Source organism: Geomicrobium sp. JCM 19038 (assembly GCF_000698125.1).
In the GTDB taxonomy this organism is placed as follows: Bacteria; Bacillota; Bacilli; order Bacillales; family Marinococcaceae; genus Geomicrobium_A.
The window spans coordinates 57,672-173,014 of sequence record NZ_BAXA01000005.1 but is presented as its reverse complement, the minus strand read 5'-3'; the positions used below and the strand labels follow the sequence as shown (position 1 = coordinate 173,014).

Below are 115,343 nucleotides of genomic sequence, written 5' to 3'. Positions count from 1 at the left end.
GCAACAGGCGGCGAACTTCTTTTATGAATACTCGCATCGTGTTCTTCCTTTCTGTTAATGTATCGATTGTTTGTTGAAGCTTCGAAACGCTCCGAATACCATAACCGAGGCAACCCCGCTCCAAACGAGAAGTGTAACGACCTCATACGTTTTTGCTGCAGTGAGCGGTGCGGTCGCCGAGAACCACATGTGCGGGTTCATGATGAGCGTCACGGGCGTATACATTCCGTAAAACAGGAAATTGGAACCAGCTGGGGTGAGTAATGGGAGCATCACGAAGCCTCCAGCGCCGATCAAGACAACGAAAAAGACGGCATAGCTATTACGTATGAACACACTCGTAAAAAAGACGATTTGAACGAAGATTAAAAGCACCGTGTACGTGACGATCAAGGCGCCGATTAGAAACGTCAACATCGTCAGCGGCCACCACGTCAAATACGGAAGCGGTCCATCCATATTGAAATACGAGCTCACATACGTATTCCACATTCCAGAGAAGGAGCTTGTGGAGAAGAAGACCGTTAAAGAAATGGCCAACACCGCTGTAATGATGAGAAAACTGCTGGCGTTCACCGCTAACCATTTCGTGAACAGCAAACGGCGACCCCGCGCAGTGCTATATATGTGCTGTGCAGTACCGTACGCGTGCTCGTAATTCACACTATGTGCAGTGAGCAATGTGAGGATGATTGAAAGCCCAATTAACGAGTAACGAAAGACGTGTTCATAAAGGGTTGCATGGGTTTGCTGACCGAGATAGAAGACGGTTTTGTTTTCTTCTTGATGGAGAAGTGCATCGTAACGCTCACTGTAGGCAGCGTACTGGTTGTGCATCCATTCGATTTGATTTCCTTCGAGTGCGTATTGATCAATCGCCTCTTCGGCGAGACCGTTCATAGTAATTTGCTCATATTCCTCATCGATGAATTGTGCATCTTCGACATAGGCTTCGCGAACGGCAAGCTCGATGAGTTCTATGGCAAGTGGGTCCGTAAAGTCGATGCCGTGAGCCACCTGATCGCTCGCCGAAGAAATGGTTGTGTTGTTCGTTTCATTAAAAGCTGTTAACCGCTCTTCATTGTCAGCGGCAACATCAAACACCCAATTCTCATCGAGCACATGCCCGTAGTTTTCCACAAGTGATGTTGTTGCGTTTCTTTCGGTAGCAGACATGTCGTACCAGGCAGAAGAGATGACGAGAACGTTGAGTAGAATAAGCAGACTGATAAGCGAAAGAAGAACGGGGGAGCGCAACAATTTCCGGAGTTCATAACCGAATACGTTCATTGCCGCTCGTCCTGATACACCGTTAAAAACACATCTTCAAGCTGAGGGGATACCACTTCCCAATCTCGTTGGACTGGTGCGGTTGTGTGAAAACGCGCACGCACGTGCGCATTTTCCTGTCGTTCTCCAAGAATCACATACGTTTCCCGAAACCGCTCCATCTCTTCATGGGCGACCAACGTTTCATACACTTCTCCTTGGATGCTGTTACAAAGCGTATCGATGGAGTCTTTATACAGGAGTTTCCAGTCTTTAATCATGACGATTTCATTGGCGATGGACTCCACGTCAGCGACGATGTGCGTACTTAAAATAATGGTGCGCTCTTTAGAGAGCCGGGACAACATGTTCCGAAACCGAGCGCGCTCTTTCGGATCAAGGCCGGCGGTCGGTTCATCAAGGATGAGCAATTGTGGGTCATTCAAAAGCGCTTGGGCAATGCCGACCCGTTGAATCATACCTCCGGAAAATCGCTTCATTTTTTTATGAGCGACTTCCGTGAGTGCAACCGTTTCTAACAGTTCCTCAACTTTGACTTTCGTTTTTTTATAGTCGAGCCCCTTTAATGCAGCAATATAGTGCAAATAACGCGTCGGTGTATCATTCTTATAGTAGCCAAACTGTTGGGGCAGATAACCGATCACATCGCGATACGTCGCGCCCATCCCATAAATGTCCTTACCGTTATAACGAATGCTGCCACTCGTTGGAAACAATAATGTGGCCATCATTTTGATAAGTGTCGTTTTGCCTGCACCATTTGGCGCAAGCAACCCATATACACCTGTATCAAATTTAAGTGAGAGCTCCTTTAGTACAGTAGATGTACCGTACTTTTTCGTGACATTCTCAATCGTTAACACTAGACCTCACCCTTTTGTTTTGTATCGTCAAAAAGAATCTGAATTTGTGAATAAAAATAAGAAAAGGCAGCGATGGCAAGAACGGTGTATACACCCGTAGGAATCATTTGAACGATACCTTCAAGGGGCACTCCTGGCACTAAGTACAAGCCAATGGTCATGGTGATCCATAGAGTTGGAAACCCCCAATGCCAAAGCCACTTTTTCTGAATCGTCGTCATCAACGTCAAGTAAATTGAAGCAAATAAAAATAGGCCACTACAGGCGACAGCTAACCCTTGTAGTACGGGGATGTGTACACCAAGCACATTCGCAAAGGCAACAAAAAAGGTGATGCCAATGAGAGAGGAAACCGCAATTACGAGTGTGCGTAAAGCAGTGAGTTGCACGAGATTGAAATGCGTTGCTTGTTCGACTTCAATGCCAGGTTGCTCCATTTTTAACACGACGAACAGGAGCATATGAGCATAGAAGTAGAAAGGGGTCCCCATGAACAGCAAACTAAGGGTCGGGACGGTATACGTCGCGCTCGCTTCTTGCATCAAAGCAAACAATACAGCGACGAGCGGCATGAACAATAGGACAGATAAGACGAGAAACATCGCTTCACGTCCATCATAGAACAGATGGCGGAAACCAATCATTTGATACAATTTGAACAGCCGACGGTAAAACCGATCATTGTCACTCATGCCTTTTCTGACAATGGTTTGAATCTCCTGTTCGTTTCTGTGCTCATTGGTCATGATCATCTACCTCCCAAGCGTCCTTTATTCGTTTGAGCGACGTATAATACTTCGTTTTAATCGTTGATTCTGGCATGTTCAACTTATCTGCCAGATCGACAAACCGTTCTCCTTGTAGGAGTTTCCCTCGCACGATCTGTCGCTCAGACTCTTTGAATGTTTGCAAAAATTCAAGAATCCGCTCCACCTCAAATGAACGAAACAGTTGCTCTGTGAAATCCTCACTTTGGCGATCGTCAACGTCAATCGCACGTGTTTTCTTCGCCTGTTGATACGCTTTTGAGCGAAAATAATCAATCATTCGGTGGGAAGCTATTGTATAAAGCCACGTACGAAAGCTTGCCTTTCTTTCATCGAATGAACGGATCGACTCTAGCATATGGATAAATATTTCTTGAGTAAGGTCTCTTGCAAGCTCCTCATCGGAAACCTTCGATTTTACATAACCGAGTAGATCGGTATAATACATCGAGACGAGCTCATTCGCCGCGTCATGATGCCCTTTTTTACGTATTCTCTTAATGAGCTTTCTTTCACGCGACAAACTTCTCACCCTACCTTTTGCTTCTCCTAATCTTATATTCGTAATCTAGCGACAAATTGTTTGTGTTTTCTATAAAAAATTATTGGGTTGGGTGGCGAGAGAGGGGCGGTCTATGAAATAGTGAAAATCTACTTCTTAAAATAGGTTCCCACAACGATTGGGTTGGAGTTTCGAGCTGACGATGTATTCTAAAGCTGGGCATAGAAAAGTCGACATAAAAAGAGGCAGCGTGTCCGGGCCCCTTTTTATGTGACCGTCCACCCTGCAAATGGGTCATTTAAAGACGCTAACTGCTTGCATTCCTCGTGATTTCTAACCGCACACGATCTGCGTGATCTTAGCAGAAGCGGTATTACCATAAGTACCCTATTGATTCATTTGATTTCATATTATTTCCTTTGTTCGAAAAAGCCTTCTTTTCATTCAACGGAGGTTTACTAATAATCACGCTTTTCCACAGCCATACCCCATCCTTTAATTACAATAAAAACACAAGGATGAAAAAATGCACAAGTCTTAACTACAAACTTGATTGTTTATTTATTCCATTAAATGGCCCCACAAAGAAAAGCACAACCTTTATTGAAGGATCGCGCTTAATTCCTGAGCATGCGCACCTTATCAATCATTACTTTGTTGTAGGGATACACATTATCTGATTCCATACTCTAATCCTCTAGAGTTAATGTGCTTACAGCCTCATTCTCGAATTTCTTCTCTAAAGCAAGAATAGACATCGTGCAACGTGATCTACTAATGACCTTTTCTGATGAATCCTCAACAATTTCTATTTCCCAAACCATAGTTTTTTTTCCTTTATGTACTGGAACTGCTGTAGCTACAACTCCTTCTTCATAAATGCCTTTCATATAATTAGCGTTTATCTCTAGTGCGATTGTGTATTCCTCTTCTAAGTTAATGTTTTCCCAAGTCCCTAAACAAGCGACTGTTTCTGACAATACAATTAAAGCACCACCATACAATTGACCTTGGGGTTGTTTCGTTGAATCATTCACTAGCATGGTTGCAACTACCTTATCTTCCATTACTTCAATTATATGTATACCCAAAGCATTTAATATTGAACTCATTACAACAAGCCTCCTCCTTTTAATAATCATACTTTCTAAAAAGACATTAATTAAATTAAAGTTAATGATGTTTTCCATCATTATTTCTGATAATTAAACTTTAGAAAGGAGTTTATTGTATTATATTAAAATGGCGCAATCAGGTAATCAAACCAGACTTGCGCCCCATTAAACGCATCTTGAGTTCTTTCCTTATGTTCTTCAACAATCTGGCCCAATAATTGAACAAGGATGTTACTTAAAGCAACACCCTCAAATAATAATGCTTTACTCTACTTCTACTGTTTGTCGCCACTCATTTCAACGATCGAAATCACTTGCTGCAAGTCCCTGTAAATAAGAAACCAATTGATTGGCTTGTGCTCGGTACGATGATTCAACTGAAAGGCATCTTGTAACCAGAGTCCATCACACGTTAACTGAATAATTGAGGCTACTTCAGGGCTCGTTTCTTCTTGCAACTTCACGATCGTTTGCGCATAGAATTCTTTCCATCCTTCATAGAACTGTTCCTCAGCTTGATAACCAGAAACCGTCATAAACGTCTTCATCTCCGCACTTTCTAGGCTTCGTAACGTCGCTTGTAAATACGCCGTTGCAAACGAATTGGACTTCTCTACCTCCTCTTCTACGAGGGTTGTAAATACCTCAAGTACATAGTGGCTCCACCCTTTTAGGAGGCGTTCTTTTGAAGGGAAACGATACAACAAGCCCCCCTTACTCACTCCTGCACGTTCTGCTACTTTATCTAACGTAAACTGATTAATTCCTTGTTCGTTAATAACCTTTGTTGTTGCTTCAAAGATTCGTGTGTTTTTCTCTTCATTACGCATGTCTCTCAAACCTTTCGGCTTTTCTTATCACTAGTGTAGCGCACAATAGGAGAACATCCAAAATGAGTATTTTTAACAGAGTTGAAATAAAACCGACTGGACGGTTTTATTTTTTAGTATAGAATGAGAACTGTCATCACTTATAAAGGAGCGATCCAACATGAACACAAACTGGTTGATGGTACTCGCAGCAGGTGTACTTGAAATCTTTTGGGTTTCTGGCCTTAATTACTCATCAACATTCTGGCAATGGTCCTTAACCGTTTTTGCCATCATCATAAGTTTCACGCTCGTCATTTTAGCCACTCGTACACTTCCAATCGGTACAGTGTACGCCGTCTTCGCAGGGATCGGTACGGCAGGGACAGTCGTTGTTGAGACGCTTTTTTTCAATGAACCGTTTAGTTGGATGAAAGTATTGTTAATCGGTACACTTCTACTCGGCGTTATTGGATTGAAGTTATTAAGTAGCGATGTGAGGGAGGAAGAACCATGTACTGGACAGCTTTAATTGTTGCGGGGTTATTTGAAGTGCTTGGTGTTATTAACTTGAAGAAAGTCGCCATGAAACAATGGTCGGCGATTATTTATTTAGTCATCTTCTTCGGGATTAGCTTTTCCCTTCTTACGTATGCGATGAATGACATTTCAATGGGAACCGCTTACGGAGTGTGGACCGGGATTGGTACCGCAGGTTCAGCCGTGCTTGGTATGTATCTATTCGGAGAGTCAAAGGAAGTAAAACGGATCGTTTGTATTGCGCTTATTCTATGCTCTGCTGTTGGATTGAAACTCTTATCCTAAAAATAAGTCGTTCGAAAATAATCGAACGACTTATTTATTCTTCCACTTGTAGTTTTTGTACAGGCATTACGTGCATCCCTCTAGCGGTTACATGGGATTGAATCTCGTAAACACCTGCTTCTGCAAAAGTATGGGTACTACGATAAAGACCTTCCCCATCATTTTCTGCTGGGAATAGTGCCCCTTCCGATTGACCTTCAAAGCGAATTTCAATCTCTACAGCTTGTGCATCTTCAACCGGATGATCTTCTTGTGTTACGAGTGTCTCAATTGTGATTTCTTCACCAACCACTGCTTCTGAGATTGGCTGAATTTCCACGTCGATCGGTTCAGTAGACAATGACAGTTCTTGTGTTTCTTCATTTAACCCACAACCACTTACCACTACCACTAATAAAATAACTAAACTCATCCATCGCTTCAAACGTTGCCACCCTCTCCATATACACGTTAAACGACTTGCTCGTCCTACTTTTTCCTTTTTATTTTTATGTTCATAATCACTAAACTAGAAGAACATTGCTGATCTCACCTTACTATACGAGAAGATTGTGAATTTCTTGTGGAGAAAGAATGACTGGTTTGTCACAGAACAATGAACCTCCTCAATGGTTCAAGACAAAAAAAGCTCCCTCTAACGATTCACTTGTTAGGTGAACACGTTAGAAGAAGCATACAATTACGATTCACTCGGTTCTTTCCTCGTTTTCCATCCGAGGAAGAAGAAGCCTGCAAGAACAACGAGAATCGCGAGTGCAAAAAGAATGGTAGACGTAACTTGTTGACTTAGTAGCCCTAGCGCAATTCCAATTACACCAAAGTCTGAATCTCCAAACGTTGTGCTTTGGAATCCTAAATCACCGAGTACTGGTAAAAGTAGTGCAGGTAAGAAACTAATGAGCACACCGTTTACCATCGCACCAATAATTGCGCCTCGTCGACCACCGGTTGCATTACCGAATACACCAGCTGCAGCACCTGTAAAGAAATGAGGTACAAGCCTGGTACAATGACAGCCAACCCGAAGAGTGGCAAGAACATCATACTAATAAGGCCTGCCGCAAAGCTGAACAAGAAACCGATAATGACGGCATTGTTCGCAAACGGAAACACAGCTGGTGCATCAAGCGCTGGCTTCGCATTCGGAACAATTTTATCTGCGATTCCTTTAAATGCTGGTACAATTTCTCCGAGTAACATGCGAACTCCGGCTAAGATGATGTACACTCCAGCAGCAAACGTGAGCCCTTGCATGAGTGAGAACACGAGGAAGTTTTGACCGCCACTTAGTTCTGTTTCAATGAATGTACTTCCTGTAAAGAATGCAACGACAACGAAGAGAATGACCATCGTTAAGGAGACGGCTACGGTCGTATCACGAAGGAATCCGAGCGACTTAGGTACTTTAATATCTTCGGTCGTCTTTTCTTTGTTACCAAACCACTTTCCAATGGAAGCAGATGCATAGTAACCGAATGAGCCGAAGTGACCGACTGCAATATCATCGGAACCTGTAATCTCTCGCGTATAAGGTTGTAGCATCGCTGGAAGTAGTACCATTAGTGAACCTAAGATAATGGCACCGAGGGCCACCATCGGTACGCCACCCATTCCTGCTGTCGTCAAAATTACCGCAATCAAACAAGCCATAAACATAATATGATGTCCAGTTAAAAAGATATATTTAAATGGGGTAATTCGAGCAAACAGAATGTTGGCAACCATCCCGAAAAGCATGATCATCGCCGTTTCTGTTCCAAACGCATCTTGCGCAATCGCCACAATAACCTCATTGTTCGGAATGACGCCGTTTACATTAAAAGCATGGTTAAACATCGCGCTAAATTGATCAAGCGATTGGACGATCACCATCGCACCGGCTCCTAGAATAACGAAGCCGAGCACGGTTTTTAATGTACCTGATACAACATCGGCAATCGCTTTTCGTTGGGCTAATAAACCAATTAGTGCAAAAAGACCAACGAGAAGCTCCGGTGTACCTAAGAGATCGTTCATGATGAAATCAATCATTGTCTGTGACCTCCACTACTTATAAATTTTGATCAAGTACTTCTCGTAATTCATTCTTATCAAGCAAGTTTTTCAATCCAACGACATGTCGTGAGCCGTCTTGTAAGTTGTTAACGATATCATCTGACCCAATATACAAGTCGGCTTGTTCTGTTTTTGCCGTCGTTAGATCCGTGTGAGAGACATCGGCTTCCTTTTGTAAATCTTTTAGAATGCTTTTAGCATTCATTTCGACAATCATTGAGCTTCCTAATCCATTCCCACAAACAACTAATACTTTTTTCATGTTAAAACTCCCCTTTGTTATGATTTTGAATCACGTGTGCAATTTCTGATGCGGATGTACTCGCTAGAATTTTTTCCGTATTCTCTTCTTCAGAGAGCAATTCTGAAAGCTGAGAAAGTGCTTTAAGGTGCGTTTCATTATCAACGGCCGCAAGCACAATGATAATTCGAGCATTATGCTTTTCTTCTTCTGAAAAGTGAACCGGCTCGTCGGTTTTTAGGATACTCATACCAAGCTGAACAACACCTTCTTCAGGGCGGGCATGAGGCATTGCTATATTAGGTGCAATGACAATGTACGGACCATTCATCACGACATTTGTAATCATTGCATCGATGTACTCTTGATGAATGTATTTTTTCTCTAGTAATGGTTCGGCTGCAATTCGAATGGACTCTTGCCACGAAGTGACGCTTCGTTTCACAGTAATCATGTCTTCGGTTACTAATTCGTGTAGCATCGGTTTGTGCACCTCAAGTCTTGATCTAGTTGGACGAAAATACGGTTCGATCTGGCGCCTTAACGCGTCCTGATTATGAATCGTTGCATGTTGCTCAATGATGCCGATTACACTTTCAAAATCTGATTGCTTCACTCGGTCTGGATCCATAAACCGTTGCATCTCTCGTAATACGTGTGCTTTCTCTGAATCACCAAGTATCGCCGGAACATAAATAATTGGCACAATGGAAGCGTGGATGTACGTTGTTGAAAAGGCAAAATCAATATCTTTTTCATACTCCGAAAACGTACGAACGGGTAAGAAGTCTAGAATCTCAACGTCAGGTAATAACCCTTCTAGTTGCGCAAAAAGCATTGAAGATGCTGCGATTCCGTTTTCACAAACCACTACAGCGCGATACGCTTTTGATCTTCGGTCAACCTTTCGATGGATCCATCCGCCAAAATGCATCGCAATGAGTGCAACTTCTTCACTCGGAATTGTGCGATTCACATAACGCTCCAATGGTTCTAGCGCTTGTTCTGTTAGGGTGTAGACTTCTTTTAATTGATGCTCAATTAATGGCAAATATCGATGATCTAACGGCTCGTTGTACTTTAGTCGATAATAAGCAGGCTTAATATGTGCGACCAAGTTCTTTTGTAGACGTTCCTTTTCACGAAAACGAACGCCACTATGAGCCTCGAATTGCTCAATAATCTCCGTTGTTACGACGTCAATATCAGAGCGCTCATCTTTAGTGAATGACGCTGAGCCATCGGTCACTCGGGAACCTAGAATTCTAATCGCTAAGACAACACATTCGAGACGAGTGAATCGTCTGAAGCCCTTAGTTGAAAGACGTTGATTTAGTTGATCAACAGCTTCAAAAGCTTGTGATTGCAACAACACTTCTTGTTCTTCTCGATCAACCCAAAGGTTATTTAGCGGTCGCTTGTATAACATCAGCATGTGTAGCAGGAGAGACAATGTCACTTGCTCATTAAACGAAAGATCGAGGTGTTGCTCAAGCTTGCCAATCTCTTCTCGGATTATTCCTTCAGCGTGATTAACTTCTTGATTACACTTATTCAATAACATCTGCGTGACTTCATCATGCTCGTTTTCAATCACAACTTGAATGAGTTGGTGGATCACACGCCACAACGATTGGTCAGACCCTAGTAGGTCATATCCATTTTGTTTCGAGTAGTTCAAGGAAACGTCAAATGCTTCAAGCTTCTCAGTAACGACTGCTAAATCCTTGAACAAAGTTCCCCTGCTCACTTGAACGAGTTCACTCAATTCGTTTGAAGACACAAACCCGTCATGAAGCAATAAGTACGCACTAATCACGTAATGCCGCTCCACCTGTGTGAATCGATAATCCCACTGCCTCTTGAATGTTAACAAGGATGGCAAGCATTCCTTTGTCGCCGTTTCCAGATACAAGCCTTTGTTATAGTTCCGCTGAATCGGTGACAAGTGATGATGAATGAGCCAATGGTCAATTTCGTTAAAATCATAATAAAGTGTGCGCTTCGACACACCTAAAGCGTTTGCTAGTTCAGGTATGGATACCGTCGTTGTTGCACGGCTAAGGTAAGACAATATGGCAATTCTTCGTTGATCTAAAACCACAGCGTACGCCCCTTGCACAATACAATTTTGCACTTCCTCCATAACCTACTCGGAGTATATATCAGTCTATTCCAGCTGTTAAGAGGTTTTGACATGCAATAACTGTACATTTGAATTTTGCAAAACTATACTCTTGTTTGTTTTATCATAGATTTTACCCATTCTTTATGCAACTACCGCTCAAAACAAAAAAGGACATTACCGAGGTCATAGACCTCGGTAATGTCCTAGTTTATCGCTTCATTAGAAGTGATCTGGATCATCTTATCTAAATGCCGAAGTGTCGGTGTTAAGTTCACAAGAAAGTACGCTTCTCTCAGACGTCTTGCCGGATGACTTTTCCTTAAATAGGCGGGCCCTCCAACATGAAGCATCGTCATGTGTGCTGCTTTCACAGCTTCTTCAGCGCTCGCCTTTCGGATCGGCAACAATGATTCCCAAATGAGGGGCTCGTTTTGGAATTGTTCTGCAAGTCGTTCTTGTTGGTGTGCCAAATCCCTGTTCACTTGATCTGGTTGCTCTTCCATGTAAGCATTGCACCCGTTTTGCTTCTTTAGCGCACTCTCGCTAGAAGCAATCGAAGCTTCAGTGACTCCAAAACCGAGGGGAATTTGATACACAAGGAAATAGGGACGAATCGTCTTGATGAACGTATCTGCGTCTTCAGCTAACACTTGCTCTGTCGGAACGAACAAGTCCAAAAACCGAACAGCATACGTTGCACTTCCATTAATGCCAACATAATCTTTTTTCTCTTTTAGATCGAGCCTCTCTCCACGACACTCCACAAAAATCATGACGTTACGATCTTCATTTTCTACTTTAGCAACCGCCCCGAACCAGTGATCTTCACCCAGATTCGACACGGATGGTAGCGCCCCAGTTACCTCATATCCTCCATCGACCTTTCGTGCTTTTAGATGGAGTGGCTCGAGGTTCGCATAGTTTTTCATTGGGTTTGAAAGACCGGTTCCCCCGAGGACCTCTCCACTTTCCAAAGGAGCCAGCAATCTCTTTTTCAATGATTCATTTTTTGTATGCCTTACATACGTAATGGCTGCTAAATGACACCACGTAATAAAACCCGTTGTCATACAATACTTCGATACAAGACGTACAGTATCCACTTCTTGTTGTACCGACTGCAAATAAGATTGATGATTCGAAGAGGAGAAGCATCCTTGTTCACCAAGGCCCTGTAAAATTTGTTTCGGATAAAACCCTTCTAAATCAATCTCTTGTACGAGAGGTTTTAACTCTGTTTTCAGCCATTGCTCAAGCATAGACTTCTCCTCCTAATCTCAATCTCTTGAAAGTTTAGTAATGGAACTCACTGGTGCTTTTACCGCTTCTCTAGCGCGTTTTACCGCATCGTCGTCTGGAGCATCATAGAAACATAGACACTTCGTCATATCTTCACACACATACGTACGTTGGAATTCCACTTCAGGTACTTCTGCGTAGTGTACAGAATTCTTCTTTTTACGCTCCAAATATTGATCCATCGTAAGGTCTGCCGGGAAGTTCCATTCAACCAAATAGTTGATTTTGCCTGCCGTTTTTCGAACATCCTCTAAGTCCTGACCTACAATTCTTACTTCTTTTACTTCTTCGACTGTAAATACACTTTCACTAAATGCAGGGTTAACATCCGCTTCATTTCCAGCTTCAATAATGACATACACTTTCTTATAATCACTTGCTACTTGCACCTCAATAAGTGTTGCATCCCCAAGTTTAAGCGTATCGACTGCACGCTCTACAGCAGCTTGCTCGCTTGCATCGTTTAATGTTGCTTCGACTAAAAATAATGCCATTGTATTCGTCACTCCTTTTTGATTATTTAGGTTATTTTAGTATACTGGGTTAAAAAAATCAACTTAGTGAACTCTGTGTTATACTTACGATATTAAAGGAGGAAACGTGATGAAAGAACGCTATCCATTACCGTGTAACATTGCACAAACACTCAACATCGTCGGTGATCGTTGGACACTTTTAATCATTCATGAAATTCTTGTCGGCAATACGACATTTAATGATATTAAGCACAATCTGGAGACCATCTCAGCAAATTTATTATCGACTCGCCTCAAGCATTGGAACAACAAGGCATGGTTGTTTCAGAGCTTTATAGCAAGCACCCTCCTCGTTACCAATATGCACTGACCAAGAAAAGCAAAGACCTTGAACCTGTCTTTCACGCTCTTCTCTTATGGGGGCGCGAACATCTTGATACGTGTTATAAAGCCCTCGTCAATTCAGATACTGGCAACGACGTGGAGATCGGTTATTATGACGAAAAAACAGGCGAAAGAATTCCTCAAGAACACTTATCTGTCATCCCGTATGAGCATCAAACCTAACGGTTAAACCCCCACTGTTTGCCTACCCATGATTCAAACAATCCAAGTAACTTATCAATTGATAACCCAAGAACGCCAATAAAGAAGATTCCCGCTAACACCAAATCAAGATCAAGCGCATTTCTTGCATCGATAATAAGGTAGCCCAATCCAGATTGGGCGCCTACCATCTCCCCCGCAACGAGAAAGATCCAAGCAGTACCAACAGCAAGGTGCAATCCATTCGCAATTCCTGGGAAGGCGGCTGGAAGTATGACTTTGTACATCAAAGCTGGTTGTTTCACTTCTAAATTTTCCGCTAATTTCAAGTACGTATAATCGACCTTTTTAACCGCTGAAACGGTTGCGAGTAACACCGGGAAAAAAGCAGCAATAAAAATGATGACAATCGCTGGCATATTCCCAATCCCAAACCACAAAACGATAAAAGGTGTCCAAGCGACCGGAGCCACAGGGCGCAATACTTGAACAATCGGATCGACAATTCCCCATAGTTTTAGTGAACGCCCTAAGATTAAACCAAGGACGATTGCGACAATCACGGCTGTTCCGTAACCCATAAAGAAACGAAATAGACTAATCGCGATGTGTTCGAAAATGGTTCCGGATATGACCATCCCTACAATTCCGCTCGCAACACTGAACGGAGATGGTAATAGAGCTTCTTCATACCCACCAATCCAAATCACCGATTGCCAAGTGACAATAAGGACAATGAACGCAATCATGACATTTAGTATTTTTCTCATAAGCTACCTTTGGATCTCCTCAAGTAATGACGTATCGACAAACTCGTCGTACGTTGGTGGCTCTTCCATTAATCCTACTTCCAATACTCGATCTCTCATATACTCATAATCTTCACGATTGATATTCAGATTTTCATAAGAAATCCATTCTAGTGATAGCGATAACGCCTCTTCATCCACGTTCAAATAATTCATATGAGCATCGAGATCATATTCAGCATGTTCCCCAGCATGCGCATAACCTTCCATAAATTGCTTCGCTAACTCAGGACGATCTTCTAAGAAGCTTTGTCTAAAGACCATTGCACAACAGAGGCACCCTGGCCAAAGATCATTTGATTGATACAACACATGCCCCACATCTAACGTCACACCAATCGCTCCGAATGGCTCTGCAACAATGTAACTCTCAATTCTTCCTTCTGATAACGCTGCCGGCATCTCAGCCGGTGGCATCTCTACGACATTCACGTCACTGTAGTTCATTCCAGCGTTCTCTAACATTTCATCTAATAACAAGTTATGCGTAGATAAAGTATGAGGGATGGCGACCGTTTCACCTTTTAGATCTTCTACTTGTTCAATTGCTGGACCGGCAATCACTGCATTTCCATCTTCATGTCCCAGTGCGGTCGCTTTAATATCGATTCCTTTTTCATGAGCTTTCATGGCTAAAGGAAACAATACTGAAGCCCCGTCAATTCTGCCGCTGTTCAACGCATCCATTAAGTCGATCCACGTACCAAAACGAATTAATTCGATAACTCCGTCTTGCATAAATTGCTCTTGGTTCTCATTTGCAATGTAAAGAGGTGCTGCATGAGTGATTGGCAAATACCCGACCTTAATCGTTGAATCAGCTGCCGCTTCTCGTTGCTGACAGCCGGTAATCACCATTGCCGCAATGAGTATAAAAATTGCACTGATCGCTTTCACTTGACGATGCACCATCATCCCTCCTTACGTTAAATGTGATAGTCGGAATCAAGCTCGTTTCTTCCAAAATGAAACGTATCAAAAATCAATTTTCTAAAATAATGAAAATCTCCATGGCTACGATCTCTCGGTCTAGGAAGCGTTATGGCGATCGTCTTTTTAATTCTCCCTGGATTACGATCCATAATGATAATGCGATCGGACAAATAGACGGCTTCATCAATGTCATGTGTAACTAGCGCTACAGTCGTTTGCTCTTGTTGTTGAATACGCAAAAGCTCATCTTGAAGATAATAGCGATTAAACGTATCAAGCGCAGCAAACGGTTCATCCATTAGAATCAGCTCAGGTTGTATTGCAAGCGCACGAGCAATTGCGACACGTTGCTGCATCCCACCAGATAATTCCGCAGGAAACTGATTGGCACTTCCTTCAAGCCCAACTAATTGAATGTACTCATTTGCTCTTTTCGTTCGTTCAGCTGCAGATGAGATTGTTGGTTCTAACGCAAATTCCACATTCTTCTTCACTGTACGCCAAGGCAAAAGACCATAATGTTGAAAGAGCATAATTGCACGTCTCGTTGGCTTCTCAATAGGAACTTGATCCATCAGTACACGTCCAGACGTCGGAGCCTCAAATCCCCCAATAACGTTCAGTAACGTACTCTTCCCACAGCCACTTTCACCGAGGATCGATACGAATTCACCCTTTTCTATGGATAAAGAAATCTCTGACAATACTTCGTTGTCATGGAACGATTTGCTCATCTCATTCACTTGTACGAGCGCAGACATGTCATCACCTAAATCCATTTAATTTTGATAATACAAAGTTGTTTACTATGTTTTAAGTTAGTTTAATATACTTAGTAATAAAAAACAACCAATATTTTTCCACTAAAAAAACAGCTGTTAGAAAACAGCTGCTTTAGCGTTGTATGTTGGGATTTTGCTTCAGGATTGAAGGGGAATTATAAAAATCCCAACATAAAGCTTCAAATTCACTACATAAATGTCTGTATGAAGGGATTATGCCTTGAATTTGAACTAACAATAATCAAATCCACACCTCCTCCACTTGAACAAGAAGACATGGTTCCCCGAACCTCGATAATCTGAAGCTTACGTTTGAAACGAGCGCCTTCGAATTTCTTCTCGCTCTTCTTTTCCCCGTGCTTTTTCGATAATTTCCTCGTAATCCAATGGGTTAAATTTATAAATCCCATCCGCGTCGCAATGACGTAATCGCCAGATTCAAAGACGACGCCACCTACACTAACGAGACCGTGGATCTCTGCTTCTAGATTTAACGGTTTCGTCGTTTTCGCTGAGACCGTTTCATAATAAACAGGAAGATTCACTTGCCATAACGTGTCGAGATCGGTGATCGCTCCGTTAATAATTACTCCAGAAACCTTCGTAGCCAAGGCTTGTAATGAACGAAACTCTCCCCAGCACGCGTGCGTTTTATTGCCTGACGTATCAATAATTAGGATATCTCCTGCTTCCGTTTCGTTTAGCGCTTCTGTGATTGGTTTCCCGTCACCGTTTGAGAGCTTAACGGTGACGACTGTGCCGCTAATTTTGTTACCCGGGTGCGTAGTCTTAAGATCGTTAACGAATCCGAAATCGGTGAAATGACCAATGGTTGACGTGTGTAATGGTTGCATCAATTCCATCGTCTCATTCGTATATTTCATTTTCTTATCAACGATTCGAATCATTCTAGACGCCTCCTAAAATGCGCTTAAAAGGATTGTGACCTTGACCTTTTCCGGAGGGCATTGCTCCTGGTACTCCGTCAACATCAAGCAACGGTTTTAGAATTTGTTTTACAGGCCAATGATCCGCTTCAAATAACTTCACATGTAGCCGCTGTTCTTCAAATTCAGAGAAACCAACTGCCTTCAACGCTTCTTGCCACCTTTGTTTCGTTGCGAGCCATAGCTCTTCTTCCGTGACCTCAAACGTCTGTGCAAAGGTCTCAATTACTGAACGAATATTAACTTCAGTACCTAATGTTTGTACGTAAAATAGCAAATCATCGACCGTGTTATTGTACAAGCTGTTTGAATAGCCCGGTCTGATTCGGTAGTTAGGATCTTCAAGTCCGTAGCGCTCAGTATAAGGTGGATGCAATCGGACTGAATCGTGATCACGGAATAAGAGAGCAACGGGCTTACCGTGTTTTACGACGATACAGCAATTCTGACCATGAATCTCTGGAACGACACCAATTTTGAACAACCGCATGACAACGGTATAGAACAATTCAACAAGCTCATCAAAAAACGTCTCAACGTCTAGATCACCTAGTAATTGTTTCAAGAAGTCTTCACTTGCAACCCCAGCACCAAGTGCTGACATTGTAATCATTCGATAAGGCTCTTTCGTTAATTCTTCTGGATAGAGTCGTTGTTGAGCAGCTAGATGTCTCGGTTGTTCATCAAACCACCCTTTCGATTCAGGCATATACCCCCACCAATGACGTTCATCACATAGGTAGACTTTCTCTGTTAGGACGTCATCGCATTCAATCGCTTGCCTTAATAGTCGCTCACCTGAGCCACCATTTAGTAATTTCACGACAGGTAGATAGCGGGATGCGCCTAATGATGTGACACTAACTGGTAATTTCAGCATCATTGATGACGGTTCTTCAGTCGCTAATGAACGAAGGGACGACGTCGCCACATAATCTCCTGCTCTCGTTTCCAAAAGAACGATGATGCCTTCTTTAATCTCTTGCTCATACGTCGATTTAATGATGACTTCCATTTGCCACGGGTGCACAGGCATGAGTGTGTAGTCCTCTGGAGTGACTCCCTGTCTCCCTGACTCCTCTTCTAACAACTTTTGTTCTTCTAGAGGGAGACCATCTATTGGCGATAAAGACGTCTCGCCCGTTACCATCGCATCTTTTTTCACTGCGACCCAATACAACTGCATCGTGCACCCGAATTCTGCCATATACTTTTTATACTGTTGATCGGTAAACCCGATCTTTGCCTTCGCTGTAGGGTGAAAAGGTCGATCTCGATAAGACGCCACCCGCTCACTTTCAATAAACCAATCGTAAGAGTGATTCAATTCTTTGTTTTCTTGTTCATTAAGATGATCAATGCTTAACTGTAGCTGGTGAATTGACGTTTCTATACTCTCAATTAACTTCCTTGCACCAACCTGATTCATGTCTAAGGTCGATCGAGCAATTTCCGCTGCTGTTTTTAACAAAGTCCAACCATTTTGTTCTCGTCTATAAATGGGGCTACCAAGCTTCCAGCTCAACTCATTTCCGGCGCGTCTTTCTAATAGAAAACAAAGATCATGTTCATACACAACTGTTTCTTCTTCAACACCGAACAAGCGTTGAATTTCTGGGCGTGCATCTCGTAGCAAAGGAAGTTCCTGATCTAACGGGAAGAACCCTTCATTTCTTAATGCTTGAATTAAATCCTGAATAATCAATGTCTCAGCGTTAATAACTTTTAATGTAGGTGCCATTTAATGATCGCTCCTTGAAATAGACTGAAACTGCTTGTCACGATAGTAAAGAAATGCCGGTTGATCGTGCCCTAGAAATTGATGGTGGGAAATTGTCCAACTGTAAGCTCCTGATTGGAGAAATACGACCAAATCTCCGACCCGAAGTTGAGTCACCTCGGCCTGGGAATGCAATCGGTCTTTCGGAGAACAGAGCTCACCAACGATGTTCACTCGCTCCTCTGTTACTGTCGGGCGCGAGAACGGGTACGGCCATTCTTCAATTGGGATAATCTTAAAGGGATGATTATGTCCCCAAGATGCGGGCAGACGTTGATGGTGCGTCCCACCACGAAGAATGGCGAAGTGTTCCTGCTGAGATTGTTTTAGGTCGTTCACTTCAGTGACATAATAGCCACAGTTAGCAACGATTCTTCTTCCAGGTTCAAAAAACAATTGCTTGCCTTTCACACGATCGAGAACACCACTAGACTTTAAAGCCGCGATAAACTTCTCCCAATCAAAGCTCGGATTCTCATCATACGAGACGCCAAATCCACCTCCACAATTTAGAACCTTTACATCAAGTCCATACGTAGATTGCCACTCTTCCACTTTATCTACATAATGGTCAATCATCGCTACGTGCAAGTCTTCACGTAGATTATTTGATATCGAGTGAAAGTGAAAGCCATAGATTTGAACCAAATTCTGATGCGCGACTAACTTTAACGCACGTTCAATTTCTGTTTCTTCCATCCCAAAGGGCGACGGTTCTCCTGCCATCGTTACGTTTGTTGTTGGGAGGTCATCATAATTCAAGTTAATTCTTAATAGAACTTGCGCTGAGGTCTGTAATTCATTTGCGATCAGTAGTAACCGTTGTAACTCCAACGTACTCTCGATGTGAATGTACGTCACTCCCGCACGCAACGCCCCTCGCAATTCGTATTCTTTCTTACTCGGGCCGCCGAAGAGAACGGGAACGTCGGCAGAAACTTTTCTCACTTTCTTTAATTCACCAATCGAAGCGACTTCAAAGCCTGACACATAAGGCAACAATGCCCCAAGTATTCGTTCATCAGGGTTGGCCTTAATTGCATAGAACAGATTTGTATCTTTCGGCAACAACTTGACCATATTTCTAGCTTCTTGCTCTAACCGGTCAAGATCATAGACATACGCACACAATGTTGATGACACGCTTCTCTATACTGTGTCACTAACTGTTGGATTTCCTTATTCATCGGATTTCCCCCTCGCTAACGAACGGTAGTGATTAAGTTTTGCTTGAAAGGCTCGAAAGGCGTTCCCACGTTCATCTCCGAGAACAAAGATCGATACACCTTTTTCACTCCACTGTTGATGGTGGGTTTCATTTCTTGAAACGATCGCATAAGGAATGTTCGCTCGTTTCGTAGATTCAAATAGTTGTTCTACATGATCTTCTACATCTGGATGATCAAGCTGCCACGGTACGTGTAACGATTGGGATAGATCTGCAGTACCTTCTAACACGAAATCGATATGTGAGCACGATACAATTTCGTCTCTCTGCTCTACCCCTTCGACACTTTCAATCATCGGTATGAGCATCAGTTCTTCATTAACTGTGGCAATGTATTCCGTTAGTGAGTGCTTTCCGAACTGACCAGGACGACCACTATTTAGACTTCTCATTCCCTTAGGATGATAGAACGTATGTTGAACCGCTTGTTCAACCTCTTCTTTCGTCTTTACATTCGCAATGACAACCCCTGCTGCACCCGCGTCCAATACTTTCAAAATATCTTGGCGGTTGACTTCGGCTAAGCGAACTAGAGGAGTCGTTCCTGTCACTTCTGCAGCACGAATCATGTTCTCAATCATTTCTTTGCTGCTTGCAGCATGCTCATGATCAATAATGACAAAATCAAACTCTGCATAACCGAGCAACTCAACCATCGTAGGGTGGGGGGTAGACACGAACATGCCAAACACCTTTTCGTTACGGGCAATCTTCTGCTTTAAGAGATTGACTCGCATTCTACCTGCCTCCTTGCTAGTAGAAGTGGGTTCTCTACCTGTGAAAAGTACAATTCACCGTCGCCAAATAATCGACGCTTTGTCATTTGTTCAATCTTTATGTCTTCACCGAAGAGATCGTAGGCTTCACAACGTTCTTGATCAAGATTCACTTCATGTTGATAGTCTAGAATGACGTTCGTACACATCTTCCAAAACATTTCTTCATCAATCTCATATCGTTCAAAGAAGAACGCGATTTCTGTCATGCAGATAAAGTAAAACGCATCGTAAAAATAATCACGCACATCGGTTAAGGCGTCGGCTTCAAGGAATGAATAACGGTTAACCTTTTTATGGGCCTCAGGCTCAGAAATAAGCACGGGTTGGTTCTTCGGACCAAAATGTGAATGTGGTACAAAACGAACCCCGTCATGCAAGTCTTTTGCAACGACTCGCTTCGGCCAACCATCTTCTAATATGACGATCAAGTTCTGGGCATGAGACTCGAGCGCAATGCCATGCACATAAAGCAAATGCATTAATGGTTTAGAAACGACTTCTATTAGTCGGTTCAGCCACCTCTTCGCCCCGTATTCGTCAATAAACGCTTGAATGATTGGAACCCCGTTCTTCTGAATGTGAGTGACCGCATTTAATGGGAATGCTCGTTCATTCTCATTCACATAGGTGTTTATATTCTCGCGATAAATCACACCTAAGTTCCCGTATAGTTGCTTTTGTTCAAGTTGAGTCGCTTTTTATATTCGAAAGCAGTCCCTGCGACCTCACGTAAAATATTGAATGAATCATCTTTAAAGTACGGGTCCTCGTCAATGATGGAATGTAGCCACTCACTAATCTTTGCGGCGTTTTGGATAGTGTGACTCGCTAATATTCGGCTGGATGATGTATTGGTGATGTTTAACGGAAGTTTTAGATACGTCGACTCAGAATAATTTCTATTCGTTAACGAACGTAGAGATTGATGGGCTTGGTAAGAAACCGATGAACGACCTAATAACACAACACTATGATTTTCTATCGCTTGGAGAAACTTTGATTGTAAATCATTCTCCCATTGCCACGGGTGGACAGGAATCCAATACATCTCTTCAGGTGCTTGTCCTGAATCTTCGATGTACTTTATAAATCGCTGCTGATCCTCAAGAGGAAGGTGTTCGTCCAAAAGTTCTTGCCAATCAAATGCTGCGAGTTTGGTTGCTTTTACAAAATCTTGATGTACTGCGAGCCAAAACGGGAAAATCGATTGATTAAATTCAGGCCCGTAACGTTCATTATCTTCTAATGAAAACCCCATTCGTGATTTATAACTCGGATGATACGGATGACCTTCGATAAGAAGACTTTCAATATCATCAAAGGAAAGTGAATTTACTCGTTGAGGTTCTTGCTGTACTCGTAACGCTTGTGCATCCTTTGCATACGTTTCAAGCAACTCCCGGATGAACGAGGAAGCTTGATTCTCATGGAATTGATTCTGAATCAACTCTTCGAGAAAGACATATAAATCTTCACACGTTTCGTCGTTGCGCTTAATCGAATAAGGATCAATTTTTATCCGATGAAACGAATGCTTTTGAGTAGTCTTAAACGTATAGATGACCTTGGACCCTTCTTCATTTTCTCCGTAAACGGCCCAATCACCATTCGTATGCGCATACGATACGATTCCCTCAAACAAAAGAGCTTCTAACGTTTGGCGCATGATCCGGTCTCTTACTTCTCCCGGTAGATTACGGTTATTGGATTTCAACAGGTTGTTTTGGTACATCTAAATCCCTCCGTGTGGTGTGCATGACATTGTTGACGCGCACAAATGATGGCGTTTCTCCTTTACTCAATAAACAGCTAACCATGTTTGTCTTCGCAATAAATGATTCTGATTCACGTACCTGTTTTACAAATTGATTGTTCGTCTGCTTATATTCTCTGTCCAAAACTTCATCGACCCGTTGCCAAATCTTCTGCTCGGACACGTTGCATAATTGCGCAACGACATGAATTAAAGAACCTAGATGATTAACGAAGAAATAATAAATCGTTCTCTCCCTTGCTGCTTGAGTAGAATAAAACAAATAGGAATGCTCATCATCGGCATCAACGTACGTTGCTTTCTCTCGTTCAACACTTACACCTTCAAGGTCCCGAATGATGAATTGAACAGGTAGCCCATCGTCCAATGTGACAAGACAATTTTGTAAATGAGCTTCAAAGTGCACGCCCTTATCTTCAATTAAGCGGACAATTGGTACTAATGAAATCTCTAAATACCGTACAAACCAATCTTCTATATCAATTCCTCCAACAACTTGTTCCAATTGGTAACAGTCCGTTGACGGATTCCATTCAACTAAACTAGACGCAATCATCGTCCGACTCGTATCAAAGTTTACGGGCCGATATGCATACGTGAACATTGATTTTAACTTTTCATCATCAAAGTGACAGGATGCTGTCGCTGTTTCATATGAAATTTGCGTGTACGGTTCGTCAAAGAAACACTTATTGTCCATTAAATAGCGGGTCGCTTGAAGCGTTCGTCTCATCTGCTCCACAGTGTTGTTACGCTTCAAGTTCGTAATTTGCACATCTAATGGCAATTTCAAATTGCATGTCATCGCAGGCACATACACCGTTCGCACTGAAGATGTAGGATATGCCATCGGTCCGAACTTCCCTAAAAATTGTAGTGTACCTTCGCGTATTGCCACTTTAATCTCTGGCACACGTTGAACGTGTTCATACTGCCAAGGGTGCATCGGTAAAACCCGATAGTCATCATATTGGTCGCCTAAATGTCGTTTCACCTCTTTCATTACCGGATCTGGGAATTGAACCTTTTCGTGGACCCATTTTTCAACATAGGCATCTTCTTTCACAGCCACATAACCAAGCTGAAAGGCTGAGTGGCATTCCGGGCTGTAGCGGTCAATTTCTTCTGCGTAGAACCCTTCACGGTTTTTTGGGAAAGGATGAAAAGGGTGACCGTGAATGAGAGATTGTTCTGAACTAATGTAATCATGAACCGGTCGATCGTTCATTTGATTAAGGAAAATGTTGAGCTTATGAAAACTATTGCTCACTTTTTTTAGAAATACCATTTTCTCAGATTGCGAGAGTGTCGAATGGCTCGATGCTAATTCTTTTACGATTAAAGAAGCAATATCCATATAATCAATACGTTGGTGTTTGATGAAGTAGCTTTGATATTCGTGTTCTCCCATTGCTGAATAGTACGTTAACTTCCCAGTAATTGTTGCTCCACTTGCTGGGAATGGAATTTCATAGTAGTGATTTTCTTGGTTATAAATAAACGTGCCTTCACATTCTCTTAGGTAACAATTAAGCAATGTTTTACACGTATGTTCGTCTGCATACGTCCATGGATTACGATTCATCGTTATCTCCTCACCTAGTTTTCGTTCGATTTGTGATAACTTTGGTTAACGGTAACGTCACGATCATTAGAAATCCGAGTAACAGCCAGAGCTCTTGAAGCGCTTGCCATTTAGCCTCCGTTACAGGCATTGATGACTCAAGGGCAGCCCACCTTAAATCAAAGTACATCGTTATGAAGATAACCATGACCATCGATGAAAGCCGCTTCAACGTATTGGATAACGCCGATCCATCGTGCCAATCTTTCTCTTCAAGTGCATGCAGACCAATCGTTACGACGGGTGAGTTCGATAGACCCATTCCAATTCCCCGAATAGCCATAATGACAATCAATACAAATAAAGGTGCATGAGTTGGAACGAACGCTAGAAATAGGACTGAAAGTGCGGTTAGTAGAATGCCTATTTTGACAAAAGACATCGATTGTTGATCAATCTTTCGCCCTCCATACCAAGCAAAAAGACTCGCAAAGATTGCTGCAGGGATATACAGTGCACCAGTAACACTTGCACTGTAAGAAAATACATCTTGCATCATGAGGGGAAATAGAATTAATACACCGAACATGACTGAATGTTGTACGGTCACAATGACGACCGACGCTGTGTATAGTCGATTCCGAAACAAGTGCAAGGCAATCATAGGTTCAGAAGCATTTCTCTGATTTCTTAAAAATAGATACAGTAGACCAATTCCTAGAATTAAGAAAAGATATGGCAGCCAATACGTAAGGTTTGCCGTGCTCATCAGCTGTAATCCTAAGCAGATACATAACAATGAACAGGCGAACACGCCAATTGTATATGGACTCGTCTTTTTCCTTGGTACTGCTCGTTGCTCTGGTAATTTCAAGACTCCTATTACACTGACAAAAAGTGCAAAAGGAACCATGAACCAGAATAAATAGTGGAACTTACCCAAATCTATGAGCACGCCACCTAAGAATGGTCCGATAGCAGGCGCTGCTGTTAATACGAGCCCCCACAGTCCTGAAATCCTTCCATGAAAGGATTGCGGGTAAAGAGAGAACAGCAAAACGAGCGAAAGGGGAATCATAATTCCTGCCGATACGCCGTGCAACAACCTCACTAAGGCAATCGCAATAAAAGAATCATAGAATAAGGCGCCATATATTGAGGATGCTAACAAGATGAGAGCTCCACTAGTAAATAATCGCTTTCTCCCCCAAACTCTTGATAGGTACGCAGCAATTGGCATCGTTACCGTCATCGCTAACAAGTAGATCGTAATTAACCAGCTTGCTTCCGATGTCTTTATCTCATACAAGTTCGATAAACCTGGAATAAGCACATTAAATGCACTGTTGGTCACAACTAAAGCAAATCCTGTACCAATGATAGCTGCAACGACTATATACGTAGGTTTCTCTTTGTTGTGTAACGTCATGTTATTGTCTTTTTGAGAAATCGTATTTAACCGTTCTAACGATCATCGCCTCCTTGTTTTTCATCTACTCTCACTTTAATTGAGAATGATAATCACTGTCAATTAGTCTTTTGGATTCAATTTCCAGCTATGAGTTCTGGCACATAAAGCTGAAATGACGCAGTACTTCATACATCTATCGTCCAATGGAAATCAATCTTTTGCGCCATAATTCAAATAGGATAATGATCTATAGGAGGGAAAGGTGTTATGTTTTAAGCGGTTAAGGCTTAGACAATGAGAATGTGGCCAAAGCAATTGATAGTGCAGGGGATAAGAGACGAAGACGGAAATCATAAAACTAACAAAACGAATGCTTGAGTCAGTCCTAAACAGGTCAGCTCAAGCATTCGTCTATTTTTACGTGATCGATTCATTTGAGGTAAGAACTAGTGGAGAGAATGTGGTTTAAGTTACGACGAATCAATAAATAAGTTAAATCAAAAGCAACCCAATGGCAATCGGGAAAAACGTCCAGAGAAGAATAATGACGCAGAATCCCATAATGTCACGAACTTTTAATCCAGCGATTGCAAGAAGTGGCAACGTCCAAAACGGCTGAATCATGTTTGTCCATGCATCTCCCCACGCGACTGCCATCGCCACACGCGCAGGTTCCGCTCCTATTTCATAGGCAGCACTCATCATAATTGGACCTTGAACCGCCCATTGACCACCGCCCGAAGGCACGAAGAAATTCACAATGCCAGCGGAAATGAACGTAAACAGCGGAAAGGTAAACTCCGTAGATATCGCTATAAACATAACCGACATCATCTCACTTAGTCCAGAGCCGACCATCATCCCCATGATTCCTGCATAAAACGGAAATTGTATGATGATTCCTCCTGCATTTTTGACTGCTTCAGACACAGTCTTCAAAAACCTTCTTGGTGTCCGATGGAAAAGAATACCGAGAAACAAGAACGCAAAGTTCACGATGTTAATATTCAGATCTAATCCATTATTAATAAAATGCATGACTACAAATATAAGTCCTAAACCACCAATAACAATCGAAATGATTTGACTGTTTTCCAAGCGATCTGCCGGCGTGAGACTCTCCGACGGTTCCTCCTTCACCGCTGCTTCTTCTTGAATTATGATTGGTTCAATTTTTGTTGTACTGTCAGCAGCTCTCATGAGCAAACGATTCATTAATGGCAACATAATGACAAGAACAACGACGATAAAGATATTAAATGGAGCAAGCAATGTATCCTGAATCGCAATCGTTCCCATCGTATCTTCCAAGAAGTGTCCGGGAGTTGCAATTGTTAATGGAATTGATCCGGACAAGCCACCATGCCATACGATCATGCCACTATATGCAGACGCAACAAGCAAACGAAAATTCACCGTAGGTACTTGTTGTACAACATGCTTTGCAAACAATGCCCCTATTACGAGACCAAATCCATAATTGATTAAACAAGCGATACACGCAACAAAGGTAACGAGCATGATGGCTTGTCCTGGGGTATTAGCAAAAAGGGCTAATCGAGCAAGAATTGATTTGACGATACTTGTGTTCGCTAATATGTAACCGGTTACAACGATGAGTGACATTTGCATCGTAAATTCTAGTAAACCCCAAAATCCATCTCCCCATAGCTGTACCATCTGTACAGGATTGTTCGGTGTGATGAAAATTCCTAATAGAAAAACGATCAATGTTAAAACTAATGCGAAGATAAATGCATCCGGCAAATACCTTTGTACGAGCCTGTCTGAGAACCTTGTAAGCGCAGTAAACATTATTCCGCCATCCCCTTCTTATTATTTTGAATAATCTTATCATTGCGGTATTGAAATAGAAAGAACAACTGGCTCCATAACAAAACGCGAGCCCTAAACTTTTCGACTCGCGTTTTGATGATACATTTAGACGATACGCTTTTTAGAACTTAACCGACCTCTTCCTTTCTTCCCTCGATTCCAAAACGAGACGAGGATCGGCCCCGAGATAATTTGCCAAACTGAGAAAATCGCACTTGGCAAAGCCGCCAATGGGCTGAAATGTAACGTTGCTAGTGTCCCGCCAAGCCCAGAGTTCTGAATCCCTACTTCAAATGATATCGTACGTCGTTGTTCTTCGTTAAGCCCACACCACTTGGCAACGATATAACCGACGAAGAGTCCTAAACCGTTATGAAGAATAACAGCTACGAATAGTAGCAATCCAACCGTTATTAAGTTCTCTTGATTCACAGCAACGATAGCACTGACAATCAATACAATCGCAAAGATCGAAATGTTCGGAAGAGCTGTCCGTCCAAGGCTTGCGACCTTCGGAAAGAAATAGTTAATAAGAATTCCTAAACTAACAGGAACGATAATCACTTGGACGATTGACAAAAGCATCGAGCTCGCATCAATTGGCATCCACTGATTCGCCAACAGCAGAATCATCAATGGCGTCATAATCGGTGCAATGACTGTTGACACTGTTGTCATAGCAACCGATAACGCAACATCTCCTCTTGCTAGATAGACCATTACATTTGAAGACGTACCTCCTGGACATGCTCCGACCAAAATTAGTCCTGCCGCTAATTCAGGTGGCAGCTGAAAAAGAACAGCAATCCCAAACGCAATCAGTGGCATAATGAGAAATTGACCAATCCCCCCAATAAGCATTGGAAGTGGTCGCTTAAAGACAATAGAGAAATCTCTAAGCTTTATTGTTAAACCCATAGCCAACATAACGACTCCTAATAAATAAGGAATGTACGGACTTAACCAGCTAAACAGTGGAGGGTATAGTAACGCAATGACACTGAATGCGACAACGATAAAAGCAAAGTATTTTTGGATGCCACTCATACCCACACCTCAATTCCTAAGATTGACGATACGAAACCGCAACGTTTTTAAGTTGCGTGTAATTTTGCAACGCTTCTAAGCCTTTTTCTCTCCCATAACCACTTCGTTTGTAGCCGCCAAATGGCATTTGAATTCCCCCGCCAGCACCATAGTTATTAATAAACACTTGGCCTGATTCCGCAGCTTCTGCAATACGGTGGGCTCGCCCGATATCATTCGTCCAAATTCCAGTAACGAGTCCATAATCGGTACCATTCGCAAGCGCGATCGCTTCTTCTTCGGTCTTGAATGGATGAACCGTGATGACAGGTCCAAAGACTTCTTCTTGCGCAATGGGGTGACCAGCATCAATCTTCGTAATGATTGTTGGTAGATAGTAGTAGTCATCTTGCTTCGTCCCACCGGTAATGATAGTTGCTCCGTCCGCTTTTGCTCGTTCAATGTATCCGTCAATCTGTTCAACTTGCGCATCGGTAATAATCGGCCCTAGCTGATAATTCTCTATGCCAGGTCCGATGCTCAGCTTTTCGAAGTTCGCCTTTAATGCTTCGACAAACCGCTCTTCTATCGACGCTTCTATAATTAACCGTGAACCTGCTGAACACGTCTGCCCAGCGTTTTGCGTAATGGCATTCGTCACCGTTTGTACGGCTTGCTCAAAGTGACAATCACTAAAGACGATCTGAGGTGACTTCCCACCTAGCTCAGGTGTGACTGCTGTAATTTGCTTCGCAGCCGTTTGCATAATCGTACTTCCGGTCTTAACTGAACCGGTGAATGCAATATGGCGAACGAGTGGGTGGCTTGCTAAGGCTTGTCCTGCTTCTTGACCCGTACCCGTCACTACGTGATAGACACCCGTTGGAATTCCTGCTTTTTCCATGCTTTCTGCTAATAAAAGAGCGGTACTCGGCGTTTGTTCTGCTGGCTTAACGACCGTCGTATTCCCCATCGCAATGGCAGCTGCAACACTTCTCGCTGTAATTTGAACCGGGTAGTTCCAAGGGATAATGTGAGCTGTAACGCCGAGCGGTTCTCGTACAGTATAATCCAATATCCCCGGTTCAATTGGAATCGTTTCACCGAGCACTTTATCTGCCATCGCTGCATAATACTCGAAATAACGGGCTGCCGCTTCGACATCCGCTTCACTTTGCTTGAGTGGTTTCCCGACGTCTAACGTTTCAGCCTTAGCAAATTCTTGCAGACGCTCTCGTAAGTCTGCTGCTACTTTATGTAGACAATACCCACGTTCGTGCGGTTTAAATGAACGCCACGCTTCTGAATGAAAGGTTTGATGAGCCGCCTCGATCGCTTCATTTACGTCTTGAACACTTGCTTTTGGTACTGAATAATGCACATCTCTCGTAGCAGGATCTAAAACGATGAGTTCCTCTTCCCGCTTTTGCCAAACGCCATTAATATACATTGGCTTTTGCATGTTACAGCCCCCTTCCTCCGTCAATTCGCAATGTCGTTCCAGTAACCATACTGGCATCATCACTGCAAAGGTAGATAATCCCTGTGCTAATGTCTTCAGGTCGAATGAGTCTTCCTAAAGGAACGCTTTTCTTGAAGACATTCTCTTTAACTTCATCAATGTTCTGATCGACGCCAGCAAACTGGCTAATCATTGCCGTATCAGCAGGTCCTGGATGCAAGACATTTGCTCGTACACCATATTCCGCAAGCTCAATGGCAATCGCTTCTGTAAATGAGACAACCGCTCCTTTGGATGCAATATATGCATTCAACCCTGGACGTGGTCTTACTGCTGAGACGGATGCCACATTCACAATTGAACCCCTTCCCGCTTTCTTCATGACACGGCTTGCCGCTTTACACGTTAAGAAAACAGACGTTGAATTAATTTTATGAATCCGTTCCCAGTCATCCAATGTTACGTCCTCAAGAGGGGTGGCTGATTGGGCAATGCCTGCTAAATTCACGAGCGCGTCAACATGATCGTAACGTGCAACAACTTCCGAAAACGCTTGATTCACTTCCTCTTCCTCTCCAAGATCAACACGTTGATAAAAATAGCGCTCATTTGATACGACCGCTTCGTCTGCTAAATCGAAGCCCGCAACAATCGCTCCTTCTGCCAAGCTATCCTCAACAAGTTGCCTACCCATTCCTCCGTTTGCTCCTGTAACGACAATGACTTTCTGTTGTAGTTTCATACAATCGCCCCTTAATTGTTATTTAATTCTGATAGTATTTCTTCTGTTACTTCCTTTGTAGATAACGTTCCTCCGATATCTGTTGTCGTGCGTTTTGATTGAATGACTTGCTCAATCGCATCCATAACAAGGTCCCCAAGTTCGGTTTCACCGAAATGATCGAGCATCAATTTAGCCGTCCAAATTTGTCCAATTGGGTTCGCAATTCCTTTTCCAGCAATATCAGGCGCTGAGCCGTGAACAGGTTCAAACATTGACGGGTACTTTCCATTAAGGTTAATGTTTGCCGCTGGCGCGATTCCGACACTCCCCATAATCCCCGCTCCGAGATCTGTTAGGATATCTCCAAACAAATTGGAGGCTACAATCACATCGAATCTGGCCGGATCCGTAACAAAAAACGCCACGAGCGCATCAATATGTTGTGAATCCGTCTGAATATCGGGATAATCAGATGAGACTTCTTGAAACACTTCATCCCAAAATGGCATGGAATGGTAAATCCCATTCGACTTCGTTGCACTCGTCACGTGACCTTTTCTTTTATTGGCGAGTTCAAAGGCGTAGTGCATCGCTTCACTCATCGCTCGGCGTGAGAAGAAGTTGTTCTGAACAGCGATCTCATCTTTGCCTTTGTACATTTTCCCACCGACCGTGCTATACTCTCCCTCACTGTTCTCCCGAACAACGATCAAATCAAATTCTTTCGGATTAACGAGTGGCGAATGAACACCTTGAATGATCTTCGCAGGGCGAATGTTCAAGACTTGCTCGAATTCTCGGCGAATCGTTAAGATCGACTCCCAAACCGAAATATGATCTGGTACTTTTGTAACGTCCCCAATTGCACCGAGAAAGACGCTATCATATTGACTCAATCGATCAAGTCCGTCTTCTGGCATCATGCGTCCATGTTTGACGTAGTAATCACAATTCCAATCAAATGTATCGAAAGAAAACGTCATTCCTCCATGAATCTTTGCCACAGCTTCCAACACTCGCATCGCTTCTGGTACGACTTCTACCCCAATACCATCTCCTGGCATGCAAGCTACATCGAATTTCTTCACATTACCCACCTCATCTTTAAGCGCTTTTGTAGTTCGTAAAAAAATCTTCCCATTACCTAATTCCTGATTCAATTCGTAGATCCTCTAATATTTTTATAAAATAGTGAATTTTAAACTACAAAATTATATTACTCTACATTCACATCAAAAAAACGCCCCGACAGGAGCGTTTTTATTAGCAATCAAATTCTTACTACGTGTTCTTATTTAGCGGGCGCAACGGGTAGATCGGTCGTTCTTCTTTTCGTTGTTGGGAACGCTGATCTTCGGCTTCTTTTTGCAAATGCACTTGTGCGTCTAATGGCTTCTTCCCGCGCTTATCGACTCGTTTATAGCTACCATCTTCTTGTAAAATTCTCGTCTTCACATTATCTGACCACATCGTTTCAAACAACTGGACGATCCGTGTTTTTGCAGCATCGTCGTCAATTGGAAACATCGTTTCTACACGAGCATCTAAATTCCTGACCATAAGGTCAGCACTTGATAAATACACGTTCGTTCCAACTTCTCTCGTAAACAGAAACATTCTCGTATGTTCCAAATAGCGCCCAACGATCGATTGCACCTCAATGTTCTCGCTTAAGCCAGGCACGTTCGGACGCAGACAACAGATCCCTCTAATTAGTAAACGAATTGTCACCCCTACCGCTGATGCTTTATACAACGCATCAATAATTGCCTGATCAGACAAAGAGTTTAATTTCATTGCAATGGTAGCACTCCTCCCTAGCTCCTGGTCATCAATTGCAGCATGGATGAACGCAAGCACTTGATTTCGTAATGAGTATGGCGCTGTAATGAGTTTATTAAAGAGCGTCGGTTCAGCAAACCCAGATAACATATTAAACAACGCGGAAACATCAAACCCTAATTGACGGTTTGAGGTCATCAATCCTAAATCAGTGTAAAGCTTCGCGGTTTGATCGTTATAATTGCCGGTTCCTAAATGGACGTACCGGCGAATACCATCGCTTTCACGACGAACGACAAGCAATAGCTTCGCATGGTTTTTAACCCTAAAACGCCGTAGATGACGTGACAGCCTGCTTTCTCTAATTGCCTTGCCCAGAGGATATTGTTCTCTTCATCAAACCGAGCTTTTAATTCTAATAGTACGGTCACTTGTTTCCCGCGTTTTGCCGCCTGTTCAAGTTGACGAATGACCGGTGAATTGCCAGATACCCTGTACAACGTCATCTTAATGGCAAGCACAGCGTCATCGTCTGTCGCTTGTTGCAACAAGTTTAGGATCGGTTTAAACGATTCGTATGGATGATGCAACAGATGATCTGCATTTTTGAGTTGCTCAAATATCTCCCCATCATCGAGGGCTGCATCTAAATACGGGACATATTCTTTGTAAAATAACGATCCATCCTCAGGCAATAACGGTGCAATTTTAGGTAAGAACGTTAGATCAACTGGACCACGCAGTGTGAAGATCATCTTCTCATCAATCGAGAACGAATGGGTTAGCTCGTGATGCATCTCTTCCGAAATTGACCCTTCTATATCTAACCGAAGCACTTCTCCCCGCTCGCGAATGCGGAGTTGCTTTTTCATCTCGTTTAATAAGTTAATGGCATCGCCTTCTTCAACTTCAATGTCCATATCGCGGATCACACGGTAACAACAACTTTCAATGATGCGGTATCCTTGGAACAGATCAGACATGAAATATTGAATTACATCTTCAAGTAACACCCATTCCCTCGCCTCATTATAAGGAATTTGAACGATTCGACTCAAAACAGAAGGAACCTCAATCGTCGCAAACTTCACTTGACTCGCTGGATCGTTCTTGTTCTGAAGCCGCACAGCAATATGAATCGACTGATTAGACACGAAAGGAAATGGCCGTGAAGAATCCACCGCAAGCGGAGTCAACACCGGGAAGATTTCCTTTTTAAAGTACAGATGAAGTTTCTTCTGCTGTTCAAGAGGCATTGCCGAAATGGATACAAAAGATACGCCAAGTTTTCGCAACGCAGGCAGTAACATGTAGGAATACGTATTGTATTGCTTACGAACCATTTGTTGTGTCCAATCATAAATCCCTTCGATTTGCTGTGTGGCAGTTAACCCTGAAATCTCAACATCTGAAATTGCCATTTGCATCTGATGGTGCAACGTTGCAACACGTACCATAAAAAACTCATCCAGGTTACTTCCCGTAATCGATAAAAACTTCAGACGCTCCATTAATGGATTGGATCGATCTCTCGCCTCATCTAGCACCCGTTCGTTAAAGGCCAGCCAACTAAACTCTCGATTAATGTACTTTTTATGCAAGAGCATTGCTTCGAATCTCCTTAAACGTAAAATTCATGCCAAATACACTTTCAAAATAAGAAGCTTTAGTAGCCAAAACCCAACTTTCTAACGTGATTTCATCATTCGAGTAAAGATCGAGATGAACGTTCTGCTTTGCAATCGTCACATTCAAACGGGTGATTTTCTGTTGTCGGCTATCGTCTAATGCATCCGAAATACGTAGAATTGCCGTTAACTTCGCAATGATTACCAATTGTTTTTCAGGCAAAGCTTGAATGTGCAAGGGGTCATTTAATGGGGTTAAGCTGCTATGATAGCGAACACAATGAGCAATAATTTGCTTCTCCTTGTTTGAAAGTCCGATAACTTCCATTTCGTTTATTAGATAATACGAATGCAGGTAATGATGATTCATAGAGACTAAGTTACCAATGTTCCGTAACACACACGCTACTTGTAGCAACAATCGCTCTCGATTTGAAAGCTTGTGAATGTCACGCGTCTGATCAAACAAACGTGTCGCATAGCGTAGCACCGCATCGTTGTTCAGCTTCGAGCATTGGAAGCGCTCTGCAATACGCCATACCGCCGTCATTAAATCTTGTTCGAACGCAAGTAACGCTCGCTCATTCTGTGCAGCAATTAACCCGTCACACAAATCCGAGCCTGAACGATGCAATTGTGACGCATTCGTCCACTGCAGCATCAGTTTCAAGATAATGACCGACGGTAACAGTTGCAAATACTCCGCTCTAGACACTTGGAACTCCGTCGTAAACGCTCTCGGCTCTTTCTCATGCAACTGTGTATAAACTTCGTGGAAATGATCTACTGTTAGTTGTTCATAGGCTTGAAACAATTGGTTAAATGCTTTCAAATCTGTGCCAAACACAATTAAATGCTTTACGTGTTTTGTAGATTCAATCGTCGGTTGCAAGCTTTCAATCTTACTTAAAATATAATCTTCTATCAAATCTTGGTGGCGATCAATTTGATTTTCCATCCGTGTCACAACTTCTTGAATTCGAAGCGGACCTAGTTTCAAATGTTGAGAGAATACGAGTTCTTCTCGTTGATACATCGTCAATTGGATACTGCCGCTGCCAATATCAACGAGCAAAGCGCCCTCTTTAAGCCATTCTTGATAATTAGGCACATGTTCAGCTACCGCCAGCTGATGGTATTGCCTCTCCTCCGCATTGTCCAACCAATACCAGGAAAATCCAGTTCGATTAAACACATAGTCTTTCACATACAATGCGTTTTCCGCTTCACGGATTGACGCTGTAGCAAAAACAAGCATATCTTGAATGGCGAATTCTTCAAGCTTGATCCGAAAACCGTCTAGTCCTCGGCACATTTCTTTTAAGGTCGTTAATTCAATTAACCCTGCATGATAAATATCATGTCCAATTGAGACACGGAACTGCAACGTCTCCTCAATCACTCTTGTCTTGCTTTCATAGATTTTCAGCGTCATGATTTGAGAACTGATCGTAATGATGCTGCATTCAATTGCCATTCACCCCTTATTAACGCGTAGTGTGTAACGATTGCATCTCATCTATTAATCGATAGAACACAACCGCAGTTTGTGCACGAGATGAGCGTTCGCTAGGTGAGAGGACACCGTCTCGTCCTTGGTAAATATTCATGCGATAAAGCATATTTACATAAGGTTGTGTCTCTTCATCGATATTGTCAAGATCTGTAAAAGGCGCCACATCGAATTGTTCAGGTCCATATTAAACGTATGCTCAAGCATTCTTCCTAGAATTCGAATGGAATGAAAACCCACATGATGCTATTGACAAATCCTTGTGATTCCACGCTCTCGAGGTTATGACCAATAATATTACAGGATCATTAATGCGTGATCCTAAGTATTATTATGTTTTTTCCCTTCGTCTCTATTGTAACGATTGTATTGCCCTATTCGGAAAATTTAACAAACTCTCTATACAATCTTAAAAAAGCGATCAAAAAAAGCGTCCTAGGCAGGACGCTTTCACTTTACGTTGATCGTTTTAACTTCCCTAAATGCATAAGGTATTGATCTCGCTCTACTAAGCGGTCTTGAATGATGTCGCTCGAATACGAATAAATGCCTTCGGTTGTCTTCGTACCGAGGTTCCCTTCATCAATTGCCGTTTGGATGAAATCAGGAACTTTCGTGTTTTCTGATAGCGTAGGCGCGAGGTTCTCAACGACGCTTTTCCAAATGTCCAGTCCACCAAAATCAGCCGTTTCAAGTGGTCCAGCAAAACCCCAACGAAACCCAGGGCCATCCGTTACTGCAAGGTCAATACTTCTGGCATCCGCAACGCCTTCTTCAAGGAGATAAAATGCCTCTCTCACTAGTGCCGCTTGCAATCGATTCGCAACAAACCCAGGAATGTCTTTGTTAAGTAAGATTGGGCTCTTCCCAATCTGCTTCATGAACGTCATCGTTTCATTCACCACATGCTCCGTCGTCTGATCTCCTCTAACGACTTCAACGAGCGGTACAAACTGTGCCGGATTGAAGAAGTGTGTAACGACGAAACGCTCTGGGTTCGTTGCCCCTTCTGTCAAATCTTTCATTGAAAATGTTGATGTATTCGACGCGATGACTGTCTCTTGTGAGACGAGTGCTTCTAGTGAGCGATACAATCCATGTTTTAGCTCCAGTTTCTCCGAGATCGCTTCAATGATAAGCTCACTCTCTTGAATTGCCGTCTCCAAATGAGATGACAACTCAAGAAACGTTAGCGTTTCTTCCTTTTCTTGCTCACTGAGTAGTTGTTCGTTCACTTGCATCGTTAAATTGCTTTCAATAAACGACTTGGCTTTTACTAACGATTCTTCATTGATATCAAATAATACAACCGGAACCTTTGCCTGAGCCACACGCTGTGCGATCCCATGCCCCATTACGCCAGAACCGATGACCGTAACTTTCTTCATTGTCGTAATCTCCTCTCATCGTAAGAAAACGGCCAGCAAGCTGACCGTCTCAACATTATTGAACTGTATAGCCTCCATCAATCGCATTGGCTTGACCTGTAATGCCTTTCGACTGTTCCTTCGCTAAGAATAGCGCATAGTGCGCAATCTCTTCTGTCTCAAGCAGACGTTTTTGCGGGATGAGCGGATAGAAGATGTCTTCTAATACTTTCTCTTCGCTCACATTCCGCTCCTGTGAAAGATCATCCAACTGCTTTTGGACAAGGTCCGTACGTACATAACCTGGGCAAAGCGCATTGACTGTAATGCCATGAGCTGCGCCTTCTAAGGCGGATACTTTCGTCAAACCGATTAACCCGTGTTTTGCACTGTTGTATGCTGATTTCCCAGCATAGCCAATGAGACCGTTAATGGACGCCATGTTGATCACACGCCCATATTGTTGTTCTTTCATGATTGGGAACACTTCTTTAATTAAACGGAACGGTCCCGTCAACATAATGTCGATCATGCGCTCAAACGTCTCCGTCGGGAAGTCTTCCACTGGAGACACGTACTGCATGCCTGCATTGTTGACGAGGATATCCAATTGACCGTATTGCTCCATCGTTTGTGCGACTGCTCGTTTAATGTCTTCTTCACTTTGCACGTTGCACACAACCCCGATCACGTCGTGACCGGCATTTTCAAATTCAGTTACTCGTGTCTTGATTGCGTCTTCGTTCATATCACTAAGCACGACTTTCGCTCCTGCTCGTGCATAGGTTCTCGCAATCTCTAATCCTAATCCGTTCGCAGCCCCTGTAATAAAGCTACGCGCCTTGTAATTCTGTCATAATTGTCACGCCTCTTTCGTTCAATATTTCTTAGATTCCTAGTCCAAGTGAGAATAAGATGATCGCTAAAATAACACCGATTACTGGAACAAGTACCGTTACCATCGCAAGTGGACCATAAGCAACACGATGAGATTCACCACATATCGCTCGAATTGTCGTTACAACGTATCCACCGTGAGGAAGTGTATCAAGTGCACCTGACGAAATCGCAACAACACGGTGAAGTGCTTCAGGATTGACTCCTGCATCCAAGTAATGAGGAGCAATAAGCGGCAATGCAATTTGTTGACCACCCGAAGAAGATCCGGTTAAACCAGCGATAATACCTACAGCCACCGCTGCACCAACTAATGGACTGCCTTCATAACCCGTTACAATATCAACAGCTGCCGAGAATGCTGGAGTTGCTTGTGCTACGGCACCGAAACCAACAACGGCTGCCGTATTTGTAATCGCTAGAAGTGCACCGATTGTTCCTTTCGAAGCAGAACCCCATACATCGGTTAAGTATTTACGGTTTAATATCCACGTAGCAAAAATACCACTCGCCAACGCGATAATTAATGCTGAATGCTCTAATGTGTCGTGGAACAAGAATGAAATGACGAGCACGACTACTAATGGAATGGCTGATAAAAATGGATTTGGTAAATCTTCATTTGTCGGTTCAGGATCACCCGGGCGCTCATCAAACGCCTCACCCTTTTTCACCGCACGATTGATCATCCATTTAAGTAAGTAATACCCAAAGAAAATCATAAAGATTGCAACAATCAAACTTACTTCCCAACCTGCATACGGTGACGTACCGAGAAACGGCATTGGAATCCAGTTTTGAATTTCTGGAGACCCTGCAGACGTCATCGTAAACGTTACAGAACCAAATGCAAGCGTTGCCGGAATAAATCGTCTCGGCAAGTTCGCTTGACGGAACAAGCTAAGTGCTAAAGGAAAGACTGAGAATCCTACAACAAACAAGCTTACGCCACCGTACGTTAAGATCGCACAGGCTGCGACAATCGCCGCTATGGCATACTTTACGCCAAGCTTGTCGACAACAAACTTCGAAACACTGTCCGCCGCTCTGGCATCTTCCATTACTTTTCCAAACATTGAGCCGAGTAAGAACATTAAAAACCACTGACCAACAAAGTTCGAAAATCCAGTCATGTAGTTTCCTACAAGGTTCGGATCCCCTTCTGCTACCAATTGTGGGAACAGCGGAATACCATTTAAGACAGCCATGAACAATGCACACAATGGCGTTGAAATTAATAAATTCCAGCCACGCATCGTAAGCACGATGAGCAGCGTTAATCCCCCAATTAAACCGATTAAGCTAAAAATCACCTTAAACCCTCCTAAAACTTCATTTGTAAGCGATTACATATTTATGTTGCAAGAAGTGTGCCAATATTTAGAGGTCGATTTAGCAAGGTTTTCACGTATACGATTCGTTTTCCCTTCCTTTAATCCGGAAAGCGCTCCAAATTTACGGAATGTTATATTTGGAACGCTTTGCATAGAAACTAGATTTTCCAATTCCTAATCGTTTCGCTGCACGCTGTGCATCGCCATCTTCATGTTTCAAAGCTTCCTTAATCCGTTCACATTCTATGCGTTCAATCGTCTCTTGAAGCGTCTCATCGCTCGCAGTCGACTCATCCATCATGAGCGAGAAGTCCACATCTAAAGACTCAATCCATTCATCTTCCTTTCTAATCATTGCTCGCTCAAGCACGTTCCGTAGTTCTCGGATATTCCCAGGCCACGCGTGTTTCTTAAGCTTCTCTTCCGCTTGCGTTGTCAGCCCAGCAACATCTATTCCCATCTCTCGTTCTAATTCTCTTAACAGAGAATGAGCAAGTGTTCCGAAATCTTCAAGACGTTCACGCAAAGGCGGAATGCGAAGTGGCATCACATAGAGACGATAGTATAAGTCCGCTCGGAAACTCCCTTTTTTGACGAGTGCTTCAAGAGGACGGTTCGTAGCCGCAATAACACGAACATCAACCGCTTCTGGCGCCACGCCTCCGATTGGCTCAATTTCTTTTTCTTGCAACACACGCAGTAACTTGACTTGCATCGCAAGTGGCATTTCACTCACCTCATCAAGAAATAATGTGCCTCGATGTGCTAACGCAATTTTCCCTACTTTGCCACTTTGCTTCGCTCCGGTAAACGAGCCTTCTTTATACCCGAACAACTCCGATTCGAACAACGATTCTGGAATTGCTGCACAATGAAGCCGTACGAACGGACCGTTTGCCCTTTTACTCTCACGATGAATCGCATGGGCAAATAACTCTTTACCCGTACCGCTTTCCCCTTCAATTAAAATCGTCGTATCTGTTTTAGCTGCTTTCTTCGCCATTTTTCTCGTTTTGACGATTTTGTCATCTTGCCCTGCAATTTGCTGGAACGCATACTTTGCTTTTAATTGCTCATGAGGAGGATTGAATAAGGACGATTGCTTGATGAGTTCTTGAAATTGTGAATTCATCTTAAACAAATCATCAAGATCTTGAAACATAATCTTACCGACAACCGCGACGACTTCTCCATCTAACACAATTGGAATTCGGTTCGCAATCATCTGATGACCATTAATTTCTTGCACGTTGGCAACTTCTGGATACCCTGTTTTGGCAACGATGTGCATTCTCGTATTCTCAATCACTTCTGTTACGTGCTTGCCACGCACATCACCTGGAACTTTATTTATAAAAGACGCATACGTCTCATTAATTGAAATGATATAACCGTCCCGATCGACGACGATAATGCCTTCATAGGAATGCTCTAATGCCGTTTGGTATAGGGACAATTCTTTTTGTAATTGTTCGTTTTTCATACCGAGCTTCCGCATCAGCTGGTGCACCCAGCCATTGGTCGTAATCTTCATCGCGTTCCCTCCCTCACTCATTATAATCAGCTTCTGTGTTATACGGCTACCGTAAAATCACGGGCTGCAACGGTTCTTCTACGTCTTTTCATTTTAACTCGTTTAAGCCTACCCCTTCATCGGGAATATCAAGAGTAAGTGGAAAGGAATGGTAGAACGATGAAATCCTTCTTGCTCGGTTTTCTTTTACTTCTCGTTGCTTTTCTTACTTCATGGCTCGTTGCAAGTCAAGAACTCTTTCTTATGATTACGGCAATCATAGGCGTCGGCGGTCTACTCGTTTCTGGCTTGTTATTAGGAACGTTCCAGTGGAGAAACGATCCGGTACACTTTAAAGAAGATCAATCAACCCGTAACACGAAATCCTCCTGGGCAACGTCCCTTTTTCTATTCACTTTCCCCCATTTAATCGCTGTATTTGTCGGTTTATACCTCTACGTATAACAAAGGAACGTCAAAAAAGGTCACAAAAATCGTGACCTTTTCACACTACACTCTATAACTCTTTATCACTGAAACGATCCAAGATCTGTCTAGCCGTCTGTTCATTTTGAAGAATCTTGAAGTACTTGTTCAGTAGATCATTACAAATCTCTTCACCAGTCGTCTCAGAAATGTAGCGATCTTCACTGTGATCTGGATTATAATACAGCACATCTTTGAAAATCCGATTTTCATCAACCGTCACAATGACATCAATGTACTTCGCATTCAACGGCTCCTCATGGTCTTCAATTCTTAACTGAATTGAAATCGATCGTTTAACTGGAATTTCAACGTTCCAACTACCAATGTCTCGATCTTGGTTGAAATAAAGGTCATCATCCGCGAACTCTAAGAAGTAGCTAAGCTCTTCTTCCAACTCATTGCAATACCGGTCAATCAAATCAATCGCCTGCATCAGAGCGATCCTTCGACGATAATACTTATTTAACTCTCGTTTAATGCTTTCTTTCGCATCCATGGCCTTCCCGCACCTCAATTCAATCACAGCTTCTACTTCTTCTAGAGCAATACCCGATATTGAGGAATTTCAAGCAGAATTTTATTTTCCACACAAGTATGAGTGAACTGTTGACCTCATCCTTACCATGGATGGGCAAATTACACTTTACGTAATCATTAAATAACACAACAAACCCTTTCGTTTGACCATCGATTTACACTATTTCAAAACTTATTTACCTCGCTGAATCAGGTTCATCAAGTAACATCATTTTTATCACTGGGTTTTACCTCTTCAATACTGATAGTGAAAGTCGTGCTCGTTGGAGCGGTTACCCCTAAAAACAAGGTTGCCACTAGAAATACGGAACAGATCCACTTTTTCATATACCTTTCACCTCCAAACTTAAACTTTTTTGATCATGTGATGTACGAAACTGCAAACCATCTTCTTCCAAATTTTTCTCTCCTCTCTCCTTATAATAGTCTGAGAGTTCCTTAATCACTTCTTTCATTTCAAAGGTCAAGCGCTTCTCCCTCAATAAATTGATTGCCGATGCTACTCTATCAATATTAGGTTCATGAGAAATATACAACTCTCTAGCAATACGAGAGCGTGCGACATACTCTGTAAGACCCTCAGGATAATGTTGTAGACATCTCTCCACTTCTTCTAATAACGCTTTACCCTTTTCATAGTCACCTAGTTTTAGCCAGCAAAGCGCAAGATTAAATGAAGACTTGATCCCAACGCTTAATTGGCATTGATTTGTTGTTGTTAACGACCGCTCATATAGCGCTGCTGCCGCCTCATACTGACCAAATCGATATTCATTGTTCGCTTTACTTCTATATGCCATGGCTTTTGTAAGCGGTTCGTTTACTGCATGAATAATGGCCAAGTCTGAACTAACAGTTGCGTATTCATAATCTCCAGATTCAGAATAAATCCCAGCTTTTAAAATACATAGATTTGCCTTCAATTTAAGATGAGCTTCAGACGACTTAACGAACTGATAAGAACGATGTAAATGTACTAGCGCGTCAGAATTTTCACTTAATCGATAATGAACATATCCTTTTCGGAAATGGAACTCTGCTTGCTCAAATTGATTTACAATCGACACCTCACGCTCAGCTTGTTGTAAATACTTCATCGCATTTCTATAATTTTCTTCATTAATAGAGACAATTGCCTGCATAAAAAAATATAAATACGTTAACGTGCAATCGGTTAACTCAGCTACGTCATTTTGTAGAGTTTGTGGCTGTTTTAAACTTGTGCGAAACGTGATTTCTTCTGTTAACAGTTGATGTTTGAAGTTAACCAGATCATAATAACTTCGAATTTGCTTTGGGACAGTGTCTATAACAATTAATTTATCAATCTCTACTTTCTTTTTGCGCGCTTTATTTAATTCATAATCTGAAAGAAAAACAAACCATTCTCCAATTTTAGTAAGGGCTTCAGTTTCATAGTTACAGTTCATATCAATACCACCACTTACTTTGTATTTTCTCTTCGTCACATCGAATACCTAAATGTGGTTTACTCTGTTTCCTCAACTCCTTTGTTATGCTTGTCTTTGGCTTTGTACGTGACATGCTTATTCGCATCATAAAAGATAATCTGATCAATAGGGAGGCGTACAAAAATTGAGAATCGATATGCATCATTCACTCTGAAGAATACTCGGTATTTCTCATAGTTTATATATTGTTTTTCAGACATACCAAGCTTCTTTGCCATTTCTTTTTGCGTGATCGCGTTAAGCTTCCTCGCTTGAGCAATCGTATACCTCAACAGAACCTCCCCCCTTCAATGAGACCATTCTATTACATTTTAAATGCATAAACAACTAATAATCTGAAAAATCGGGACAATAAATGACAATTCATACATTTTTACTGTAAAACCTGTACTTAATTACAGTTTTAATGTTCACAGAAGTACACACCTTTAATATATTCCATACGTGAGTTTGGTTTAGTTTGTTGCAGCAAAAAAGTGTACAGGTTTCTGTACACTTTCAATGCAAACGACTATAATTAATATTATTATTGCATTATACCTATTACTCTCATCATTAATTTGTTTAGGAGGTATTACTGTTAATGAAAGATGTTATAAAGAAAACTAGAAAAGATCACAAGATGTCTTTAAAAGCCTTTGCTAGTAAACTACACGTCGCACCAACTACCGTATCTGCTTGGGAACGAGGCGTAAATACTCCTAGAATGAACAAAATTACCGAGATAAGTGAGAAATTTAATGTACCAATCTATGAATTCTTCTCTGAATATAAAGATAAAACTCTCATTCAAAATGAAGAATTCGATCCTCTTACCGTTCAACAAGTTCCAAAGAAATCAGATGATTATCGTGGCCATAATCAAAATCAGCTTATTGCGGAAAAGGATACCCCCTACAACTGCGTACAGCTTCCCTTTTATGAGAGTATTGCTGCTGGGGCGTTATCAATACTCACTGATATAATAGACCAAGATTTACAACACATCACGATCCCTAAACAGCTCCTTAACAAAACCACATCAAAGGATGAACTATTGGCGATGAACTTACATAGTGACAGCATGAACAACATCATCCCTAATGGTGCAATTATTATATGTAAACGAGCTAATTTCAAAGACCTCAATCATGGCGACATTGTCATTGTTAATGTTAAGAAAGAAATTAGTTTAAGACGATTTTGTACTGATGAACAGAAACATTTGTTTCAACCAGATACAAACCGTACAAATTACGAAACAATTGAGGTTCTAAAAGAAGCTGAAAGTGAAATCATGATTATCGGAAAAGTCATTTCCTATTGCGTCACCATGGATGAACTCTAACATTTCAAAACAGTATTGACTGATACTAACCCCCTTGAACCATTCCCAAAATTAACGCTAGAATTTCATCCTCTGACATCTCGTCTGTAATTCGAATGTCCGTTTGTTCGTCCAGACAATCTTGAGCATTCCACCATCTCCGTAATGAATCTTCTCAAAAATCATTCTTCTTTGGGCGGGAACGGTGGCGCCTTACGGTCTCTTCAAACGACAAGTCAAAATAAAAACTGTACGCATTTTCTTCAAAAGATGCGATTAAATCTTCTAACATTTGCTTGTATCGGTACGTGTACATAATCCCTTCAACGATGACGACTTCACATTTCCCATTTCCGTATTCTGCAATTCGTTTGATTAACTCAATGGATAGGTTCCCTTCTACATCACTAACGTTTAACATGTCACGACGCACAGCATCTTGCGACACGACCAACGTCCCTTTACCTAAGTGTTGTTGGAGACTCGTTGCAATCGTACTTTTCCCACTCGCTGAATTTCCCCGTAACATGATTAATGTCGACTTGATCGCTTTCTCCTCCTCTACACGAATCCATACTTTCTTTTACTTGTGATGATTCACCTTTCATTTCTATGTAAACGTCTACGAAAACAAACCCGCGAACAAGCGAATGTTCGTGGGTTTGTTGACTTATAAGGTATTGAATTCATCGTAGTTATTTAATTAAGAAGCCATCTTTCATTGGGTCTGTAGGATCAACAGTGAATCTACTCAGTGTACTAATCATAGGCTTAGCGGTCAATCTCAGCCTGGTGGCTATATTCGTACTCAGATTCGCATATTGCATACTCAATCACTTGCTTCTTAAAAAATGATTAACTAAATACTGATTGTTTGCCTACGGTTCGTGGGCTTATTTGTCGTGTTCAAACGGAAGTACTCAATAACAGTACATAGTTGTCTGTGAATGATCTATAGATTTTATTTATGACCAAGTGTATTCGTAGTCTAATTAACGGTGTATAACTACGGATTAATAACAACGCAAAACATCTTTTATTCAATTTTCTTATACACATTAATAAAAAAATCATAGATATGATTATTTTATATTAGAATTGATGTCTTATACGAAGGTTTATCAGCTTTTTACTAATTTTTTTATCCACATACAGATTTTTTTCATAACCATTAATAATAGTTCATACACAACTAAGTATATTACATAGACAAGAATCTTTTAATCATAAACAAACATTCAATAGTAAAAACAATATAGAAAAAAAGCTCCATATTGATGCGAAAAATCATCCTAAAGAGCTTTTAATCATAGACAATCCTATTTTTTATAACTAGATATCCTCTGAATCCCTAATATAACAATGGATTCAAGCGTTTTATATTTTACCAATCTATGTTTTAATTTATGCTTTAACTAATGAAATAATCTTTGTAGTAATTATTGTTATAATTTGTGATTAATAAATGTATTAGCTGAAACTAGAACACCAATAATACAGAACTATTTCTAATCCATCGTTTGTATAGTCTTCTAAGGCAATTTGCTTGTAAATCGACGCTGTCCTATTATAGTAGCCACCTGCAATGCCATTCACTCCCCATAGTGGCTTTAGATTAGATAATTCCGCGTCTATGAGATGACTAATTGTACGAATGCACATATTATTTAAATGAACTTGCATACGATTACTGACCCCGCATATTTTCCTATTGAAAAATGTGCGGGGTCGCGATGTAAATGGTAATGTTTCAAATGGAATCTGCGATTTAGAACTTTTTTTGCACGTAAATCATAAACAAGATTCGCAAGAATTTTGTATTTTCTATACCCTACTCTCACTATAATTCCAATTAGCTGATTAATACGATCTTGAATCTGTTTAGTGGTTTCATTTGACGACAACTACATGAGGACACTTTTGTTGAGCTTTCCAAAGCACTTCATCGGTTTCGACACCAATGGTCTTTGCGATCAGACATGCAGCTAGAATGACACCGCTGCTCGTTCTGATTCACCTGCAACGACTAGAGATTAGTAATCGTATTTAGTATGCTCAATTTTAATGCTAGCGTAAAACTTGTGCATATCAACCAAATAAATCATAGGTGCCACTTCTTACGGGATCGTACGTTCTCTATATAAAGCATTTAATTAAAAAGGGGAACAAAGAAAATCCATTATGGATTTTCTTTGTTCCCCTTTTAGTTAACTATTCTACAAGGTAAAAGCCTATTTGAAATTTCATTTAATACAATCTAATAATATTTGCATTTTTTTCGTCTGGGAATTGTATGCAATCATAAATTAACTCCGCAATACGTTCCGGTCTTTCTTTTCCGTCTTGATTTTGTTCAGATTTTACATTTCCTGGGTCAACAATACTAACATAAATTCCATTTTGTCTTTCTTCTTCTTGTAAAGTTTTCATGAGAATTTCTAGACCTGATTTAGCGGCTGAATATGCTGAAAAACCCTCATAATTAAGATTAACCATCATAGAGGTTAGAGAGATTACGTAACCGCTTTTCTGTTTTCTCAAAATAGGTAAGAAAGCATTTGTCATATAAAAGGCACTATTAAGATTCAGTTCAATTGAATAACGCCAATCATCAACAGAATGTTCATATACTGATGTAGGTTTACCACCTATTCCTGCATTATTAATTAGAATATCCACTCGGTTTTCTTTAACTAATATAAACCTTTTTAGTTGATTAATCTCATCAATATTAGTTATATCTGCTTGAAACGCATAAGCTTTACCACCTGTTTCATTTATATTTTTTGTAACCTCTTCAAGCTTATACTTCCTTCTTCCTACTAAATAAACTGTTGCTCCTTGTGAAGCCAACAGTTCCGATGTTGCTTTACCAACTCCTGTTCCTGCCCCCGTTATTACTGCAACTAAACCTGTTAAATTCATCATATTAACCTCCTTACGAATTCAGTGACTACTTTTCCAGTGATTTCTCCATTTTTCATCTTCTCTAAATATAAGGGTACTTCTTCTAATGTAATTCTTGTTATTTTTGGTGGCTTGATTTTTTGATCAGCTATTAATCTACCTAACTCTTCACCTATTTTTTTAATGTTATCTTCAGCTAATCGATCTCCTGATGTCAGCGACAAACCTGTCGCAAGTTCATGAATTGAAATTCCTTTTTCATAAAAATTCAAATGATTAAAGTGAGGAAACCCTGCCGTAACTGCTATTTCTGCATCTAATGCCAGTATATTAAGGTCTTTCGTGGCTATATCAGGACCAACTGTATTTAAAATGTAATCAACACCACGTTGATTTGTATAATTCCATACCACTTTATGAACGTCCTCAGATGTAAAATCTATAACCTTATCTGCACCTAATGAGCGAACGTATTCCTTATCTTTACTAAGGCAAGACGAGATTATTTTCAACCCTGACATTTTAGCGAGTTGAATAGCAAAACTTCCTACGCCACCCGCTCCACCATGTATGAGAATTGTTTTACCTGAAATTGGTCGAAGCTTTTGTATGATTGCCTGATATGCTGTAAATCCAGCTCCTGGAGTCACACCCGCAACGCTATCATCTATATTTTCTGGAAGAAGGCTAGCTATATTAGCAGGTGTAATAGCATACTCAGCAAATCCTCCATGCGTATTATTTAAACTTCTCAAATAATAAACACGATCTCCAACCTTTAAATTAGTTACACCCTGCCCCACTTTATCGACAATTCCACACACATCTATTCCTAATACCTTTTCTTCATTTGCTTTTTCGTTATACAAAGCATATTGATAATCAGAGGGATTAAGCCCAGCAGTTAAAACTTTTACTCGAATTTCGCCTTCTAGAGGTTCCGGTATGTTTTTATCAACAATTTGTAAACCTTTAATTGATTTAGGCTCTTTGATAATTAATGCTTTCACTCTATAACCTCCTCAAATATAATCAACACATGTCGTCTAGCATGATTGATATGGATTAATTATATTAAGTTTAAAAAATAAACAATCAACAAAACTGTTAATAATGTCGCTTAGACAACAAAAAAGTATGTCGTGTTTGAATTTATGGAAGGAGAACTTCTAAAATGAATAATAAGACTGATCGGCGAGTAGAAAGAACTAAGAGGGATATTCGTTTAGCATTTATAGAATTAATTGAAAAACATGAGGCTAAGGATATAACTATTCAAGAAGTTACTGATTTAGCTAACTATAATCGAACTACGTTTTATGCACATTATTCTGATCAGAAAGGTTTAATAGAAGACATTATTGATGACGCCATACAAGGTTTTATAGACGTAATACAACCCTCTTTTCACAATGGTAAAGTACCAAATTCTATAAAATTTTCTCCTTCAGCATCCAAAATGATTTTTAGATACATTGAACAGAATAAAAGTATGTTTAATCTTCTTTTTAATGTAAATAAATTTCCAAGCTTTCAGGAGAAACTTTGTTTCGCTTTAAAAGATCTATTGTTAGATGACCTTCATTTTGTACACCATTACAAAAACCACACAGATAGAAGCTTATATTGCTACACTCAAGCAGCTGCATTAGTGGGAAGAATTAATTTCTGGATTAAAGAAGGTTATACTGTTGATGCTGATTACATGGCTGAACAGATGGTGAGCTATTTAAGGTTATTTAAATAATTTAACTTCTAAAGAAATAAAAAAATTAATTTATTATGTTTGTCCATTATATTTAATCTGTTTTACTATGGTCCAAATTTGCTTTCTATTTAATATAAAACCTGTAGGTGTTGAATTTCCTAAGTCATTTCACCGGTATCAAATCAATAAAAAAAGTATTTCACCAAAAAAGAAGCAAACAAAAACCCATTAAGGTTATCGTTTGCTTCCAATTAATTTGCTCACATTTGTTACTTCTGAAGATAAAGTATGTCTTGTTTTTACAAAGTAATTGCCATCATTAACACGGCCATTGTAATTCCGACACCGAATGAACCGATGACGAGCCATTGCGGAGCCTTGTCTACTCGCTTCATGGTAAGGTATTCAGTGATACCCACGACCGCATAAATTCCAACAATCGGTAAAAGTAGGTTGTCTAAAGTAATCGATCCACCTGTAGCCACCATTAAAGCTACAAATAACATTCCATATACTAGCACCGACATAAACGCATGGCTTGTTGGTCCTAATACACCTTGTTTGGTTTTGGAAGCTGTATCCGTACTCATTTAAACCCTCCTTTTTTAGCCATCAAAGCAATAAGCTTCAACGCCAGCAATGCCTAGTACTTCAGCGGCTGCCATCCACCGATATTTAACCAGTCACCTCTTGTAGAAGCACCTGCGAGTAAACGAACGGTTTCACGAACACCACCAAGTGCGCGGATCGCTCTGTACGCTTGAGCACCAGGAACAAAGACTGCTGCAATCGCTGCTGTACACTTAGTCGCATCCCAAACGCCGCCCCAGAAGGACATCGTTTCAATACCGTCAGCATCGACACCAACAAGATCTCCGTTACTATTTATACTAACTGATTCCGTATCTTCTGAAAATTCCACTGAAGTCCCAAGAGAAGTGAACATTTCATCCAAAGTGTCTACGTCTTTTTTACTCTCTGCAATGAGAACATCACCATCAAATTGTGATGAATCAAACTCAGGATCTAATAAGGCATTAAGGAAAATTTCTTCCTGCTCGTCATCAAGATTTTCTACAACTGCCTCAATTGCTAGGTATTGTTCATACATTTCATCGGCTAAGGCTTCTTCTTCTGGCGTTAACTCTACCTCACTCGTGTCAATCTCTTCAAACTCATTATAGGCTTGAGCTTGATGAGTAACAGGGCTTAACCCCAGTAGTAAAGCTAACGATGCAGTTACCCCCACTGAGACTTGTTTCTTAATGCTTTTCATCCAATCATCCCTTTCCTAGATTTTGTAATTAATTTACTGGTGCCGATATTACTAGAATTATTTGGTTATTTTCAATTTACAAATTTATTAATATCTATTACAAAGTTTGTAAAAAAACGGCTTGAAACAGGCTATGACAGTTACTTTACGAGTTATAGATTTCAAGAAAATAACTTAAAATTCTTTCATTAAAACTTGGTATTAAGACGAATTTCATAAGAGATAACATGTAATGGTCTACTAATCAATTACTAGAAGGATCGACCGACGTAGATCGATTTCTCCTCAAGTTGATTGCCAATTACTCAAACGAGTTGACTTTACAGGGTTGGGTACTATTTGACTATTCAAAGATCTTTACCTATTATGCTTTTTATCTCCCTTATCTTCTGATAGGCGCAATAAAATGGAAACGACACTAATTACGATTATGTCGAATGTGCTACTCTAAAAATTAATGATTCATAAGTATTAACCATAAAACAGATTATACACATAGCCTCTCTTCTGAAAAATCATACCTATAAACAAGTAGAGCAATTGACAGGTATTCCTACACGCACCCTAATACGTAGAAAGAATGCTTTAAAAGAGTGTAAATCATAATGCTATCTTATAGAAGCTAGTTACCAAAAGGAAGATGATTGAACACAACTATTATGAAACATTACGCGAGGTTAAATCCTTAGCCTTCCCCATCGTTCCTCTCATGGGCAATATATCTGTTCTACCCTTGGTCGGGAGATGAGTGAAGACCGTTTCCAAACGGTATTTCGAAAAGCCGCAAATTACGTGGCACACAATTATGTGCATACGTTAATCATTGATCTCTCCGGTTTAACGAGCTTGGGTGATTACGAAATGGAAGAAGTTATAAAGCTGCAGTCTATCCTTTCTCTATTAAGGGCAGAGATGCAATTAAGTGGAGTCACCCCAGAAATGGCAATGCAGGCGGTAAATGTTCAAGATTACCGAAGAACTAACATCCAATCCGCAACCTCAGTAAAAGAAATCTTAACGCGGTTACTGACGTGCGATCACTAGACCACACGTTTTTAAATCACTGGAGACATTTCGTTCACAGTTTTTCAACGAAAATTCCTATGTATCCTTCATTCAACTATATAATACAAATAAGTGAACTACCTTATGGTCTTTGATTCGCATGCAAAAAACCTCGGTCTTTTAATTATTGAAAAGACCGAGGGTTTAAAAGCTTGTTTCTTTGTTAGACTTAACTGTAACCACCAAGTACGCAGCCTTACGTTTAGTGGTTGAAAGAACGAGGGTTAGTCACCCACTTCTAATCATTAGCTTTCGTCTTCTACGTATGCAGCCACGATTTGAGCATCTTCGCCCTCAACGATGTTGGCCGGCATCGCGCCTGGTCCTTCTTCAATCGCTGAGAGTACTTCATCGGCAGTGTATCCTTCCAACGCAGGTCCGGAAGCCCCTTCCATGTTGTCGCCGTGACAGCTGAGGCAGCTGGCCGTGTATACTTCTTCTCCAGCGGCTGTATCTACTGTCTCACCTGATTCCCCAGCTTCTTCTCCGCTGCATGCCGCGAGCAGTAGAGTTGAACCTGCAATTGCCATCAATAATTTCTTCATGTTGTGTCTCCCATCCCTGTCTCTTTTTTTGTACCTTTCGGAAAGGTTCATCTGCCGTTTACCTATTCCGAGTGAAGTCTTGTGTACACATTATGTTTTTACAAGCGCAGAAGATTAAGCGCCCTTTTCATTATGGCTGACCTTCTGCTCCTCTTGAACTTTTTCATCCTCAAGAAGATCGTGGGTTGATTTTTTAAAAGACTGAATGGTTTCCCCGAACGCACTGCCTATTTCCGGCAACTTTTCGGTCCGAAAATCAACAAAGCCAACAATAAAATGAGAATTAAGCTCGGCACACCGATATTAAATGGCTCATCTGAAGTCCGCCTTCCGTCATTGTTATTTAGGTTCAGTTATACCAGTTGTCCGCCACCATTACTTAAATATTCTTCAATGCCTTCAGCAGCCCGGTAAGCTAAGGCGCCAACCGTTCCAGTCGGGTTGTAACCGCCGTTGTGAGGAAACGCAGAAGCTCCAACCACAAATACGTTGTCGTGGTCCCACATCTGCAGGTAGCTGTTCACTGCTGATGTTTCCGGGTCATCACCCATAATGACGCCACCTGTATTGTGCGTGGACTGGTAGGGTTCAATGTCAAAATTGCCGAGGTCTTTATTGACCGCAATGTCACTCGCACCCATTTCCGTCAGAATGTCTTCGATCTGCTCTGCCAGATACCTGGCTAAATTTTGATCCTGCTCATGAAAATCAAACGTCATCCGCAATAGCGGGTTGCCCAATTTATCTGTATACGTAGGATCGAGATCTAAATAGTTATTCACGTTAGGAAGTGATGCCCCTTGAGTCCCCACTGATAACATTCTGAAGAATTGATAGATGGATTGTTCTTTAAATTCCCTGCCGAAACTCGGCGTGCCTGCCGGAACCGCATTGGAGCTGATGGGAGTCCGACCGCCCTGCCGCAGCGAAATCCATCCACCGTGAAGGAAGTCCAGATCACTGTGGTCGAAGTTATCGCCGTTGAAGTCATCAATGGCCATTCCCAGCGCCCCGGCGCCCATGTGCATGTTGTACTGTTTCTCAAAAAAGCCCTGCCCACTGAACTCCAATTGATAACAATAATTTTTGCCGATGCTGCCGGTTTGCGTTTCCGGGTCATACGGTTGTCCAAGCTCCGACTGTAGGAGTAATCGAGCGTTGTTTAACACGTAACTCGTTAAGACGACGACGTCCGCCGGCTGTTCGTACTCTACGCCCGTCGTCAAATCTGTGTAACGGACCCCAGTGGCTACCCCGTCTTCATGCAGAACTTCCGTAACATTGGAGTACGTGCGCAGCTCAAAGTTGTTTGTCTCCAGAGCCGTTGGAATGACGGTAACGATTGGATCGGACTTGGCGCCGAAATCACACCCGTATCGGGAGCAATACGAGCAATATTGGCATTGATTAATCCTTTTTCCATCAGGATTCGTATATGTTTCCGACGGGTTGGCCGAAGGAGCCATGAACGGCTGATACCCCATCTCCGTCGTCGTTTCTTTAAACAGCCGAAGGGCCGGCGTCTCCTTCATCGGCGGCGTGGGATAATCATCGGAACGAAAGCCGCCGAAGGGGTTTTCTTCCCCGGAAATGCCTGCTGTTTTTTCGAAAGTGTCATAGTAAGGCTCCAGTTCTTCATATGTAATGCCCCAGTCTTGGAGTGCCATATCTTCCGGGATTTTATCTTCGCCGTATTTCTCCACAGTCTGCGATTGAATTTCAAAGTCGTAAGGAAGAAATCTCCACGTGACCCCGCTCCAATGAACTCCAGCTCCCCCAAGGCCTGTCCCGAGCTGAAAAGCGCCGTATTCCCGCATCGGCAGAGCGGTCATGTCCGGCGTATTACGGAACGTAACCGTCTCATTGGATAAGTTTTGAAGCAGTTCATATCTTGAATCAAAACGAAGCTCGTCTTTCGTCTGCAGAAAATCCTCCGTTTTCTGTTCAGCGCCCCGCTCCAAACCGACAACGTTATAGCCAGCCTTCGCTAACTCAGCTGCAATAATTCCTCCGGTCCAGCCGACTCCTACCGTTACGACATCCACTTTATCTAGTTGTTGTACCACGCCATCTCCCCCTAAACGTAAGTATTTTTATCTTTAGTGATTGTGATCTTTCAGTGCGACGGGATCCATTTCAACAAAATCTTCTTCTTGAATCACGTCTAAATAGGACATCACAGAACCGGGGTGCCCTTTCATCCGCCAGCCAGCCATCTCTCGATTTCCACCGTACAGTGGGTCACAATACGCACCTTCCAGGACAGCCTGCCGCAACAAACTGAAAAACCGAGAAGACGAAACTCCACGCATTTCCGCATTACCTTCTGAAAATTCCGTCAATATAGCCACGCGGTCTTGTTCCTCTAAATCAACAAAAGCTTCATCATAATCTGAAGTACTGATTTGATTAATCAGCCGAATGCCTTGGAGAAAAATTTCCCCACGGGTAAGCGACGATTGATAACCTTGCGTGTCTGTCCCTTCCTCAAACGGTCCCTGCATATAGTCCCGCGTATTACTGCCCCAATTGCCCGCGAGTTGACGGTCAATAAAATAAGGCACACCTAAAGCGATCGCCCCTGGACCGTTGCCATCTTCAGGAAAGATGGTTTCGGTCACCATCTCTAACACGCGGAAATCTCCCTGCCGTTTAAAAAACATTCGCGCTTCTTCATACCTATGGGTAGCGCCGTGTCCGTGTTCTTCCGTTGACGTCTCCGTGTCTGTTCCCGTCCCCAACTGGTTGCCGAGAAGACCCCCAAGCAAACCACCACTAACTAAACCACCGGTAATCAAGCCTGTATTCTTAATGAAAGTACGTCGGGTGATTCCCTCCTGTTGATGGGTTCCCGGCTTCCCGGTTTTTTTTTCTGCCACATTCAACACCTCACTATAATGTAGTCAAATTAGGAAACGAGTGATTACTTAATAATTGTAAGTCTTGGTACATTACGCGTTAAGCGAATAGAAACCGCTTACTTAAAACTTAGCATTTCTTCGGATACATAACTTGTTACTAATAGATGGTTTTTTTGCACATGGAAACACTGCTACCTTTATGAATAAATTTAGTCCTCACTAATAGTAACATGAATTAGCAGATTTTTTAAACTATTATTTGTAGTTTTGAAAGAGCAATAGCAACAACGATATTTTATATTTACAAGACCCGAAACGTAATATGTCTCAATTTTGGTCGTTATGATTCAACATTAATTATGGCCATCTAATTCAATGAAATAGTATCCTAAAAGTATAGGTCTTATTGCTATCATTCAATAACCGTCGATCGTGTCATAACTTAAAAAATTAAGAACGTAAGTAGGGATCATAACAATGGCTTTTTTATTAGAAACTGAAAGTTGATTATTGCCCTGTATATTTGCTAATACTAATAAAGCCCATCAGTGTGGGAACACTGATGGGCAATTTTCACAGATTTATATGCAACCTGTTAGTAATTATTTATGAGTTCATAGTTTAATACCAACTACTTCACACATCTATTTTATAATGAATTACGTTCATCCAACATATATAACATGTTGTGGTTTGTTTATTTTAAGTATCGTGCAATCATAATTTTAGGGTACACACTTTTCTTTCGTAAACTTCAACCTCCCCTGTTAGTAATACCAAATTCATGCAATTAAGTTGACTATGTTACCAGGATTGGTTATTATTCAACTATTCAAAGATCTTTACCTACCTTGCTTTTCATCTCCCTTTTTAGGAGCAGGGATGAAATGGAAACGACGATTACTACGGTACGTGGAATACGCTACTCTAAAAATTAATGATCCATAAGAATTAACCATAAAAATTCAAAGGCAGAATAAAAAAGAAACTGTTACGGTCTTTTTTGTTCTGCCTTTTTATATACATTACGACACAACTATTAGGGAGAATACAAAGAGTAAGTCAAAAAAAGTTATTGTTCAATCAGCTAATCAAAACCTAAATGAAGCACAAAAAACATACGAAAAATGCACGACAAAAAGGAATTAATCCTTGCTGTCGTGCATTTTTGAGTTCTAAGGACACTAGAAGATGAGTTAGACACTCGATCACTATTCAACGCCTTTATTCATTCAGAACTGCAAGAAGGTCAAAGTTCATCCTATGCTACTGCAAATTTTCAGGACGAGACGATGGATCAAGGAACGGCACATCAGGAATTCCAGCAGGGACAGAAAAACGATATGGAACAATTAATCGCCGATTTAAACACACTGACTTATACTTCCATAGATATTAATGATTACGAGTACTTAGATTCATCTATGTTCACTTTAAATAGCGTCTGGTCTCACAATTTAACTAGGAACCATGGTTACATGATGTATGGAATTCAACAGAGTTCTGATAACTACTTGTTACAAGTCAGTTTCTTCCAGTAACCGCTCACTGATCGGTTGGCGAGAAGGAGATCATGTTAGTGAACATCGGTCTACATTAAAACTATCTGATGGAATTATCATGGGGTATGATCAGTCCACCCAGACAGTCAGGGTCGTCCAAGCATTTGCTCCTAATCAGGTAATCGAATACACAAGCACTAAATCTATTCCTTCTGGAAGAACCGTTTTTTTTGAGCAGGATTTCAAGATTAACCAAGCAAAAGAACGATTTAACCCTTTTAGTCGTGACCTTCCAAACTACTTTATTAGAAGAGCTATGCCTGCTATTTCACAACCTATACGTACTTTACAACAATTTGTAAACGGCTTAACTAGGGGCTCTGATGAGACTCGAGAGAGCATTACTTACTCTACGTATGAAAGACAACTTGACGATCAGGCGAAGTTGCCCAGAGAATGCAAAGGACTGCACAAGGTCTGAACTTAAGCTCACCTGGCGAAAGTATTACTCATGAAGCGAAAATTCATTCAGAAGATCCAGAAAGAGAACCGAACGTTATAAATGACGTTCACTGGATCGTACAAACAAACATTAATTAGAAGACGATGAAATTTCAATCCACGTACTCACACGGAGTGCGACACTGTAACCTGAGAATCGCTCTATGGCGCAATTAATTTCAATCCACGCACTCACACGGAGTGCGACACCGTTCTTGTGCTGCCACCGCCACATATATTTAAATTTCAATCCACGCACTCACACGGAGTGCGACGTTGTTCTTCACTGAACACAAAACCTGTTACAACTAATTTCAATCCACGCACTCACACGGAGTGCGACAGCGAACCTTACGGAGACGCTCACCACCAAGTCATTTCAATCCACGCACTCACACGGAGTGCGACAACTGCCCGACTTGTAACCAAAAATTGCCCGAAGATATTTCAATCCACGCACTCACACGGAGTGCGACCCTGATATGTTGAGCATCCCGTGGATTTGTGACATTTCAATCCACGCACTCACACGGAGTGCGACCGAATACGAGTATAACTATATCGCTGAGATTCAATTTCAATCCACGCACTCACACGGAGTGCGACGTCGAACTTCATTTTGGGAGTTGTTAGTATAAGTATTTCAATCCACGCACTCACACGGAGTGCGACTGCGAATTTCAAGTATAGTTATGCAAAATTCGCGTATAAATGAAGCTTTTCTTCGAATTAGCTCTGAAACAATTAAACAACTTTTAACTTTATTACATATTTTATCATAATATTCAATTTTATTGGTGCGGATCCCCTAGCTTTTTATGTTCGCTTCACATTCGCACTCGCTTATTGCCTCTATATTGCATACTAATGCAGTATGCTCAGGAAACAATAATTTTCTTATTTAAACGAAGTTATTTACTTTTCATCTGCTAATGTCTGTATTGGCATGTCATTCCAATACGTAATGACGCTTTTTCACGGAAGGTTCTCCCAGTACATTTTATTGTCCTTATTAATTATTCGCTAAATTATGGAAGCTAAAACGTTTTCTTATATTTCTACGAAACTCACTGGGTTGTTTCAAGAGAACACGATGGTTCCTCATAACTCAGCTTACTAGAAACAAGACTTTTTATTTACTTAAAATTCATATCGCTGTCGTTATGAAACTGGCACATCACAGCGGTCATTTCTAAGTCCTTCTTTCTAATTCCCAATTCGTTGGTTCTCTTCTCTGAATTGATCGGCTGTGCTTAACGTTCGCTTTGGCCCTCGGAATTTTTTTGTAAAAACGATAATGATGGGCACAATGATGATTGTTGGTCCAAACCATAATAATAACGACACTTGGTCTATATCCAAAATCCTGGGTGCACCAAAGACAACAAAAGCAGTAATTGCACTAACACCACAGCTCAACATCGCTGTAAGATGTTCCACAACCCGCTCATTCTTATACTTAGACCCCATGGACATATAAAGAATTTGAGTGACTCCTAAGAATAAACCGATAAACGGAAACCAAAACAGTAACGGATCACGAAGAATAGCTCCAAAGACAATAACAATGACTGCACTAATCAGTAGTAAACAAGCATTAAACCAATCGAACGATGACGTCTTCACCCCATTTTTATTTCTAATTTTCAGAACTCTAATTCCATATATTGCGGTTACATAGCTTAGCACACCGATGAACGTAAGAAAGATATTAAATGAAGACTCCATCAGCGATAAATTGTGTACGAGACTATTAACAAGTGCTAATAAGACGCTTGTTGCACTGACAATAAACATCGCAATCGTAAATACCCAGCCTGCTCTTCTATGATATCGCCCTCCTTTTTTTGTGAGCACAGGTATAAATAAAAAGCTAACGCGACAAAACCTGCAATAACATGCAAAGAAATTAACCCTGCATACATATCCGTACCTCCCTTATTTTTTTTAATTTCTCCTTATAGTGTATCACGACAAACTAATCAAACATCTTTGAATTATACCGTTGTAAATCACAAGAGCAAACTACACCATTCACATATAAGATCATCGGAATATTTATATTTAAGGTATGGTAATGTGACCATACCTTAAATATAAATATATAGAAACATTGTTAAAAGACTTGTTTCTACCATCTACTCATAACTTTCTTGGTGGTGTACACTCAGTTTCACACCAAATGAAGATAATCCTTTGATCGCTTAAGATTGTATTACACCCCACCAAATTTGCAGGGATGAAGCAACAATCAAAATCGCAAGAATCCATTTCAAAAGATTCGTACTCATCTTTTGACCGAGCTTCGCTCCTAAAGGCGCGGCAATGCCACTTGCAATAACCATCACAGCTACTGGCCCATAGAGAACTTGATCTGTGGCGACTTTTCCAAACGTGGAACCGATAGAAGAGATAAACGTTACTGCTAAAGAGGTTGCAATCGTTACACGGTCGGTAGTTTTAATAGAGTTAACATAATCGGAACGAGCAAGAACGACCCTGCTGCTCCTACAATTCCAGATGCTATACCTACGACAAATGATAAGCTTACAGCCAGTCCTTTATGAAATGTAATTTCTTGTGCTGGCTGGTCAGGCAGTTGTTTTTTTGGTAAGAACATCATAATCGCCGCAATTGTTGCGAGTACTGCATAGACAACATTCACGGCGCTTTCTTGAAGAAGATTAGAAGCAAATGCTCCGATAAAGCTTCCGATTAGAATGCTAGATCCCATATAGACAATCAATTTCTTATGCAAATACCCTGTGCCCCGATACGCCCACACACCCGCAATTGTCGCGAAAAACACTTGAACTGCACTAATTCCGGCAACTTCATGTGCTGTAAATGTCGCAAACCCCAATAGCGGAGGGATGAATAGAAGCATCGGATATTTAATAATCGAGCCCCCAACACCTACTATTCCAGAAATGAATGAGCCGATAAAACCGATTAGAAAAATGGTTATGATAAAAAGAATATCCACGACGTTCCCCTTACTGATGAGAAAAGGGACAGCGATGTGCCCCTCTTCCATCGCCTATTATTCTCCTTTCTTTATGTGGAACGTTAAAACCCCGTCCGCTTCCTTTGTTTGTAACAACTCATGGCCTGTTGACTTTGCCCACGCCTCGAAGTCCTTTAACGCACCTTTATCGGTGGCTTGTACTTCCAGAATGTCTCCTGATTCTAACTGCTTCATTTCTTTTTTTGTTTTTACGATTGGCATCGGGCATGCCATTCCTTTTGCATCTACTACTTTTGTGATCTTCATCTTGTTGACTCCTTTTTAGTCAAAATTATTATCGAACCGCACAGCGGTTTGGACCCATCTCCATTTCACGTTGTTCCTCTAAGCTAGGGGTTTTATTGCCCATGTTTGTTTCTCTGATTTCACGATAAGCATTCGGTTGTGGTGGTAAATGATCGGTAACCATTGAGCGAAATTCTCGCTCGTCGTCTACGTTTAATCCGTGGTTTCTCTCCATTAAGACACCGAGTTTTTCAGCCACGCTTCCATCATCATTCAATTCCTCAACAATCATGAAATGCGCAGGCATGACGACATGCTCCGGCGACAGTGATTGATACGTTTCATACAACGAATGCCGCAAATCCCCAACCCAATCTTCTGCTTTCCCAGCTAAGTCTGGTCGTCCTATTGAATCAATAAATAAAATGTCTCCCGTTAATAAATACGCCTCATCGACAATAAAGGACATCGAACCAATCGTATGACCTGGCGTGTCTAGAGATTGGATGTCAATTCGAGAAGCGCCTACTTGCAAATGGGCGTTATCTTCAATTGGCTCATAATTAAACGTGACTTCTTCGGCATCTTTTGGTGGAAGCCAATAGGTCGCACCGGTTTCTTCAGCAATCATTCTGCCACCCGAAATATGATCGGCATGTAAATGGGTATCGAACACATGCGAAATTGATACACCCATCTGTTTGGCAAACATCATGTATGCATCTGTCATTCGCGTCGCATCAATAATGGCGGCTTCGTTCCCGGACAACACCATATACGATAAACAGCCTTTACCGAGACGAACAAATTGGTATAACTCGCCACCTTCACGTAAATCGGCGACTTTAATGGGCTCTAAATGTTCACTCCATGCTTTCATACCGCCTGCTAGATAAGAAGTATTGAACCCTTCCTCCGAAAGCATCTCACCGACTAAAATCGATGAACCTTCTTTTGCACAGACGACGAGAATCGGTTGTTGTTTAGGAAGCTGGTCAACGATCTCTTCGACACCATCTAGTAAATCAAAATACGGGACATTCAAGTATTGAATATTTTCTCCTTCAACCTTCCAATCACGAAACGCATCTTCATTTCGAACATCTAAAATAAACAACGGCTCTTTTTGAATCACTTTTCTCGCTAACTCTTTCGGATTCATCGCTGTTACACTCACTTTTCGCTTCCTCCTTTGGTTTTCCATTGACTCATTCCAGGGGCGACATTTACGACGTTTCGAAACCCATGGTCGGCTAGCGTTTGAGCTGCTAAATCACTACGGTTACCCGTACGGCATACAACATAAATGGCTTGTTCTTTTCTCAGTTCATGCATCCGCTCACTTAGTTCACCAAAAGGAATTGAGCGAGCACCGGAATGTGCTGTATGTCATACTCACCTTTTTCTCTTACATCAACGATGACGAAATCAGAGTAAGCATCAATAACGTTCTGAAGTCCTTTGTTATCAATCACATGTGGAAATGTACACTCGTTCGAATCGCTAGTTGCTGCGCGTAAATAATGGCTTAACGATTGATCATGCTTCACCGTTTTCACATACTCATGACCTGCTTTTCGTGCCCATGCCCTTAAGTCCGCAGTGGAGCCTTCATCTGTCGCTTGCACTTCGACAATGCTCCCTGGGGCAATGTCTTTCATCGCTTTTTTCGTTCGAACAATTGGCATCGGACAGGCCAACCCTTTTGCATTGACAATCAGCGTGACATCTTCCATTTCATTCACTCCTCTTAAATAAATAGGTTCACGTTCCCGTCTTCTGCATCGGCTAGATATGCTGCAACGCCTGCGTATTGGGTGCTTTCTCTGAGTTCCGCTTTTTGCAGTCCTAACAAATCCATCGTCATCGTACAGGCCACTAAGTTGACGTCTTGTTCTTCCGCCATTTCAATGAGATCGGCTAAAGGCATCGCATTGTGCTTTTTCATGACCTTTTTTTATTAATTTTGGCCCCATACCTGCAAAATGCATCTTAGACAATCCCATCTTTTCAGCACCGCGGGGCATCATTTTACCGAACATTTTTTCTAACATCGTTTTGTTCGCTTGAATCGGTTCATCTTTTCTCAACGCATTAAGCCCCCAGAACGTATGAAAGATGGTGACCTTATGGTCATAAGCGGCTGCACCGTTTGCAATAATGTACGCAGCCATGGCTTTGTCATAATCTCCACTAAACAGAATAATGTTCGTTGATTTTGTGTCAGTCATTGTCTTCTCCTTTTTATATACATATACCCGTATGGGTATTATAATTGCTAAAAATTTTTCTAGGGTAGACAGACTACCCTAGCGACTCTTAACGAGCAAGTTTACGGCTTGATCAACATAGTCTTTCGTATCTTCTCCATCTTCAATCGCTTTCTGAACACACTCTACGAGATTTTCGCTAACAATAACCCCCATCGTGCGATCAATGGCTGTACGAGAAGCCGCTAGTTGAGACACAACATCACGACAGTCCTCCCCGTCTTCCATCATTTTTAGAACGCCTCGAAGTTGTCCCTCGACTCGTTTTAATCGATTTTTCATTTGATCGGTATATTCCATGTCGTTTCACCCCTTTTTTGATTAACTTATTACTAACAATATACCCACCGGGGTATTCCGTCAACTAGTATGATCTTCCAGAAAAGAATTTATGGTTAACTCGGTTTCAAGATCAGGGTCATCAATACAGTTATGACGATAAAAGAAAGAAGCCCAATGATAATAATAAAATTATTTTGAAGTAACGCCTCGACGAAGACAATAACAGGCTCAAAATTAACAACATACGAAAACAAAACAAACAAGATGATGAACGCAACGATCCTGCTCATCCACTACCACCTACTTATTAAATTACGTTTGGCTTTCAATGATTGTATCCATCACGACTTGGTTATGATGCCCATATTCAATGAGTGGTAAATCCCGATCGACTTGATGAAAGGCAAAATAATCATACACCTTTTCTACGAAAGGATAAAATGCTGGATAATAAGCCGCTGCCTCTTTCGACTGTAGCGCTGGCAGCTTTCCTTCTGACCGAATGTCGAGCTCTTCTAATGGTGCTTGAGCTTGCCCTATTAAAAGCAACTTATCATTCTCTAGTGTCATCGTTCCTTGCCTTCCAAATACCTTGATGCTAGACCCAAATCCGTGGTTAACACCAGAAAGCAACTGAATTGAAAATGTGCAATTCTTCTTCATCTTTCCGTGAATAAAGAACCCATCATCTGCATCTCGCATTTCTCCAGCACCTTCAGGTACGTGCGTATGTAACAACCCATTCACGTTCTCCACCTCATCATCCACTAACCATCTCAAACAATCAATCATATGTGTGCCTAAAGCGCCTAGCATACCTCCGAATTGTTGTTTTTCACCCATCCAACCTCTTTTGTTCGAATGCAAGCTTTGATATTGAGGGCTTGAGATGTGATACTCAAAGTGAATAATCTCCCCCTATAATGAACCTTACACCAATTACTTTTGAATTGTAGAAGTGTTCCCCTAACGATCTAGTTATACAGTTCATGTTAAGCAGAGCAATATCCGATGTTGGTTTATCGCAAGGAGCAATTAGTTCGTTTATTTTTGTATTGTGATGAAGGAACAAAAAATGAATACTCTTACTACTCAGCAAAGTAACTTCTAAATTGCATTCCTGAGCTATACACACTTGCTATCATCACAAAGAAGAACAAAATTTCAATATAACTATTAGCCGACCAATAGCCAATGAAATACATAAAAACTAAAATGATAAACAAAACCGATGATATTGTCATTAATAACGTTTTACTCTTTTTTGACATGAAATTTAGCACCTCCTGAACACGAATTGTTAACCTCAATTAAAATAAGGTTAACATAATTTTTAGAGGCTTATAAGCTATTTTCAGTTGCCACACCTTAATCAAATACTAAGTAACAGCCTTGATACTGATGAACCGCTTAATAATAAAGTAAATTATGTTGGAGGTCACTAAAAGCAGAATTACACCTATAAAACTAATTGTAAAACCGTCATTATAAAACGTGATTGCGTTAAGAATATCAGTATTAATTAATTTACCTATTGAGAAAAACACTAAATAAACGGTAACAATTATTATGACTTGAGACATCAAATTCATTAGAAACAAAAGAATTCCACCACCTTGTTGTATCAATATTATTTACTTAAAAAATTATATACGTCTTAAAAATTTTATAAATTTTCCATAGTCAAAATCAGTGTCCAGTAATTCGTTCATCGGCATGAAAAGCACTGATGCTGTTAGTCTTGATACGTTTCTATTGTGTGATGGATCAATTCCTTTAACACATCCAGGTCAATATCAGCCAATTTATTAACATATATACAAGCCTTACTTTTCGTGTGTTTACCGAACCGTGCTAACAGTTCCTCTCTTTTCTCACTTTCATAGGCTAAATAGAGACTAATTTTTGCCTTTCTTGGTGAAAAACCCGCTAAAGGAGCGTCTCCTTCACGTCCAGATGCGTATTTATAATGATAGCTACCGAAACCTATAATACTAGGCCCCCACATCTTCGCCTTGTACCCCGTTACCTCTTCAAAGATCTCTACTAGTCGATAGGCGTCTGCCTTCTTCTTCTCACTTTCTACACTTTCAATAAATTCGTTTACACTGTTATTGGTCTCTTTCATCTTTGGTTCGGGCATGTATGCATTCTCCTTTTTCGAGTAAAGCATTTGCATCGTTTTATAATCAAGAATAATGTTGCCAACAGGTGATTGTTTAACTGCGTAACAAGTATCGATTAGAAAGATTAGAAATAAAAGGGGTTCTCAATCGTTTCACCCCATCTAGAATTTGCCAATCGATACATTGATTTCGCATGAATACGATCATGCCAAATGAAACGACGCATGACCTTTCTTAACGTCCAAAGCTCATTATAACTCCCTTTAAAGACTTTATTTTGAAGATAATTCGGCATCGCTTCAACATACTTTAAAGCAGAAACACGATTTTCATAAATGTCTTTTCTATTTTTGATCGTGACTCCAATTTCTCCCACATAATAGCTTGTCACATTGTTTGTATGAATAAGAACATCGCTTGCAGACAGAGGCACCCAACCATAAAAAGTTTTTCGTTCTTGTCTATTTGTGAAATTCTTGTCAGGAATGGAGTGATATAATTTTCTAAAGTCCCAAGCAGATTTTAAAACGAGCAACTTTAACTTAGAATACTCATCTTCTGAGATTGATGCTCTTTCGCGATCAAATAAAATACATGTATCTGCGTCTCGAACGTTTACATTCACTTTCTGTTCCTGAACACTCTCAATCGAGATCCTCTGCTTACTATTGTCATTATACGCCCACATGCAATAGGCTTGTATCTCACTAGGGATTTTTTGCATAGCTTCGTCTTTGGTACTACCCCTCGCATATGCTCCTGGATAATTTTCTGCATAAATCAAATAACCATTTTCATTATATTCGATAATACACTGTACCACTTCACCCATGCTATTTTCCCTCCTCATTACACATTAATGAGTACAGTACGTCATGGTCGACTCGTTCGTTTTTATTGTGACACTTTCATTATGTAGTTACTAAGAAATTCTTGGTCTTCGGGGAAGGTTAACTCTAACGTCTTTCCAAGCGATATCATAAATAAGATTGTCAGGATCTTGAAAGTTTCTTTTACCTCCTACAACTTTCACCAAGAAGTAGTGAGCTTCAACAGCAACATTAATCTGTTCGTAAGTTCTTTGCTTCACCTTCAGCTTCTCAACGACTTCCACTGTATAACCCGTTTCTTCTTTCACTTCTCTAATGCAACACTCTTCAAATGTTTCTTCTTGTTCTTTTCCACCTGATGGAATAGACCACGTTTTATTCTCTGCAGGTCTACCTTGCAGAACCATTAACAATTGACCATCCTGGTTGATACACACGCCTGAAGAACCCAACCATTTTTTCATTTTGACTCCTCCGTTATCTAACAAATAGGCTTCTCCCCATCTAATGAATTTCCTTCTTCAATGTAATTTTCTTCATTAGTTAAACTAATTCATTTTATTATTAAAATACATGAGTAAGCTTTCACTAATAACCCATATTGAATAATTTCTGCCATGATCTTAGGCTTATTTCGCCTCGTAATCCCATTACATTACCTAGTCATTAGACTCAATTATTCAACACCTATTTAAAAATAAAAAATATTCACGTAGAATGCTTCCCAACATATATTTTAGGAGGTTTTACAATGATACATAGGAAATTGTTATGTCGAAATTCATGGTTAAAATTATCCTTAATTACTACACTAGCGTTAATCGTATCCCTATCTCTTCCATTTGCATCTGTTTCTCAAGCGCAGACTACAGGAAATGATGTCGAACGAATAGAAGAAGCTCTTGAAGGGAATTTTGAGATTTACGAAGATGGAGCCTACACATTTAATAGAGAACAAGCTCTTGAAAATGGTTTAACTGAAATAGAAGCAGATCTAATTGAAGAAAACTTCGGAGAAACATCTGGTGACATTAGCACTCAGGCATTGCCTGTCCTAGCTGTTCCTGCTGCTGTAAAGTCTGTTGCTAAAGCTGCCGCTGTTGGAGGTGCTGCAGCCGTTGGTGTTGCTTTTATGACTGACGTTTATAAAACTAGCGCTTATACAGCTTGCCAGAACTTTTATGGCGAAGTGGGAGCTATAGACAACTTTTGTGAAGCTAACGATTATGTTGACTAAAACATCTACCCAAGGAGGATAATCATGAACAATGATGAACCCATGTCACTCTTAAAAAAAGCGGAAACTATATTTATTAAAACACCTTTGATGAAACTCTTATTATTTATCATACCGATTTCGATGTTTTTAACGTTCGTATACCTTTTTTCTCAAGATGTGTTAAATGCGATTATGCATACCTTTAATCTATAAATTACAAAAAGTGCTTGAGTTAAAATTATTTTAGGAATAAGAAAAACCGAACTAAATTCATCACTCTACAAGTAGAATGGTGAATGAGTTCGGTTTTTTGTATTATAGAACTTTAAAAGCTGTAGTTATTCGTCTTTAGTGTTGGCAATTTTAGTTATGTGCCCCAGCTCTTTATCTTGGGAAAAAGTAAGTTATCTAATTTCATTACCATAAGGATTTACGTTCTGAACTAAGTCTTTAGTTAATCGAATCGCTAAATGCAAAATTATTCAGCTTGTTCATGCACTCTTCTTCTTATCATTATGTCCTTTATGTTCTTCCTTATTGAACTCATTCAATGCCAACTCAAAACGACTCGACACCGATACAGGTCGTGGCTTCGTTAGCAAGCTGACCACAACGAAGAGTAGTACATTTACGAATAAACCATACATTGATGAACTAAGACCAAATGGTAACGGTAAAGGAGTAAATTGAAGGATCATCATGACGAACAATCCGCTAATCATGCCAGTTAATGCTCCGGTTGCAGTGGAACGTTTCCAGAATAATGCACCTAGTGTAGGCACAATTAATTGTGCCGTCCCGCCAAACGCAATTAACCCTACTGTTACGAGTAAACCTGGAGCAAATAACGCTAAAACGTAGGCAATAGCAGAGAATACTAGTAAATAATACCTTCCAATTCTCATCAGTTTTGCATGGGAGGCATCCGGGTTCTTATACCTTTGATAAAAATCTTTTGTCATGACTGTAGACACAGCATGGATTTGACTATTTGCAGTCGACATTGCGGCCGAAGCTCCCGCCGCGAGAATTAAGGCAGCAATAATAAATGGTGCATATTCCATTAACAACAACGGAAGTATTTGATCGGGATTCTCAACACCAGGCATTACGAGAACGCCTGTCCAACTTACTAACAATGATCCTGCGTAACAAATCGCAATGATTGATATTAGGAAAGGCATTAAATTAAAAATCGTACCATTCTTAACCGAATACATACGCAACCACATTTGAGGACCCATTAATGCTCCGATCGCTGTTATAAAACAAAGTGAGATCCACATGCCATATCCTGCATTCCCATCAGGACCAGGTAACACCATATGTTCTGGATATTGAGCTTGCATCTGCTCAAACATCGCTATAGGTCCACCTACAACATTTGAAAGGTAAAGCCCAGCATATAGGAGACCAAATAATAAAATTGCACCGTAGATAATATCTGTCCACGCAATGGCTCTGATCCCGCCAACCCAAACATAAATTAAAATAACGATATAAAACATTAATGCCGCTAACCAAAAAGGAATATAACCTCCCGAAGCAATTTCTATTAGATAAGCTCCGCCTGTCAACTGAATCTGTAAGTATGGAATCGTAAAAACCACAACGACGATCCCAACCACTACTCTTATTTTTTCGCTATCATAAAAATCACCTAAAAGGTCTGACGGCGTCACATAATTAAACTTTTTCCCTAAGTACCAAACCCTCTTCCCAACTACAAAATACAAAATCCCAAATAAAATGTTCCAACCAATTGCAGTTAAATAAACCGGTCCTTCAGAATATAAAGAGGCGTTGGATCCCAAAAACGCAAATGCACTCCACCAGGTTGCCGATACTGTAAAAAATGTTGTGATCGAACCCATATTACGGCCTTGTATGAAATAATCATCACTCGTATTGTCTGATTTAGTTGCCGCCAATACCCCGACGATTAATGGGATTATCATAAATAATAGTATTATAACTACGCCAGAGATCAACTTCTTCACCCCTTACTCTATTTTTTGATTACCCCAATTTAGCTTATATGCGATATACATGACTACAGTTAAAATTGCCCACCAAAAAAAATTCCAAAAAATAAAAAAAGGTAAACCTAAAATGACTGGTTCAATCCGATTCGCTACTAAGATGATTGGACTTTGAAGCATAAATAAACCACCAATGATTAAGATCAAGATTAATTTACGTACACTCAATACTTCTCCCCCCTTATCAAATCAGAATTATTAGATTATTTTATTATTACTAACATACCAAACAATTAACGTTAATGATTCATACATGCTGTTTAACAAACCTCATATTTACCGTTACAATCTGTATTCCTATTGTGAACGAATCTATCAAAGAGTTTTCAATCAAACACCATAGAATGGGGAAAATATGTAGGTGAAACACCAAAAACAACAATAATTGTATTGCTACTTAACCGTTTTACGAGGGGATTTTGCATCGACTATATACATCAAACCATCAAAATCCCAACATAAAAGTACTTACCCCTACGCAAGTTTTCTTAGAGGACTTCTTTAATAGTTCCATACACAAACTCTTGAAACTTCTCTTTTTCCTCCGAGAATGGATTGTGATTGCTTTCTTCAAAGATGGTTAACGAAGCTGTTGGGATCAATTGAGCAATTTCAATTCCGAATTTCATCGGGCACTGGGCATCGTATCTTCCGGCATAAATATAGCTAGTTATAGGTACATTTTTTAGCTTCTCCCTAATATCATAGGTAGGATATTCAACTTTCCTAAAATAATCTAGCCTCTCTCCGACAGGTTTACCACTATTCGGTTTCGTCATCGCATCTTGCAGTTTGTCTTCTGAGTAATAGGACATTAAAGCCCACTCGTAATTCAGTTTTCTACGGGTTTCAATTGGGGTTGTCGGATCGTTTAGTTGATCCATAATTTCTACGATGCGAGTGAAATCCGGATTTTTTGGGCAGTAAATGGAACTCGGGTCTGATCCATATTCATAACTGGCTGCTGCCCCACCTGCAATAATCTTCGTTAGAGAAGCTGGTCGATTAATCGCATACTTCAACGCCAACATCCCACCGGTAGAGTGCCCGGCAAATCCCCATTGACCAAACCCTAAAGTTTCACGAAGTGCTTCTAAATCTAAGATCGTCTCTTCCATACCGTATTCATATTCATGTTTCGCACCTACGGATTGACCCGCACCCCTAAGATTAATGAGATATACTGTATAGACGTCCGTAAACGGATTTGCAAATGCATTTCCACGTTCATTAAAAGCACTATAATGATGGGTGACGGCTAAAGGCTCACCATCTCCTTTTATGAAAACTTCAAAGACGCCCCTGTCTGTCTCAATCAGCTGTTGAGTCCACATGCAAGACCCTCCTTTTCATTCTGTAATCACTGAAAATCTTTTATTTTATCGACACTACTCAGCACTTATGCTAATTCTCAACTTTTTACTTGCACACTTTAATAGATCTTTTGAAAAACACTAGGGTAATCAATTACAAAACCATCATCATCGACTGTTATTTCTGTTTGATAACCTCGACACTCATAATCATAGTAACGATTGCCATCCTTTGTTTTACTATATTTATAACTCTGCTTAACCTTCTTAACTTCTAATTCAGGGAATGTAATATACACCATCTCAAACTTCTTTTCATCACCTACATTCCAACTCTCTCTATTGATTGGTAACGTGTTTGAAAACGGGGTTGCTGATAAATCTACATCAATCGCTCCTCTAAGATTTTCTAAAGGTGTTCCATCCTCATTAAACCAATTCCCATTTCCATCACTATGTATTTTCAATCGATTTTGGTTGTCTATTTCTATATTCACTTCAGTTGTAACCCAATTTTGATTTAGTTGGATGCAGTATTTTATTGCTATTGGTTTACGTCATCGACGGTAGTAATGATTGTTCCAATCGTATTAATGTCTTTTTCTACCTTCATATCAAAATGTTCGTAACCGAATACCTCTAAGTTTTTCCATATAATTTTTTTATTCATTGTATCTCTCCTTCGTTGATTATTCGCTTTCTATAAAACATTTCCTTCTACAGTTTAATACCCTAACACTCTACAAATTAGAAAAAGCGATACGCTATTAACGTATCGCTTAGAAGGAATTCCTTTTAACTTTACCAATTAACCATCACTCAGTTTCTTCTACCGTAATCGAGAAGCTCATCGTCTCTTCAACTTCGAATTGGTTGAATGCTGTCACTGTAATCTCATACGTGCCTGGTTCGGTTGGGACACCTGAAATTGTACGGCTATCTGCAACACCGACCATGCCTTCGGGTAGTCCTTCGAATTCTATGGCTGCATCGTCATCATTGACGAAAAGATCAATTGGACTGATTTCCTCGCCTGAGTTCACGGTCAGGTCATCTTGTTGGCGGATGTTCAATTGTCCGATCTGCTGATCGTCGTCACCATCTTTTCGGTGACGCATATGGGATCGGTTTAGGTTCATTTTCTGGAGGATCAGCAACCGACTGATCGGAATTGCCAAGTTGGATCTGGTCGGTCATGACAGTCGTTCCTCGTGTGCTTAGGGGCAGCGGAGCCGTGTACTCGTCGGTTTCCGGTTGATAGTTACGATTTCCAGTATCATAATCTGTCGCATTGAACTCAGCGAGTTTCGGTGAGTACGTATTTACGGTAACTTCACCGGCATCGATATCGAACTGCAACAACCGCATGAATCCTGTGTTACGCTCGCCATCAACTTCATAGTTCTGATAATCTGCTAACATTTCAAAGACCGGACCGTTGTTGCCGTTAAAATTCTGATTCCAAGCTGTTCCATGATAGTGACCGGAAGAGACCATAACGATGTTGTCATTTTGCTCGACGACTTGTGTTCTCAGTAAATGACTGTTATCACCGTAGCCTCTGTTTCCAGATGCTTTTGAAGCATCATCACTACTTGATGCTCTCAAATAAGCATGCGTAAACAAGAATGCATCACGGTTTGGGAACGCCTCAAGCACTTCATTCGCCCAGTTTCTCTGAGCGTTCGTATGACCATATGGCAAGTGAACCGCGATGAATTCATGGTCGTCCACTTCAAATAAGTCGTAATGGGCGGAGTTATCTCCTTCTTGCCAAGGACCGCCGTAAGTACCGTTCTCCCAAGATTGTGATGCTTCCTCGTATCGTTTTTGAGAGAAATAATCATTGAACATCTCATTGCCAAAAGCACCCCAACCGTTGTCGTGGTTACCTGGGAGGATGCCGTTCGGAATTCCAGCCTCATCAATGATCGCCTGCATATCCGAAGCAAACCCGAATTCCTTATGCGCCTGTTCTTCTGAATGATGCGGCAGCATCCAATTCTCGATAATATCACCTGTATGAGCAACGTATGCAATCTTACGTTGATCTTGATTATCAACGATCCAATTCATCTTATCCCTGTAGGCTGAAGCGAAACGCTCCTGTGCTTCTTCATCAAGTTCTGGGTCAACGGCTCCTTCTGCCAAAAACTGAGTATCTGTGATGTGAGCCAACGAGAAATCATACGTTTCAGGATCACGGAAATCGTCTGTAACACCGCTTGAGTCAGGTTTCCAGTTGCCTGTTCTTGTCATCGATGAATCTTCACCAACAATGGCGATGTGTGTAGCATCATTCACATCACGATAATCCTCAGACAGATAGGCTTTCAATACTGTATTATCAGGTGCGGAGCCTGATTCACTTCGTAATTGATCCCAACGCTCTTTTTCATGATTCCACGCCAACAAGGAAACGTCACGCTCTGGGTCAACCTTCCCGCTCCATCTAACTGGTGTGTGCTCCCCAGGATGCTCCAATTCAAACGCCTGATAAGGGGAAGCATTTGGTCTAACCTGTTCCGACTGCCAGAGTTCATCGTCTTCCTCAAGAACCTCCTCTGGTGCAGAACTGAAATCCATGAGTGATGGTCTTTGTAACTCATCTGTGAAACTTCCTTGCGCGGCACCAAACGGCTCAGTTGCGACCACTTCAGATGTTGAGGCTGCAATCAGCGTTGCAGCCGTTCCAAACGCCACCATCATAAAACCTGCACGCGTTGCCCATTGTCGCCTTCTTGGAATTGATGCGATCGCAAAACCTCGAGTTTTTACTTTCATTGTAGTCCTCCTTACAAAGTTAATTAGAAATTTGATCTCAAGATACGTTTTCCATACCGCTTTGTAAGACCTCCATGAATCACCTCCAATCACGCTTCACCTGTGCATTCTCTGATAACTGCTGATTATTTCTGTTATAATTGCTATAAATTCACTATAAATGATCGATGTTAAGTGATCATAAAGTCGAAGTTAATAGATTCTAAACTATACAACAATATAAAAGTGACTAAATACACAGACTTTATGACCTGGACTTCACTCTGAACTTTCACTTCAATAGCGCATTATAAAAGGAAAAGCCACCAGTTTTCACCTAGTGGCTTTTCCTTTTATCGCGTTGTTTTATACTTTACAAAGTTAATGTTTTAATTATCCAATAGTCCTTGTTCAACTAAAAAATCTCGTGCGACTTCTTCGGGATCTTCATCTTCAAGATCGACTCGGAAGTTTAACTCTGAAATTTCCTCTATCGTCCCAATTCCTGCTAATTGATTTAAAATCTCTTCGATTTCAGGATGTTGTTGGAGTGCAACGTTCGTCACTAAAGGTGCAGCTTGGTACGGCGGAAATAAATCTTCGTCATCTTCCAAAACGACCATGTCATACTCTACAAGTTGTGGGTCGGTCGAGAAGACATCACTGATGTCAATGCTGCCGTTACTAATGGCTTGATAACGTGTCGACACATCAATGGACGTCACATCTGAAAAACTAAATTCATATACATCTTCAAACCCTGCATACCCGTCTTCACGATCCATAAACTCAAAGGTAAAACCAACACTCAACTCATTCGTATAAGGCATTAAGTCAGAAATCGTACTTACTTCTAGTTCTTCAGCGAGCTCCCTTGGCATCGCTAAGGCATACGTATTCTGAAAACCCATTGGTTCTAAAAAGTGAAAGCCATACTCCTCGTAGATTCCGTCTCGTGCTTCTTGATACGACTCTTCTTCGTCATAACTAAACTCTTCCTCATTTAATAGGTCAGCCAATACTGTTCCACTAAATTCAGGATAAATATCAACATCTCCAACGATTAACGCATTGAAGTTCACGTTCGTTGCTCCAAGAGGGGCAATAACTTCTACATTTAAGTCGGTTTCTTCCTCGATTAATAGCTTATACATATTCGCCAAGATTGGAGGTTCCGGACCTAGCTTCCCACCGATGACTAAGTCAGATTCATCTTTAAACATGGATACGACCGGTTGGATCAACACAATCACAAGGGCAATGGCGACAACTGCAATGATTGGCTTAGATGAGGCATGTCGGTTTCTTTTTGTGCCTCGTTCTGTTAAACGAAGAATAACATCTAACACAATCGCTAGAAGTGCAGCAGGAAGCGCACCAAACAAGATGTATTCATTATTCGTTCGTTGAATCCCTGTCATAATGATTTGGCCGAGGCCACCCCCACCAACGAGGGCCGCAAGCGTTGCCGTACCGACAATTAACACCATTGACGTACGAATTCCTGCCATAATCGTCTGCATTGCTAGTGGAAGTTCGATTTTCATTAAACTACGATAAGAGTTCATCCCCATCCCTCTTGCCGCTTCGACAATGGCTGGGTCAACTTCTCGAATTCCGGTGTACGTATTTCTCAAGATCGGCAGTAATGCGTACGCCGTTAACGCAATAATTGCTGGGGTCGTCCCAATTCCAGCAAACAAGACGAGAAAACCGAGTAAAGCAAGCGATGGAATCGTCTGCAAAACCGCCGCAAAACCGATGATCCACTCAGAATAGCGATTGTATCGCGTTAATAAAATTCCTATCGGTAAAGCGATCGCAACTGCAATTAATAACGAAACGAGTGAAAGTTGTACGTGCTCCCAAAAGGAGTTGAATAGTAAATCCGATCGTTCTTGAAACAATGACACGTAAGATTCCATAAAATTCGCCATATCGTTTTGCACCAATCAACATTGACTCATTCCTAGTTGACTGTGCATTCCTCTATTCCTTGCACTAGGAGGGTGCATGTAATCTTTTTTTCTGATTGCAGCTATACTAACGCACGAGCTAAGTCTTTATAAGAGACACTTCCAATGACCTTGCCATTCTCTTGAACCGGTAAAGCTGGAAGATGACTACTCTCCAATAGTTCAAATGCTGACTTCACGGAACTTGATGCATCAATTGGAATCATCGCCTCCAACTCGTTGTGATCGTTAAACGTTGTTATCCATTCACCGTGCTCATTAATAATAAACTGCACCGTTACTCGCTGCTCGTCACGATGAGTACGTATGTATTCACTCCTGTCAGTTGGGATTAACGATTCTTTTAACGACAGGTTCTTCTGTTCAAATGATCGACCGATAAAAGCTTCAACCGCTGGTGTTGCTGGATTTCGTTTCAGCTCATCTGCCGTGCCTACTTGCAACAGAACACCTGCTTCCATCATGCCAATTCTGTCTCCGAGCAAAGTTGCTTCGTTCATATCATGCGTGACAAACACGATCGTTTTTTTTATTCTTTGTTGTAACTTCTTAATGTCTTTTTGTAATTGTTCTCGTACGAGTGGATCGAGCGCACTAAACGGTTCATCCATCAAAATAATGTCCGGATCTCCTGCTAGCGCTCTTGCAACCCCGACCCGCTGTTGTTGACCACCCGATAAATCAGCCGGAAGCCGATCACGGTATGTATCAGGATCCATCCCCACCAGTTCTAGCAATTCATTCACTCGTTTTTGTATATCGTCTTGTTTCCACTTTTTCATCTCAGGTACGACCGCAATATTCTCTGCGACAGTTAGATGAGGGAATAGCGCAATTTGTTGCAAGACGTAACCGATATTCCATCGTAATTCATGCATGTTAACGTCTGTATGATTTGAACCATTGATCGTAATCGTACCGCTTGACGCATCAATTAATCGGTTAATCATCTTAAGCGTCGTCGTTTTGCCACATCCGCTCGGCCCAATTAACACGAAGAATTCACCACGTTCGATCGTAAACGATAATCCCTTTACTGCTTTTCTGTCTTCTGTAAACGACTTGTCCACTTGATTAAATGTAATCACCGAAACCGTACCCCTCATTTCTTCACTCATTCAATTGCTCATTAAACGTAGTATAACCCGACGTTCGCATTTAAAATAAACGATTGCGATCGTAAAAGTCACACGTACTAAGATAATCCTTTTGCTTATTCTCTATTTTTAACAGAAAATGGATGCTAGGTACAACGTTTTGATTGTCTTAATGGGGCTTATCTGTTAACAACCAACCTTTTAATTCATTAAAGCGATCACTTGAACGGTATGTATTTATCGTTTATTGTGTGAATTTCGAACCTAGAGGACTTTTTTTTTAACACGTGCAAACAGATGCTGCCAAAACCATTACGAACGTTAGCTACACCGTAATTTTCGTTTCATTCATTGCATCCTTCCTTACATTGGTATTTACAAACAGTGTGGGCTACTTTATTTATATAGGTTTTATGCTCTTTTATAGTGGGTTAACGATTGTAGAAATCAGAAAAGAGAATAAGAAATACGCCTTACTTTACGGAACGTTGTTTTTACTATTTTTAGTGATTGTGATTTTAGAAATATTTGTTTTTTGAGGGTGGCTTTCGAGTATCTGATGAGGAATTTTGACATTGTTAAAGATAGGAAACATGTAATGTAGAAAGAAAACACATATGCACTAACGATTCTTAATAAATTCATGGAGTAAGTTAGTTTAGACTTGTAATTTCTCACTATTAACAGTTTTTTACTCCCCCAAAATTAAGGGATGAGGATATGGTGATTGCTTCTCTCTATGTTTCATCTCAATATTGTGACATAAAAAAGCCTTTATTTCTGTTTGAAATTTAAGGAGCAATGCTCCGGATCATAATCATAAGAACATTACTCCTTTCAAATTTTTTATAGTCGTGGTGATTTTATTGTCATTTTAAGTAATGTCCCGAGTGCAATTAAAAAGATTATCAATTGTTAGATTCTTACACAAAATATTATTGTGAAGTCTTACAGCCTAGATAATTAATTACATTCCTACTGATTCTGATCCTCTTTTTTTCGACCGCACCTCATTGATTAACGTGTAGATTACACAAGCCAATCCGATTAAGATGAAAATTGCAGAAAACGGCTTGGTGAAAAAGTCGGTCACATCTCCTGTGGACATCAGGCTCTTCGTAGATAAGTCTCCAGTAAAGGGCCGAGAATAAAGCCTAATATGAGCGGTGCAATTGGGAAGCGACTCCTTAATAGTATATATCCGATAACACCGAAAAAGAGCATTACACCGATATCAAATGAAGATGTGTTTGTGGCAAATGCACCGATGAAACACAGCACAAGGATGACGGGAAACAAGTATTCTTTTGGTACCATCAATACTCGTGTAAAGAATCTCATCGCGAACAACTGAAAAAACAGTACAAGGAAAATAGCGACGAAAAAAGCGATAAACACGACGTTAACAATATCTCTATTCTCAGCAAAAAATAATGGACCCGGCTGAATACCATGAATCATAAAGCCACCAAGTAAGATCGCAGTGACCGTATCGCCCGGAATACCCAATGTAAGCATCGGAATCAGTGAACCGCCAACAGCTGCAGTGTTAGCAGATTCAGAAGCATATATCCCTCTGGTGCACCTTTCCCAAACTTCTTTTTATCTTTGGAGGCTTGTTTCGTTTGAGCATAGGCGACAAGGTTCGATGTTCCACTACCCAAGCCTGGCAATATCCCAAATGCGATCCCAATGAGGGAGGAACGAAGTAGGTTCCACTTATTTGCGAAAAATTCAGCGAACTTTATGCCAATTCCTCTGACCGAGAAGTTCATATCTTTTCTCTGATCCCCAGCACGGATTTCAGAAAGGATTTGAGCAATAGCAAATAATCCCATTATTAGAGGCAATAAACTAATACCACCTTTAAGTTCCAACACACCAAAAGTGTATCGCTCAAGTCCATCTACAGGGGCGAACCCAATCATCCGATGGCCAACCCGATGAATCCAGCGGTTATTCCTTTTAACATACTGCCTTGTGCTAAAACAGCAAGTAGTGAAAGAGCAAAAAAGATAAGGGCAAAAAATTCAAACGGTCCCATTTGCACTGCAAATCTCGATATTAGCGGAGAAACCGTTGTAAGCGCAATAAAACTCAGTAACCCACCGACAAGTGAGGCTACCACTCCAATGCCTAATGCACGTACAGGTTCACCGTTTTTCGCCATTGGATACGCATCAAATGTCGTCGCAATCGATGATGGAGTTCCTGGTATTCCCAATAATGTTGAAGCAACTAAACCTCCTGACACACCCCCGAGATGAAGACAAATAAGAAAGCTAATCCCTTGAATTGGTTCTAGGGTGAACGTGAAAGGGACAAATAATGCCATCCCCATTGTCGATGTTAAACCGGGAACTGTTCCGAAGATCAATCCAATAAAAACACCTAAAACCATGAGCAAGATGACAAAGGGTGTAAATACTTCGCTGATACTTGAGAGTAATACATCCATCTTTTATCCCCCTTATCCTATAAAACCACCAGGCAAAATGACATCTAGAAACTCCGTAAAGATCCAATAGATGAGAAATGTAATACCTAGAGAGGCCACACCGACTTGAATGAAATGTCTGATTGTATTCTTCTTCGATAAATAAAGCATTGTAGCGACGAGAAAGATGAATGTGCTTAACATATAACCGAGGAGCGAAAATGCATCGCGTATAAAATTAAACTTCCTAAAATGACATACATTTTCTTTTCTTGTTCTTTTTTCTTCGGTAAATCTTCTACTGGCTTGTCTTTTACTTTTAATCCGCTGATAAACAATCCCACACCGCACAACGCCAATGCGCCTCCAACTACCCTGGGCAGGAGAACAGGGCCAGGATCGTCCATGAGTATCATATAATTCATCGTAAGCGTTTCCAAAATCATGTAAACACCTACAATAAATACGCTAATTCCGATCCACCGATCCAACTTAGTCACACCAATTCCCCCTTTCCTAATCTCCTTTTAGCAACTCTTGAGCAATGATTTCTGCCTTTTCTAGTTCTTCTTTGTTAAACTCACGGGATTCTTCGCTGTTCATGAGAATATGAGTTTGAAATGTTGTCGATAAATCTTCAATGTAATCTTCATCTTTTGCAAGTTCCTCTGTTGCTTCATTCCATTTTTGTACAATTTCATCAGGCAAATCTGCTGGTCCGTATAACGTATGAACGATCGGGAACTGAACGTCATAACCTTGTTCTAATGCTGTTGGAATTTCAGGTGCTAATTCATCTCGTTCTTCTGACAAAACGGCTAACGCTTTGAAATCCCCGGAATTCACATAATTTAATGCGTTTCCAATGCCGGTTGAGACAAAGTCAATTTGATTACCGAGCAATGCGGTCATTCGATCCGATTCTCCACCAACGTCAAGCACTTTAATATCAACGCCTGCGATTTGTCCAAGCTGTTCACCCATGAAGTGAGTTGTGCCGCCTATTTGTCCGCCATACAAAATTTCATACGGACGCTCTCTTGCCTCTTCAACCAACTCTTCTAAAGAATCCCAAGGCGCGTCGGCACGTGTAACAAAGACTTGATTAATCCCAGCAAATGTACCAATCGGTTTCATTTCAAGTGCAGAATAGTCATACTGACCGACAGCATAGCTCGTATGCAAAGCTTGGTGATAATACAATAGCTTGTATCCGTCACCCGGTGCCCTGTATACATTTTCAAACGCAAGCGCCCCTCCTGCTGCATCTTGATTGACGATTACAAAGTCACTGTCCAAGTATCTGCCAATATGGCGCGCGAGCACTCTGGCCCCAGCATCTGATTGCCCACCAGGGGAGGCCGGAACATATAGCTCAATCGTTTGATTCGGGTAATGATCAATTGCCGCTTCTGATATAGCCGTCTCGGTTTCATCGCTACATCCGGCAAGAATAACCACGTTCAGAAACAATGCAATCAGAATCATTTTGTAAGGTGTTCGTTTCAAGACTCTTCCCCCTAACTTTACGAACGAGTTTGCGCAGTTCGATCTTGCAGCTGATGGACCGACACGTCATCCCAACTAAGCGTGTCCACACGGTATTGATCTATTTTTTCCCAATCAAGTTCCATGCCTAACCCGACCGTAGAACGTTGCGGTAAATAGAGGTAACCGCTTTCATAACGGACTTTATTTTTCACCACATCAGCGACGTATAGCTCCGGACCTGTTGGATCTGAAATATAATTCAAGTTGTCAAGTGTCGAACCGAAGTAAGCCATTGCTGTTGTTCCAATCGAAAGCTCCTGTGTCGTTCCGATTAATACGCTTTTTCCTGCAACACCTGCTGCATCCGCGGCTTTCCTGGCAGATGTAATTCCGCCAATAAACACCGGTGCTATATTGAAGATATCCACAGAATCATGCTTGATCATTTCGTATTGCTGGCGCAGACTCCATACGTGTTCGCTCACTGGCAGCTCACATTGCAGTCGGAAGTGACGCAATCCTTCGAAATCGTTGCGAAACGCGGGACTTTCAATTAAATCAACAGGGTACTTCGAAAGTCGCCGAGTAATCCTTAAAGCATCTTTCCAGTCTAGAAGGTGACTGAAATCAAAAGATTTAATTCTAACTTTCCCTTCAAACTCTTTGTATAGTCGATCTAAAAATGCTTCGTCCGCTTCAACATTTTTACCTACATACAGACGGAACACATCGAATCCTTTCGCATATTGTTTTCTAACAAGTTCAATGTTTTCATCGACTTCATCCATAAACCGATGACGAAAAATTGGGAAACACACTTTTATTTTTTCACGTTGCGACCGCCTAAAAGATCAGATACGGACACGCCCGTAAGTTTTGCACACAAGTCGTACAAAGCAGTATCTACACCATTTCTAATAAAACTTCCTTTTTCATAGTAATACATTGCCTCTGGAAAATTTCCGTTTAACTCGGTATTGATTGGAGCAAGATCAAAAGGATTTTTTCCAACAAGAATTTGTTTTAGTGTATTTTCAAGGTCGAAGATATCAACGCTGTATTTTGGGAGATGAGAGAAGTCGGACATCTCTCCAATCCCCTCTGCACCTTCATCTGTAAACAGTTGAATGATCACATGTTTATTCACAAACCCTGTCAGTCGTGGGATTCCGATTGCCGTCAACTTTACATCAGTAATTTTCATTGTCATTGCCCCTTTACAAATACAGTTTTAATTGAAGTATAAAACTCTTTTGCAGCCTGTCCTTGCTCTCTTGAGTGTGAACTCGATGACTTCATGCCACCGAACGGAGCTTGCAGTTCGACCCCGGCACTTTCAGCATTTACGCGTACAAGACCCGCATCCATGTCTTCAATAAAGGTGAGCATCTTTTGGATGTTCGTTGTAAAAATTGAAGCGCTTAGTCCATAACGGCTGTCGTTTGCAATCGCTAGCGCGTCTTCAAGGTCTTTAGCAACAATAAGGGCAATGACCGGTCCGAAAATTTCTTCTTGAGCGATACGCATATCACTCTTGACGTTTGAGAAGATCGTCGGTTCGACGAAATATCCTTCCGTGAAATTGCCACCAGTCATTCGTTCCCCGCCGCACAAGACATCTGCGCCTTCCTGTTTTCCAATCTCAATATAATCAAGTACTGTTTTCAGCTGTGCCTCACTAGCGGAAGGTCCCATCCAAATGCCGTCATCAATCGCGTTGCCGATCGTAATTTCTTTCGTTTTTGCAACGAGTAGTTTTTGGAACGGCTGAAGTACTTCTTCAGCGACAATGACACGGCTAGTTGCTGTACATTTCTGACCTGTTGAACGAAATGCCCCGCTGATCGTAGCTTCTACTGCCAACGCAAGGTCAGCGTCTTCAGCGATGATGACTGGGTTTTTTCCGCCCATTTCAAGCTGGTATTTCGCGCCTCTTTCCGCCGCTGTTCTTCCAATTTGTCTGCCAGTTTGTTCAGAACCAGTGAAGGTAAGTCCATGTACCTTTTCATGCCCGACTAGTGCGTCGCCGATTACACGTCCAGAACCGGTCACAAAGTTGATGACGCCATCAGGAAGTCCCGCATCAGCGAAACATTCGACAACTTTTGCCGCGGTAACGGCCGCTTCTGTCGCCGGCTTAAACACAACTGTATTTCCATAAATGAGTGCTGGCGCAATCTTCCAAACGGGAATCGCGACCGGGAAGTTCCAAGGCGTAATGACTCCAACTACACCTAGTGGCACTCTCTTTGAGAACATGAGCGCTTTACTGTCGGTTGAAGGTATAACATCTCCGTCCGCGCGCATTCCTTCCCCTGCATAGTAACGAAGAATTGCGACACCACGAGCCGTTTCCCCTTTTGATTCTGGCAGGGTTTTTCCCATCTCACGCGCTAGTGTTTCCGCAATGTCATCCAGCCTTTCTTCCAAGATATTTGCCGCCTTGAATAAGTAGCTTCCCCGTTCAGCGCCTGTCAGCTTTCGCCATGGTCTTGATGCTGTCTCCGCCGCTTCCACTGCTTCTTCGACGTCTTCTGCTTTGGAATTCTGAACGTATCCAACGATTTCTTTAGTATTTGACGGGTTAATACTCTCGATTGGCGATTGGTCTTTTTCTTTCCATCGCCCATTTAGATAATTGCCGAATACTCTGTCAGTTTTGACTACCATCTCTGTCACCCTTTCGCCGTTTCTAATAGATTCCAACTGTGCAGCAACTCTCTTACCAATGCTTTATCTGCATCACTCAATGCATCGACCGGAGCTCTCGTTACTCCTGCATTCTGACCGAGCATTTCCATTGCTTCCTTGATAACAACAACATTATTACCTTGATTATATTGAGCTCGTAAATCCTCGAATGGCAGAATCTCTTCCCACAACTTCCATACAATTGCATGATCGTCATTCCGTAATGCATCCAGCATCTCGACTGCTTTTCCGGGGAGAATGTTCACTAGGCCTGACGTAAAACCCTTGGCACCCGCATTCCAATAAAACGGTGCCCATTTCTCTGCTGTCCCGCAAATCCATGTCACTCCATGCTCTTTCGAAATCGTACGCACAATTTTTGCAAAACGAGGCAAATCATTAATTGCATATTTTACACCGACGAAATTATCAAGCGGAGCAAGATCAATGAGTACTTGATCAGAAACTTCAGGATCTTTAAAATAAATAACCGTTGGAATGTCAATCGCCTCGATAATCTCTTGAAAATACGCCTTCACACCACCTGTAGTTACATACGGGTGAATCGGCATATGAATCATTACTGCGTCCGCCCCGACATCCTTTGCATAGTTTCCAAGTTCAATCGCTGTAGGCACTGCGTAACCAATTCCCGCCATAACAAGCGCCCGCCCATTAACAATCTCTATTGTTCTCCGAATTTCCTCTTTTGCCTCCGCAATAGAAAGCGCATAGAACTCACTTGTGTTCCCACAAGGAACGATGACGTCAATTCCATTTTCCACAATTAAATCAATTGTTTCCTTATATTGAACCCAATCAATCTGTCCATCTGTTGCCCGAAAAGGGGTAATCGGTATTCCTGAGATGGTTTCTAAAGCCTTGGCAATCTTCATAAACTATCATCCTTTTTTATTTTATCGTTTGAACAATCGCTTCTGCCGCCCCGACCGCCATCGCTCTCATACTGTCTTCGGTATGCGCAGCCATATGAGGCGTCAATATAACGTTTTCATAATCTTTCAATGGGTAATCAAGCGGCATCGGTTCCTCCGCATAACAATCGAGAGCTGCCCCTGCAATTTGATCAGTATCTATCGCTTCAATAAGTGCTTCTTCATTCACAATACCACCTCTTGCAGCGTTAATAAGGTAACTTGCAGGTTGCATCGACTGAAAGAAATGATAATCAATCAAGTTCTTGGTCCCATCATTCAGCGGAACATGAACGGAAACAAATTCGGATTGCTTTGCAATCGTCTCAAGTTCCTTTACTTGTTCAACATATTCCGGAAACTCTTTTGCGTAAGGATCATATGCAATCACGTTCATGTCTAGCCCGAGTGCACATTTCTTCGCCACACTTTGTGCAATGTTGCCAAAGCCGACAAGACCAAGTGTTTTACCTTTTACTTCCTTCCCAATCAATACGTTCCGACTTTCATAGTTACCGCGGCGAAGTGCCCGTTCAGCTTCTGGTATTCGGTGAGCAATTGAGAGCAGAAAGCCGGTTACATGCTCCGCAACGGAATTCACATTGGCAATCGGTGTATTGCATACAGTAATTCCGTTTTGTTCGCAATACTTTGTATCGATGAGATCAAGACCGATGCCGTGTCGGGCAATGACTTTCAGCTCCTTGCCACGTTCTAATTGCTCGGCCGCAAGCGTTGTTGTTCTTACAAGAATTGCAGTGGCAGTTTCCATATACTTATCAATCTCTTCACGTGAATCATTTTCAAGTTCAATAACTTGCAAACCATGATCTTTCAAAACTTGAATTCCATCGGCGTGAATGGGCTGCGGCACGAGTACATTCATGATTGTCTGTCTCCCTCTAGCCGCGCCTCTGCCGCCAAGATATTATCTTTAGTACGAAGAATATGATCTTTCATGAGTTGTTCTGCCTGCTCTGGGTTGCGCTGTTTAATGGCCTCGAAAACCGCTCGATGTTCATGAAAGCCTTTTTCACGTTCTACTTCAACTTTGAGTGCTCGTTTGCGAAACGCTTTGTCGATGTTACGTAGATTGCCTAAAATGTTTTGCATCATCACATTTCTTGTACTATCAATGATCAGTTGATGAAACCGGGAGTTCTGCTCAAGTAATGCTTCAGAATCTCCTTTTTTATGGAGTCCTTCCATGATGAGTACAAGTTTCTCCAGCTCTTGAAGCTCCTCATCATTCATTTTCACCGCAGCGAGTCGTGCACATAATGACTCAACCGAGGCACGAAGCAAAAGAATTTCTTCAATTGAGGTTGAGGCATATTCAGACACGAACGTCCCTTTGCGCGGAACGGTGACGAGCATCCCTTCATTTTCAAGAATTCGAAACGCCTCTTTAATTGGCGTCGTACTTATCCCCATCATGCTTGATAATTCACGTTCTTTAAGATGTTCTCCCTCTTCGAAGTATCCGCTTACAATTCCTTCACGAATCTTTTCGACGACTAACTCGCGCAATGATTTAACTAATTTTGGATCAACTGTAAAAAACTTCTCATTCCGTTCTGACATGAAGCTCACCCCAAATATAAAATATGATATCTGATATATCAGAGTATAGTTTAAGAATGCTAAATTGTCAAAACATTATTTTTCGCAATTAGTAAAAACCTAAAGATTGATTACAAATGTTTTTTTCGAAAGCGAACCGTTTATAATCCAAGTTTGCTGCTTTGATGCAGTCATTGAAACCTCTCGACAAAACCTATTAAGCTTCGAATTGGTTGTCAACACTAGACAATTCTTTATTCGTCCATGAACGACCACACCGTGAAGATGCCAACCGCTATGAAGGTGAAGTGTATTGTGAAGCAACCAAACACGCGACACAACTGATATAACGATATGGATCTACTAAATGAATAAGTATGGAAACAATGAAAGAAATAGCGAAGGGACGGAAAGGCAAAGAGTTGTTTGTGGTATCTTTATATAAAAAGGATAAATGATTGGGAAATTATTCAATAAAGGTATGGGTGTATGAATGGATATAAAAACATTATGGGGTTTAAGGGTACAGGAATATTAACAAAAAATGTTCAGGTACTATTCGATAATTGGTGCAAATGTTTTTTTCTAATCATTAGTAGTATTTTTATTAATTATTTTCATTCATTTCTACAGTGGATCCCTCCTCAACTTTCTGTTGAAGTACTCTTATCATTATTCGTAACCTACATTTTATTACGGACAAAAGTGCGGACTTTTGTTAAGAGGGCCGATATCCCCTTTTTGTTGCCATTAGAAGCGGTTAAAGCCCTATTTTTTTAGTCACTTCTGTATAGTTTTGTTATTGATCTAATTAAATTGGTAAGTTTCATCACTGTTTTTTTATCCCTGTTTATGCTCACAACGACTATACATCTTCTCTTTATTTTATTTATCGTGGTCATTGTTGCTTGTAACAGTTTAATGAAGTGGATTGAACGATGGTTAGAGAATCAAGTACAACTTGTGTTACACAAGTTGAATCGGTTCTTTTTACTCTATTTAATGTGTTATTTTTTGTTTAACAACGACTGGATGTACATGCTTATAGTCATGAGCATCCATTTCGCCTATTTCTTTTACTTTATTAGAAAGAAAAGAAATCTGAATTGGCAGTGGCTCATCGATGAAGAAGAAAGTGCCTTAATAAGAAATTATAAATTTATTAACTTTTTCATAGATGTGCCTAATCTTAAACGTTCGTTTCGTCGTAGACGTTTGCTCACAAGGATTCTCCAAAGGTGTATCCCATTTAAACAGAGTAATACATTCGTATATCTTTACTCACACTTGTTTGCAAGACATAATGATTACTTTTACTTTTATTTACGACTGACTGTAATTGGCATGCTTATTAATTATGCGATTCCAACAGGTAGTTGGATTTTCACTCTTCTAATTCTATATATTACAGGATCGCAAGTCATCCCTTTGCAACATGAAATGAAACAAAGTGTACTCCTTTTTCCTAATCAATCTCAGATAAAAGATTCTTTTTTGAAGTTTGTCTCGGTCATGCTATATGCACAATTTTTCATTCTCTATTTCGCAATGTTCATCCTTACTTCTAGTGCTAACTTATTCATGCTTGTCATTGGAAGTATCTTCGTTTATGTATATGTCTATTTCTTTGTATCAAAGAGAATCGATATCTCAGGAAGTACTTCTAAAAATTAACGTGGTATTCAAGTAACCGGACTTTAGCTGAAAGTGCTAAAAGAACAGGATCATCATGCTAATATCCTTTCCATTATTGATACAAGCATGTGAAACACTCGTTTCCTTTGCCTTAAAGTGGCGAAAAACGTACCCACGTGCCATCAAATCACTTGAAAGCAATGAACACCTTCTGACGACTTTTTATGAATTTCCACAAGCGATTTGGCGAAGCATTTATTCCACGAACCTGATTGAACCATTTAACAAACAGCTCAAGAAATACAGCAAACAAAAAGAACAATTTCCAAATGAGTCATCCATTGGACGTTTTATAGTCAGTCAGTTTGAGCCTTACAATCAAAAGTTCTCGACCCGTTGTCATCTTGGATTTGACTTAGCCCGGGCTGAACTCAACGAAATGTTTCAAAAAAAAAAACGACGTAACCTCATGACTCACATTACTAGAAACGAGGCTTCTATGTAAATTATGAACATTATTCTATCTTAGTTAGGAGCTGAGAATACGATGATTAGAGGGAAGAATGAGCTTGTTAGTGAAGAACAGTTGAATAAGTATGCAGAGCTGGCCGTACGGTCGGGTGTAAATGTGCAAAAAGGTCAATTAGTCATTATACATAGTGACATCGAACATGCTACGTTTGCGCGTCTAATCCAAACAGCTGCCTATGATGCGGGTGCTTCAAACGTGGTTATCGATTGGACAGATGAACAGTCTACTAAAGAATTTTATTTACATGCGACAGATGATGCCATCAATCACTTTCCTGACTGGCAGATTGCCCGCTATCAGGAGTGGGACAATAAGGGTGCCGCGTATATCCACATTATTTCTGAAAATCCAGGGGTCTTTAAAGAGGTTTCCCCGAAACGGATGAGTCGTTTCCAAAAAGTCTCCCGCACCAAGTTGAAGGATCATTACGCAAAGACTAGATCCCACGAGGTACGTTGGTGTCTTCTCGCCGTGCCATCCTTTGCGTGGGCAACTAAAGTATTCCCCCACTTACGTAAAGAAGAAGCTCTGCAATTATTATGGCAATCGATCTTACAAGGAGCTCGGGCAGATGGACCAAATCCTATAAAAGAATGGGAGAATCATGACAAAGCTTTCGAGTCCCGAAAAAAGTTCTTGAACGACAGCCAGTTTGAAGCCTTGCATTTCACGAATCGTCGTGGGACTGATTTATTCGTCGGGATGCCTAAAAATCACCGTTATATCGGCGGAGGTGTTAAGGATAAAAAGGGAATCCCATTCTTTCCTAACATTCCCACTGAAGAGATCTTTTCCGCTCCCCACAGAGATCAAGTCAATGGCAAACTAGTGTCCACTAAACCACTGATTTATAGAGGAAGTGTCATCGACGATTTTGACCTAACCTTTAAAAATGGACGGATTACGGAATATTACGCCACTACTGGGCAAGAAGCGTTACAAAATCTCATCGAAACCGACGAAGGTTCACATTACCTAGGTGAGATTGCCTTGGTCTCTAACAAGTCTCCTCTGTCTCAAACGAATACTCTCTTTTACAACACCTTATTTGATGAAAATACCGCCTGTCATATTGGAATCGGCAACGCTTCCCCTTCTAACCTTCAAAATGGCAGTGACTTATCGAAGGAAGAATTGAAAGAAGCCGGACTAAATACTTCACTCCTATTAATCAATGTGACCTTTGGTACCGAAGATATGAACGTAGTAGGTATTAAAGAAGACAAAACTAAAGTCCTTTTAATGAAAGATGGGGATTTTCAATTTTAATATGGCTACTACTAAAGTGTTTTGAGTAATTAATAATCAGAGGGGAATTATAGAATGACAAAACCTACAGTAACGGTCACACCAAGACAATCCTATATAGACGAGGATGTAACCATCATAATAAATGGATGCAATCCCGGTGAAGAAGTCTCATTATATTCATACGTCACAGACGATGAAAAGGAACCGTTTATGTCAAAAGCTACGTTTATTACGAATTCAGAAGGTCAGGTACTGATCTCTAAAGTAGCACCTATTTCTGGGTATTACAGTGAAGTAGATGTAAACGGCATATTCTGGTCAATGTCCCATGAAACGAAAAAGCACGGTCATTATTTTACAAAAACGACGGCAAAGGAATTAATGATTACGATTAAGTTAGAGATCGATCATGAGGTTGTTGATGAGGTTCTAATCGAAAGATATTTTGATAAAGGCGAGGTCACCAGAACCGATGTTAATCAAGACGGTACAGTTGGTACCTTATATCAACCAATTCATGAAGGAAACTATCAAAATATCATATTGTTAGCAGGCTCAGATGGGGGACGTTTAGAACATTCAGCAGCTCTCCTAGCTTCTAAAGGATTTAACGTTTTAGATCTCTCGTATTTTAATCAATCAGGGGTACCAAAAGATCTCGAAAACATTCCTTTGGAATATTTTAAGAATTCAATAGAACTTCTAAAGAAAATTACCGGTAATCACGAAAAAGTAACGCTTGTTGGTTATTCAAGAGGTGCTGAATTGGCACTTTTGTTAGCATCGGAATACGATGAGTTTAATGCGGTTGTTGCAGGGGCACCGAGTGCATACATAACATCTGGATTAAGAAATTCGATTTACGCACCAATTAACTCGTGGACAATTAACGGTGAAGCCAAACCCTATCTTAAGTTTCGTTATCGTCCCAGTACTATGCTTTATTTCATAAGTAAATGGTTAACAAAAAAGCCGTATCCTTTAAAGGAATTTGGGATAGTAGCCTCAAGACTACGATTAATGAAGAGGTCAGAATAAAAGCAGAAAACATTAAAGCCCCAGTTCTTCTCCTCTCAGGTACTGATGACGAAATCTGGCCGTCTTCCTTATTTTCCGAAGAAATAAAAAGTCGGTTACCGCAAACAGAACATTTCTATTATGAGAGTGCAGGACATTTTCTTTCTTTTCCTTACGCTCTACCCAACATGCCTTCTACTATTTATGAACACGTTGGTGGAGGAATGGTAATGAAATACGGAGGAACACAATCTGCCAATGCCCATGCTGCCAAGGAATCTTGGCCCATCATAGTATCTTTTTTACAAAGACACGCTTGTTAACCCAATGAATGATAGAAATGAAACCAGCTGTCATATTAGCAGCTGGTTTCTTGTTAGAGTACTTAATTAATGATAGTGACATTATAAATCTGCATTCAAACCGATCTTTTACTATCTTTACTTCAGATCTGAAGACAACATTCCATATACAATACTGTCTGTCCATTCATTTTTATTCCAAAAATCTTGTATAAAATGCGCTTCCTTTCTCATACCTATTCGCACACATAATTTTTGTGAAGCTATGTTCCGTGCATCAAGATTTGCTTGGATGCGATGTACAGAAAATTCATCAAATAGTTTATAGACTAAACTACTTACTGCTTCCGTTGCCAACCCTTTTCCTGATACTTCATTCGAGAAACTATATCCAATCTCAACAGTATCTTTCATATCTGTATACCATACTGATAAATCACCAATGACTCTATTCCCATTTTCGACTGCCAAACTCAACATAGATTCTTTTGATAATGAACAATTGGTTAGCTTTTTATTAAATTCTCCCTCTAAATCTTCATGTACCCATTTATCATGCAGGAGGTATTTACAAGTATCATCGTTATTATAGATTTTAAATACATCAAGTGAGTCATTACTTTCAAATGGTCTGATTGTTAATCTTTCAGTGTTAAAATTCAACGAAACACATCCCTTATAACTATAATTTTAGGCGTTACAGATTGCTCTCTATAATAGAAAATCCATTTAACCCCTATACTTATTTCAGTTTAAATAGCATGCTGCATTATAAAGAATATTAAGTGAAATTAATTTATTGTTTTTGACTACTACATTCACTTACATTAAAGCGCCCGTTTGTTGAATATCTCTCCGGTGCTGTCAATGACTCTCCAAACCACCTATAGGGGTTAGGTTAAATGGAGATAGCTGTAAATGTGTTCCTCATCATGTAGCTAAAACTCCCTGAAACATTAGCAGAATTCGCTCCATCTAAGGAGGAACTAGTGTCTAAGAATACCCAGCTAGCATTGCCTGTAGTGTGGTTATATGACCCTACTTGGACTACGTCCGGGCACAAAACGGTATTATTTCCAATATGTAAGATTATAACTTTTTAATATATAATGCTCTATCCATTCAGAGAGTTTTCTACTAATAAAGAAAGATGCAACAAGGATAACTAAAAATGAAATTATACTTAAAAACAATGTAAGACTTCTGTTGACAAAAAATATATCTAAAAAGTTTGAAACTAACAAAAACAAGATGATAAAAACTCCTATGAATGTAACGGCATTAATAAGTATATTAATTTTGTTATTCATGTTCTGTAACCTCCAATTACTTTTTTGAGTGTAATAGATATTTCAATTCATGTAAATATGTGATTTATTGGTGTAAACAGATTTCTGTTTGTATGAAATATATTTATATTAAGAGGTGTTTTTATGAAGATATCACTGATTGTCTTAGGATCAATTAAAAAATGTAGAGCTATAATTACGCCGCTCTCAAACATGCGCACTTCAAGAAATAGGCACAATCCTAATTACAGGATTGCGCCCTTTAATTGAATAATAGATCAATAACCAACATCCATCTGTTACTAGAATATAAAGTATTAAAATAGTAGCTGCCCTTAAACATAAATTATTTATCGAATTTTAAAAAAGAGTTTATCTTCTCGTGATATAGAGAAGATATCATTATACTTATGAGTTAAAAAAAGATAGTAATAAAAGGATGAACAATTTTGAATGGAACACTCATTTTGTATTTAATTGCCGGACTTGTTCTTATATCTCAATTTTTACTTTCAAGAACTAAACAAGCCTTATGGGGAGCAATATTACCTGTTTTGTACCTTATATTATTTATTATTGGGTGGACGAACAATATTTATGAGGTGAATATCAGGACATTTATAATTGTCGGTGTAGGTGGTGTGACAATATTACTTGGTATTTGGGGTTCAAACAGACACTCTATTAATAAGAAGGTTAAAACTATTGAATAAAGGTCTTTTACATTAGTAAGTCAAATACACATATTTGAGGATGATTCCATGAATCAAGTCTTTTCTAAGGAAGTTTTAAAAGGAACTCTTTATTTCTTCTTTCTGTCAATTTTAATGATTTTAATTACTTTCATAAGTGTAGCTCTTATTAGTCCAGACTTTAATTCCTTATTCAATACTCTCGAATCGTCTTCTACTGATAGTAATATAAGCCCTTGGGAGCGATTTATCACATACATTGCTAATAACGGTATCTACGTCCCATTGCAAATGCTTTTATTTGCTCTAATCCCTATCCCATTTTTGTATGTTATAAATTTAGCCTCAAGTAGTTTTTCAGTGGGACTGGCACTATATTTACCTGTTTCAATACAAAGTGAAGAGCTACTATTTTCAGATGTTCTTATTGGTATCGTTCCTCACTTTATCTTTGAATTTTTAGGTTTTTGCATTGCGGCGTCACTACTTTATCAATTGAATAAAACAATTATTAGATCACTAACAATTTTATTTAGAAATAATAAAAAAGAAAACGGCTCAATTGTAGATAACTTAAAGAATTTCTTGAAAGGCTATTTTATACTTGTATTACCAATTTTAATTTTTGCAGCTGTAGTTGAGGCTTTTATTACTCCACTATTTCTGTAAAACGACACTCATATAAATTAAGTCTCAGTGAAACAAATTAGGCTTTATATTTCCTACAAACCTGCTTGTTAGTTAAAGTCTACCCCTCTCTCTACAACAATTTGCCATTAACGAAGAAAAGGTATGATCCTTTTCATTACAGGATCATACCTTTTAATTGAAAAATTGTTTATTTTATTTAGCTAGATAACTAATTATGTTTTGTTTGCTTCTTTTGCTGAATTATACAAAAGCCCTGGCTCAATGATTAAGTTGATTACGATATGTGCAACAATGACAGGCAAGACGACACGATCTGAAGCAACGTAAGCAAGAGAGAGAAGAACTCCGAGTACAAATGTGCTTATAAGAACTGGAAGTATAAATCTCCAATCTCTTGAAAACAGTACCCAAATAAGGTGAGCAGCCGCAAAAATTGTTGCAGAGATAAGGGTTTGAAGTAGAACTCCATAGCCCAATCCTTGTATTGCATCCATTATAATTTTACGAAAGAAAACTTCTTCTATAATTCCAGACAGTACTGCGAGTGGTATAGCCCATATTTTTAATTTTGACAATTCAAAAACGAATGGTCGAATATCGGGGATAATCCATAGGGTGTATGCACTGTAAACTGCTGCCACAAGTATTGCCGTAACCCAACCAAATACCGGTATTCGTTCTCCTAATCCTAGAAGGTCAAGAAACGATGAGGGCTCTGGAATTAAGAAGACAATGAGTGCGATAAAGAACATTACATTGATGCAGGTAACATAAATCATTGTTTGTTTTCGAGTGTTATCAGTTGCCATAAGGGTACGGACTCCTTAGTTAGAATATGAAATAAGAAAATAATGCTAATTAGACCATACCCTAAGGGTTTGTTACATAACCAGTATTCGTCTAACTTAATAAAGATGTAATTCTTAATATTCACTAAATATGATACGAATTGTCGGTACACTGGCGGGAGCGTCAAAATTTGAACAAAATAAAAGAATGCTGAATTTAGTAATTTCAGATTTACAGGACTATCCAAACATAGACCAACCCTCATTATAAGATTGGTTTCTTTATGTTTGAAATTGCAATTAAAAACAACTCGGTATCTATATCTAATCTAATTACTACTGGTATTATAGTATTAAGGTTAGAAAGTTGGGTCAGGAGACAAGTTCTATATGAACAATTATTATTTGGTTGATAACTCACTGTTGTGCACTCACCGTACTAAATTCATTACGGATACGTGTAAAGACAAAACAACAGCTTTATTGGCATTCGTTTTTCCATTAAATGGCCCGATTGTTGAAGACTCTCCAGTAAATGAGATCCCATCCTTAAAGTAAAATTCTTATATTTTATCCTTGTTTGGAACCATAAAATTGCCAAAAGTAAAAAGAACCAGAAGCTTGCCGTTTTGGCAAAGTTATGCTTTAATCCACAAAAAAAACCACCATCTCTATGTATGGTGGAGACGGCGGGAGTTGAACCCGCGTCCAGAAATAACGATACTTAAACGTCTACGAGCGTAGTTGCTATATTATCATTTCGCGATCATTTCGGCCTAGCAACAGGCTTAGATGAACGCTAGTCTGTTTAGTCTCTTCTGCTGACCTCAGACGGGGGTCAGACAGCGTAGCCCACTAATAAGTGAGACCCTTCGAAGCTTCCACATGGGCGATAGAAGGAAGGATCCGCAACGTTATTTACGCAGCTGCTAGAGCTGGTGTTGCGAAAGTTTCTTTAGCTTTGCCAATTATAGGCGTGGGCCTTTTTACGAGCCTACCCAGCTCGACTCGCGGTCTAAGCTCGACCTATTCCTGTCGAATCCGTATCGTCCCCATGGTGTATGAGGCAGAGGTTTACCCTCTGGATAGTATATACTATCACTAAATAAAACATGTGTCAATTATATAACCATCCGCAGGAACGTTCTGCGGATGGTTAACGATTAGCCGACGACGCGCCCAGCAACATAGATGACTTGCCCTGTCACATAGCCTGCTTGATCTGAACTTAAGAATAGTATGGTATTTGCGACGTCTTCTGGTGTTCCTACGCGTTTAATGTTGTTCTGATCAATCGCGCCTTGTTTCACATCTTCATACGGAATGCCTGTTTTCTCTGAAATGGCTTTCGTCATATCCGTTTCAATAAAGCCAGGTGCAACCGCGTTGACGTTAATGCCAAATGGGCCTAGCTCGATGCCAAGGGTTCTGGCCATTCCTTGAAGCCCTGCTTTGGCAGCAGAATAGTTCGTTTGCCCTCGGTTTCCGAGTGCAGAGCGCGAAGAAAGCATCACGATCTTGCCGTACTTTTGCTTTACCATGTACGCTTGTGCCGCTTTTGAGCAGAGGTACGCGCCTTTTAAGTGTGTATCCATAACAAGATCGAAGTCTTCTTCTTCTAATTTGAACAGAAGGCTGTCACGAGTAACCCCGGCATTGTTAACGAGGATATCGATGCGACCGTAACGTTCTGCGACTTGTTTCATCGCACCTTCGACTTCGTCTTTGTTACTCACATCACAACGTACGGCTATGGCCGTACCGCCCTGCTCTTCAATTTGCTTTACAACTTCTTCGGCTTTCTCAACATTCACATCAAACAGCGCAACCGATGCGCCTTCTAATGCATACATCTCTGCAGTTTTTGCACCGATTCCTTGACTCGCGCCTGTTACGACAGCCACGCGTGTATCAAAACGTTTCATCACGAAAATCTCTCCTTCACCGATCTCTCTCTTTACACGCTCTTTGGTTCATGTTGTCCAACCTGTTCATAAAACTCTTGTCGCAGTGCCTCCCGAAAATCCGGATGGGCAATGTCGATTAATGCCTCTGCACGTTCACTCGTGCTCTTCCCAAATAACGAGGCAATCCCGTACTCTGTAACGACGTAATGGACGTCCGATTTCGTAGAGGTAAACCCTTGGACGTTCATGACAATTCTTGAACGCTTGCCCCGACTTGCCGTTGACGGCAACGCAATAATTGACTTCCCGCCCCGAGACGCCATCGCGCCACGCATGAAGTCCATCTGCCCACCTACACCTGCAACAAACGTTTCATTGATCATTTCTGCATTGATGTTGCCAACAAGGTCGACTTCAATCGCAGAGTTAATGGCAATGAAATTAGAAAGCTTTGCAATCGTTGCGGTATGGTGCGTGTAGTTGGACGGTTGCAACGAGATCTGGGGGTTGCGATCGGCAAAGGCGTACAATTCCTTCGATCCGACAAGACATGTTGCCACAACCTTGCCTTGATCCACTTCTTTATGTTCATTTGTGACAACCCCATCGTTGATTAATTGAATCATCGCTTCTGGGAATGTCCCTGTATGAACACCGAGCTCTCGTTTATCATGCAACGATGCGACGACGGCGTTTGCTAATGAGCCAATCCCTACTTGAATCGTAGCCGTGTCAGGTACGAGTGTGGCAACATGCGCCGCAATTTGTTGCTCAAGTTCACCAGGCGTCGCTGCCGACAGCTCGTTTAACTGCCCTTCACCTTTAACGAAGTAGTTAATCTCATCCGTAGAAATGACTGTCTCACCGTCAGTCCATGGCAATGATGGGTTCACTTCGGCAATTACAACGTCTGCCACTCGAAGTGCAGCTAACGTATAGTCACATGAAACACCTAAGCTTACGTGTCCTTCAGCGTTTGGCTCTGTGCACATGATGAACGCAACATCTGGCTGTAGATCGTCCATATAACCTGGAACGTTTGAAAGATTCATCGGCACATATTCAGCCATGTTCTGTTTAACCGCTTCTCTCACTTGACCATTTAATAAGAAAGAACGGATTTGAAAATGTTTCTTATACAACGGATTTGCATAATGACATGGCGTTGCAAGTGGCATATGGTAAATCGTCAAACCTGTAAAACGTGCACGCTCTGACACGAGTGCGTCGAGGAGGTGTAATGGTTCCCCTGAAAGACCTGGAAGAACGACGGTCCCAATTTTCGGGATCTGAGCGATTGCTTGATCGATTGGCGTATATGAAATCATCACTTACACCTGTAAGTTTTCAAAAATTGTCGTGATTCCAAGTCCTCCACCGATACACGCCGTTACTAAGCCGTAGCGACTTCCTCTTACTTTCATTTCGTTCATTAATTTAATCGTTAGAATGTTGCACGTCGCACCTAGTGGATGACCGAGCGCGATTGCACCACCGTTTACGTTCACACGGTTTAGATCGGCTCCCAGTTCTTTCACAACGCTTAATGCTTGCGCTGCAAATGCTTCGTTTAACTCGATCAAATCAATATCATCTAACGTGAGACCGGCTTGTTTTAATGCTTTCTGTGTCGAAGGAACGGGACCAATACCCATATAATCTGGACGGACACCCGCGCTTGCTTGCGCAACAACGCGTAGCTTCGGTTGCAAACCACGGCGCTCTGCTTCTTCTTTAGACATGACAAGCGTTGCTGCGGCCGCATCGTTTCGACCACTCGAGTTCCCAGCCGTGACCGTTCCGCCTTCTTTAAAGACGGCTTTTAGCTTACCGAGCTTCTCAAGGTTCGTTGCTCGTGGATGTTCGTCTTGTTGAAACAAAATCGTCTGCTTTCGTTCTTTCACTTCAAACGGCGTGATTTCATCTTTGAATGCGCCACGCTCAATCGCTGACTTTGCAAGCTCTTGGCTTCGCAATGCAAATTCGTCTTGTTCTGTACGGGAGATATCGTACTGCTCCGCTAAATTCTCCGCGGTTAAGCCCATCGTTAAGTGGTGGCCATACACTTCTTCTGGTTGCGCCTTCGGTTGGCTTTCGGTATTCGGATCAACGATGACACTGTTGCCGGCTTGAAGCCCGAAACGCGCGCCACGAATGTAATACGGTGCTGTACTCATGCTCTCAACGCCACCCGCTACGATCACTTCTCCTAACCCACTCATAATCTCTTGAGCAGCATTATTAATTGACTGCAAACCAGAACCACATTGGCGATGAACCGTATACGCCGGAACTTCAATTGGCATCTCTGCTCGTAGTGCTGCTTTTCTGGCAATGTTCGGTTGCTCTGTGCTCTGTTTGACGTGTCCGAGAATGACATGATCCACATCATTCCCGTCAAATTGATTGCGTTCGAGTAGTTCTTTCATGACATGTGCCGCTAGATAATCCGGTTCAACTGATTTTAACGTTCCACCCATACGACCTATTGCCGTACGGACACCATCCACTACAACAACTTCTCTCATCCACAATCACCTCTTATGAATATTCTTTTTTCAATTGAGCCGCAATAATGTTTTTCTGAATTTCAGACGTTCCTTCGTAGATTCTCGTAATGCGCGCATCACGATAGTAACGCTCGATTGAGAATTCACGCATGTAACCCATACCGCCATGAATTTGTACCGCCAAATCAGCGACACGGCTGTACACTTCTGATCCGTAAAGCTTGACCATTGCCGCTTCTTTAATGACTTTTTTACCTTCATCAGTGTCTTTGGCAATTTTGTACGTCATCGCCGATAGTGCTTCAATGTCTGTTGCCATGTCCGCTAAGTAATGTTGAATGATTTGCTGCTCGAAGATTGGCTTGCCGAATTGAATTCGCTCAAGGGAATACTTCATTGAAAGATCCAACAACTTAATGCAAGAACCTAGGTTTCTTGCCGCTAAACCAGTACGTCCGTTTGCAAGGATCTTCAACGCGTTCACATACCCTTGACCTTCTTCACCGAGTACATTTTCGACAGGCACTTCGCAATCTTCGAAAAATAATTCAACTGATTGCGAACCGTGCAGACCCATTTTCTCTTCGACTTTTCCAACGATAAATCCAGGGAAGTCTTTTTCAACGATAAACGATGTAATCCCTTTTGCACCTTTTCCTGCATCTGTGACTGCCATGACAGTAAAGATGTCACCGATCGTACCGTTCGTAATAAAGTGCTTTGAACCATTAAGAATGTAGTGGTCTCCTTTTTTCACTGCTGTTGTCTTTAAGTTGGCAGCGTTTGATCCTGCACTCGGTTCAGTAAGTGCGAATGCACCGATCCAATCTCCACTTGCCATCGGGGGCAAGTATTTGCGTTTTTGCGCTTCGTTCCCTAATTCAACAATGCCGACACTACCGATTCCTGTATGTGCTCCAATAACCGTAGTAAAACCGTTCACGGTTTTTCCGAGTTCTTCGTAAATCCCGCACTTGTCATACATCGTAATACCAAGGCCGTCATATTCAGCTGGAATACTTAATCCGAACAGTCCAAGTTCCTTGCTTTTCTTCATTACTTCTGCTGGAATATGGTCATTTTCTTCGATCTCATGAGCGACCGGCTCAACGGTATTCGTTATGAACCCTCTCACGGTATCTTTTAGCATTTTTACTTCTTCTGAAAATACAACTGTCATTGAAAAAACCTCCATTAAATTAGTTTTGTTTGTCGTAGGTGCTGAATCGTTTCCTTTGAATACCCAAGTTCCGATAGAATTTCATCGGTATGTTGCCCAAGCGTTGGTGCTTCTCGTTCTATTTGCGCATCAGCACCAGAAAATTTAAGTGGTGATGCCAGTTGCTTTAACGTTCCAAGCTCAGGATGCTCGGTCTCAATCACCATGTTCCGCGCTTCAACTTGCGGGTCGCGCAACACTTCTTCAATGTCATTCACAGGGCTTACACACGTTTCTTCATGCGCAAGCAAATCGGTCCACTCTTTTTGCGTTTTCGTATAGAAGAGTTGTTGGAGATCTTCTTTCATTTGCTTTTGACCTTCAAGAGAATCATGGAGGTGTTCAATGAGGTCCTCACGACCAATCAGTTCACAAAAACGACGCCAGAACTTCTCTTCCATCGGAGCGACCGCCATGTATCTTGCATCTTTTGTTTCATACACAGAATAGCTTGCCTTCACGCCCGACAACCTGAACTCTCCTTGTTGAGGGAGATCTCCTTTTTCAAGATGACCCCCAGCAATCGCGGATAACCAAGACAACGCACCATCCAACATCGATATATCAATGTATTGTCCTTTGCCCGTTCGTTCCCTCGAAAACAAAGCCATTAAGATTGCAGAAAGTGCCATTAATGAACCGCCACCAAGATCGGCAACTTGGACGCTCGGAGGAGGTGGCGTCTGCCCTTTTTCACCCATTAATCCTAAGATGCCAGCATACCCAATGTAATTAAGGTCATGACCTGCGCGTTTCATGTAAGGTCCGTCTTGACCAAAACCTGAGATTGAGCAGACAATGAGGTCTTCTTTGTACGCGGTGAGTTCTTCATACGACAATCCGAGCTTCTTCATCACACCTGGTCGAAAACTCTCCACAACGACATCTGCATCCTGAACGAGCTTTAAGAAGATTTCTTTTCCTTCTTCACTCTTTAAGTTCAGTGAGAGACTACGTTTGTTGCGGTTCACCGACAAGTGCCTCGCACTATATCCGTCAACGATTGGTTCAGTACTTCTTCCATAATCACCGAGCGTTGGCTCTTCCACTTTGATAACATCCGCTCCGTGATCAGATAGAAACATCGTGCAATATGGACCTGGAAGTAACCGTGTTAAGTCCAGCACTTTAATTCCTCGTAACAAAGCTTCCATCGAATCATCTTTTCATTGGCATGAATGTGCGATCTGCTACATTCCTTTAAATTCAGGTTGACGCTTTTCAAAAAACGCCGATACACCTTCTTTAAAATCATCAGACTGGAAACATAAGTCTTGAGCACTCGCTTCAAGTTCTAACAACGTCTTCAAATCCCGATTCATATGAGAATTCAGTAATTTCTTCGTAAGGCCGATCGATACTGGCGATTTACTCGCCAACCGTTTGGCAACTTCATAAGTTTCCTCTTGAAGAGAGTCGTGAGCGACAACTCGATTCACAATACCTAGTTGTTCAGCTTCTTGTGCGGTTACACGCTCTCCTAAGAACATCAATTCTTTTGCCTTTTGCTTACCAATTAGTGTCGGCAAAAAGTGAAGCGCTGCAAAATCTGGAACGAGCCCTACATGAACAAACGACTGAACGAAAAACGACTGCTCAGAAGCGATCACATAATCACAAAGAAGTACGAGGCTAAATCCAGCGCCTGCAGCCGGTCCATTCACCGAGGCGATAATTGGTTTCTCGATATCTAGCATCTTAAAGATCAGTGGTTGTGACTGTTGCAATCGCTGTCGACCTTTAAGTGTTGTCATTCCTTTTAACGCTTTTAGATCTCCACCTGCGGAGAATGCTTTTCCTTCTCCAGTTAAAATGATACTCGAACGTCTTCATCACGTTCAGCGTCCTCTAACGCTTGCAACAGTTCAGAACGCAACGCCATGGAAAGTGCATTTCTTGTATCTGGTACATTTAGCGCAATCCTTAAAACCGTACCTACTTTCTCTTTAACAATGAATGACGGCTGCATAGCATCGACTCCTTTTAGAATTGTTCAGCCCCTTGAATCTTGCGACTGATTTCTTTAGAAATACTATGTAAATAACTTCCGAGCTCTTCAAGTTCATCTTGCTTCAACCTTGCTGTCATCCCAAACAAACAAATGCTCATCTCGACATCGTGATTCACATTAAAAATCGGTGCTGCAACACCAAAGATTCCTTCAATCGACTCTCCGTAGTTTGTCGCATATCCCTTCTCTACGACACTTGGTAGTTCTTGTTGAATCTTTGAGACGTCTTCAAACGTGTCACTCTCATGAAGCTCTCGGAAAATGTCTTGTTGTTCCTCTGGCGGCATGTAAGCGAGTAAACACTTTCCATAGGCACCTGCTTCGATTGAAAAATGACGACCAACTGAAACATGAACCCAAAGTCTCCACCTTCTACTTTCGCAACGATCGTTGTCTTCATCTTGCCTACCCGACTTACGATCACAGATGTAAGACCCGTATTCTCAGAAATCTTCTCAAGGTACGGCAATACTAACGCCAAGTCGAGAGAATTCTCCTTCGCCCGCTCACCAAGTACGACGAGGTAAGGCCCTAGACGATAACGCTTTGACTTCTCATGGAAGGTAACGATTGAGCTTTCTTTTAATTGTTGTAGAATTCGAAAGCAAGTTGTCGGCTGCAGTTCTAACGCGTTTGCGATTTCTGTTACTGTACTGTCACTGAACTTCTTGCGACTTAGTAACCTTAAGATTCTAAATGCACTATCTACAGCAGGTACACTATACTTTGCTTTTTGTTTTTTCTTCTGATCTCCAGTAAGCAACGGTGGAGTACCTCCTTCAATCCGCCCCTTCGTAATAATTCACCGGGACTCTCATACGACTACAACGTGATTTCTTGTCGAAACAAACTACCCCTAACTGTAATCGCTTACAGAAAATTTTATATATAAAAACTTATTTTGTCAATAAAATTTAGACGATTTCTTCTTTTATACTAAAGGCGAAGTCAATGACGTTTGACTTCGCCTTGTGATTATTTATGTGTAAAGACTGGTCGACGTTTTTCAATGAATGCACTAATGCCTTCTTTGGCATCTTCGGTACTAAACAACTCTTGGAACATTTGCCGTTCATATTGCAAGCTTTCACTCAACGGTTGTTCTTCTCCTACGTTTACACAGCTTTTAATTCGCGAGAGTGCTTGTAACGAGTGGCGGGAGATTTTCGTTGCGAGAAGCTCTGCTTTCTCCATACCTTCACCTTTTGGTACGACTTCCGTCACAAGACCGAGTGCTAACGCTTCTTCGGCTTCAATTTGAGAACCTGTAAACATAATTTCCTTCGCTTTTGATGGTCCGACGATCTTCGGTAAGCGTTGCGTCCCGCCACCACCTGGAAGTAAACCGAGCTTAATTTCAGGGAAGCCAACTTTCACATGATCTTCAGCAACACGCAAGTCACACGCTAGTGCAAGTTCTAACCCACCGCCTAACGTATAACCATTCAACATAGCAATCGTGGGTTTTGGTGTATTCGCAACCACTTCAAAGACACTTTCTTGATCTGGTGATTGCTGTTGTTTCTTTAAGCGTTGCGGAAACTCTTTGATGTCCGCTCCAGCGACAAATGCTTTATCTCCAGCTCCTCGAATGATGAGCGTGACAACATCATCGTCTTGCTCAAGCTCACGAACCATAGAAATCAGTTCAGTACGTACTTGAATATTGAGTGGATTCATCGGTGGGTTATCGATCGTTACAATTGCAATTGGACCTTTTTTCTCCAAAGAAATCACTTCGTACATCGTAACATCTCCTCTTCAATTCAACGCTCATTGTTATTGCGTCGTATATTATGACCTCAATTTTCGATCCATCGCTCGAGTGACTACGCTCTCAAAATCACATGATGAAACTTCCCGTTCCTCCCTTCCGTTACTTCACAAACATTTTCATTAAATGTTCAGCACTTTTATGGGCCGTCTCGGTAATGTCTAATGGTCCCGAGAGTGAGTACCAAGAAATCGAGTAATTCATCGCACCTAATAAAAGGTTCCGTTTTACTTTCACATCGCCTTGCTCAAACTCTCCAGACGCCATACCTTCTTCAATCATACGGTCCATACACGATGCATAATCGTGCCGGAGTTTCACGACGTGGTATAGCTTCTCTCCAGAAAAGAACGACCTCGGCTTTGACCCAATTTCAAAGCCTGACCTTTCAGTTAATAAGTATTCCATGTGGACAACGATGGCTTTGTGCAATTTCTCGTGACTGTTCACGTCTAATCGCTCAATTTCTTCTGCCTGCTGAATACTCTCACCGAGCAACTGCTTCGTACAATAAAAGACAAGGTCTTCTTTATCCTTGAAATAGTAATACAACGAACCCTTCGTCATGAGTAACTCACTTGCAATATCATCCATCGTCGTTGCATGATATCCTTTTTTTGAGATTAAACCCATGGCAGAATTCATAATTTCATTGATCTTCTTCTCTTTCTTTCGCTCTCTCAATGACATATCATCACACCTTATTGACATAAATTCTATGGGTTCAATTTTTAAATGTCAAATTAATCTTTTGAAATTTCTATTTATTTTACGATCACAGCTGTTTTCCCCTTAAACTGCTCGTGAGCAGACCACGTAGACAAGTGTAAATGAACAGCTATTGGTTTAATTTCAGCCACTCATTTGCGCGATCTCTTAACGCTCGTTTCAAAACCTTCCCTGCCCCGCTTGTCGGTAATTCCTTGACGAACGCGACCTCACGGATTTTTTTATACGGTGTTACTTGATCGTTTACGTAGCCCATTAACGCCTGTTTCATCGGTTCTGTTGGTTGATCGTTTTTCAACACAACAAATGCGACTGGGATTTCACCGTTAATTTCATGAGGGACACCGACGACTGCGACTGTCGCAACTTCTGGGTGTCGGTACAGAATCTCTTCAAGTTCCTTCGGATAGACGTTGTATCCTTTATATAAGATCAAGTCTTTCTTGCGATCGACAATGTATACGTACCCTTCATCGTCTACGTAACCTAAGTCACCGGTGTAAAGCCAGCCATCACGTAAGGCAATCGCTGTTTCTTCCGGGTTATTTAAATACCCTTGCATGATTTGTGGTCCTTTGCCTGCTACTTCACCAACTTCTCCTGTCGCCGCTTCACTTCCGTCTTCTTTTACAATGCGAATCTTTGTATCGTACGTAGAATTCCTACAGAGCCCGCTTTCGTCTTTCCTCCAATTTCTGCAGGGTTCGATGTTAACATCATCGTCGCCTCGCTCAACCCGTATGCTTCCGTAACTGTTGCATTACGGAAAATGCCTTTTAACTTCTCCAATGCAACTTTAGAAATTGGTGATGCCCCTGAACGTACTTGTTTTACACTGCTAAGATCCATCTTCTCAATGCCTGGAACATTAATGAGTGCATGAAACATCGGCGCTGCTCCACCAACCGTTGTAACCTGGTGATAAGTAATCGCCTCTAGAAATGCTTTAGGCTCAAACCGCTTCGCTAATATAATCGTTGAACCTTGCAGTAGCACATTGTTCAAATAGCCAACCGTTCCCATGGCATGGTACCAAGGCGTTACATTTAATAACCTACCCGTACCAAATGGGATTGCATACTTCTCCTTGTCCCCTGGTAATTCATTTAATACGATCGCTTCATCTTCAACTTCCGCTACGCCCCCGTTTGTAAAGCAACACGACTGAACAACATTTGTGACAACATTCGCGTGCGTAAGCATAACGCCTTTACTTCTTCCAGTTGTACCTCCCGTGTACGCAATATGCGCCAAATCGTTCTCCACATCAATGTTAACCGCAACCGGGATGCTTCCTCTTGTTGAAGCAGTTGCTTAAAATCCAAGCCTTCTACACCTTCATCGCCGACATAGATGATTTGTTCAATACATGTCTCTTCAAAAGAAACCGCCGGGTTCGACGTAATGATCACTCGTGCTCTCGCATCGTTTAATTGATGAGACAACTCAGCTTCAGATAATAAGGGGTTTGCTGGTGTAAATGTCGCCCCACTCATCAACGTCCCGTAATAAGCAATAAGAAATGATGAGCAGTTCGGAAGATGTACACAAACGACATCGCCTTTTTCAATGCCGATTCGTACGAGGGCGCGAGCGAACTTCAGGCTATCATTATAAAGTTGTTCATAGGTGAGGTGTTCTTCTTGGTTAATTAACACGAGCCGCTCCCCATAGCGCTTTGCACTGCCTTTTAATATGTGGTGCACAGGCTGTTGCGGATACGTCAGCTGTGTCATCGTTCATCGCCTCCACCGGATTTTTTCACATGAACGTTCACTTACAAGACTCTTCACTCCAAAATGTTAACGCTTACATTTTTAAGTTTTCTATTGCCTTAATCAAAGGTTGTTTCAATATCTTGCCAGTGGCATTTCGGGGAAGCTCATCAACAAAATGAAATGCAGCAGGAACTTTGAAACTAGACAAGTGCTGCCTTACATGCTCTTGGAGTTCTTTTTCACTGTAGGTGTTCTTAGCGTGACTAGACACGATGACCGCTACAATTTCTTGCCCCCACGTTTCGCTGACTCGAGGTACGACAGAGACGTCATACACGCCTTCATGCAACAATAAGACTTCCTCAATTTCATTCGGGGCAATGTTCTCGCCGCCACGAATAATCATGTCGTCAAGTCGTCCTTCGACATACAAATACCCTTCTTCATCTAGATATCCCGCATCACTCGATACATACCAACCGCCTTGTAGCGCCTTTGCCGTCGCCTCTGGACGGTTGTAATACCCTTGCATCGTTCGGGATGTACGAGCCACAACCGTTCCTACTTCATAAGCCGGTAACACTTGACCTTCAGAATCCCAAATTTGAATATCCACATCAGGAAGTGGCTTGCCGACCGATTGAATGCGCCGCTTTGTCTGTTCAGTTGGACGTTTGCGATGTTCGTCATGCACGTCAGATCCTAACAACGTAATCGTGGACAACGTTTCCGTCATCCCATACACGTGGGTGACCGCTGTTTCTTCTGATAAACCATTCATAAACGCTTCAAGTACCGGTAACTGAGCTTTCGCTGACCCGTACACGATGCTTTGCAAGCTACTAAGATCATACTGACGTTCTTGAAGTGTGTCGGTAATTAGCTTCATCATTGTAGGCGCTAGAAATGTTTTCGTAACCTTTACATCTTCTACAGCTTGTAACCACTGACGATCATCAAATTGCCGAAGCATCGCAATGTGATTCGTAGCTACTAAGGATAAAAGTGCATTTAACAAACCTGCAATGTGAAAGTTCGGGGCGTGAAGCAATGAGACCGTCTTACCAATTGAGTTAGCGTTCGGATATACACTAAGAAAGTTAGCAATCGTTTTGTTCGTAATCATGACAGGCTTTGGCTGTGATGTCGTCCCACTCGTAAAAATCAAGTATGCCAAATCATCATTTGCGCTGTGCGTAACAACAAGCGGTTCTTGCTCCACATATACTCCCTCTGCCGAAATGACCTGCTCAATTGCACGACATTGTGTGTGTAAGTCGTCTGCCAACTCACGATAACGACGTTCACTAACCATGACTCTTGCGCCACAATCATCAACCATCTGCTGCAATTCCGCATACTTTCCCCGATAGTTTAACGGAACGAATGTGACATTTAGTTTCGAACAAGCAAGTAAGGAAACGATGAAATGGGGATGATTTGTCCCGAGCCATGCCACCCGGTCACGAGTTTTAATTCCGAGACTGACTAGGTGTCGGGCAAAGCCATCTGCTCGTTGCAACACCTCAGAATAGCGCAGCGCTTCTCCCTCAAAATGGATGAATGGATCATCCTCTTTTGTTATGCTCTCCTTTACTAACGAGTAAATCATTGATCACATACCACCTTTTCTATAAAAACAGTTTCTTATGAAATGATTGTGCCAACACGATTTGCTAAAAGGTCGTGCCATACATGATTGGCACCGACCTTTTGTACGTACACGGAAGATGATTCGAATTCGCAACCGTCTACGTTTCTCTTAGTTGTTCTTGAGCTGTTAACACCTCTTGATTATGCTGGCCAAGTTTCGGAGCCAACCCTTTTAATTTCGCGGGTGTACGAGAAAGTTTGATCGGGAACCCGATCGTTTTCATTGCACCATATGGAAGAATCATCTGACGATCATTGATTTGTGGATCATCGACCATCTCGTCTAACGTAAGAACGGGTGTGACACAAGCATCCGCATCTAAAAAGACGTTCTGCCATTCTTGGAAGTCTCGTTTATAGAATTCTGCCTGCACTTCATGCTTCACACGGCGCTGTACGTCACTCGGTCCTTGGTGTTGATCAATTAAGTCCACACGATTAAGCTTTTCACAAAAGTCTTCCAGAACTTCGGCTCAAGTGCGCCTACCGCAAACCAACGACCGTCTTTTGTTTCATACGTCTCATAACAAGCAAGTTTACCACTTAAGACCATGTTGCCTCGGCTAGGCTCCTTGCCTCCCATAAGAAAATGAGGCAAGAACGTTTGCATCCAAGACACCGCACCGTCCATCATTGAGATATCGACATATTGCCCTTCACCTGAACGCTCTCGTTCCAGCAGAGCGACTAGAATTCCAACTGCAGCTGTTAATCCTCCACCACCAATATCCCCAATTTGAGCGGCAGGGATTTGTGGCTTTGTCTCATCACCGATTAGATTCAACAATCCGGCTGTACTAATGAAATTCACATCGTGACCCGCTTTTTTTGCATAAGGACCGGTCTGACCGTATCCTGTAATCGAACAATACACAATGCGAGCATTCACTCGTTTTATTTCTTCATAGCCTAATGAAAGACGCTCCATCACGCCAGGGCGAAATCCTTCGACGATGACGTCTGCATCTTTAACAAGCGCTAGAAACTGATCCCTACCCTCATCGCTTTTCAAGTCCAGTGTCACACTTTTCTTATTGCGATTGAGGCTATGGAACATCGCACCATCGCCGTCAATAATAGGCGGGCTTTCCCGTGCATAATCTCCTACATCAGGCTTTCAACCTTAATCACTTCAGCTCCGAAATCCGCAAGCATCATCGTACAATACGGCCCTGGTAGAAGACGAGTTAAATCCAATACGTTTACAGATGTAAGCGGCATTTAAGTCCTCCTTATCAATCCACGATTCGTTCGATAATCGTCGCGTTTGCCATCCCATTTCCTTCACACATCGTTTGAAGACCGTATCTTCCACCTGTTCGTTCAAGCTCATTCATCATGCTAATCATTAATCGTCCACCGCTCGCTCCAAGTGGATGCCCAAGCGCAATTGCACCACCAATTGGATTTAACTTTGTCGGATCAACTTTGAACTCTTCCAGCCAACACATCGGCACACTTGCAAAGGCCTCATTCACTTCAAAATGATCAATCTCTTCAATTGATATATTCGCTTTTTCTAACACTTTATGAGTCGCAGGAATTGGGCCCGTTAGCATGAGCGTAGGATCAGAACCGGTTACCGAGCGCGCAACAATTTTAAAGCGCGGCTTTAACCCGAGTTCTTCTGCTTTCTCTTTACTCATGAGTAACAAGGCGTTTGAGCCATCACTAATCTGACTAGAGTTCCCCGCTGTTATTTTGCCATCTTCGGCAAAAGCTGGTTTTAATGTAGCTAGTTTTTCGACACTCGAATTCCTTCTAGGACCTTCATCTTCTGTCATTGTCGCAGTCGTCCCATCAGGGAGTGTTACCTCAATCGGCATAATTTCACTTTGGAAGCCTCCACGGTCTTGCGCTTCCACCGCACGACGATGACTTTCAAAGGCGTATTCATCCATCTGTTCCCGAGTAAATCCCCACTGGTCGGCAATTCGATCTGCAGAAAGCCCTTGATGGATCAATTCGAACCTTTCAGATAATTCCGGGCTAGGCTTCACACCTTGTCTCGTTGAACCAATCGGAACACGGGACATGCTCTCAACACCACCAGCGATGACAACGTCCATATCACCACTCAGTATTGCCTGTGCCGCGAAGCTTACTGCTTGCTGACTCGAACCACACTGACGATCTACGGTCGTTCCTGGGACTTCAATCGGAAATCCTGCAATTAACGTTGCACTACGAGCGACGTCTAAGGCTTGCTCACCGATTTGGCTTACGCACCCTAAGATCACATCTTCAACAAGGCCTGGATCAATCCCAGCACGGTTCACGACTTCTTTAATCGGCAATGCCGCTAACTCATCGGCCCGGATTCCGCTTAATGCCCCCCGATTCTTACCAACAGGCGTACGGACGGCTTCTACAATAACGACCTCTCTCATGAAATGACCTCCTTTAATCTTCTAATTTATAATCCTTCATTCTTTGCAATAATTACTTTCATAATTTCATTTGAACCAGCATAGATCGAAGTCACCGCAGCATCACGATAACGCCTTGCTACATCGTACTCTTCGGTATAGCCATACCCACCATGCAACTGTAAACACTCGTTCACGACTCGCTTATACAAGCTCGTCACCCACCATTTTGCCATCGAGACTTCGTTTACAACTTTGTTGCCTGCTGTATGCTCTTCAATGAGACGATCAACAAATGTACGACCAATTTCAATTTCTGATTTCATTTCTGCAATTTTAAATTGAGTATTTTGAAACTTAGAGATTGGTGTACCAAATGCTTTTCGCTCTTTTACATAATCAATCGTTTGATCAAGCACGATCTTCGCTGTATTAATACTAGAAATCGATAGCATTAAACGTTCTTGTTGTAGCTTTTCCATCAAATAGTAGAAGCCTTGATTCTCTTCTCCTAGCAGGTTCTCTTTCGGTACTTTCACATTTTCAAAGACTAGCTCGCTCGTATCGTTGGCGTGCTGACCAAGTTTTTCCAACTTCTTCCCACGTGAAAAACCATCATACTCTGCTTCCACGAGTAAAAGACTAATCCCTCGACGTGCCGGTTCAGCATTTGGATCGGTTTTACAAACAACGACAAACAGATCACCGTAATAACCGTTAGTAATAAAGGTTTTCTCACCGTTGACGATATAATGATCGCCTTCAAGAACTGCCGTCGTTTTGACGTTCGCCAAATCCGAACCTGTTCCCGGTTCAGTCATCGCAATTCCACAGATCATCTCACCGCTTACGAGCTTCGGTAAGTAATGCTCTTTAATTTCTTCACTACCAAAGGCCTCTATATAAGGAACGGTGATGTCACTATGAACACCAACCCCACCTAAACCACTGCCTACGCGGTTGTATTCTTCTGAGAGCAATGCGTTATATAAAAAGTTCGTGCCCATACCACCGTACTTCTCAGCAACTTGAGGTGCGAGAAATCCTTGCTCGCCCATCTTCTTCCAAAACGAGCGAGGGACTTGCTTCTCTTTCTCCCAATCCTTGTAATAAGGCATCGCTTCGTCATCTAGAAATCTTTGAATCGACTTACGGAATAATTCATGCTCCTCTTTAAATACCGTTCGCTTCATCGTCTCACCTCATTATTTTGGTTGCATACGAATGGCACCGTCTAAGCGGATCGTTTCTCCATTTAACATTGGGTTTTGAATGATGCTGAGTGCGAGTTGGGCAAACTCTGGTGGTTCACCTAAGCGTGGTGGGAATGGCACCATTTCACCGAGGGCTTTCTTCACTTTTTCTGGCGCATTTGCCATAAGTGGCGTTTCAAAGATCCCTGGAGCAATGGTCATCACACGAATACCCAGTGTAGATAAATCTCTTGCAATCGGCAGTGTCATTCCGACAATACCGCCTTTTGACGCACTATAAGCCGCCTGACCGATTTGCCCATCTGTCGCAGCAACGGAAGCTGTATTGATGATAACACCACGCTCCCCTTGCTCAGTAGGACTGTTCTCACTCATCTTCTCTGCTGCTAATCGCAGAACGTTAAATGTACCAATTAGGTTGATGTTAATAATCTTCGTGAAATGTGCAAGGTCATGAACTCCTTGACGTCCAAATGTCTTCATCGCGCCACCTACACCCGCGCAATTGACGAGTACATCGATCTTGCCGAAGTGATCAACCGCAACTTTTAAAGCGCTTTCAACACTTTCTTCATTCGTTACGTCTGTCTTTACGAAAACAGCTTTATCTTCTAGCGAGTCTGCTAACGCTCCGCCCTTTTCTTCATTTACATCTAGAATAACTGCGGTTCCTCCTGCTTCAACAAATTGGCGTACAACTGCTTCTCCAAGGCCCGACGCCCCACCTGTTACGACAACCGTCTTCTTAGCAATCTCCATTTGAATACCCCTTTCATTCTCAAGTAGCAAAATGAGCTTATAATTAGTTAGAATTCTAAATGTTTACTTTTTGAATGTCAAGTTAAGTTTTAGAAAATTCAACTTATTGTCCGAGCATTTGTGTAGGCACAAACATGGCAATCTCAGGGAACACTGCGCGATATAGTATCGACGTTTTAATTTCCGGTGCTACACCTATCTTCTTCATTCATTATAACACCTAAAAATCGTTGGTCATCAAGATTTACGCTATAACACTGAAGGTGTTTGAACCATTCAAAGCGCTATTGTTGTTATAGAAGCCAACAACCATCAATAGAAAAACAGTTATTAATTTCTGGTATAACATGTATTACATTGCCAAACCAAAGGTAATTTCTACTCTACCTGTGTTGTTCATGACCCCCTGTCCGACTCGTGATATGATTGTAGTGTTTAATTTCTTCATAAGAGAGGCTGAAAAACGATGTATCATACCCTTGAAGAAGCATTGCTAGATTTAGAAAAAAACGGTGATTTAATACGTATAAAAGAAGAAGTCGATCCTGATTTAGAGATGGCTGCCATTCAACGAAGAGCGTACGAAGAAAATGGTCCCGCCATCCTCTTTGAAAATGTAAAAGGCTCTAAGTACCGCGCTGTCGCGAACTTGTACGGTTCAGTGGAGAGAACGAAGTTTCTGTTTCGTAAAACGTGGGATGGTGTGAACGATGTCATTGCGATGCGAGATGATCCGATGAGCGCTCTAAAGCATCCATTCAAAAATGCCACAACGGGCGTCTCTGCCGTCAAAGCGTTGCCGATGCGTTTGCCTAGTGTGAAACATTCCAAACTAGAAGAAATTTCTCTATCTGACTTGCCGATGATTAAGTCTTGGCCAGATGATGGTGGAGCGTTTATTACACTTCCACAAGTGTACTCTGAAGACCCGGACAAGCCTGGGATTATGAACGCCAACGTTGGCATGTACCGTGTCCAGCTTAACGGGAATGAGTACGTGCCTAACAAAGAAGTCGGCCTTCATTATCAGATTCATCGTGGAATTGGCGTTCATCAAGCGAAAGCAGTTAAAAAGGGTGAGCCGTTAAAAGTAAGTATTTTCGTTGGAGGTCCACCTGCACACACGGTAGCTGCGGTCATGCCTCTCCCAGAAGGCTTAAGTGAAATGCTATTTGCGGGCCTCCTATCTGGCCGACGTTTCCGTCACAGTTATGAAGATGGGTTTATGATTAGCCACGACGCTGACTTTGTGATTACGGGTGAGATTTATCCTGATGATACGAAGCCGGAAGGTCCGTTTGGCGACCACCTTGGTTACTATAGCTTAACGCACGAATTTCCAGTGATGCACGTGCACAAAGTATACGCACGAAAAGACGCGATCTATCCGTTTACAGTCGTCGGTCGTCCGCCACAAGAAGATACAAGTTTCGGTGACGTGATTCATGAATTAACTGGCGATGCTGTAAAACAAGAACTGCCTGGTGTAAAAGAAGTCCATGCGGTTGATGCTGCAGGTGTTCATCCCCTTTTATTTGCGATTGGAAGTGAGCGCTATACACCATTCCAACCGGTCAAAAAACCGATGGAACTGCTAACGATCGCTAACCGTATTCTCGGATTTGGTCAGCTTAGCTTAGCGAAGTATTTGTTTATTACGGCAGATGATGACATTAGTACACACGATGAAGCGGGTTTCATGCAATACGTACTCGAGCGAATTGACTTATCTCGCGATCTGCATTTCCAAACGAATACAACCATTGATACACTCGATTATTCAGGTACAGGTCTTAATAGCGGAAGCAAAGTCATCTTTGCCGCCTATGGGGATAAATTGCGCGACTTATCCACAAAGGTACCGAAACCTTTAAAAGAAAACAAAGATATCCACAATCCACAACTCGTGATGCCAGGGGTTGTGAGCATTGAACTCGGTGACTATGCTAATGTAGAGGAAACTGAGAAACAGATTGAACGTGTTACAAAGCAATTAGCAAATCATCAAGACTTAGATGGATGTCCACTCATTGTCGTTGCCGATGACAGTTCATTTGTAAGCGAAACACTCTCAAACTTTTTATGGGTCACATTTACGAGAAGCAACCCTTCTCACGATATGCACGGAATTAATAGTTTTACGAAACACAAACATTGGGGTTGTGACAACGTCATCATTGATGCTCGCCTAAAGCCTCATCATGCACCGCCACTCATTGAAGACGAGACAATCAAAGCAAACATCAATCGCTTCTTCCCATTAAGAACGAACTAGTACAAAGCCCCGACCTCAGTTGAGGAGCGGGGCTTTGATTGTTTATGCTTTTTCACCAACGACCGTATATCGTTGATTCACATGCTGTTCTTGTTCAATCTCATCTACGACTGCAATCGCATAATCTTCATAGCTAATGTAGCTTTCATCTGTTGAATTTACGATGAGTAAGTCGCCACCTATTTCATAGGCACCTGTTCTCTTCCCATCTGGGTCAAAGAAAGCGGCTGGACTGATAAATGTCCACATTACGTTCGTTGTGTTTTGTAAAACGTCCAAGTTCTCACTTTGGCCTTTAGCCGTAGCTAATGCAAACTCAGGGAACTCTGCTGTATACATGAGTTGTGTTGTTTTTTGCTCGTCCACATACAAACTTCCAGCCCCTCCAACAACGATCAATCGTGTTGTTGAGCCTTTTAATGCATCAATCAATACGTTTCCAACTTTGACATGTTGATCTTCATCACCCTGAGTTGTGCCAAAAGCGTTCACGACAACATCAAATGGCTCCAAGTCATTAGACGTCAGCTCGAATACATCTTTTTCAATGATTGCGACGTTTTCTTTCACTTTCGAACGATCTCTAACGATTGCCGTACTTTCATAGCCTCGTTTTAATGCTTCCTTCATTATCAAACGTCCAGATTTACCACTTGCTCCGATTACCGCAACTTTCATGTGATCGTCTCCTCCACAACTTGTAATTTAATTAGTTACATGTATTCATCATAGTTACAAGTGGGCGGTTCGTCAACTTGTATTTATTAACAAGAAGCATCTTGTCTTTTTCTACGCTATAATAGGACGATAAGCATTTGTCTTGAAAGCAGGTGACTCTGTGTCGATTAGTAGTAGGTTCTCAGTAGGAATACACATTTTGTCTCTCATTGAACTAAATAAGAATACGGTCAATACATCTGAATCCATTGCAGAAAGCGTCAATACGAATGCAGCTGTTATCCGTAAGATTATGGGAATGCTAAAAAAAGCTGACCTTATCACCGTCCAACCTGGAGTTGCTGGAATTCAATTCGCTAGAGATTATGCGGAAATTACACTACTTGATGTGTACAATGCTGTACATGTTGTAAAGGATAATGAGCTTTTTAGTGTTCATAGCAACCCAAATCCTAACTGTATTGTCGGTCAAACAATTCAAGGGTCTGTTGAGCATTATTTCCACCGAGCTCAACGAGCGATGGAAGACGAACTAAAAACGATGACGATTAAAGATGTGATTGACGACATGAGAAGAGACGTCCAATCATAGATCAAACGATAGATCCAATACAAAAAAACAGCCCAAGGGCTGTTTTTTCTATACTTTTTCTACAACCGATTCTGGTTGTGCAAAGTCTGCATTTTTTAATTTGGCATCGAACACGAAGTTCCCAAACGGGATAATTGCGACCACACTTGCCCCAAGAAACCACTTCAAAGACCAACGCACTGTAAGTGTGACAAGAAATACAAATGACATGTAGAGCAAGAACAGTACACCGTGCGCCATCCCGACAATAGAGACTGCTTGGTCAATGCCGAACATATATTTAAGTGGCATGGCAATAAACAATAACGTAATGAGTGACAATCCCTCAACCAATCCTACTCTTCGAAACCATTTAAGCTGAAAGTTTTTCATATGCGCCCCCTCACTATTCACTTTACTAGATTTCATTTGCCGAGAGAGGGGACAATTCCGTGAACCTTTTTATAATGCCCACTTTTTTTGCTTCGTGAAGTTAACGTTCATCCATTTCGATTGTTTTACATTCGACAACCGATCATACAGTTGCTCCCGGAACTGATCGATATCGTCGACACACGTAATTTTCGACTGATCATCAAGTAAAAAATGAAAATCAATATAAAGCGTTCTGCCTACTTTTGAAGAACGGATGTGGGACTCTTTAATGCCATACATTGCTTCAAGTTCCGTGACTACGTTCTTCACTTGTTGATCGGTCCTAGCGTCAGAGGACATGTGAAGCAGTTCTCGACCATTTCTTCGAATTAAAGAAATAGGAACCGTCATGAAATAGACACCTGCAAGCAATACCATAATCGGATCAATATAAGGAACAAACCAACTAAGGCTTGTGTTTTGCAAAAAGATTGCACTAATAAAACCAACCACAACAGCGAGACTTAATAACGTATCCATCAACCATTGTGCTGATTCTGCCTTTATAAATTCAGAGTGGTGTCGATTTCTTCTCATCACTTGTTGAATGACAAAACAGACGACAAGAGAGAAGATTCCATATAAAAGTGCACTCCCGAGTGCCACATCTCGTCCACCACTAGCCAATGCCATAATCGATGATGATACTGCAGCAATACAAAGAACGCTAATCACGATTGCTTGTATAATGACGACCATCGGTTCGATCGATGCTTTTCCGAAAGGAAACCTTTTTGTGTCCTCTTTTCGCACGTATTGCGATGCAATTAGTGCGATTAGTGACATGAACAAACTAATTATTGAATAGATGCCATCAAAAAGAATCATTTGTGATGCACTGATGATTCCCCAAATAATTCCTATAACGCAAACACAAAAGCTGTGGAAGCGGAAAGAAGTAA

The 115,343-nt window shown here is 41.3% G+C and carries 107 protein-coding genes, 1 other RNA gene, 15 pseudogenes and 1 CRISPR repeat array (2 of these 124 cut by a window edge); of the genes and pseudogenes, 19 read left to right on the top strand and 104 right to left on the bottom strand.

Annotated elements, in window-relative coordinates; translation table 11 throughout:
• The 7 genes from JCM19038_RS08530 to JCM19038_RS20640 all read right to left on the bottom strand — a co-directional run.
• Positions 1–37, bottom strand: partial view of a hypothetical protein gene (locus tag JCM19038_RS08530; RefSeq protein ID WP_042416693.1) — the start only. It extends 1,082 nt beyond the left edge of the window; the window shows 37 of its 1,119 coding nt (coding positions 1–37); its start codon is at positions 35–37; its stop codon lies off the left edge, out of view.
• Positions 38–54: 17 nt separating this feature from the next.
• Positions 55–1,290, bottom strand: a complete 1,236-nt coding sequence (locus JCM19038_RS08525) for an ABC transporter permease subunit (RefSeq protein ID WP_042416691.1) — start codon at positions 1,288–1,290, stop codon at positions 55–57.
• Positions 1,287–2,153, bottom strand: coding sequence for an ABC transporter ATP-binding protein (locus tag JCM19038_RS08520; RefSeq protein WP_042416688.1), 867 nt, complete (start codon positions 2,151–2,153; stop codon positions 1,287–1,289). The genes JCM19038_RS08525 and JCM19038_RS08520 overlap by 4 nt, the downstream gene beginning before the upstream one ends.
• The gene (locus tag JCM19038_RS08515) at positions 2,153–2,899 is read right to left on the bottom strand and encodes a hypothetical protein (protein ID WP_042416685.1); all 747 of its coding nucleotides are present in this window, start codon (positions 2,897–2,899) and stop codon (positions 2,153–2,155) included. Before JCM19038_RS08515 ends, JCM19038_RS08520 begins: the two co-directional genes overlap by 1 nt.
• The gene (locus tag JCM19038_RS08510) at positions 2,889–3,443 is read right to left on the bottom strand and encodes an RNA polymerase sigma factor (protein ID WP_042416683.1); all 555 of its coding nucleotides are present in this window, start codon (positions 3,441–3,443) and stop codon (positions 2,889–2,891) included. Before JCM19038_RS08510 ends, JCM19038_RS08515 begins: the two co-directional genes overlap by 11 nt.
• Before the next feature lie 668 nt (positions 3,444–4,111).
• A complete protein-coding gene (locus JCM19038_RS08505; protein ID WP_052361304.1) occupies positions 4,112–4,534 on the bottom strand; it encodes a hotdog fold thioesterase in 423 nt (140 codons plus the stop codon).
• Positions 4,535–4,812: 278 nt separating this feature from the next.
• Positions 4,813–5,367, bottom strand: coding sequence for a TetR/AcrR family transcriptional regulator (locus JCM19038_RS20640; protein ID WP_052361302.1), 555 nt, complete (start codon positions 5,365–5,367; stop codon positions 4,813–4,815).
• Positions 5,368–5,527: 160 nt separating this feature from the next.
• Here JCM19038_RS20640 and JCM19038_RS08495 point away from each other — a divergent pair, with 160 nt between their 5' ends.
• Together JCM19038_RS08495 and JCM19038_RS08490 are read left to right on the top strand one after the other, a co-directional pair.
• Complete coding sequence (locus tag JCM19038_RS08495) at positions 5,528–5,878, top strand: multidrug efflux SMR transporter (protein WP_042416682.1); 351 nt, start codon at positions 5,528–5,530, stop codon at positions 5,876–5,878.
• Complete coding sequence (locus tag JCM19038_RS08490) at positions 5,860–6,171, top strand: multidrug efflux SMR transporter (protein WP_042358371.1); 312 nt, start codon at positions 5,860–5,862, stop codon at positions 6,169–6,171. The genes JCM19038_RS08495 and JCM19038_RS08490 overlap by 19 nt, the downstream gene beginning before the upstream one ends.
• Before the next feature lie 34 nt (positions 6,172–6,205).
• On the opposite strand, the gene JCM19038_RS08485 is transcribed toward JCM19038_RS08490, so the two are convergent.
• The 6 genes and pseudogenes from JCM19038_RS08485 to JCM19038_RS08460 all read right to left on the bottom strand — a co-directional run bounded on the left by JCM19038_RS08485 (position 6,206) and on the right by JCM19038_RS08460 (position 12,388).
• Entirely contained in the window at positions 6,206–6,595 is a 390-nt protein-coding gene (locus JCM19038_RS08485) for a FixH family protein (protein WP_052361296.1), read from the bottom strand.
• 255 nt (positions 6,596–6,850) lie between these two features.
• Positions 6,851–8,202 (bottom strand): annotated as a pseudogene (locus tag JCM19038_RS08480) (PTS ascorbate transporter subunit IIC).
• A 19-nt stretch (positions 8,203–8,221) separates the two neighbouring features.
• Positions 8,222–8,488, bottom strand: a complete 267-nt coding sequence (locus tag JCM19038_RS08475) for a PTS sugar transporter subunit IIB (protein WP_042358364.1) — start codon at positions 8,486–8,488, stop codon at positions 8,222–8,224.
• 1 nt (position 8,489) lies between these two features.
• On the bottom strand, positions 8,490–10,571 hold the full coding sequence (locus JCM19038_RS08470; RefSeq protein WP_042416679.1) for a BglG family transcription antiterminator: 2,082 nt from the start codon (positions 10,569–10,571) through the stop codon (positions 8,490–8,492).
• A 227-nt stretch (positions 10,572–10,798) separates the two neighbouring features.
• Positions 10,799–11,854, bottom strand: coding sequence for an acyl-CoA dehydrogenase family protein (locus JCM19038_RS08465; RefSeq protein ID WP_042416675.1), 1,056 nt, complete (start codon positions 11,852–11,854; stop codon positions 10,799–10,801).
• Between the two features lie 18 nt (positions 11,855–11,872).
• Positions 11,873–12,388: a DUF4242 domain-containing protein gene (locus tag JCM19038_RS08460; RefSeq protein ID WP_042416671.1), complete on the bottom strand. Its 516-nt coding sequence runs from the start codon at positions 12,386–12,388 to the stop codon at positions 11,873–11,875.
• A 109-nt stretch (positions 12,389–12,497) separates the two neighbouring features.
• On the opposite strand from JCM19038_RS08460, the pseudogene JCM19038_RS08455 reads away from it, so the two are divergent.
• Positions 12,498–12,937: pseudogene (locus JCM19038_RS08455) on the top strand (winged helix-turn-helix transcriptional regulator).
• Here JCM19038_RS08455 and JCM19038_RS08450 read toward each other — a convergent pair.
• From JCM19038_RS08450 to JCM19038_RS08345, 24 genes and pseudogenes are all read right to left on the bottom strand, one after another.
• Positions 12,934–13,686, bottom strand: coding sequence for an ABC transporter permease (locus JCM19038_RS08450; protein WP_042416669.1), 753 nt, complete (start codon positions 13,684–13,686; stop codon positions 12,934–12,936). The pseudogene JCM19038_RS08455 and the gene JCM19038_RS08450 overlap by 4 nt on opposite strands.
• A gap of 3 nt (positions 13,687–13,689) precedes the next feature.
• Positions 13,690–14,637, bottom strand: a complete 948-nt coding sequence (locus tag JCM19038_RS08445; protein WP_042416666.1) for an ABC transporter substrate-binding protein — start codon at positions 14,635–14,637, stop codon at positions 13,690–13,692.
• Between the two features lie 14 nt (positions 14,638–14,651).
• Complete coding sequence (locus JCM19038_RS08440) at positions 14,652–15,419, bottom strand: ABC transporter ATP-binding protein (RefSeq protein WP_042416663.1); 768 nt, start codon at positions 15,417–15,419, stop codon at positions 14,652–14,654.
• Between the two features lie 209 nt (positions 15,420–15,628).
• Positions 15,629–16,348, bottom strand: a complete 720-nt coding sequence (locus tag JCM19038_RS08435; protein ID WP_052361294.1) for an RraA family protein — start codon at positions 16,346–16,348, stop codon at positions 15,629–15,631.
• 1 nt (position 16,349) lies between these two features.
• A complete protein-coding gene (locus JCM19038_RS08430; RefSeq protein ID WP_042416661.1) occupies positions 16,350–18,128 on the bottom strand; it encodes an IucA/IucC family protein in 1,779 nt (592 codons plus the stop codon).
• Entirely contained in the window at positions 18,129–19,310 is a 1,182-nt protein-coding gene (locus JCM19038_RS08425; protein ID WP_238554336.1) for a type III PLP-dependent enzyme, read from the bottom strand.
• Positions 19,311–19,346: 36 nt separating this feature from the next.
• Positions 19,347–20,132 (bottom strand): HpcH/HpaI aldolase/citrate lyase family protein, encoded by a 786-nt coding sequence (locus tag JCM19038_RS08420; protein ID WP_042416658.1) that lies wholly within the window; start codon positions 20,130–20,132, stop codon positions 19,347–19,349.
• Positions 20,114–20,827 carry an IucA/IucC family C-terminal-domain containing protein gene (locus JCM19038_RS08415; RefSeq protein WP_152549374.1) on the bottom strand — a complete coding sequence of 238 codons (714 nt, stop codon included), beginning with the start codon at positions 20,825–20,827 and terminating at the stop codon, positions 20,114–20,116. The genes JCM19038_RS08420 and JCM19038_RS08415 overlap by 19 nt, the downstream gene beginning before the upstream one ends.
• Before the next feature lie 2 nt (positions 20,828–20,829).
• The gene (locus JCM19038_RS08410) at positions 20,830–21,906 is read right to left on the bottom strand and encodes an IucA/IucC family siderophore biosynthesis protein (protein WP_042416651.1); all 1,077 of its coding nucleotides are present in this window, start codon (positions 21,904–21,906) and stop codon (positions 20,830–20,832) included.
• Entirely contained in the window at positions 21,875–23,533 is a 1,659-nt protein-coding gene (locus tag JCM19038_RS08405; RefSeq protein WP_042416649.1) for an IucA/IucC family siderophore biosynthesis protein, read from the bottom strand. The genes JCM19038_RS08410 and JCM19038_RS08405 overlap by 32 nt, the downstream gene beginning before the upstream one ends.
• A gap of 10 nt (positions 23,534–23,543) precedes the next feature.
• Positions 23,544–24,941, bottom strand: coding sequence for an MFS transporter (locus JCM19038_RS08400; RefSeq protein WP_042416647.1), 1,398 nt, complete (start codon positions 24,939–24,941; stop codon positions 23,544–23,546).
• Positions 24,942–25,415: 474 nt separating this feature from the next.
• Positions 25,416–26,738: a short-chain fatty acid transporter gene (locus tag JCM19038_RS08395; protein WP_042416646.1), complete on the bottom strand. Its 1,323-nt coding sequence runs from the start codon at positions 26,736–26,738 to the stop codon at positions 25,416–25,418.
• A 126-nt stretch (positions 26,739–26,864) separates the two neighbouring features.
• Positions 26,865–27,806, bottom strand: coding sequence for a bile acid:sodium symporter family protein (locus JCM19038_RS08390; RefSeq protein WP_042416643.1), 942 nt, complete (start codon positions 27,804–27,806; stop codon positions 26,865–26,867).
• 16 nt (positions 27,807–27,822) lie between these two features.
• Positions 27,823–29,247 carry an aldehyde dehydrogenase family protein gene (locus JCM19038_RS08385; protein WP_042416641.1) on the bottom strand — a complete coding sequence of 475 codons (1,425 nt, stop codon included), beginning with the start codon at positions 29,245–29,247 and terminating at the stop codon, positions 27,823–27,825.
• A gap of 1 nt (position 29,248) precedes the next feature.
• Positions 29,249–29,989: an SDR family NAD(P)-dependent oxidoreductase gene (locus tag JCM19038_RS08380; RefSeq protein WP_042416638.1), complete on the bottom strand. Its 741-nt coding sequence runs from the start codon at positions 29,987–29,989 to the stop codon at positions 29,249–29,251.
• A gap of 11 nt (positions 29,990–30,000) precedes the next feature.
• The gene (locus tag JCM19038_RS08375; RefSeq protein ID WP_042416943.1) at positions 30,001–31,059 is read right to left on the bottom strand and encodes a tartrate dehydrogenase; all 1,059 of its coding nucleotides are present in this window, start codon (positions 31,057–31,059) and stop codon (positions 30,001–30,003) included.
• 193 nt (positions 31,060–31,252) lie between these two features.
• Positions 31,253–31,903, bottom strand: a complete 651-nt coding sequence (locus JCM19038_RS23480; protein WP_238554350.1) for a phospholipase D-like domain-containing protein — start codon at positions 31,901–31,903, stop codon at positions 31,253–31,255.
• 42 nt (positions 31,904–31,945) lie between these two features.
• Positions 31,946–33,360: pseudogene (gene ppk1, locus JCM19038_RS08370) on the bottom strand (polyphosphate kinase 1); the annotation flags it as partial.
• Positions 33,347–34,858, bottom strand: coding sequence for a hypothetical protein (locus tag JCM19038_RS20635; protein ID WP_052361293.1), 1,512 nt, complete (start codon positions 34,856–34,858; stop codon positions 33,347–33,349). The pseudogene ppk1 and the gene JCM19038_RS20635, both read right to left, overlap by 14 nt.
• Positions 34,859–34,868: 10 nt before the next feature.
• Positions 34,869–35,060 (bottom strand): S-layer homology domain-containing protein, encoded by a 192-nt coding sequence (locus JCM19038_RS25415; RefSeq protein ID WP_081831701.1) that lies wholly within the window; start codon positions 35,058–35,060, stop codon positions 34,869–34,871.
• 289 nt (positions 35,061–35,349) lie between these two features.
• The gene (locus tag JCM19038_RS08360) at positions 35,350–36,282 is read right to left on the bottom strand and encodes a 3-hydroxyacyl-CoA dehydrogenase family protein (RefSeq protein ID WP_042416635.1); all 933 of its coding nucleotides are present in this window, start codon (positions 36,280–36,282) and stop codon (positions 35,350–35,352) included.
• A gap of 55 nt (positions 36,283–36,337) precedes the next feature.
• Complete coding sequence (locus tag JCM19038_RS08355; protein ID WP_042416632.1) at positions 36,338–37,090, bottom strand: 3-hydroxybutyrate dehydrogenase; 753 nt, start codon at positions 37,088–37,090, stop codon at positions 36,338–36,340.
• Between the two features lie 58 nt (positions 37,091–37,148).
• Positions 37,149–38,468, bottom strand: a complete 1,320-nt coding sequence (locus JCM19038_RS08350; RefSeq protein WP_152549383.1) for a GntP family permease — start codon at positions 38,466–38,468, stop codon at positions 37,149–37,151.
• A 145-nt stretch (positions 38,469–38,613) separates the two neighbouring features.
• Positions 38,614–40,026, bottom strand: a complete 1,413-nt coding sequence (locus tag JCM19038_RS08345) for a sigma-54-dependent Fis family transcriptional regulator (RefSeq protein WP_238554335.1) — start codon at positions 40,024–40,026, stop codon at positions 38,614–38,616.
• Between the two features lie 159 nt (positions 40,027–40,185).
• Between JCM19038_RS08345 and JCM19038_RS08340 the strand changes: the two genes are divergently transcribed.
• On the top strand, positions 40,186–40,470 hold the full coding sequence (locus tag JCM19038_RS08340; RefSeq protein WP_042416629.1) for a DUF5316 family protein: 285 nt from the start codon (positions 40,186–40,188) through the stop codon (positions 40,468–40,470).
• 52 nt (positions 40,471–40,522) lie between these two features.
• Here the strand turns inward: JCM19038_RS08340 and JCM19038_RS08335 are convergent, their stop codons facing one another.
• From JCM19038_RS08335 to JCM19038_RS08325, 3 genes are all read right to left on the bottom strand, one after another.
• On the bottom strand, positions 40,523–40,990 hold the full coding sequence (locus tag JCM19038_RS08335; RefSeq protein WP_042416626.1) for a hypothetical protein: 468 nt from the start codon (positions 40,988–40,990) through the stop codon (positions 40,523–40,525).
• Between the two features lie 364 nt (positions 40,991–41,354).
• Positions 41,355–42,500 (bottom strand): lipopolysaccharide assembly protein LapB, encoded by a 1,146-nt coding sequence (locus tag JCM19038_RS08330; protein WP_152549373.1) that lies wholly within the window; start codon positions 42,498–42,500, stop codon positions 41,355–41,357.
• A 20-nt stretch (positions 42,501–42,520) separates the two neighbouring features.
• Positions 42,521–42,775, bottom strand: coding sequence for a helix-turn-helix transcriptional regulator (locus tag JCM19038_RS08325; protein WP_042416620.1), 255 nt, complete (start codon positions 42,773–42,775; stop codon positions 42,521–42,523).
• 311 nt (positions 42,776–43,086) lie between these two features.
• On the opposite strand from JCM19038_RS08325, the gene JCM19038_RS08320 reads away from it, so the two are divergent.
• Entirely contained in the window at positions 43,087–43,830 is a 744-nt protein-coding gene (locus tag JCM19038_RS08320; protein WP_042416618.1) for an XRE family transcriptional regulator, read from the top strand.
• A gap of 25 nt (positions 43,831–43,855) precedes the next feature.
• Here the strand turns inward: JCM19038_RS08320 and JCM19038_RS08315 are convergent.
• The 3 genes and pseudogenes from JCM19038_RS08315 to JCM19038_RS08305 form a co-directional block, all read right to left on the bottom strand.
• Positions 43,856–44,338 (bottom strand): annotated as a pseudogene (locus JCM19038_RS08315) (AAA family ATPase).
• 1,718 nt (positions 44,339–46,056) lie between these two features.
• Positions 46,057–46,734 carry an SDR family oxidoreductase gene (locus JCM19038_RS08310; RefSeq protein WP_193745085.1) on the bottom strand — a complete coding sequence of 226 codons (678 nt, stop codon included), beginning with the start codon at positions 46,732–46,734 and terminating at the stop codon, positions 46,057–46,059.
• Entirely contained in the window at positions 46,734–47,726 is a 993-nt protein-coding gene (locus JCM19038_RS08305; RefSeq protein ID WP_042416614.1) for a zinc-binding dehydrogenase, read from the bottom strand. The genes JCM19038_RS08310 and JCM19038_RS08305 overlap by 1 nt, the downstream gene beginning before the upstream one ends.
• 164 nt (positions 47,727–47,890) lie before the next feature.
• Here JCM19038_RS08305 and JCM19038_RS08300 point away from each other — a divergent pair, with 164 nt between their 5' ends.
• The gene (locus JCM19038_RS08300; RefSeq protein WP_042416611.1) at positions 47,891–48,463 is read left to right on the top strand and encodes a TetR/AcrR family transcriptional regulator; all 573 of its coding nucleotides are present in this window, start codon (positions 47,891–47,893) and stop codon (positions 48,461–48,463) included.
• Between the two features lie 260 nt (positions 48,464–48,723).
• Here the strand turns inward: JCM19038_RS08300 and JCM19038_RS08295 are convergent, their stop codons facing one another.
• Positions 48,724–49,014 (bottom strand): hypothetical protein, encoded by a 291-nt coding sequence (locus JCM19038_RS08295; protein WP_238554334.1) that lies wholly within the window; start codon positions 49,012–49,014, stop codon positions 48,724–48,726.
• Between the two features lie 53 nt (positions 49,015–49,067).
• Entirely contained in the window at positions 49,068–49,700 is a 633-nt protein-coding gene (locus tag JCM19038_RS08290; protein WP_052361290.1) for a hypothetical protein, read from the bottom strand.
• 477 nt (positions 49,701–50,177) lie between these two features.
• Between JCM19038_RS08290 and JCM19038_RS24370 the strand changes: the two genes are divergently transcribed.
• Both JCM19038_RS24370 and JCM19038_RS08285 read left to right on the top strand, forming a co-directional pair.
• Complete coding sequence (locus JCM19038_RS24370) at positions 50,178–50,306, top strand: hypothetical protein (RefSeq protein ID WP_193745089.1); 129 nt, start codon at positions 50,178–50,180, stop codon at positions 50,304–50,306.
• Positions 50,307–50,444: 138 nt separating this feature from the next.
• On the top strand, positions 50,445–50,744 hold the full coding sequence (locus JCM19038_RS08285; RefSeq protein ID WP_042416607.1) for a hypothetical protein: 300 nt from the start codon (positions 50,445–50,447) through the stop codon (positions 50,742–50,744).
• A gap of 266 nt (positions 50,745–51,010) precedes the next feature.
• Here JCM19038_RS08285 and JCM19038_RS08280 read toward each other — a convergent pair whose 3' ends face one another.
• The 17 genes and pseudogenes from JCM19038_RS08280 to JCM19038_RS08195 form a co-directional block, all read right to left on the bottom strand.
• Positions 51,011–51,310: a cytochrome c gene (locus JCM19038_RS08280; protein ID WP_042416605.1), complete on the bottom strand. Its 300-nt coding sequence runs from the start codon at positions 51,308–51,310 to the stop codon at positions 51,011–51,013.
• 114 nt (positions 51,311–51,424) lie between these two features.
• Positions 51,425–51,606, bottom strand: a pseudogene (locus JCM19038_RS21750) (twin-arginine translocase TatA/TatE family subunit).
• A gap of 57 nt (positions 51,607–51,663) precedes the next feature.
• Positions 51,664–53,376 carry a GMC family oxidoreductase gene (locus JCM19038_RS08275; protein WP_042416603.1) on the bottom strand — a complete coding sequence of 571 codons (1,713 nt, stop codon included), beginning with the start codon at positions 53,374–53,376 and terminating at the stop codon, positions 51,664–51,666.
• A gap of 33 nt (positions 53,377–53,409) precedes the next feature.
• Positions 53,410–54,189: a gluconate 2-dehydrogenase subunit 3 family protein gene (locus JCM19038_RS08270; protein WP_238554333.1), complete on the bottom strand. Its 780-nt coding sequence runs from the start codon at positions 54,187–54,189 to the stop codon at positions 53,410–53,412.
• A gap of 2,095 nt (positions 54,190–56,284) precedes the next feature.
• Positions 56,285–56,846: a CRISPR direct-repeat array (repeat unit 32 nt; unit sequence ATTTCAATCCACGCACTCACACGGAGTGCGAC).
• Between the two features lie 534 nt (positions 56,847–57,380).
• Complete coding sequence (locus tag JCM19038_RS08255) at positions 57,381–58,031, bottom strand: DUF2306 domain-containing protein (protein WP_152549371.1); 651 nt, start codon at positions 58,029–58,031, stop codon at positions 57,381–57,383.
• Between the two features lie 347 nt (positions 58,032–58,378).
• A pseudogene (locus tag JCM19038_RS08250) lies at positions 58,379–59,160 on the bottom strand (sulfite exporter TauE/SafE family protein).
• A 57-nt stretch (positions 59,161–59,217) separates the two neighbouring features.
• On the bottom strand, positions 59,218–59,448 hold the full coding sequence (locus JCM19038_RS08245; protein ID WP_042416597.1) for a sulfurtransferase TusA family protein: 231 nt from the start codon (positions 59,446–59,448) through the stop codon (positions 59,218–59,220).
• 28 nt (positions 59,449–59,476) lie between these two features.
• Positions 59,477–60,604 (bottom strand): MBL fold metallo-hydrolase, encoded by a 1,128-nt coding sequence (locus JCM19038_RS08240; protein ID WP_042416594.1) that lies wholly within the window; start codon positions 60,602–60,604, stop codon positions 59,477–59,479.
• Positions 60,601–61,163, bottom strand: a pseudogene (locus JCM19038_RS08235) (sulfurtransferase TusA family protein). The gene JCM19038_RS08240 and the pseudogene JCM19038_RS08235 overlap by 4 nt, the downstream one beginning before the upstream one ends.
• A gap of 14 nt (positions 61,164–61,177) precedes the next feature.
• Positions 61,178–61,658 (bottom strand): annotated as a pseudogene (locus JCM19038_RS08230) (DsrE/DsrF/DrsH-like family protein).
• 78 nt (positions 61,659–61,736) lie between these two features.
• Positions 61,737–61,997, bottom strand: a complete 261-nt coding sequence (locus JCM19038_RS08225) for a metal-sensitive transcriptional regulator (RefSeq protein ID WP_042360513.1) — start codon at positions 61,995–61,997, stop codon at positions 61,737–61,739.
• 95 nt (positions 61,998–62,092) lie between these two features.
• Positions 62,093–62,269, bottom strand: coding sequence for a hypothetical protein (locus tag JCM19038_RS22735; protein WP_193745084.1), 177 nt, complete (start codon positions 62,267–62,269; stop codon positions 62,093–62,095).
• Positions 62,270–62,291: 22 nt separating this feature from the next.
• A complete protein-coding gene (locus tag JCM19038_RS08220; RefSeq protein WP_304412581.1) occupies positions 62,292–62,888 on the bottom strand; it encodes a Gfo/Idh/MocA family oxidoreductase in 597 nt (198 codons plus the stop codon).
• 179 nt (positions 62,889–63,067) lie between these two features.
• A complete protein-coding gene (locus tag JCM19038_RS08215; RefSeq protein ID WP_042416591.1) occupies positions 63,068–63,250 on the bottom strand; it encodes a hypothetical protein in 183 nt (60 codons plus the stop codon).
• Positions 63,251–63,714: 464 nt separating this feature from the next.
• On the bottom strand, positions 63,715–64,122 hold the full coding sequence (locus tag JCM19038_RS08205; protein ID WP_042416584.1) for a DUF1801 domain-containing protein: 408 nt from the start codon (positions 64,120–64,122) through the stop codon (positions 63,715–63,717).
• Positions 64,123–64,229: 107 nt separating this feature from the next.
• A complete protein-coding gene (locus JCM19038_RS08200; protein ID WP_042416581.1) occupies positions 64,230–64,937 on the bottom strand; it encodes a hypothetical protein in 708 nt (235 codons plus the stop codon).
• Positions 64,938–65,027: 90 nt separating this feature from the next.
• Complete coding sequence (locus JCM19038_RS08195) at positions 65,028–65,399, bottom strand: NUDIX hydrolase (RefSeq protein WP_307189997.1); 372 nt, start codon at positions 65,397–65,399, stop codon at positions 65,028–65,030.
• A gap of 287 nt (positions 65,400–65,686) precedes the next feature.
• On the opposite strand from JCM19038_RS08195, the gene JCM19038_RS08190 reads away from it, so the two are divergent.
• A complete protein-coding gene (locus JCM19038_RS08190) occupies positions 65,687–66,172 on the top strand; it encodes a hypothetical protein (RefSeq protein WP_042416578.1) in 486 nt (161 codons plus the stop codon).
• Positions 66,173–66,645: 473 nt separating this feature from the next.
• Here the strand turns inward: JCM19038_RS08190 and JCM19038_RS08185 are convergent, their stop codons facing one another.
• The 18 genes and pseudogenes from JCM19038_RS08185 to JCM19038_RS08105 all read right to left on the bottom strand — a co-directional run bounded on the left by JCM19038_RS08185 (position 66,646) and on the right by JCM19038_RS08105 (position 84,483).
• A complete protein-coding gene (locus JCM19038_RS08185; RefSeq protein ID WP_081831699.1) occupies positions 66,646–68,145 on the bottom strand; it encodes a sodium:solute symporter family protein in 1,500 nt (499 codons plus the stop codon).
• Positions 68,146–68,157: 12 nt separating this feature from the next.
• On the bottom strand, positions 68,158–68,364 hold the full coding sequence (locus JCM19038_RS08180; RefSeq protein WP_042416575.1) for a DUF3311 domain-containing protein: 207 nt from the start codon (positions 68,362–68,364) through the stop codon (positions 68,158–68,160).
• Positions 68,365–68,684: 320 nt separating this feature from the next.
• Complete coding sequence (locus JCM19038_RS08175; RefSeq protein ID WP_042416572.1) at positions 68,685–69,530, bottom strand: alpha/beta fold hydrolase; 846 nt, start codon at positions 69,528–69,530, stop codon at positions 68,685–68,687.
• A gap of 98 nt (positions 69,531–69,628) precedes the next feature.
• Positions 69,629–70,006 (bottom strand): putative glycolipid-binding domain-containing protein, encoded by a 378-nt coding sequence (locus JCM19038_RS08170; protein ID WP_238554332.1) that lies wholly within the window; start codon positions 70,004–70,006, stop codon positions 69,629–69,631.
• A gap of 47 nt (positions 70,007–70,053) precedes the next feature.
• On the bottom strand, positions 70,054–70,179 hold the full coding sequence (locus JCM19038_RS24365; protein ID WP_255343363.1) for a hypothetical protein: 126 nt from the start codon (positions 70,177–70,179) through the stop codon (positions 70,054–70,056).
• A 145-nt stretch (positions 70,180–70,324) separates the two neighbouring features.
• The gene (locus tag JCM19038_RS08165) at positions 70,325–70,627 is read right to left on the bottom strand and encodes a putative Ig domain-containing protein (protein WP_042416569.1); all 303 of its coding nucleotides are present in this window, start codon (positions 70,625–70,627) and stop codon (positions 70,325–70,327) included.
• Positions 70,605–72,293 carry a hypothetical protein gene (locus JCM19038_RS08160; RefSeq protein WP_042416567.1) on the bottom strand — a complete coding sequence of 563 codons (1,689 nt, stop codon included), beginning with the start codon at positions 72,291–72,293 and terminating at the stop codon, positions 70,605–70,607. Before JCM19038_RS08160 ends, JCM19038_RS08165 begins: the two co-directional genes overlap by 23 nt.
• Positions 72,294–72,661: 368 nt before the next feature.
• Complete coding sequence (locus JCM19038_RS08155) at positions 72,662–74,209, bottom strand: ABC transporter permease/substrate-binding protein (protein ID WP_304412580.1); 1,548 nt, start codon at positions 74,207–74,209, stop codon at positions 72,662–72,664.
• A 101-nt stretch (positions 74,210–74,310) separates the two neighbouring features.
• A complete protein-coding gene (locus JCM19038_RS24715; RefSeq protein WP_304412579.1) occupies positions 74,311–75,336 on the bottom strand; it encodes an ABC transporter ATP-binding protein in 1,026 nt (341 codons plus the stop codon).
• Positions 75,337–76,452: 1,116 nt separating this feature from the next.
• Positions 76,453–77,746: pseudogene (locus tag JCM19038_RS21745) on the bottom strand (tripartite tricarboxylate transporter permease).
• A gap of 69 nt (positions 77,747–77,815) precedes the next feature.
• Positions 77,816–78,207, bottom strand: a pseudogene (locus JCM19038_RS25410) (tripartite tricarboxylate transporter TctB family protein).
• Positions 78,208–78,298: 91 nt separating this feature from the next.
• Entirely contained in the window at positions 78,299–79,291 is a 993-nt protein-coding gene (locus JCM19038_RS08130) for a tripartite tricarboxylate transporter substrate binding protein (RefSeq protein WP_042416557.1), read from the bottom strand.
• A gap of 17 nt (positions 79,292–79,308) precedes the next feature.
• Positions 79,309–80,061: a mandelate racemase/muconate lactonizing enzyme family protein gene (locus JCM19038_RS24995; protein WP_307189996.1), complete on the bottom strand. Its 753-nt coding sequence runs from the start codon at positions 80,059–80,061 to the stop codon at positions 79,309–79,311.
• Between the two features lie 32 nt (positions 80,062–80,093).
• On the bottom strand, positions 80,094–80,477 hold the full coding sequence (locus JCM19038_RS24990) for a mandelate racemase/muconate lactonizing enzyme family protein (RefSeq protein ID WP_307189995.1): 384 nt from the start codon (positions 80,475–80,477) through the stop codon (positions 80,094–80,096).
• A gap of 2 nt (positions 80,478–80,479) precedes the next feature.
• Complete coding sequence (gucD, locus tag JCM19038_RS08120; protein WP_042416554.1) at positions 80,480–81,943, bottom strand: alpha-ketoglutaric semialdehyde dehydrogenase GucD; 1,464 nt, start codon at positions 81,941–81,943, stop codon at positions 80,480–80,482.
• A gap of 5 nt (positions 81,944–81,948) precedes the next feature.
• A complete protein-coding gene (locus tag JCM19038_RS08115; RefSeq protein ID WP_042416551.1) occupies positions 81,949–82,860 on the bottom strand; it encodes a dihydrodipicolinate synthase family protein in 912 nt (303 codons plus the stop codon).
• A 16-nt stretch (positions 82,861–82,876) separates the two neighbouring features.
• Positions 82,877–83,785: a hydroxyacid dehydrogenase gene (locus tag JCM19038_RS08110; RefSeq protein WP_042416548.1), complete on the bottom strand. Its 909-nt coding sequence runs from the start codon at positions 83,783–83,785 to the stop codon at positions 82,877–82,879.
• A complete protein-coding gene (locus JCM19038_RS08105) occupies positions 83,782–84,483 on the bottom strand; it encodes a GntR family transcriptional regulator (RefSeq protein WP_042416546.1) in 702 nt (233 codons plus the stop codon). The genes JCM19038_RS08110 and JCM19038_RS08105 overlap by 4 nt, the downstream gene beginning before the upstream one ends.
• A 468-nt stretch (positions 84,484–84,951) precedes the next feature.
• Between JCM19038_RS08105 and JCM19038_RS25405 the strand changes: the two are divergent.
• From JCM19038_RS25405 to JCM19038_RS25400, 5 genes and pseudogenes are all read left to right on the top strand, one after another.
• Positions 84,952–86,136, top strand: a pseudogene (locus tag JCM19038_RS25405) (ABC transporter permease).
• 91 nt (positions 86,137–86,227) lie between these two features.
• Positions 86,228–86,602 (top strand): annotated as a pseudogene (locus JCM19038_RS08090) (transposase); the annotation flags it as partial.
• A 42-nt stretch (positions 86,603–86,644) separates the two neighbouring features.
• On the top strand, positions 86,645–87,898 hold the full coding sequence (locus tag JCM19038_RS08085; protein ID WP_042416531.1) for an aminopeptidase: 1,254 nt from the start codon (positions 86,645–86,647) through the stop codon (positions 87,896–87,898).
• A 54-nt stretch (positions 87,899–87,952) separates the two neighbouring features.
• The gene (locus JCM19038_RS08080; RefSeq protein WP_042416529.1) at positions 87,953–88,918 is read left to right on the top strand and encodes an acyl-CoA thioesterase/bile acid-CoA:amino acid N-acyltransferase family protein; all 966 of its coding nucleotides are present in this window, start codon (positions 87,953–87,955) and stop codon (positions 88,916–88,918) included.
• Positions 88,837–89,220, top strand: coding sequence for an acyl-CoA thioester hydrolase/BAAT C-terminal domain-containing protein (locus tag JCM19038_RS25400; RefSeq protein WP_081831695.1), 384 nt, complete (start codon positions 88,837–88,839; stop codon positions 89,218–89,220). The genes JCM19038_RS08080 and JCM19038_RS25400 overlap by 82 nt, the downstream gene beginning before the upstream one ends.
• 117 nt (positions 89,221–89,337) lie before the next feature.
• On the opposite strand, the gene JCM19038_RS08075 is transcribed toward JCM19038_RS25400, so the two are convergent.
• The gene (locus JCM19038_RS08075) at positions 89,338–89,862 is read right to left on the bottom strand and encodes a GNAT family N-acetyltransferase (protein WP_042416528.1); all 525 of its coding nucleotides are present in this window, start codon (positions 89,860–89,862) and stop codon (positions 89,338–89,340) included.
• 1,075 nt (positions 89,863–90,937) lie between these two features.
• Here JCM19038_RS08075 and JCM19038_RS08065 point away from each other — a divergent pair.
• Both JCM19038_RS08065 and JCM19038_RS08060 read left to right on the top strand, forming a co-directional pair.
• Positions 90,938–91,201 (top strand): hypothetical protein, encoded by a 264-nt coding sequence (locus JCM19038_RS08065; protein WP_042416525.1) that lies wholly within the window; start codon positions 90,938–90,940, stop codon positions 91,199–91,201.
• Positions 91,202–91,249: 48 nt separating this feature from the next.
• Entirely contained in the window at positions 91,250–91,849 is a 600-nt protein-coding gene (locus tag JCM19038_RS08060; protein ID WP_042416522.1) for a stage II sporulation protein M, read from the top strand.
• A 194-nt stretch (positions 91,850–92,043) separates the two neighbouring features.
• On the opposite strand, the gene JCM19038_RS08055 is transcribed toward JCM19038_RS08060, so the two are convergent.
• On the bottom strand, positions 92,044–92,640 hold the full coding sequence (locus tag JCM19038_RS08055) for a CPBP family intramembrane glutamic endopeptidase (protein ID WP_042416519.1): 597 nt from the start codon (positions 92,638–92,640) through the stop codon (positions 92,044–92,046).
• Between the two features lie 369 nt (positions 92,641–93,009).
• On the opposite strand from JCM19038_RS08055, the gene JCM19038_RS22730 reads away from it, so the two are divergent.
• Positions 93,010–93,177, top strand: a complete 168-nt coding sequence (locus JCM19038_RS22730; RefSeq protein ID WP_193745082.1) for a hypothetical protein — start codon at positions 93,010–93,012, stop codon at positions 93,175–93,177.
• A gap of 120 nt (positions 93,178–93,297) precedes the next feature.
• Here JCM19038_RS22730 and ssrA read toward each other — a convergent pair.
• From ssrA to JCM19038_RS07975, 19 genes and pseudogenes are all read right to left on the bottom strand, one after another.
• Positions 93,298–93,673: a transfer-messenger RNA gene (gene ssrA, locus JCM19038_RS21730) on the bottom strand.
• A gap of 109 nt (positions 93,674–93,782) precedes the next feature.
• On the bottom strand, positions 93,783–94,544 hold the full coding sequence (locus JCM19038_RS08050; protein ID WP_042416909.1) for an SDR family NAD(P)-dependent oxidoreductase: 762 nt from the start codon (positions 94,542–94,544) through the stop codon (positions 93,783–93,785).
• A 32-nt stretch (positions 94,545–94,576) separates the two neighbouring features.
• The gene (locus JCM19038_RS08045) at positions 94,577–95,854 is read right to left on the bottom strand and encodes an acetyl-CoA hydrolase/transferase family protein (RefSeq protein ID WP_042416516.1); all 1,278 of its coding nucleotides are present in this window, start codon (positions 95,852–95,854) and stop codon (positions 94,577–94,579) included.
• 3 nt (positions 95,855–95,857) lie between these two features.
• The gene (locus JCM19038_RS08040; protein ID WP_042416513.1) at positions 95,858–97,054 is read right to left on the bottom strand and encodes a thiolase family protein; all 1,197 of its coding nucleotides are present in this window, start codon (positions 97,052–97,054) and stop codon (positions 95,858–95,860) included.
• 13 nt (positions 97,055–97,067) lie between these two features.
• Positions 97,068–98,216, bottom strand: coding sequence for an acyl-CoA dehydrogenase family protein (locus JCM19038_RS08035; protein WP_042416510.1), 1,149 nt, complete (start codon positions 98,214–98,216; stop codon positions 97,068–97,070).
• Positions 98,217–98,230: 14 nt separating this feature from the next.
• On the bottom strand, positions 98,231–99,409 hold the full coding sequence (locus tag JCM19038_RS08030) for a CaiB/BaiF CoA-transferase family protein (RefSeq protein WP_042416508.1): 1,179 nt from the start codon (positions 99,407–99,409) through the stop codon (positions 98,231–98,233).
• A 36-nt stretch (positions 99,410–99,445) separates the two neighbouring features.
• A pseudogene (locus tag JCM19038_RS08025) lies at positions 99,446–100,137 on the bottom strand (enoyl-CoA hydratase/isomerase family protein).
• Positions 100,138–100,238: 101 nt separating this feature from the next.
• The gene (locus tag JCM19038_RS08020; RefSeq protein ID WP_238554348.1) at positions 100,239–100,592 is read right to left on the bottom strand and encodes an IclR family transcriptional regulator C-terminal domain-containing protein; all 354 of its coding nucleotides are present in this window, start codon (positions 100,590–100,592) and stop codon (positions 100,239–100,241) included.
• 248 nt (positions 100,593–100,840) lie between these two features.
• Positions 100,841–101,029: pseudogene (locus JCM19038_RS23465) on the bottom strand (helix-turn-helix domain-containing protein); the annotation flags it as partial.
• Positions 101,030–101,241: 212 nt separating this feature from the next.
• The gene (locus tag JCM19038_RS08015; RefSeq protein ID WP_042416502.1) at positions 101,242–102,012 is read right to left on the bottom strand and encodes an enoyl-CoA hydratase/isomerase family protein; all 771 of its coding nucleotides are present in this window, start codon (positions 102,010–102,012) and stop codon (positions 101,242–101,244) included.
• Between the two features lie 130 nt (positions 102,013–102,142).
• Positions 102,143–102,730 carry a TetR/AcrR family transcriptional regulator gene (locus JCM19038_RS08010; RefSeq protein WP_042416499.1) on the bottom strand — a complete coding sequence of 196 codons (588 nt, stop codon included), beginning with the start codon at positions 102,728–102,730 and terminating at the stop codon, positions 102,143–102,145.
• Between the two features lie 148 nt (positions 102,731–102,878).
• Positions 102,879–103,331, bottom strand: a complete 453-nt coding sequence (locus JCM19038_RS20615) for a class I adenylate-forming enzyme family protein (RefSeq protein WP_052361272.1) — start codon at positions 103,329–103,331, stop codon at positions 102,879–102,881.
• 65 nt (positions 103,332–103,396) lie between these two features.
• A complete protein-coding gene (locus tag JCM19038_RS24360; protein WP_193745081.1) occupies positions 103,397–104,023 on the bottom strand; it encodes an AMP-binding protein in 627 nt (208 codons plus the stop codon).
• A complete protein-coding gene (locus JCM19038_RS24355) occupies positions 103,906–104,505 on the bottom strand; it encodes an AMP-binding protein (protein ID WP_052361265.1) in 600 nt (199 codons plus the stop codon). Before JCM19038_RS24355 ends, JCM19038_RS24360 begins: the two co-directional genes overlap by 118 nt.
• 73 nt (positions 104,506–104,578) lie before the next feature.
• Positions 104,579–106,099 carry a class I adenylate-forming enzyme family protein gene (locus JCM19038_RS08000; protein ID WP_042416497.1) on the bottom strand — a complete coding sequence of 507 codons (1,521 nt, stop codon included), beginning with the start codon at positions 106,097–106,099 and terminating at the stop codon, positions 104,579–104,581.
• A gap of 139 nt (positions 106,100–106,238) precedes the next feature.
• Positions 106,239–107,295: pseudogene (locus tag JCM19038_RS07990) on the bottom strand (CaiB/BaiF CoA transferase family protein).
• Between the two features lie 80 nt (positions 107,296–107,375).
• A complete protein-coding gene (locus tag JCM19038_RS07985; protein WP_042416491.1) occupies positions 107,376–108,530 on the bottom strand; it encodes a thiolase family protein in 1,155 nt (384 codons plus the stop codon).
• Between the two features lie 26 nt (positions 108,531–108,556).
• A complete protein-coding gene (locus JCM19038_RS07980; protein ID WP_042416488.1) occupies positions 108,557–109,702 on the bottom strand; it encodes an acyl-CoA dehydrogenase family protein in 1,146 nt (381 codons plus the stop codon).
• Positions 109,703–109,714: 12 nt separating this feature from the next.
• Positions 109,715–110,482 carry a 3-hydroxyacyl-CoA dehydrogenase gene (locus JCM19038_RS07975; protein WP_042416485.1) on the bottom strand — a complete coding sequence of 256 codons (768 nt, stop codon included), beginning with the start codon at positions 110,480–110,482 and terminating at the stop codon, positions 109,715–109,717.
• A 466-nt stretch (positions 110,483–110,948) separates the two neighbouring features.
• On the opposite strand from JCM19038_RS07975, the gene JCM19038_RS07970 reads away from it, so the two are divergent.
• Positions 110,949–112,757 (top strand): UbiD family decarboxylase, encoded by a 1,809-nt coding sequence (locus JCM19038_RS07970; protein ID WP_042416482.1) that lies wholly within the window; start codon positions 110,949–110,951, stop codon positions 112,755–112,757.
• Between the two features lie 42 nt (positions 112,758–112,799).
• On the opposite strand, the gene JCM19038_RS07965 is transcribed toward JCM19038_RS07970, so the two are convergent.
• Positions 112,800–113,435, bottom strand: coding sequence for an NAD(P)-dependent oxidoreductase (locus tag JCM19038_RS07965; protein WP_042416479.1), 636 nt, complete (start codon positions 113,433–113,435; stop codon positions 112,800–112,802).
• Between the two features lie 160 nt (positions 113,436–113,595).
• On the opposite strand from JCM19038_RS07965, the gene JCM19038_RS07960 reads away from it, so the two are divergent.
• Entirely contained in the window at positions 113,596–114,027 is a 432-nt protein-coding gene (locus JCM19038_RS07960) for an Rrf2 family transcriptional regulator (protein ID WP_042416477.1), read from the top strand.
• Between the two features lie 48 nt (positions 114,028–114,075).
• On the opposite strand, the gene JCM19038_RS07955 is transcribed toward JCM19038_RS07960, so the two are convergent.
• Entirely contained in the window at positions 114,076–114,399 is a 324-nt protein-coding gene (locus JCM19038_RS07955) for a DUF3817 domain-containing protein (protein ID WP_042416474.1), read from the bottom strand.
• A gap of 69 nt (positions 114,400–114,468) precedes the next feature.
• Positions 114,469–115,343 carry the 3' portion of a cation diffusion facilitator family transporter gene (locus tag JCM19038_RS07950; protein WP_042416470.1) on the bottom strand. Its footprint extends 1 nt past the window's final position, so the window shows 875 of its 876 coding nt (coding positions 2–876); the start codon is cut by the window's right edge — 2 of its three bases fall inside, at positions 115,342–115,343; the stop codon is at positions 114,469–114,471.

What these genes read in the sequence shown, in the direction of transcription:
- JCM19038_RS08525 (WP_042416691.1), bottom strand. Translation starts at nt 1,290, where the DNA reads ATGAACGTATTCGGTTATGAACTCCGGAAATTGTTGCGCTCCCCCGTT.
- JCM19038_RS08515 (WP_042416685.1), bottom strand. Translation starts at nt 2,899, where the DNA reads ATGACCAATGAGCACAGAAACGAACAGGAGATTCAAACCATTGTCAGA.
- JCM19038_RS08505 (WP_052361304.1), bottom strand. Translation starts at nt 4,534, where the DNA reads ATGAGTTCAATATTAAATGCTTTGGGTATACATATAATTGAAGTAATG.
- JCM19038_RS20640 (WP_052361302.1), bottom strand. Translation starts at nt 5,367, where the DNA reads ATGCGTAATGAAGAGAAAAACACACGAATCTTTGAAGCAACAACAAAG.
- JCM19038_RS08495 (WP_042416682.1), top strand. Translation starts at nt 5,528, where the DNA reads ATGAACACAAACTGGTTGATGGTACTCGCAGCAGGTGTACTTGAAATC.
- JCM19038_RS08490 (WP_042358371.1), top strand. Translation starts at nt 5,860, where the DNA reads ATGTACTGGACAGCTTTAATTGTTGCGGGGTTATTTGAAGTGCTTGGT.
- JCM19038_RS08475 (WP_042358364.1), bottom strand. Translation starts at nt 8,488, where the DNA reads ATGAAAAAAGTATTAGTTGTTTGTGGGAATGGATTAGGAAGCTCAATG.
- JCM19038_RS08465 (WP_042416675.1), bottom strand. Translation starts at nt 11,854, where the DNA reads ATGCTTGAGCAATGGCTGAAAACAGAGTTAAAACCTCTCGTACAAGAG.
- JCM19038_RS08460 (WP_042416671.1), bottom strand. Translation starts at nt 12,388, where the DNA reads ATGGCATTATTTTTAGTCGAAGCAACATTAAACGATGCAAGCGAGCAA.
- JCM19038_RS08450 (WP_042416669.1), bottom strand. Translation starts at nt 13,686, where the DNA reads ATGAGAAAAATACTAAATGTCATGATTGCGTTCATTGTCCTTATTGTC.
- JCM19038_RS08445 (WP_042416666.1), bottom strand. Translation starts at nt 14,637, where the DNA reads ATGGTGCATCGTCAAGTGAAAGCGATCAGTGCAATTTTTATACTCATT.
- JCM19038_RS08440 (WP_042416663.1), bottom strand. Translation starts at nt 15,419, where the DNA reads ATGTCTGCGCTCGTACAAGTGAATGAGATGAGCAAATCGTTCCATGAC.
- JCM19038_RS08435 (WP_052361294.1), bottom strand. Translation starts at nt 16,348, where the DNA reads ATGATTCGAATCGTTGATAAGAAAATGAAATATACGAATGAGACGATG.
- JCM19038_RS08430 (WP_042416661.1), bottom strand. Translation starts at nt 18,128, where the DNA reads ATGGCACCTACATTAAAAGTTATTAACGCTGAGACATTGATTATTCAG.
- JCM19038_RS08420 (WP_042416658.1), bottom strand. Translation starts at nt 20,132, where the DNA reads ATGCGAGTCAATCTCTTAAAGCAGAAGATTGCCCGTAACGAAAAGGTG.
- JCM19038_RS08410 (WP_042416651.1), bottom strand. Translation starts at nt 21,906, where the DNA reads ATGTACCAAAACAACCTGTTGAAATCCAATAACCGTAATCTACCGGGA.
- JCM19038_RS08405 (WP_042416649.1), bottom strand. Translation starts at nt 23,533, where the DNA reads ATGAATCGTAATCCATGGACGTATGCAGACGAACATACGTGTAAAACA.
- JCM19038_RS08400 (WP_042416647.1), bottom strand. Translation starts at nt 24,941, where the DNA reads ATGACGTTACACAACAAAGAGAAACCTACGTATATAGTCGTTGCAGCT.
- JCM19038_RS08395 (WP_042416646.1), bottom strand. Translation starts at nt 26,738, where the DNA reads ATGTTTACTGCGCTTACAAGGTTCTCAGACAGGCTCGTACAAAGGTAT.
- JCM19038_RS08390 (WP_042416643.1), bottom strand. Translation starts at nt 27,806, where the DNA reads ATGAGTGGCATCCAAAAATACTTTGCTTTTATCGTTGTCGCATTCAGT.
- JCM19038_RS08385 (WP_042416641.1), bottom strand. Translation starts at nt 29,247, where the DNA reads ATGCAAAAGCCAATGTATATTAATGGCGTTTGGCAAAAGCGGGAAGAG.
- JCM19038_RS08380 (WP_042416638.1), bottom strand. Translation starts at nt 29,989, where the DNA reads ATGAAACTACAACAGAAAGTCATTGTCGTTACAGGAGCAAACGGAGGA.
- JCM19038_RS23480 (WP_238554350.1), bottom strand. Translation starts at nt 31,903, where the DNA reads ATGTTATCTGGGTTTGCTGAACCGACGCTCTTTAATAAACTCATTACA.
- JCM19038_RS20635 (WP_052361293.1), bottom strand. Translation starts at nt 34,858, where the DNA reads ATGGCAATTGAATGCAGCATCATTACGATCAGTTCTCAAATCATGACG.
- JCM19038_RS08360 (WP_042416635.1), bottom strand. Translation starts at nt 36,282, where the DNA reads ATGAAGAAAGTTACGGTCATCGGTTCTGGCGTAATGGGGCATGGGATC.
- JCM19038_RS08345 (WP_238554335.1), bottom strand. Translation starts at nt 40,026, where the DNA reads ATGAAGATTACGACCAATGGCTGGGTGCACCAGCTGATGCGGAAGCTC.
- JCM19038_RS08340 (WP_042416629.1), top strand. Translation starts at nt 40,186, where the DNA reads ATGAAATCCTTCTTGCTCGGTTTTCTTTTACTTCTCGTTGCTTTTCTT.
- JCM19038_RS08335 (WP_042416626.1), bottom strand. Translation starts at nt 40,990, where the DNA reads ATGGATGCGAAAGAAAGCATTAAACGAGAGTTAAATAAGTATTATCGT.
- JCM19038_RS08320 (WP_042416618.1), top strand. Translation starts at nt 43,087, where the DNA reads ATGAAAGATGTTATAAAGAAAACTAGAAAAGATCACAAGATGTCTTTA.
- JCM19038_RS08310 (WP_193745085.1), bottom strand. Translation starts at nt 46,734, where the DNA reads ATGAATTTAACAGGTTTAGTTGCAGTAATAACGGGGGCAGGAACAGGA.
- JCM19038_RS08300 (WP_042416611.1), top strand. Translation starts at nt 47,891, where the DNA reads ATGAATAATAAGACTGATCGGCGAGTAGAAAGAACTAAGAGGGATATT.
- JCM19038_RS08295 (WP_238554334.1), bottom strand. Translation starts at nt 49,014, where the DNA reads ATGAGTACGGATACAGCTTCCAAAACCAAACAAGGTGTATTAGGACCA.
- JCM19038_RS08290 (WP_052361290.1), bottom strand. Translation starts at nt 49,700, where the DNA reads ATGAAAAGCATTAAGAAACAAGTCTCAGTGGGGGTAACTGCATCGTTA.
- JCM19038_RS08285 (WP_042416607.1), top strand. Translation starts at nt 50,445, where the DNA reads ATGAGTGAAGACCGTTTCCAAACGGTATTTCGAAAAGCCGCAAATTAC.
- JCM19038_RS08280 (WP_042416605.1), bottom strand. Translation starts at nt 51,310, where the DNA reads ATGAAGAAATTATTGATGGCAATTGCAGGTTCAACTCTACTGCTCGCG.
- JCM19038_RS08245 (WP_042416597.1), bottom strand. Translation starts at nt 59,448, where the DNA reads ATGAAGATCACAAAAGTAGTAGATGCAAAAGGAATGGCATGCCCGATG.
- JCM19038_RS08225 (WP_042360513.1), bottom strand. Translation starts at nt 61,997, where the DNA reads ATGGAATATACCGATCAAATGAAAAATCGATTAAAACGAGTCGAGGGA.
- JCM19038_RS22735 (WP_193745084.1), bottom strand. Translation starts at nt 62,269, where the DNA reads ATGAGCAGGATCGTTGCGTTCATCATCTTGTTTGTTTTGTTTTCGTAT.
- JCM19038_RS08215 (WP_042416591.1), bottom strand. Translation starts at nt 63,250, where the DNA reads ATGTCAAAAAAGAGTAAAACGTTATTAATGACAATATCATCGGTTTTG.
- JCM19038_RS08205 (WP_042416584.1), bottom strand. Translation starts at nt 64,122, where the DNA reads ATGCCCGAACCAAAGATGAAAGAGACCAATAACAGTGTAAACGAATTT.
- JCM19038_RS08200 (WP_042416581.1), bottom strand. Translation starts at nt 64,937, where the DNA reads ATGGGTGAAGTGGTACAGTGTATTATCGAATATAATGAAAATGGTTAT.
- JCM19038_RS08195 (WP_307189997.1), bottom strand. Translation starts at nt 65,399, where the DNA reads ATGAAAAAATGGTTGGGTTCTTCAGGCGTGTGTATCAACCAGGATGGT.
- JCM19038_RS08190 (WP_042416578.1), top strand. Translation starts at nt 65,687, where the DNA reads ATGATACATAGGAAATTGTTATGTCGAAATTCATGGTTAAAATTATCC.
- JCM19038_RS08175 (WP_042416572.1), bottom strand. Translation starts at nt 69,530, where the DNA reads ATGTGGACTCAACAGCTGATTGAGACAGACAGGGGCGTCTTTGAAGTT.
- JCM19038_RS24365 (WP_255343363.1), bottom strand. Translation starts at nt 70,179, where the DNA reads ATGAATAAAAAAATTATATGGAAAAACTTAGAGGTATTCGGTTACGAA.
- JCM19038_RS08165 (WP_042416569.1), bottom strand. Translation starts at nt 70,627, where the DNA reads ATGCGTCACCGAAAAGATGGTGACGACGATCAGCAGATCGGACAATTG.
- JCM19038_RS08160 (WP_042416567.1), bottom strand. Translation starts at nt 72,293, where the DNA reads ATGAAAGTAAAAACTCGAGGTTTTGCGATCGCATCAATTCCAAGAAGG.
- JCM19038_RS08155 (WP_304412580.1), bottom strand. Translation starts at nt 74,209, where the DNA reads ATGGCGAATTTTATGGAATCTTACGTGTCATTGTTTCAAGAACGATCG.
- JCM19038_RS24995 (WP_307189996.1), bottom strand. Translation starts at nt 80,061, where the DNA reads ATGGATGAAGTCGATGAAAACATTGAACTTGTTAGAAAACAATATGCG.
- JCM19038_RS24990 (WP_307189995.1), bottom strand. Translation starts at nt 80,477, where the DNA reads ATGAAAATTACTGATGTAAAGTTGACGGCAATCGGAATCCCACGACTG.
- gucD (WP_042416554.1), bottom strand. Translation starts at nt 81,943, where the DNA reads ATGGTAGTCAAAACTGACAGAGTATTCGGCAATTATCTAAATGGGCGA.
- JCM19038_RS08115 (WP_042416551.1), bottom strand. Translation starts at nt 82,860, where the DNA reads ATGAAGATTGCCAAGGCTTTAGAAACCATCTCAGGAATACCGATTACC.
- JCM19038_RS08110 (WP_042416548.1), bottom strand. Translation starts at nt 83,785, where the DNA reads ATGAATGTACTCGTGCCGCAGCCCATTCACGCCGATGGAATTCAAGTT.
- JCM19038_RS08105 (WP_042416546.1), bottom strand. Translation starts at nt 84,483, where the DNA reads ATGTCAGAACGGAATGAGAAGTTTTTTACAGTTGATCCAAAATTAGTT.
- JCM19038_RS08085 (WP_042416531.1), top strand. Translation starts at nt 86,645, where the DNA reads ATGATTAGAGGGAAGAATGAGCTTGTTAGTGAAGAACAGTTGAATAAG.
- JCM19038_RS08080 (WP_042416529.1), top strand. Translation starts at nt 87,953, where the DNA reads ATGACAAAACCTACAGTAACGGTCACACCAAGACAATCCTATATAGAC.
- JCM19038_RS25400 (WP_081831695.1), top strand. Translation starts at nt 88,837, where the DNA reads ATGGTTAACAAAAAAGCCGTATCCTTTAAAGGAATTTGGGATAGTAGC.
- JCM19038_RS08060 (WP_042416522.1), top strand. Translation starts at nt 91,250, where the DNA reads ATGAATCAAGTCTTTTCTAAGGAAGTTTTAAAAGGAACTCTTTATTTC.
- JCM19038_RS08055 (WP_042416519.1), bottom strand. Translation starts at nt 92,640, where the DNA reads ATGGCAACTGATAACACTCGAAAACAAACAATGATTTATGTTACCTGC.
- JCM19038_RS22730 (WP_193745082.1), top strand. Translation starts at nt 93,010, where the DNA reads ATGAACAATTATTATTTGGTTGATAACTCACTGTTGTGCACTCACCGT.
- JCM19038_RS08050 (WP_042416909.1), bottom strand. Translation starts at nt 94,544, where the DNA reads ATGAAACGTTTTGATACACGCGTGGCTGTCGTAACAGGCGCGAGTCAA.
- JCM19038_RS08045 (WP_042416516.1), bottom strand. Translation starts at nt 95,854, where the DNA reads ATGATTTCATATACGCCAATCGATCAAGCAATCGCTCAGATCCCGAAA.
- JCM19038_RS08040 (WP_042416513.1), bottom strand. Translation starts at nt 97,054, where the DNA reads ATGAGAGAAGTTGTTGTAGTGGATGGTGTCCGTACGGCAATAGGTCGT.
- JCM19038_RS08035 (WP_042416510.1), bottom strand. Translation starts at nt 98,216, where the DNA reads ATGACAGTTGTATTTTCAGAAGAAGTAAAAATGCTAAAAGATACCGTG.
- JCM19038_RS08030 (WP_042416508.1), bottom strand. Translation starts at nt 99,409, where the DNA reads ATGGAAGCTTTGTTACGAGGAATTAAAGTGCTGGACTTAACACGGTTA.
- JCM19038_RS08015 (WP_042416502.1), bottom strand. Translation starts at nt 102,012, where the DNA reads ATGTACGAAGTGATTTCTTTGGAGAAAAAAGGTCCAATTGCAATTGTA.
- JCM19038_RS08010 (WP_042416499.1), bottom strand. Translation starts at nt 102,730, where the DNA reads ATGTCATTGAGAGAGCGAAAGAAAGAGAAGAAGATCAATGAAATTATG.
- JCM19038_RS20615 (WP_052361272.1), bottom strand. Translation starts at nt 103,331, where the DNA reads ATGCAAGGGTATTTAAATAACCCGGAAGAAACAGCGATTGCCTTACGT.
- JCM19038_RS24355 (WP_052361265.1), bottom strand. Translation starts at nt 104,505, where the DNA reads ATGACACAGCTGACGTATCCGCAACAGCCTGTGCACCACATATTAAAA.
- JCM19038_RS08000 (WP_042416497.1), bottom strand. Translation starts at nt 106,099, where the DNA reads ATGATTTACTCGTTAGTAAAGGAGAGCATAACAAAAGAGGATGATCCA.
- JCM19038_RS07985 (WP_042416491.1), bottom strand. Translation starts at nt 108,530, where the DNA reads ATGAGAGAGGTCGTTATTGTAGAAGCCGTCCGTACGCCTGTTGGTAAG.
- JCM19038_RS07980 (WP_042416488.1), bottom strand. Translation starts at nt 109,702, where the DNA reads ATGAAGCGAACGGTATTTAAAGAGGAGCATGAATTATTCCGTAAGTCG.
- JCM19038_RS07975 (WP_042416485.1), bottom strand. Translation starts at nt 110,482, where the DNA reads ATGGAGATTGCTAAGAAGACGGTTGTCGTAACAGGTGGGGCGTCGGGC.
- JCM19038_RS07970 (WP_042416482.1), top strand. Translation starts at nt 110,949, where the DNA reads ATGTATCATACCCTTGAAGAAGCATTGCTAGATTTAGAAAAAAACGGT.
- JCM19038_RS07965 (WP_042416479.1), bottom strand. Translation starts at nt 113,435, where the DNA reads ATGAAAGTTGCGGTAATCGGAGCAAGTGGTAAATCTGGACGTTTGATA.
- JCM19038_RS07955 (WP_042416474.1), bottom strand. Translation starts at nt 114,399, where the DNA reads ATGAAAAACTTTCAGCTTAAATGGTTTCGAAGAGTAGGATTGGTTGAG.